This is a genomic window from Blastococcus sp. TF02A-26 (genome assembly GCF_003319125.1).
Classification (GTDB): Bacteria; Actinomycetota; Actinomycetes; order Mycobacteriales; family Geodermatophilaceae; genus Trujillonella.
Genome location: NZ_QOHG01000003.1, coordinates 1 through 114,857, shown reverse-complemented (window position 1 = coordinate 114,857; position 114,857 = coordinate 1). Strand labels below are relative to the sequence as shown.

The following is a 114,857-nucleotide window of genomic DNA, read 5'->3' as shown; positions in this document are numbered from 1 at the left end:
TCGACATGTCCACCGCGCCGACGCGCCGACCCAGCGGGCGGGTCACGATCGTCGGCCGCACGGCCCGGCCTGCGCCGCGGGATCGGGTCGGAGGCGGCATCCTCCCCGGGCGCCGGCACCACCGGCGTCCGGTCCCTCACCCGCGGAGCCCGTCATGCTGCACGTCCTCCTGCGCCCGTCCCGGTCGGCGATGAGCCGCCTGACCTACCCCTGGAAGATCACCGCGCTGGTCCTCGCCATGGGCATGCCTCTGGCCTGGGCGATGACGTTGTACGTGCGGGGGCAGGAGACCCAGATCGCCTTCAGCGAGCTCGAGCGTCGCGGCGTCGCGGTGGTGGAGCCGATGGCGGTCCTGCTCCAGGACGTCGTCGCCGCCCGCATCTCCGCCGGGACCGGGCAGCCGGTCAGCGGGGACCTCCGGGCAGCGCTGGCGGCCGTCGGCGCGGTGCAGGACCGCTTCGGCGCGGAGCTGGGCACGGACGAGGCGTGGCAGGCCGCGCAGCGCGACGTCGCCGCGGCCCGTGCGGCCACCGGTGCGGCCGCGGACGTCGAGGCGGCCTGGGCCGTTGCCCTGTCCTCCGTGCAGGCGCTGGTCAGCGCCGCTGCCGACGGGTCGAACCTGACCCTGGACCCCGACCTGGACTCCTACTACGTCATGGACTCGGTCACCGTCCGCCTGCCGCAGCTCATGGCCGATGTGTCCTCCGCCCTCGACGGGCTCGCGCTCGGTGGCGACGACCCGGCACGGATCGAGGCCGTGCGGCTCCAGGCGGCCCGGGACCTCGGCTCGGCGGCCACCGGTCTCACCGCCGTCCGCGACGGTCTGGCGAAGTCCTTCGGTGCGACGGCGGACGAGGAGCTCCTGGGCCGACAGGCCGACGTCGAGCGGACGCTGGACCAGGTGGCGACCGCCGTCCAGCTGCTGACGACCGCCCTCTCCAGCGGTACGACGATCAGCCTCGACGGGGGCGCCATCGACGCCGCCGTCGCCGCGACCGCCTCCGTCGGCGCGCTGTGGAGCGAGCTGATCCCGGACCTGGACGCGCTGCTGGAGACCCGCATCGACGGCTTCCGGGCCGACGAGGTGCGCGCGCTCCTGGTCGCCGGTGCCGGCCTCCTGATCGCCGCGTACCTCGTCGCCGGCTTCCTCGCCGCCACCGTGTCGCCGATCCGGCGGATGCGGGACACGCTCGGTGCGCTCACCGCCGGGGACCTCACGGCGCGGACCGGCATCTCCCAGCGGGACGAGATCGGGCAGGCCGCAGAATCCCTCGACGAGGCGCTCGCCGGACTGCAGAGCGTCATCGGCTCGGTGGTGGCTTCCGCGGACGCGGTGGCGGCGTCGTCGGAGGAGCTGTCGGCGTCGTCGGCGCAGATCTCGGCCTCGGCGAACGAGACCTCGGCCCAGTCCGGTGTCGTGGCCGGCGCCGCGGAGGAGGTCAGCCGCAACGTGCAGACGGTGGCTGCGGGTGCCGAGCAGATGGGTGCCTCGATCCGGGAGATCGCCACGAACGCCGCCGAGGCCTCGGAGGTCGCCGCCCGTGCGGTGACCGCCGCCGAGACCACCACCGCCACCGTCGCCAAGCTGGGCGAGTCCTCGGCCGAGATCGGCAACGTGGTGAAGGTGATCACGAGCATCGCCGAGCAGACCAACCTGCTGGCCCTCAACGCCACGATCGAGGCCGCCCGCGCCGGCGAGGCCGGCAAGGGCTTCGCCGTCGTCGCCAACGAGGTGAAGGAGCTGGCCCAGGAGACGGCGAAGGCGACCGAGGACATCGCCCGCCGGGTCCAGGCCATCCAGGGCGACACGACCGCGGCCGTGGCCGCGATCGGTGAGATCAGCCAGATCGTCGCGCAGATCTCCGACCGGCAGACCACCATCGCCTCGGCGGTGGAGGAGCAGACCGCGACCACGAACGAGATGTCGCGCTCGGTCCAGGAGGCCGCGCAGGGCTCCGGTCAGATCGCCGACAACATCACCGGTGTCTCCACGGCCGCCGACTCCACCACCCAGGCGCTGGCCCAGACCCGCACCGCGGTCGACGAGCTGTCGCAGATGGCCAGCGACCTGCGGACGACGGTGGGCCGCTTCAGCTGGTGACGCCTCGCCGGAGCGACGTTCCACGTGGAGCATCGAACGCCGGTGGCCCGGAACGCGAGGCGTTCCGGGCCACCGGGGTACAGCGGGGGGTGCCGGTCAGGCGGCGGCCATCTCGGCCTTGAGCAGCCGACGGCGCGTGGCCTTCGAGCCGGTCGACATCTTCCACAGCTTCACCAGCTGCGACGGCAGGTTCTTCGGCGTCGTGTTGTCCAGCCAGCCATTGGGCAGCGAGAGCCGGAAGATCTTGTGCCAGGCCGAGTAGACCTGCTTGTGCAGCGGCGCCGAGTGGTAGTTCAGCCCGTACTCGTCGAACAGGGCCTTCACCTGCGGCGCGATCTCGGCGTACCGGTTGCTCGGCAGGTCGGGGAACAGGTGGTGCTCGATCTGGTGCGACAGGTTCCCGGTCATGATGTGCATGGCCTTGGAGCCGGAGATGTTGGCCGAGCCGAGCATCTGGCGGACGTACCACTCGCCCTTGGTCTCGCCGTCGATCGACTTCTTCTCGAACGTCTCGACGCCCTCGGGGAAGTGCCCGCAGAGGATCACCGAGTTCGACCACAGGTTTCGCACCACGTTGGCCACGAAGTTCGCCGCCAGGGTCGGCACGAAGTTCGGCCCGGACAGCAGCGGGTGGATCACGTAGTCCTTGCGCACCTGGCGCCCGATCTTGCCGAGCACCTCCTTGGCGCGACGGCGGAACTCCGGGTCCTTGGTCTGCCCGGTCGCGACGACCTTGCCCAGCTCGAGGTCGTAGGCCGCGATGCCGTACTCGAAGAAGCAGGCGTTGACGAAACTCCACAGCGGCTGCAGCAGGTAGGCCGGCACCCACTTCTGGTCCTCGTCGACGCGCATGATGCCGTAACCGAGGTCGTTGTCCTTGCCGAGCACGTTCGTGTACGTGTGGTGCAGCTGGTTGTGCGAGTGCTTCCACTGCTCGGCGGGGCTGGCCATGTCCCACTCCCACGTCGTGGAGTGGATCTTCGGGTCACGCATCCAGTCCCACTGGCCGTGCAGGATGTTGTGCCCGATCTCCATGTTCTCGAGGATCTTGGCGACCGAGAGGCCGATCGTCCCGAGGACCCAGGCGGGCGGGAAACCCGAGGCGAGCAGGACGGCGCGGCTGCCCAGCTCCAGCTTGCGGTGCACGTCGATGACGGTGCGGATGTAGCGGGCGTCGTCCTCGCCGCGGGTGTCGATCACGCTCTGCCGGATGGCGTCGAGCTGCTTGCCCAGCAGCTCGATGTCCTCGGCGGTGAGGTGGGCGATCGGGTTGTCCGGCTTCTTCTGGATGACGGTCATGAGTCGCTCCTCAGCTCAGTGGTCGATGGCGCAGGCGCCGGCGGCGGCGCTGACGCAGGTCTGGACGAGGACGCCGTCGCCGGGGGCGGCGGTGGTGACCTCGCCGGTGCGCAGGTCGCGGACGGCGCCCTCGCGCAGGGGCAGGACGCAGCCGAAGCAGATGCCCATCCGGCACCCGCTCGGCATCAGGACGCCGGCGTCCTCGGCGGCGTCGAGGATCGGGGTCGAGCCGTCGGCCTCGAGCGTCGTCCCGTTGGCGGTGAAGGTGACGGTGCCGCCCTCGCCGTCGCCGGCGACGATGGCCGGCCGGAAGCGCTCGGTGTACAGCCGGTCGGCCACGCCGGCGTCGTCCCAGTACTGCTCCAGCGCCTCGAGCATCGGCAGCGGCCCGCAGGCCCAGGTGGAGCGCTCGGCCAGGTCGGGCACGAGGGCAGCGATGCTGGCGGCGTCGAGCATCCCGTCGGTGTCGGTGTGCTGCTCGACCAGCCGGATCCGGCCGGCGGCGGCCAGCTCGCGCAGCTCGGCGCCGAAGATGACGTCGTCGGCGGTGGGCGCGGAGTGGATCAGGACGACGTCGGTGAGGTCGTCGTCGGCCAGGTTGCGCAGGATCCCCATCACCGGGGTGATGCCGGAGCCCGCGGTGACGAACAGCGCCTTGTCGGGCGTCTGCTGCGGCAGGACGAACTCGCCGGTGGCCTGGTCGAGCTGCACGATCGTGCCCGGCTCGGTGCGGTGCACCAGGTGGTTGCTGACCTTCCCGTCCGGGATGGCCTTGACGGTGATCGTGAAGCAGCCGTCGGCGCGGCCGAGCACCGAGGTGATCGAGTAGGCGCGCCACTGGCGGACCCCGTCGACGTCGATGCCGATGCGGACGTACTGGCCGGGGACGTGCGGCTGCCAGTCGCGGCCGGGGCGGATCACGATGGTGGCCGCGTCCCGGGTCTCGTGCTCGACCGCCTCGATGCGGCCGCGCAGCGCCGCGCCGGAGCGCAGCGGGTCGACCAGGTCGAGGTAGTCCGACGGCAGGAGCGGCGTGGTGGCCAGCTCGGCGAGCTTGAAGACGCGGTCCCGCAGCGCGCTCAGCCGGGGCCGGGTCGAGGAAGGACTCGGCTGCGTAACGGTCATGTCTCGAGGTTTCCCCGTCAGGGCGCCAACTACCTGTGCTCTCGACGTGAATCCCCGGCAGTAATTTGTTCACCACGCACAACACGTTCCCGGTGCTCGATCGTTGGAGGTCCCGTGACCGAGGTGGAGTCCCCCCTCCCGCCGCACGTCGCCGCCGCGCTCGTCGACGAGCTCGCCGCGGTCGCCGAGTCCACGATCGCGGCCATCGTGGTCGAGGTCCCCAGCTACGCCGCTGCCTTCACCGGGCCGATGGGCAAGACCATCGACCGCGCCGTGCAGCTGGCGCTGGGCGGGTTCCTCACCCTCGCCACCGGGGGCGCGGACCCCAGCCGGCCGGTCGGGCCCGCTCTCGAGGGCGCCTACGCGCTGGGCCGCGGCGAGGCCCGGAGCGGCCGCTCGATGGACGCGCTGCTGGCCGCCTACCGGGTCGGGGCCCGCGTCTCCTGGCGGCACATGAGCGGCGCCGCGGTGTCCGCCGGCATGTCGCCGGAGGGGCTCGCCCGCTTCGCCGAGCTGGTCTTCGCCTACATCGACCAGCTCTCGGCCTCCAGCGTCGCCGGGCACTCCGACGAGCTCGCCTCCAGCGGCCGGGCCCGCCGCCGCCACCTGGAGCGGCTGGCGGCCGTGCTGCTGGCCGGGCGGCCGCTGCACGACCTCACCGCGGCGGCGGAGCGGGCGGAGTGGGTGCCGCCGCGGACCCTGACCGCCGTCCTGCTGCCCGAGGCCCACGCCCGCGCGGCGCTGTCGGCCGTCGACGTCCGGACGCTCGCCAGCACCGAGGAGCTGCCCGACGCCGCCCCCGGCCCCGAGCGCGTCGTCCTGCTGGTCCCCGACGCCGAGGGACGCGCGCGGGCCGCGCTGCTGGCCGCGCTGGAGGGCAAGGAGGCCGTCGTCGGCCCGCCGCGGCCCTGGACCCAGGCGCAGGCGTCCTACGCGCGCGCCGAACGCGCGCTGCAGCTCGGGCTCCGGGCGGCGGGGACGGCGCCGCTGGACACCGAGGAGCGGCTGGCCGAGCTGGTGCTGCGCGCCGACGCCACGGCGCTGGCCGACCTGCGCCGCCGGGTGCTGGCGCCACTGGACGGGGTGAGCGCCGTCGCGCGGGAGAAGCTCACCGAGACGCTGCGCTCGTGGCTGCTGCACCAGGGGCGCCGGGACCAGGTGGCCGCCGAGCTCTTCGTGCACCCGCAGACGGTGCGCTACCGGATGGGGCAGCTGCGCGACCTGTTCGGCGACCGGCTCGAGGACCCGCGCACCGTGCTGGAGCTGACCGTCGCCCTCGGCGTCCCCACCCCCTGATCGGCCCTCGTGCAGGGGCCCGCCGCGAGCGTGCGAGCGGTGGGGGGCACGGGGGTCCTTCTTCAGGCCGCGGTGAGGACGGCGACCAGGAAGTCCGACCCCGGCGTGAACGGGTGCAGGTGCCAGGTCGACAGCAGCACCGAGGGCACCAGCCCCGCGGTGGCCGCGTCGGCCAGGAACGCGTCGAAGGGGTAGTCGCGGCCGGCGCCGAAGCCGACCACCGCCCGCCCGGCCGGCGCCAGGTGGGCGCGGAACCGGCGGAGCACCTCGACCCGGGTGCTCGGGGCGAGGAACGTGACGACGTTGCCGGCGCAGACGATCACGTCGAACCGCTCGGGCAGCTCGAGCTCGGCCAGGTCGCCGACCAGCCAGCGCGGGCCGGGGTGGTCCTCCTCGGCGGCGGCGATCAGCACCGGGTCGACGTCCACCCCGACGACGTCGTGACCGGCGCGGGCCAGGTGCCCGCCGACCCGGCCCGGGCCGCAGCCGGCGTCGAGGACCCGGGAGCCGCGGGGCAGCATCGCGTCGACGAGCCGTGCCTCGCCGACGATGTCGGTGCCCTGCTCGGCCAGCGTGCGGAAGCGCTGCACGTAGCGGGCCGAGTGGCCGGGGTCCTCCTGCGTGATGCGCGCCCACGCACTCGGTTCCGTCATGCCGACATCGTCTCCGGACGCCAGTCCGGTGGATCGGCCGGGTGCAGCGCCGGGTCGTCGGCGAGGAAGGTGCGCACCGGCCCCGGCGCGGTCAGGGGCCCCTCGAAGCGCACCGTCACCCGGCCGATCCCGCGGCCCCAGACCCAGCCGGCGCCGAGCTCGTCGTGCCTGACGTCCTGCCCGGGCCACCAGCGGCGCTCGGCGGGCAGCTCCGGCTCGGGGGCGACGACGACGGGAGCGGCCTCCTCGGGGGTGGCCCCGGCGGGATCGGTGCCCAGCGCGAACAGGTCGCCCTGCGCGTACAGCGAGAGCCCGGAGACGCCGACCCCGAGCAGCCGCAGTCCGCCGGCCGTCCCGGCTTCGTCGAGCAGCCGCTGCGCGATGCCGGCGATCAGCCGCGGGTCGTCGGTGGGCTGGGGCAGCGTCTGCGAGCGGGTCAGCGTGGTGAAGTCGTAGCGACGCAGCTTGAGCGTCACGGTCCGGCCGGAGTACGCCGCCTTGCGCAGCCGGTCACCGACCCGGCCGGCCATCGCGTCGATCTCCCGGCCCAGCACCGCCCGGTCGGTCAGGTCGCGCTCGAAGGTCTCCTCCGCCGAGACCGACTTGGTCTCCCGGTCGGCCACGACGGCGCGGTCGTCCTCGGCGCGGGCCAGCTGGTACAACCCCGCGCCGTGGGCCCGGCCGGCCAGGGCGACCAGGTCCGACAGCGAGCGGGCGGCGAGGTCGCCGACGGTCCGGACCCCGACCGCGTGCAGCCGTTCGGCGGTGGCCGGCCCGACCCCGCCGAGGGTGGTCACCGGCAGGGGGTGCAGCAGCTCCAGCTCGGTGCCCGGGGGGACGACCACCAGGCCGTCGGGCTTGTCCAGCTCCGACCCGAGCTTCGCCATCAGCTTGGAGCTGCCGATGCCCACCGAGCCGGTCACCCCGCCCGTCGCGGCCGCGATCCGCTCCTTGAGCCCCCGGGCCAGTTCCGTCACACCGTCCACCGACAGGTCGAGCCCGGGCGCGGCGGCCAGGTCGACGTAGGCCTCGTCGATCGAGAACTGTCGGGTGTTTAAGGCGTGTCGTTGTACTGACCTGTCGAACCCCCCTGCCAGGGCGCCGATCATGGTCTGCGGACACCGCTGAGCGCGTTGGCGCCGGTGATGCGGCAGTCCTCAGTGACCTGCCGATGCACCTCTACGACACTGCTCGGCGAGGGCGACCGGCCTTCTCCGGTCACGAGGCGGTGCATGTCAGAGAGCATCCCGCTTCGGGCAGGGTGGATGAAGCAACAGGGTGGGAGGCAGGATGCGCGACACCGCCAGCATCCTCCATCTCGATCTTGATGCCATGTTCTCTGCCGTCGAGATGCGCGACAAGCCGTCTCTCGTCGGGAAGCCTGTTGTGGTCGGCGGAGTCAGAGGACGGGGTGTGGTGGCGACCGCCTCGTACGAGGCGCGGGCCTACGGCGTTCACTCCGCCATGCCCACCGCTGAAGCCCGTCGGCGGCTGCCCTCGGGTGCCGCCTTCCTCGGCGGCCGGTTCTCGGCTTACCGGATGACGTCCGAGGTCGTGATGGCGGTCCTGTCCGAGTTGTCGCCGATCGTCGAGCAGGTCTCGATCGACGAGGCGGTCGTTGACCTTGCTGCCAGGGAGAATGCCGACCTGAGCGTGGCGGGGGTGACCGCGCTGGGTGAAGCCTTGAAGGCGCGGGTGGCGGAAGCGACCGGAGGCGTGACGGCGTCGATCGGAATCGCGTCGTCGAGAATGCTGGCCAAGATCGGCTCGGACTTGAACAAGCCCAACGGGTTGACTGTGGTTGCTCCTGGTCAGGAGTTGGCCGTGCTACATCCACTGCCGGTGACCCGGATCGCCGGTGTCGGCCCGGCCACTGCGGAACGGCTTCGTCAGGTCGGCGTCCGCACCGTCGCCGAACTTGCGAGCAAGTCGCTTCATGACCTGGTGACGCTGTTCGGCAAGGCGCACGGGAACGGGCTCTACCACCTGGCGCGGGCCGAGGACGACCGTCCTGTGGTGCCTTACCGGGAAGCCAAGTCGATCTCGGCGGAGGAGACGTTCGAGCGAGACCTGACCGACATGCCAGCCCTGACTCGCGAGATCGAGTTGCTGGCACAACGGGTAGTTCGTCGGCTCCGCGCCGCGAACTCTTCCGGTCGGACGGTGACCCTCAAGGTCCGGCGCTACGACTTCACGACGTTGACTCGGTCCCTTACGCTGCCGCACCCGACGGATGATCCGACGGAGGTCACCCAGATCGCTCGGCGCCTCCTTGTGCAGGCGGGAGCGACCGGCGGCATCCGCTTGCTCGGCGTCGGTGTTTCTGGGCTGTCCGACTTCGTGCAACAGGACCTCTTCACGGACTCGGTCCCTGAGGATGACGAAGCGGAGGCCCTTGACGAGGACGCCGCTCCCTCACCTGGCGAGGTGGCGCGACCTGTTCAACCTCGCATCTGGCACCCAGGGCAGGACGTCCGCCACGACGAGCACGGGCCGGGATGGGTGTGGGGCAGTGGGCTCAACCGGGTGACCGTTCGATTCGAGGGTCCCGGTACGCCACCCGGCCCAGTGCGCACCTTCTTCGCCGACGACGAGGCGCTCCATCCCTCCGAGCCCCCGGATTGGCGGCGCTCGCCGGAGTGAGGACGGCCCTGGGGTGCTCGTAGTCGCTGACCGACGTCTCAGTTCCGCTGAGAGGTGACGCGACGCCCTAGTCCGGGAGAAGGTCCTGCAAACGGAGGCCGAGCGCATCAGCCAAGGCATAGCCGGTGGCGAGCGTGGGGTTCGAGTCGCCGCGCTCGATGCGCTGGATGTGCTTGAAGTAGACGCCCGAGGCGTGGGCCAGTGACTCATGTGTCAGGCCCGCGTTCTCGCGAGCCGTCTTCACCTTGCCCCCGAGGGCCTTGCGGCGCTCTTCAGAGAGCGCGAGGTGTTGAGCAGTTTTCCCTCCCGGCACGACTGCCAACCGTTCGTGGCTGGAACCGAAGCCACCACCTCATATATGGTCCATCGCTGCGGCAGGCGCCACGTCCGGCGCGAGCCCCAGGGCTCCGCAGAGCCGCTGCTTAGGAGGCGTAATGCGTCCGGCTTACGACGAGTGCACCTGCTGGCGTGCCAGGACGCCTGAGGGGAAGAGCCACCCCGCCGCCTGGCTCAACGCTCATGACCGCATCGCAGTGACCGCAGTCGATGGCTATCGCGTCGAGGGGCGCCCGGCAGGAATGCTCTGGTACACGTCCGAGGACGGCCACGCCCCAGCGCCGGGTCTGTGCATCGATCTGGACGACGGGTCAGAGATGGACGTACCGGTTGCCGAAATCGAGACGGTCGCGCCCCTGGAGACCACGCATCGTGGCGCAGCGACGTGGATGGTTGCGGAAGCACTGGTCCAGCCCTCCCAGATCCCCGAAGGCGGCTTGGACGTCGAGGTGATCGTTGGAGAGCACGAAGTCGTGGAGGTAAGCGTTAAGAGACGTCGCGTGCCATGCGACTCCATGACTCCTCCGGAGCCACGAATCGTCTTCACCCTGGTCGACACCGGAGAACTACCTCGCGCCTAGTGACCGGCTGGCCGGGTGTGGTCCATCGCCATCGCGGATCAGCAGTGCCGCAGAAACCCTCTGCCACACGGATGCGGGCCGCCGAATCGAGCAGCACGGCCTCGACTTCTGGACCGGATGGCCGACGGCCCAGGTTGTACCGGCACTTCCCTGACGTGGAGGCCATCCTGGGTGCCTGGCACGAACGGCAGATCGCCACTCATCTGGAGCACCTGCCGGAGGTAGGGAAGCAGCCGGGCAGCGTCGGACAGCGCCTCGCGGCAGTGCTGGAGACGTACGCGCACCTGTCCGCGCAGTCGCACGGCTCCGACCTCGGAGCGGTCCTGCATCACGGCGAGCACGTCACCCAGGCCCGCCACCGGCTGCGCGACTTCCTGCGCGACCTGATCGCCGAAGGCGTGGCCACCGGAGAACTGCGCGACGACATTCCGGCCGAGGAACTGGCCACCTTCTGCCTGCACGCACTCGGCGGAGCCCGCGACATGCCCTCATCCCAGGGCGTCCGGAGGCTGGTTGCCGTCACCGTGAACGGACTCCGCCCACCGCGCGACTGAGCCGTTTGGCGCGGACCGCCACGACGAGAGGGCCTGGTCCTACTCGCTCAGATTCGAGTCGTGGCCGTCGCCGTCGCCGGTGGCTCGGGACATGGTGACCAGGCGGCGCAGGCAGTGGTCGCGGAGCGGCTCGGGGAAGTCTGCGGCGAGGCGGTAGTAGACGACGCGGCCTTGCTTGCGGGTGGTGACCAGCCCGGCCGTGCGGAGCAGGCGCAGCCCGTAGCCGACTGAGTCCACCGTCGCGTCCAGGGCCAGGGCGATGTCGCCGACGCAGAGTTCCTCGACGAGGTCGAGGGCGTAGAGGATGCGTGCTCGCACGGGGTCGGCGAGCAGGCTCAGCGTGCCCGCCAGCCAGCCAGCATCCTCGGCGCTCAGGCCCCGACTACGGGCGTGGGCGACCCGCGTCGGGTCGACCGGGTGGTCATGCCCGGCGGCGCTGTGCCCGCCGTCGGTCGGCTCGTCCATGGCCACCTCCTACCGCTGACGAAAATACCCGTGCAACCGCACGGGTATCGCCGTGAGTCATCGGGTAGGCGAGCCTTGCTGGGCATTGAGCCGACGGCATCTGGGCCGACGGCCACCAGCCGAAGGAAGGGGCAAGCCGATGACTGTCGCCGCGCAGATGCTGGACACCTACCCGAAGGACCTCGGCGGAGTGGACAAGGACAAGTTGCGGGCCTGCATCGAGGCGTGCTTCGAGTGCGCCCAGGCGTGTACTGCTTGCGCCGACGCCTGTCTGAGCGAGGACATGGTCGCCGAACTGACCAAGTGCATCCGCACCAACCTCGACTGCGCCGACGTCTGCGACAGCACGGGGCGAGTGCTGTCCCGGCACACCGGCTACGACGCCAACCTGACCCGCGCGGTCCTGGAAGCCTGCGCTGCGGCCTGCAAGGCGTGCGGTGACGAGTGCGAGCAGCATGCGTCGATGCACGAGCACTGCCGGGTCTGCGCCGAGGCGTGCCGCCGGTGCGAGCAGGCGTGCCGCGACCTCATCACCTCGCTCGGCTGACAAGCGCCCCCATCAGCAGACCTCCGGGCGCCCGGAACACCAGTCCGGGCGCCCGGACGCCGTCACGGAAATCGCGGCCAGTCAGCAGTGGCAGCAGTCGCGAGGAACGCCCCACACACCGACGAAAGAACGGGGTTCTTTATCATGGCGACGAAGCGCAGCGACGAGACAAACCAGCACGCTCACGGCGACGACCAGCACGACGGCGCCAAGATGGAAAAGAAGATGTACCTGCGCTTCGGCGCGATGATCCTCACGGCCATGGTCGTCATGTACTGGACCATGTTCGCGGGCACGTGGCAGTGGAGCCACGTCCGCTTCAGCGAGAGCCGGGTCTTCATGGCGCTCACCATGGGCGGAACCATGGGGCTGGTCATGCTCGGCTGGATGCTGAACATGTACAAGAACACCAAGGCGAACATCGCCATCGTCGCGGCCAGCCTCGTCCTGCTCGGCACAGGCGTGTTCCTCGACCGCAGCCAGATCCTCGTGAACGACGAGAACTGGATGAGTTCGATGATCCCCCACCACTCGCTGGCCATCACCCGGTCCGAGCGCGCCCAGATTTCCGACGTCCGCGTGTGCGAGTTGGCCCGTTCGATCAGCGAGGCGCAGCGACGGGAGATCCTGGAGATGGAGTGGCTCATTGACGACATCAACCGCAACGGCGATGCCTCGACGCCGGAGGAGGCAGAGGCGCGGGCGGTCCCCGAGTTTCAGGTGTCGCCCGAACGGGACTGCCCGACCGGCTGACCGCCATCGGCGGCGGAGAACACAGTCCGCCGCCGATGGCTGTGGCTCAGCCGCCCAGTTCGGTCAGCAACTGCCGCATCTCGGCGATCTCGCCGTTCTGCGTATCGCGGATGTCGTTCGCCATCTCCAGCGCTTCGGTGTTCTGCCCCTCTCCGGCCTCGGTGGTGGCCATCTCGACGGCGCCGGTGTGGTGCTCGATCATCTGCTCCAGGAAGAGCCGGTCGAACTCCGCGCCTGAGGCGGCCATCAGGGCGTTCATGTCCTCCTCGGACATCATTCCGCCGCCGTGGTCCATGCCGCCGTGGTCCATGCCGCCCATGCCGTCGTCTTCGGCGCCCCACTCCTTCAGCCAGCCGGTGAGGGTGTCGATCTCGGGCTGCTGGGCGGCCTCGATGCGGCTGGCCAGGTCGAGCACGCGCGGGTCCTGCGCCCGCTCGGACGCCATCTGCGCCATCTCGATGGCCTGCTGGTGGTGCGGGATCATGCCCTGGGCGAAGGTGACGTCGGCGTCGTTGAACGCAGCGTCCTCGCTGGCGGACGTGCTGGTCGATTCGGCGCTGCCGCTGTCCATCGAGTCCATGTGCGAGGCGACGGAGTCATCGGAGCAGGCGGTGAGCGCGAGCGCGCCCGCGAGGAGGGCACCGGCGAGCAGAGTGGTCTTGCGGGTCATGTCTATCTCCTGAGGACGGGTCTGAGGGAACGTGCGAAGGCGTCGCCGCAGCCGCGAGGGCTGGGGGCGAGGAGACGCGACGTTCGGCCTAGATCCGCATCAGGCAGAGGGAGTACAGGTCCGGCGGCCGGGGTGGGTGCAGCCCGGCCCAAGAGCCGCCGGTGGTGCGGCGGGTGACTAGCAGTCGGAACTCGGCGAGGCGCCCGGTGAGGACCAGGAGCATCGCGGCGAGCCCGGCGGCAAGGACTGCCAGGCACACCGCCCACAGGTGCCCGGCCGCGTGCGGCGTGCTGTCGTGGCCTGCCGCGAGGGACATGCCGATGGCCGACCCGGCGACGACGGCGGCAGGGGCTGCGGCGGTCATGGCGGCGGTCGACTCCAGAACCGGGCCGAGCCCGGCCCCGTGCAGCACGGGGTCGGGCTTGGCCGGGGTGGTGTGGACGGTGCCATGCGCAGCGGTGGTGGTCCCGGAGTCGGCAGCGGCGCACTGGAGACCGTGCATGGCGAAGACGGCGGCCAGGAGCAGCAGGACCCACCCGCGTCGTCCGCGCATGCTGCTCACCTCCCGTCCTCGCGTCGTTGATCTCAGGTTAGGTCGGGTCAGCGCGACACCGGCTGCGGGGCTCGGGGTGCCGCCGGTTCGGGAGCGGGTGCCTCCGGGGCCTCGGGCAGCCGCAGCCGCTTGAGCAGCAGCGCGTTGACCGCGACCAGGAACGACGAGCCGGACATCGACAGCGCAGCAATCTCGGGCCGCAGGATTAGCCCGAACGCGGGCTCGAAGACCCCGGCGGCGATGGGTAGCGCGATCGCGTTGTAGCCGATCGCCCACCCGAGGTTCTGCCGCATCTTCCGCAGGGTGCCGCGCCCGATCTGCAAGGCGATCGGCACGTCGAGCGGGTCGGACCGCATGAGCACGACGTCGGCGGTCTCGATCGCGACGTCGGTTCCCGCGCCGATGGCGATGCCGAGGTCGGCCTGTGCCAGCGCCGGGGCGTCGTTGACGCCGTCGCCGACCATGGCCACCCGCTTGCCGGACTGCTGCAACTCGGTGATCTTGGCGGCCTTGTCGCCGGGCAGGACCTCGGCGATGACGGTGTCGATGCCCAACTGGTCGGCGATTCGCCGGGCGGTGGCGGTGTTGTCGCCGCTGAGCATGACGACCTCCACCCCGGCCTCGTGCAGCGCGGCCACGGCCGCGACCGAGGTCTCCCGTGCAGCGTCGGCCAGCGCAATCACCCCGACGGCGCGGCCATCCACCGCGACCAGCACCGCCGTCCGGCCGCTACCCGCCAACTCGTCCCGCCGGGCGCCCAGGGACCCGAGGTCGACGCCCTCATCGGCCATCAACTTCGCGTTGCCGACCAGCACCCGACGACCGTTCACTTCAGCGCTCGCTCCGTGGCCGGGCACGTTGCGGAACCGCTCGGCGGCCAGGACAGGGACGCCACGCGCCTGCGCCTCGCGGACGACGGCCTGGGCAAGCGGGTGCTCGGACTCCCGCTCGACGGCGGCGGCGAGGACGAGGAACTCGTCCTCGTTCATGCCCTCGACGACCACGTCGGTGACCTCCGGCTCGCCCTTGGTCAGGGTGCCGGTCTTGTCCATCACCACGGTGTCGATCCGGGCGGCGGCCTCCAGCGCGGTGGCGTTCTTGAATAGCACGCCTCGCTGGGCGCCGAGGCCGGTGCCGACCATGATCGCCGTCGGGGTGGCCAGGCCGAGCGCGTCGGGGCAGGTGATAACCACGACGGTGATCGCGAACAGCATGGCCATGGCGAACGAGGCCCCGGCCAGCAGCCACACCGCCAGGGTCAGGCCGCCGCCGATCAGCGCTACCAGCACCAGCCAGAAGGCGGCGCGGTCTGCCAGCCGCTGGCCAGGCGCCTTGGAGTTCTGCGCCTGCTGGACCAGGGCGACGATCTGTGCGAGTGCGGTGTCCGCGCCCACCTTCGTGGCGCGCACCCGCAGGGTGCCGGTGGTGTTGACCGAGGCGCCGATGACTTCCGAGCCGGTGGCCTTGTGTACCGGCAGGCTCTCGCCGGTGACCATGGACTCGTCGACCTCGGACCCGCCGTCCTCCACGACGCCGTCCACCGGAATCTTCGAGCCGGGCCGGATGAGCAGCAGGTCGCCGGTGACGACGTCGGCGGTGGGCACCTCGACCGGCTGGCCGTCGCGGATAACGACCGCCCGAGGTGGCGCCAACTCCAGCAGCGCCCGGATGGCGTCGTTCGCGCCGCCACGGGCGCGCATCTCGAACCAGTGGCCGAGCAGCACGAAGGCGGTCAGCACGGTGGCGGCCTCGTAGAAGACCTCACCGCCCCCGGTGAGCGTGATGATCAGGCTGTACAGCCAGCCCGCGCCGACCGCGACCGCGACCAGCACCATCATGTCCAGGGTGCGGGCGCGCAACGCGCGGTAGGCGCCGTCGAAGAAGATCCAGGCCGAGTAGAAGATCACCGGCAGCGACAGGATCAGCGAGAAGACGTCGTCGCGCAGCCCAAATGGGGCCGCCGCCTCGAAGCCGAGGACCTCTCGGCCGATCGGTGACCACAGCAGGATCGGGATCGACAGCAGCGCCGCGACCAGGAAGCGGTTGCGCATGTCGCGGGCCATGTCGTCCATCGACATCCCGGCGTGGTGACCGCCATGCCCCATCGCGTCCTGCGGCGTCATCCCCGCGTGCTCGCCATGCCCGGCGTGCTCGCCCTTGGGCTCTGCGGAGGCCGCCGTCATGGCCGCGTGGTCGTGCGGTGCCACCGCGCTCACGGCGGGACGGTGACTGTCGTGTGCCATCGCCTGGTCACGCGGCTCAGCGGCCGGGTCGCACACGTGCTGCGGAACCGACTGTCCGGCGCAGTGGTAACCGCAGTCGCGCACCCAGCCCGCCAACTCCGCCACCGATGTGCGCGACGGGTCGTAAGTGACCGTCGCCGTCTGGGACACCGGATTCGCCTCGACGCTCAGCACGCCGGGGCGCCTGCCCAGCACGCTCTCCGCCACGGCCTTCTCCGAGGCCCAGTGCACGCCGGAGACCTCCAGCACGGTGGTCTGATGCTGCGTTGGCATGACCCGCTCCCTCTCGTCGGTGGGCTGTGCCGCCTCCAAGGCTAGTACCCCCAGGGGGTATTCCACCAGGCCGAAAGTTCTTCGGTCGAGGTCATCATCGGACCGGCACGCCAGCGGCAGGCGCTCTCTCAGCACGGCAGCGGGACGCGGTCCCGCAGAGCCCAAAGCGAGGAGCGAAGAGATCAAGCCGTGCTGCCCCGGCAGCCGACGGGCCAGAGATGCGCCAGCGCGGGGGTCAGCCCGCGTAGCGGGTGTTGAACGAGGTGCCGCCGTCGGTGCTCACGAGGATGGTCGCCGGAGACACCGCGACGTAGATGCTCTCGACACCGTCTCGGTTGTCGACGAGCAGTGCTTCGGGCTCCGCCTGGACCGACCCCTGCTCGGCCCAGGTCGTTCCGCCGTCGGTCGACTCGTGAACGGCGCCGTCCGGCGTGACTCCGTAGAGCGACGAGGTGGCGGGCCAGGCCAGCACGGTGACGCCGGGAGCAGCCGGGACGGCCGTCCAGGTCCGACCGCCGTCGCCGCTGCGCAGCAGGCCCTGCTCGGTGGTCGCCAGAAGCACCTCGGGGTCCTCGGGGTGTACGGCCAGGTCGCGCAGGTTCAGGGTGCTGCGGGTGTCCCAGGTCCGCCCCTCATCGGCGGAGACGAGCAGGCGGCCGGTCGTGGCGTCCCAGCCGTAGATGCGCCCGTGTGCCACGCGGAGGGCGTGGAAGTCGACCTCACCGCCGAGGGAGACGATGTCCCACGTCTCTCCGGCGTCACTGCTGCGGATCAGGCCCAGGTGTGTCGGCAGGTCCTGCTCCTGGAGGTCCGGATGACCCGAGCCGACGAAGGTGTTCGGCCCGGCCACGGTGAACCCCATGGTGTCCTGGTAGCGGTCCGCGACCCGTTCCGCGTCGCCGTCTTCGGGCACTCGGAAGAGGCCGAAGTGGGTGGCCGCATAGAGCAAGCCGTCAGCGGGATCTACGCCGAGCCCGTGCACATGCTCCATCCCGACGTCCACTGCGGACCGAGGCGCGGGGGTGTCCGAACGTTCGGTCGTACAGGCGGTCAGCGACAGCGTCAGTCCGCCTGCAAGGGCGAGAGCGGCGCACCGGCGGAGCAAAGAGGTCTCCCGTCAAGTCAGGGGGTGCGTCGGGCGTGACGCCGCCCGAGCCTACGAGGCTGCCCTGAGGTCAATCCGTGGCGTCGCAGGGGGCATCCGATCAGACGATGCGGGCCTGGGCCGAGTTCGAGGAGTCGCGGCCGACGCCGGGCACGAACCGGCCGGTCCGCGCGGCATACGCGACATACGCGCCACCGTGCACCCGGTGCAGATAGGGCTCCTCGACGGCGCGGACCTGCAACTCCACAGCGGCGATCAGCGCGGCGAGCGCGGCAGCGCTGACCCAGGTCGGCACCAGCAGCAGCATGCCGAACTGGGCGAGCGCCATCGCGGTGAAGATTGGGTTGCGGACGTAGCCGAAGACCCCGGTAGTGACCAGGTCGGTCCGCTCGGCCTCATCGACGCCGATCCGCCAGGACGCACCCATCCCGGTCTGTCCGGCCAGCGTGGCGGCGAACCCGGCTAGCGCCAGGACTAGCCCGACGGCGGCGACGACGGGGTGCGGGTCGGCGGGCACGGTGCCGGTCACGGCCAGCAGCGGACCGGCCAAGCCGAGCACGATCGCGGCGATGAACAGCACGCCGCCCCACCAGCCCGCCTCGGCCGGGGTGCCGGAGATGCCCCGGAAGCCAGTGCTGCCGGTGCGGCGGTGCTGGACCCACGACCGGACACCGAACAGCACCACGAGCGCGACGACGTACAGGACGAGTGCGACGGTGCTCATCGGGTCCGCTCTCTTGTGGTGATCTGGAGGAGGTTCTGCGGATCGGCGACGGCGGCGGGTGTGCAACAGCCGTCGGTGCAGCCGTCCGCGCAAGCGCAGCCGCCGGTGGAGCCCTCGCTGCTGGAGTCCGCGCCGGGGCGGCCGGGGGCGCAGCAGCCCTCGCCCTGCCATGCCTCGATGCCCTCGCGCACGGCGACGGCGGCGATGATCAGCCCGGCGATCGGGTCGGCCCAGCCCCAGCCCAGCGTCGCGTTGAGCACCAGCCCGACGAGCAGTACGGCCGACAGGTACGTGCACAGCAGCGTCTGGGCGGAGTCGGCGACGACCGCGTGCGAGCCGAGCGCGCGGCCGGTGCGGCGCTGCGCCCAGGACAGGAACGGCATGATGATCAGCGAGGCGATTGCGAGGCCGATGCCGACCGGCGACGCTTCGGGCTCGCCGCCGAAGAACAGCGCACGAACCGACTCGAAGGTCACGTACGCGGCCAGCGCGAAGAACGAGAACGCCATCAGCCGCAGCGCCTGCCGCTCGCGGGACTCGGGCAGCCGGTGACGGAACTGCCACAGGATGATCAGCCCGCTGGAGACCTCGACGACCGAGTCCAGGCCGAAGCCGATGAGCGCGACCGATCCGGCGGCGATGCCCGCCGCGACCGCGATGATCGCCTCGAAGACGTTGTAGGTGACCGATGCCCCGGCCAGCAGTTGCGCACGGCGCCCGAGCCGGGTGCGCTCGGCGGCGGTCAGCGTCGGGTGCTCGTGGGTGACGGTCACCGGGCCGCTTCCTCTCCGTAGGTCGGGCACAACGCGACGGCATCGCCGGTCGCGGCCAGCAGGCGTTCGGCCGCAGACAGCACGTCAAGCAGGGTCGCGGTGTGGTTCAGCGACCACATCGACGCACGGCCCTGCGGGCGGGAGGTCACCAGGCCGCAGTCCCGCAGGCACGCGAGGTGCGCCGAGACGGTGGACTGGGCCAGCCCTAGGTGGGTGGTCAGGTCGACGACCTTGTGCTCGCCCAGGGTGAGGTGACGCAGGATCGCGAGCCGCGCCGTGTCGCCGAGGCTGCGGAACATGCATGCCGCAGCGGATAGGGCTGTGGTCTCGTTGACCGCAGTCTCAGTGCTAGCGCTTAGATCCGCTTTCATCGACACGCGGCGATGATAGCGACCGTGCTGGATGGAGATGCAAGATGTCAGTCTGAACAGGTAGGCATCGGTGACCCGATCGGGTGGCCCTACGCCTGTAGATGTGGACGCCTAGTGCCGACGTCCATGATGTGACTTCGCAGGTCAAGCGGACGGGAGGGAGGGTCTCGATGGTCGACCGCAAGCGCGAGGCGGAGATGACCCGCTTCGACTCCTTGCTCTGGCAGTTCGCTGACCTGGGGCAAGACCTCGGCTCCCTCACCGACTCGGTCAGCCGCGCGTCCGGTTCACCGACCGAGGCGATCGCCGTCGAGACGGTGATCGCTGGCGAGGAGAACCCAATCGCAGTGATCTCGGAGGTTGTCGAGGGCGACCTGCTGACGGTCGGATTGGTGTCGCTGCTTCGGGTCGTCGATGAGCGCGGTCCGTTCGTGCTCGGCGCGTGGCCGACCGCGCACGAAGGCGTGTTCCACCTCGTGGGTAGCGTCCCAACGACCGATCCTCGCTGGCAGAGGGTCGAGCGGTGGGTCGCCAACGTCGCTCCCGAGGTCGTCCCGGTCTTCCTCGACCACGATGACTTCACCGACATCGGCACAGCCCTCTCGGAGTTCGGTGAGGTAGAGGTCAGCCGACTGACCGCCCGCAAGCGCTCCGACCAGTCCTCGCTGAACCGTGGCTGGGCTGCCCGCTCGGGCTCCCTGCGCCCGTCGCACCATGAGGCCATCGGCAACGCCGAGGCCGAGGGTGCATCGGTGCGCACCCTGACGCTGCACATCGCCGACCGGATCAGCCTGCACCTGCGTCGGCGCGCTGGTGCCACCTTCTATACCGGCGACTTCGTCCTGTTCGACCGCATCGTCCTCGGCCGTCTGGCCACTGCGGCGAACCGGCGTCGCGCCCTCATGGCCGGACGCCAGCGCCAGATCGACGCCCCACCTCCGGAGCCGATCACCATCCGACTGCCAGGACCAATCCTGGTCGACGCGGAGGCCACGGGAGAGGTCCTCGCTGAACTTGAGCGGCAGCGCGGCATCGCGATCGCGGTCCTGCACCGCAACCCTTACCTGCACGTCGTAGTTACCGACTACTCGGACGGCTCCAACTTCGACGTCTTCGTGACCACCCCGGACGCCATCGAGGTACACCCCGGCTTCCGATCCAGTCTCGGCGCGCTCACCCGCCTCGCGCAGAGCCTCGGCGACCGCTTCGAAGCCCTAGAGATCACCGAAGCGGCACCGCCGGAGCCCGTGTCGCTCGACGACCTGGTCGCGCCGTTCTGACGTGACTACGTCCTCACCGCCCGGTGCCGCCGAACAGGCGCTGCTGACCGAGTACGAGACGTACGACCAGCACGTCGACGTGGTCTCAGCGTTGGAGTGGCTGTTCACCGACCCCGCCGTGAAGGGCATGCCCGCCACGGTCAGCCACTTCGAGCGGTTCCCCCGCATTCCGGTCGCAGGCAAGCGAGACCCCCTGACGCCGGACTTCACGGTGCTCTTCAGCGACGGCAGTGCCGTCATCGGCGAGATTGCCAAGTTGGCGCTGCACGAGAACAGCCTGGACAAGGTCTGCGCCCAGATCGGCGGCTACGCCGTCCTCGACCGCGTTCCAGATGGACGTGGTGGGCTGGCTGCGGTGTCCCACCTCGACGTGATGCTGCTCGTGGAGGCCCAGGTCGGTCTCCCCGCGATCCGCCGCGTGATCAAGGAGCGCTACCTCGACCCCGAGCATCCCTACAAGCCGCCCCGGCCTCCCTGTATCGGCCAGTTCTTCCGCACCGAGTCGGTGTACACGCTCCAGCGACTGCCCGACCCGGACAACGGCGTCCTCTACAGCGGCCAGCGAGAGCCGCACATCGGTGCCCGCCTCGACGAGGGGCTCAACATCAAGGCCAGCCACTTCGTCGCCACCAAGGCGCACCGTGCCTTCATCAACGATCCGATCAAGCCGCTCTACCTGGCCACCCACCTGTGGACTCGCACCTGGCCCACCCAGTTCGGCGGCGGGCGGGAGGACATCACCGTCGAAGAGAAGGCCACCACCACACTCCTTCAGAAGCAGTACGGCGTCGGCGGGATCACCGTGGTCCGCCGAGCCCTCGAACTACTGGAACGAGCCGGACTTGCCGCCAACCAGGGGGACGGCACGTGGATCGTCTCCCGCAAACTGCTCGGCCGATCTGGCGAACGAGACGTGCACAAGATCATCGCGCGACGGGCGACGACCAAGCCGACTCGCCTAGTCCCACGCCGACCGGCGCCCAAGTCGGCCGCCTCGCAGGACACGCTGTTCTGACGAACGCGGCCCCGCACACGCTCTGGCCATGGGCCTCGCGGATGCGGCGCGCGGGCTAGTCAGTCCACGATCACCGGACGCCCCGCTACACGAAGCGGAGCGCTGACTCCGGCCAGACGTCGCGGCCCGGACTCCAACTCATCGATCCGGTCCTGCGCGGCAGCCAGCCGTTCCTCCAGCACCTCGGCCCGCTGCGCCGCCGTAGCCCAGTTCCGTTCTGCCTTGTCGAATGCGGCCACCGCTACGGCGAGGTTCTCCACGTACTGGTCGTTCAACGCCTCCAGGCGGGCGACGTCCTCGGTTCGTTGGCGCAGCCGCTGCTCCAGGGCGCCGATCCGTTCACGCAGCCGGAGGACGTAGGCGGGCTCCTCCTGCTCCCCGGATTCTGCGACGCGCCGGTAGAACAAGTCCTTGAGGTCGGTGTGCTTCTGCGTGAGGCAGTGCCGCTTGACACCCGCCTCCTCGGCGAGGTCCTTGACCGTCAGTTTCCGAGTGGTCTGCCCGTTGAGCAGTCGGTCCATGGCTAACAAGATGGCTTGCCGCTCCTGCTCGTCGGACGTCCTCGCCGAACCAGAGGTGGTCATCCGGAGGTCCCACTCCCTCGCTCACTCGGGGCGGCGCCCGCGACAACCCGATCAGATCGTGACGGCGTGAGGTCACGCTTTTCGGCCGCCGTGGCGAATCGGGCACTCACCCGGAACCGTGCGAGCAGCCGCTCCACCTGCACTACCGACAGGCCCACCTCCCGCATCAGGTCACGGCGCAGCCGGACCTGACGGTTGAACGCCTGGCGGCAGGCGTCGCCGCAGAACCGGCGTGCGCGACCCGGACGACGCTCAGCGTGCAGCAACTCGGCGCCACAGTGTTCACACCAGCCGGGCAGGTCCGCCGCCATCAGGCCACCTCGTGGTCAGCGATCGTGCGGTCGATGTCGGCCATCCGGTCAGTCAGGCGGATCGCGATCGGCTGAGCGGCATGCTCGACCTCCGCCGCCAACCCGGCGCGTTCAGCCTTCAGCCCCTGGATGTGCCGATCCGTACGGGCGTGGTTCGCGCAGTTGGAGCGGCAGTCGTCGAGGCTTGGGGTTGCTCGCTCCGCAGACGACGCGGCAGGCGCGACATGGCATGCGGCGGTGCGCCGCTGGAACACGCACAGGGACAGGGCGCGGGGGTTGTCGTAGACCTGCATGCCGGGCGTCTTGGCGAGGCGGCGCAGTTCCTTGTCGGTCATCTTGCTGCCCGCGTACTGGCTGTCGTATCGGCTGATCGCCGCCTCCAGGCGTTCGCGGGCCGGTCCGCTGATCCGACCGCCGTTGCGCCGCTCGTCGGCCACTTCTTCGAGGCGTTCGACGACGGCTTGCATCTCCTCCACGTCGATCAGCCCCTGGAGGCCCGCCTCCGCGCGGCCTGCATAGCCCTGCCCGGTCACGACCCGGACGTGCCCGTACTGAACTCCGAGTGCCACCTCGCCTAGCGGCTGACGGGCGATGTGCCACGCCAGAGTGCGCCGGAAGCGAGGCAGGGTGACGGCCCCCTGCGGGTCGGCGGGAATGGGCGCCCAGCCCCTCGCGGCGGCGAGGCCGTCGTTGACGTGGGTGATGAAAGCGGCGATCCGCCGGTGGGCCTGTTTGGCGATCATCCCCGCGCCGGGGCGACCATCGCGCCTACGGCGCCCCCGAGGGAACAGCAGGTTGCTGTCGGCGTCTCGCGTGACGTGCCCATGCTCGTCGGTAGCGAGTGCGAGCACGTGTGCCGCTCGGATGGCGTCGGCGCCCGCCTTGATGGTCAGCCACGGCTGCTCGCGCAGTTGACCGGCGCTGATGTGGCGACCGTCCGCATCGCGAACTCCCTTGAAGTGCTTGCCGCGAACCTCGTAGCGCAGGGCGCCGTTGGGCCTCGTGAGGACCGTCAGGCAGTCGCGGTCTAGGGAGAGAACTTCCTGGGGGCGCATGCCGGTCAGATAGGCGACCACGATCAGGCAGGCGCCCTGGAGCCGGTAGATCACGCCCTCCGGCAGGACCAGGTCATCTGTGTCGCCGTACTCGTCCAGGAAGTCGCTGATGCAGGCGATGGCAGCGGTCAGCAACGGGCTGATGGTCTCAGGGGCGATGGGGGGTGTCTTGTTCTCTCCACCCTGCGGGGTGCCGATGAACGGGATCAGGCCCTCGGTCAGCCACGGGGGTGGGGGCAGACGATCGGCTGGCGGCAGCGTCCACAGGCAGCCGTACAGGCGGGCGACAGCGAGCAGCGGAGCCGCCCGCGCCTGGTAGGTGTTGCGGGTCTGCCTGATGTGGGTCGCGTAGTCGCGCAGGTCTTCGGTGGTGACGTCCCCGAGGCGCCGAACGAGGGGCCGCTCGGTGTTCAGCCAGCGGGCGAAGACACGCCACGAGTGCACGGCGTTGAAGGCGGTGGCGGCCGACGGCCACTGGGCCAACGCGATCGTCCGCTGGCCCACCATCTCCTCAGCCAAGCCCTGGTTGAGCATGGTCCAGGCGGCGGCACGCAGGACCTCGCGGAACCGCTCGGGCCACTCAGCCCAGGTGATGTTCCGCCGATCCATGGTGTCGCCGTGGTTGAGCATCGCCAGATCCCAGACGCCGTCCCCGTAGCGCGGGGCGGCGGAGGCGGCGTCGGCACGCACCTGATCGATTGGGAACGCGCTCATGGCCGGGTCCCAGGTCCACGCCTCCGTGTCGCCGACGACTGAGTGGCCCCGACCATCAGCGGGGTGGCCGGTTCGGTCGGGAGCGGTCACGTGTCATACCTCCGAGCCAGGGTGTTGTCGATCAACGCGCGGTCCTCGTCGGTGATGCGGCGGGCCGCGTCCTCGCGCTCGGCGGCGGTGAAGTGCCGGTTCAGCAGGTCGGTGAGCCGCAGCCAGTGCGGTGCCCAACGCGCCCAGGCGGGACTGTCCGCGAGGTGTTCGCGAAGCCCCTCCAGGCGCTGGTGCAGGTAGACCAAGCGCGGCAGGTGCCGGGGCACGACGACCGCGTTAGTGCAGATCAAGCAGAGCAGGAACGAGACCCGGCACGTCTGGTGGTTGCTCAGCGGGCTGTGATCGACGTCTTTGCACGCCCCGACTGGCGTGTCTAGGACGCCGCTGTCGATGGCATGCGCAGTACGGGGGTCGAGGTCAGCGTCCTGCTGGCTTGCCTCCGCCGTGGCCCGCAGCACCGTGACCGTCAGGGTGGCGTGGTCCAGGGCACCGTTGAGCCCGTCCTCGGTGACGTCCTTGCTCTCTTCTCGCACCGTGGCGTCGTGGAGTTGGTAGACGTTGAGGTTGGTCGCCTCGCTGTGACCTTGCGGCCGAACCTGGCCGGTGTTCGTCCGTCGCAGCATCCGACGGTGGAACCGGACGGGTTGGCCCGCCTCGTCACGCAGGTTGACGTGGTCGGAGAACAGGCCCACCGCTCTCCAGAGGTTCGTCTTGCCCGACGTTGCTGCTGAGGTCACCCGGTCTAGCGCGCCCCGGCTTCCGTTTGTGCTGGTACGGGCGTAGATGAGGACGGCATTCAGTGGGGTGCCACGTCGGTCCATCGCTCGGCGCCCTGGGGCGGTGATCTCCAAGACTTGGCGCAGGACGCTGGCGCCCGTGCGCAACCCGGTTTCGACCAGCGTGTTCGCGATGTGTCGCCAAGCGCCGAGCCGGGGCTTGTCCAAGCCGATGTTGTAGACGAGTCGGGCCTCATCGCCGCTGTCGGCGCGACGGACGTCGTCGATGGTGAACGTCTTCCACATGTCCGGGTTCCAGCCCTCGTGCAGGCCGATGAGCGACATGATTGCCCCGGCTTCGACGGGGGTGAGGAACAGCCGTTCGACGGCCGTGACCCCTCGGCGACCGACGAGGCGTGCCGCCTCCGGGGCGATGTCCCTCGTGCCGTTGGCCAGGGTGATGCGGGGGACGTCGAGGTGCTCCTCCACGTGGGCGAGGAGAGCGCCCCAACGGCCCCTGTCCGTGTCGGGCTCAAGGCGCCCCGCCCGGTACTCCTCAAGGAGCGCCCACGAGCCCAGGATGCGTTCGTGTGCCGCGTCGAGGACCTCGTGGCCAACCCGCAGCACCCGCCGGGCCTGATCGGTCGTGAGGCTTGGTTGCACTTGTGGTGTGCGTGTCTTCTGTCGCGCGTTGACGGCGAGCGCGGTTCGGGGCTGCAACTGGCCGGTGGCGACCAGCATGCGTCTCAGCGTGCTGAGAGAGGCCGCCCAGCCGGGAGGGCGCCCGATGACGTATTCGTCCCACGTGGCGCGGGTCAACTCGCTCAGGGAGGACAGGTGGTGGCCTTCACTCTCCAGCCAGCGGAGGAAGTTGCCCACCGCATCCCACGAGAACTGGACCGTGGCAGGCCGTCGCCACGGCCCTCCTACGTCCACCTGGGTGGCGAACACCTCCGCCAGAGCCTCGCGGATCGGTGGTGCGCAGGGCAGACGGTTGAAGTCCCAGGACCCCAGCGGCTCGCCGTCCTCTCCCACAGGGGTGAGCACCAGGTCCGGAGAGAGCACCGGCGGCCGGGTGTACCCCATGGGCGCCCGGTCGGTGCGCGTGTCCCGAGGCATCAGGCTTCATCCCCGGCCACGTCTAGGACCCGGTGGGACCGCTGGCTGACCAGAGTTTCGAAGGCATCGATGTCGTCGGCGGGAGACGCATCCGCGTCCGGCTTGGCTGTCTCGCGGACGAGCGTTTCGAGGGCCTTGACGTCACGAACCGGGCTGTTCTCTCCGTCGGGCTGATGGATCATGTCCATCAGCCACTCCATCTGGAGACCCCGTACTGGCTCCAGGTACCAGTTCCTGGTCGTTGTGACGTCGGCGTGGCCCAGCAGGTCGCGGACCAACTCCCACACGTTGCCGAACAGTCGCTGATACCGACGGCGCTCCTCGGCGTCGAGGCCGCTGTCGATCAGGTACGCGCGCTGAGCGGCGATGAGCATGTGTAGGGCGTAGGAGTGGCGCAGCATGTGCGGCATCGCGAAGAGGGCAACGCCTTCCCGCTTCAATCGCTCGTTCGCGGCCCGGAAGATGCCGTCCCACTCGCGGTAGGGGAGCGGTGTGCCGTCGTCCTTCAGCCACAGCCACAGGGGCTCCAGCACCGCGCCGCGCTCCGTGGATACTTCTCGGTAGAGGCGCATGCGATCGGCGGCTGAGAGGTCGTCCAGCCGCTGCCGTACCGGCTCTGCCGTTGGCTCCCGAGGGTCGAGCGTGGTGACCTCGGTCCCCTTCCCGGAGCCATGCACCGCCACCAGCAGCAGGCGGTCCTCAACGCGCTCATAGCGACCCTGCGCCTGGGCTCGCTGTACGGCCTGCTGCCGCTGGAAGCGAATGTAGGCGTGCAGTCCCCGTACGTAGCGCCGTTCGAGGTAGAACCAGCGCCCCTTGCCGCCCTTCCCTAGGGCCTCGGGCACCCATCCGGTGACCATGCTGCGGGTGCCCTCGTCGGCCGGAATCTCCAGGGTCAACAGCGCGCCGCCCTCCTTGCGGCGCATCCCAGTGCCGTACAGCAGGTTGACGAAGGCGACGTTGCGAGCCTGCGTGCGTACACGCTCGACGCCACGAGGCAGTCCGTTCGCCCCGTAGTCCTCGAAGCCGATCTGGCGCCACCGCTCGACCGCGCGGCGGGTTAACCACCGGACGTTCGACTTCCTCGCGTTCGACGGTGCTTGCTCCGCCCGAGGTGTTGACGGCCTGTCGTGGCGCGAGCCTCGACGCGGTCCCCCGCTGCTCATCACTACAGGGCTCGCGGTGATCAACTTGTCGCTGACTGCCCACCGGTACAGCGATGACACCGCTGCCAGCACCTTGACCCACGACGACCCGGTGATGAGTGTCTTCTTGCGGCCGCGACTGTCCTCGGTCTCCAACCGACGGCGGTCACGCCGCCGGAAGAACTCGAAGTTGCGCACGTCGTCGCTCGTCGCCCTGCACCAGTCGGTCTCCCCTCGGGTGTCGACGAGAAAGTTCAGCCACACCCTGATCTCAGTCGCGTAGGTCCGCTGAGTGTCGACCGCGTAGTTGGCCAAGTGGTCCGTCGTGTAGCGCAGCAGGCGCTGGTCAGGGACACCGCTGGGCGGAACGAACACGGCGTAGGGCTCACGGTCGAGTTGGGCCAGGGCGCGGGCGCGCTCGAACTGCCCCTCGTCCCACAGCGCCTCAACAGGCGCAGGGGTCCGTTGGGGCGACACCCACACCAGCCGCCACTCGACCATGATCGACACCCTGGCAGGGGGGTGCGACAGGTCGGTACAACGACACGCCTAGTTCAGACAGAAATGCTCACCGGCTCCACCAGCGGCGACAGCTCCCGCAGCAGCCCCATCACGACGTCGGAGGTGGCCCGGTAGGCGGCGAACCGGCCACCGAGGAAGGCCGTGCCGGACGGGCAGCGCCGCCGGGCCTCCGCGGTCGACATCGCCGACCGGGCCCCGTAGGCGCGGGCCTCGTAGGAGGCGGTGGCGACGACGCCGCGGCCGCCCACCCCGCCGACGACGACCGGCCGGCCGCGCAGCGAGGGCTTGTCACGCTGCTCGACCGCGGCGAAGAAGGCGTCGAGGTCCAGGTGCAGGACACTGGCCTCGCGACGCACGCTCGCCATTCTCCCCGCCGTCGCCGACACGCCTGGGTGAACCGGGACGGAACCGTCCCAGAACCGGTTGATCACCTTCCCCCCACCTGCGAGTCTGCGTCCGCCGACGATCAGCAGCGAGGGGGACCGTGGACGCCGCAGCGACCGTGTTCCTCGTCGTGGGCGGCATCGGCGTCCTGCTGCTCGTCGTCTCCCTCGTCGCCGGCGAGATCGGTGTGTTCGGCCTCGACGCCGACGGCGGTGCCTTCTCCCTCGAGGCGGTCGCCGCGGTGCTCGGCGGGATCGGCTTCGGCGGCGCGGCGGCCACCGCCCTGCTCCCGGACTTCCTCGGCGGGACGGCGACCGCGCTCGTCGCCCTCCTCGTCGGCCTCGTGCTCGCCGTACCCCTCGCATGGGGCGCGGTCCGGCTGGCGCGTGCGGTCCGGGACATGCCGACCACCGAGACGATCACCCGCCACCACCTCGCCGGCACCCAGGGCGTCGTCGTCTCCGCGGTGCCGGCGACCGGTTACGGCGAGGTCCGGCTGACGCTGGCCGGCCAGAACCTCAAGTACGCGGCCCGCAGCGACGTCCCGCTGCCGGCCGGCACGCCCGTCTACGTCGTCGAGGCGCTCAGCGAGACCGCCGTCCACGTCGTCTCGACCGCACCGGACCCCCTCCCAGAAGTCGGAGATCCCTCGTGACCCTGCTGATCGCCGTCGGCGGCCTCGTCGTCCTCGTCATCGCCCTGGTGCTGTTCGTGCTCAGCCGGATCAAGGTGGCCGGGCCCAACCAGGCGTTCATCGTCACCGGCCGGCAGGGCCGCCAGGTGACCGACCAGTCCGGTGTGGTGTCGCGGGACAGCTCCGGGCAGAAGGTCGTCATGGGCGCCAGCGTCTTCGTGCTGCCCGTCGTGCAGAAGCTGCACACGATGGACCTGTCCAGCCGGCGGATCCCGGTGGGCATCCGCGGCGCGGTCTCCAAGCAGGGCGTCAAGTGCGACCTCGAGGGCGTGGCGATCGTCAAGGTCGGCGGCAGCGAGGGTGCCATCCGGGCCGCCGCACAGCGCTTCCTCAACCAGCAGCAGGGCATCGACACCTTCACCTCGGAGGTGCTGGCCGGTGCGCTGCGCTCCATCGTGGGCCGGCTGACGATCGAGGAGATCATCCGCGACCGTGCCGCGTTCGCCTCCGCGGTCGCCGAGGAGGCCGAGTCCTCGCTGACCGGCCAGGGCCTGGTGCTGGACACCTTCCAGCTGCAGGACATCCAGGCCGAGGGCAGCTACCTCGCCGACCTGGGCCGGCCCGAGGCGGCGCGGGTGCTCAAGGAGGCCAGCATCGCCGAGGCGCGGGCCCGGCAGGCCGCGCAGCAGGAGCAGCTGCTCGCCGACGAGGCGATCGCCGTCGCCCAGCGGCAGCTGGCGCTGCGCCAGGCGGAGATCAGCGCCGAGACCGACGCCGCGAAGGCCAAGGCCGCCGCCGCCGGACCGCTGGCCCAGGCCGCGCAGGACCAGGCGATCCTCAGCGAGCAGGAGAAGGTCGCCGTCCGCACCGCGGCGCTGACCGAGCGGCAGCTGGACACCCAGGTCCGCCGTCCCGCCGATGCCCAGCGGTACAAGGTCGAGCAGGAGGCCGAGGCGCGCAAGAACGCCGCGATCCTCACCGCCGAGGCCGACCGGCAGGCGACGATCGCCGCGGCCCAGGCGGCTGCCGAGCAGGCGAAGCTCTCCGGTGAGGGCGAGCGGGCCCGCCGGTCGGCGCTGGCCGAGGCCGAGGCGATCGAGGGCGCCAAGCGCGGTGAGGCCGAGAAGCTGCGCCGGCAGGCGGTCGCCGATGCGGTCGAGCGCGAGGGTGCGGCCGAGGCGGCGGCGATCCTGGCCCGCGGCCAGGCCGAGGCCGAGGCGCTGGACGCCCGCTCGGACGCCTTCGCCAAGTACGGCGAGGCCGCGATCCTGGAGATGCTCGTCAAGGTGCTGCCCGAGGTCGTCTCCGCCGCGGCCGCGCCGCTGTCCAGCGTGGACAAGATGACCGTCATCTCCGCCGACGGGGCCAACTCCCTCGGCCGGTCGGTGGCCTCGAACGTGGCGCAGGGGCTGCAACTGTCCGGCGATCTCACCGGCCTCGACGTCGCAGGGCTGCTGCGTCGCCTCGCCGGCGCCGGCGCCACCGAGGGCACCGGCGGCGTCACCCGCATCCCGGTCGACGGTGCCTCGCCGGACGGCGCCGCCCCGCGCTGAGCTCCTCCGCCGGGGGTGGGTCGCTCAAGGAACCCGCGCACGGCGCCGATGGGCCGGGTGTGACCGACCGGGTCACACCGACGTCCGGAGGAACCGATGCGCAGCCACCCGGGGCGGCCCGCCCGCCGGCCGGGCCGCCGCGCCCGCCGCGGGTGGCTCACCGCCTCGGCGCTCGCCGCGCTGGTGCTGGCCGCGAGCGTGGTCTGGCAGGCGGGCTCGGCCGCCTTCACGTGGACCAGCGCGCCGACCACCACGACCGTGGGGTCCGGGACCGTCGCGATCTCCGACGACGACGCCGGCACGGCGGCCTTCACCGCCGGTGGCCTGCGCCCCGGCGCCTCGGCCACCCGCTGCTTCGCGGTCACCTCCACCGGCAGCGCGCCGGCGGCGGTCCGCCTCTACGCCACCAGCCGCACCACCAACGCCCTCTCCGGTGCGCTGCGCTTCAGCGTCCTCGTCGGCACCGGGGGCGGCGCGGCCGGCTGCGGCGGGTTCCGCGCCACGGCCACCGTCTACACCGGCACCCTGGCCGCCTTCCCGACCGCGTTCGGGGCCGGCGTGGGCGAGTGGACGACGCCCGGCGGCCTGCAGACCCGCACCTACCAGGTGACCTACAGCCTGCCCGTGGACGCCTCGACCGCCGCGCAGAACCAGACGGCCACGGTCGGTCTCACCTGGGAGGCCCGGAACACGTGACCACCTCTCCCTGGCGGTCCTCCTGGGCCGCGCTCGCCGTCACCTCCGCCGCGCGCCTCGCGCTCGGTGTCCTGCTGCTGCTGCTCGCCGTCTCGGTGGTGCCGCGGGTCGCGGGATGGGAGACCACCGTCGTCGTGTCCGGGTCGATGGCGCCGGCGTTCGAGCCCGGGGACCTGGCCGTCGTCCGCCCGGCCACCCCCGAGGTGGGCGACGTCGCCCTGGTCGACGACCCCGACGTGCCCGGAACGCTGCGCCTGCACCGCGTCGTCGCCGTGGAGGACGCCGGCCTGCTCCTGCGCGGGGACGCCAACGCGACCGCGGACGGCGGCCTCGTCGCCCCCGCGGCCGTGCACGGCGTCGGGGTCCTGCGGCTGCCGGCGCTGGGCCTGCCCTGGCTGTGGGCCGAGCAGGGCCGCACCGGGATGCTCGTGCTCGCCGGCGTGGGACTGGCCGCGCTGCTCGCGCTCGCCGGCCTGCACCGGCCCCCGGCCGAGGCCGTCGACCCGCCGCCGCCCGGTCGGGAGCGCCGTCGGAACCGCCGGCGTGCGGTGCCCGCTGCCCTGGCGGTCACCGGCGCCGTCCTCCTCGGCTCCGCCGGCGTCGGCGACGCCGGCGCCCTCTTCACCGCCACCACGACCAACCCGACCAGCACGCTGACCTCCGGCGGCGGCTGGACCTGCTCGGCCACCGTCTCCGGCGCGAGCCAGTACTACCGGCTGCAGGAGACCGGCGGCCCGACCGCGGCCAACAGCGGCTCCCTGGGCGGCGCGGCCACCGGCACGTTCACCGGCACCGGGGTCACCTACGGGGTCGACGGGCCGCGCTGCGGCTCGGGCCAGTCCTCCGCCGTCCGCTTCGACGGCACCTCCGGCGCGCTGTGGACGTCGAACACGGTGAACAACCCGCAGACGTTCTCCGTGCAGGCCTGGTTCTCCACCACGACCACCCGCGGCGGCAAGCTCATCGGCTTCGGCACCGGGACCGACGGCGCGTCCTCCGGCCAGTACGACCGGCACGTGTACATGGGCGACGACGGCCGGCTCACCTTCGGCGTCTACAGCGGCAGCCGCTACGTCGTCACCAGCCCGGCCGCCTACAACGACGGCCGCTGGCACCAGATGACCGCCACCTTCTCCGCAGCCACCGGCATGCGGCTCTACGTCGACGGCGCGCTGGTCGGGCAGCTCGCCGCTCCGGCCGCGGAGAACTACGTCGGCTCCTGGCGGGTCGGCTACGACAACCTCAACACCTGGGAGAACGCCCCCTCCAGCTACTGGTTCGCCGGGTCGATGGCGCACGTCGCGGTCCACGGGTCGGTGCTGTCCGCGGGCACGATCGGCGGGCAGTACGACGTCGGGCCGTGGAGCTGCGCGACCGCCGCGAGCGCGTCGGGCGCCGGGGCCACCCAGTACTGGGCGCTGCAGGAGGGTGCCGGACCGACCGCGGTCAGCGCCGGGACCGCGGGCACGGCCGGCAACGGCACCTACTCCAGCGGTGGCGTCACCTACGGCGTCCCGGGCCCCACCTGCGGATCGGGTGCCTCCTCGGCGGTGCGCCTGGACGGGACCGGCGGCCAGATCTGGACGAGCCGCGCGATGGTGAACCCGCAGTGGTTCACCGTGCAGATCTGGTTCTCCACCACGACCACCCGCGGCGGGAAGCTGATCGGTTTCGGCGCCTCGACCAACGGCGCCCAGTCGAGCCAGTTCGACCGGCACATCTACATGACGAACGGGGGCAGGCTGCGGTTCGGCGTCTACAACGGCGCCCACCACACCGTCGTCAGCCCCACGGCCTACAACGACGGCCGCTGGCACCTGGCGACGGCGACGTTCTCGCCGGGCACCGGGATGGCGCTCTACGTCGACGGCGTCCTGGCCGCGACCAGCACCGTCACGAACGCCGCGGAGGTCACCACCGGCTACTGGCGGATCGGCTACGACAACCTGGGCAGCTGGCCCGAGGCGCCGGCCAGCGCGTTCTTCGCCGGCTCGCTGGCGCACGCGAGCGTCTACGAGCGGGTGCTGACCGCCGACGAGGTGGCCGGCCAGTACGCCGCGGGCGGCTGATCCTCAGGCGTCGGTGAGCGCCGCGTTCGGCAGCCAGTCGGCGTCGAGCAGCTCCGCGATCTCCTGGAGGGACGCGGTGTCGGCGCCGGCGGTGGTGCCGCTGACCGCCAGCCGCTCCACCATCACGCGGGCCACCTGCTCCTCCACCGTGTCCGCGGCGAAGGCGACCCGCCACGGCGAGGTCCTCCCGTCGCGGTGGGTGCGACCGGTGACCTGACGGGCCTGGATGCCGGAGAAGCGCGGCTGGTGGAACAACCCGACCCTCGGCAGGTCGCTCGCCGTCGTCCCGCCGGGCAGCAGCTCACCGGCGTGCAGGCTGATCGAGGCGGTGACGGTGAAGACGCAGACCGGCGCCTCGCCCCGCTGGAACCGCAGCCGCTCGGCCTCGGCGTCGAACCGGTCGCGTCCGTAGATCCCGGCGACGGCGACCCCGGCGTCGAGCAGCGCCTCGCGGATCGGATCGGCCGCGGTCTCGACGAACTCGACCGACACCGCCACCTGACGCTCGGCCTCCACCTGCGCCCTGACCCAGTCGACGGTCGCCGGGACGCGGATCAGCCCGGCCTTCTGCCGGAACCGCAGCAGGGCGGCGCGGCCGCGGGCGGTCTGCCGCCCCTTGCGCGCCAGCTGCATCTCGGCGCGGAACTCCCCCCACTCCGCCTCGTAGCTGGCCCGCTCGGCCGGGGTGAGGGCGACGGGCGCGCCGCCGACGGGCACCGCGCCCCAGGGCGCCGAGCGGTGCAGCGCGGCCGGGGGCTCCCCGCCGGTCAGCCACTCCTGCAGCCGGGCGAGATCGGCGCGGCGCTCGTCGGCGTCCTCGGTCCAGGTCCAGCCGTAGCGGCCGCGTTCCACGTGGAACCCGTGCTCGGTCAGCTTCGCCGGGAGGTCGGCCCAGGCGCGCAGCGGCTCCGCGGCCCGCGCGGCGAACTGCGGCGCGAGGTAGGGCAGCTCCAGCGGGGTGTGCGCCGGGGTGGCGGTCGCGGCGATGACGAACGGCGCGTCCTTCACCCGGGCGGCGCCGGAGACCGTCTTCCAGTGCTTCCAGCGCTGCGTGGTGGTGTGCCGCACCATGTGCGCCTCGTCGCCGATGACGACGTCGAACTGCGGCGCCGTCTTCAGCAGCGCCGCCACCTTGGCCAGCCGGTCCCAGGTGGTGACGCACCAGCGGAGGCCGCCGTCCCCGAAGCCGGCGATCGAGCGGGTCCAGTGCGGGATGGTGATCGCCGCGGGCCGGTCGGCGACGACGAGCACCCGGTCGCCGCCGCGCCTCTCGCACACCTCGCGGGCGGCCATGATCGCCGTCCCGGTCTTGCCGACGCCCGGGTCGTCGCCGAGCAGGAACACCCGGTGACCGGCCTCCGCCGACGCGATGACGGCGTCGGCGCCGGTGCACTGCTCCTCGCGCGGCTCCAGGGACCGGGCAGGTGGCAGCGGCCGGGGCTCGTCGTTGAGCTCGTCCTCGAGGAAGCGCTCCAGCGTGTACGGCGGCGGGTCGTAGGGGGCCAGCTCGGGCGGGAGCGTCGCGCCGACGTGCACGTGCGCCTGCAGGCCCGGGTGCCAGCTCGCGCCGGGAGCGGGGGCACGGAAGGGGACGGCGAGGACCCAGATCCGCTCGCCGGGACCCGCCGTGGGCAGGTCCGGCGCGGGCTTGGTGGTCCGGCGGGCCGGCGCACGCCGCTTCGTCGCGGTGCGGGTCGTCGTCCCGCTCGCGCGGGTCGTGCTGGTGCGGCGGCGCCGTCCGGGCATGGTGCTGCTCCCCCTGTGGTCCGGCCGACGACGGTAGGCGGCGACACCGACGGGATCCGGCGGAACCGCCGGGGATCGGCGAACTCCGACGCGGTCCGAGGGGGTGGAGCCGCCCGGACGCCCCCGGAGCCGGGGCAGGACGCGGCCGGAGGGTCGGTGGTGCGGCTCCACCCGGTGGCCGCGGCGGCCTCTCTGGTGGAATCGCCGGGTGACCACCACGGACCCCGACGACCGGCTGCACGCCCGCACGGTGGGTGACTCCGGGCCGCGGGTGGTGTTCGTGCACGGGCTGTTCGGCCAGGGCAAGAACTGGACGACGATCGCCAAGGGCCTCGCCGACCGGCACCGGGTCACGCTGCTGGACCTGCCCAACCACGGGCACTCGCCCTGGACCGAGCGGGTCGACTACCTCGACATGGCCGGCCTCGTGGCGGCGGAGCTCGAGTCGTTCGGCGAGCCGGCCACGCTGGTCGGGCACTCGATGGGCGGCAAGGTGGCGATGCAGCTGGCGCTGCGCCGGCCGGAGCTGCTGCGGGCTCTCGTCGTCGTCGACATGGCCCCCGTCGAGTACCCGGTGTCCGGAGGGCGGACCGACGACCCCGACGAGGAGGCCTCCCCCTTCGCCGCGTTCATCGCGGCCATGCAGGCGGTCGACCTCGACCAGCTGAAGACGCGCGACGAGGCCGACGCCGCCCTGCGCGAGGCGGTGCCCAGCCGGATGGTGCGCTCCTTCCTGCTGCAGTCGCTCGTCCGTGACGGGGTCGGCGCCGACGGCGGCTGGCGCTGGCGGCTGAACCTGGAGCTGCTCGGCCGTGACCTGGAGGAGCTGCGCGGCTGGCCCGACCCGCCGCCGGGTGCGACCTTCGACGGGCCGGTGCTCTGGGTGGCCGGCGCGAACAGCCACTACGTGCTGCCGCAGGACCGTGCCCGGATGGACGAGCTCTTCCCGCACACCCGGCTGGTGAAGATCAAGGGTGCCGGGCACTGGGTGCACTCCGAGCAGCCCGAGGTCTTCCTGGAGACCCTCCGCCGGTTCCTCGACGTAGTCGAGCAACGGGATGGCCTCGACGTAGTCGAGCAACGGGATGGCCTCGACGTAGTCGAGCAACGGGATGGCCTCGACGTAGTCGAGCAACGGGATGGCCTCGACGTAGTCGAGCAACGGGATGGCCTCGACTCCGTCGAGGACTGACGGGGGACGACGGCGGCGCCGATCGCTGCCATCCTGGGCCGGTGATCAGCGAGTTCGTCGAGCACCGGCCGTCGGGGCCGCTGCACGGGCTCGTGTCCGGAGCCGTGGGGTACCGGCAGGAGGGGATCGAGCCGGCGGTCCACCGCGGGCTCCCCTCCCCCACGCTGACGTTGATCGTCACCCTCGACGACCCGGTCGAGATCGCCGCGCACGCCGACCCCGCCCAGGCCCCCGGCCGCTACGACGCGATGGTCGGCGGCCTGCACACCGCACCGGCGCTGATCACCCACCCGGGCCGGCAGGCGGGGGTGCAGCTGGACCTGACGCCGCTGGGCGCCCGCCGGCTGCTGGGGGTGCCCGCCGCGGAGCTGGCGGCGCTGGACTGCCCGCTGGTCGACGTCCTCGGGCCGGTCGGCCACGAGCTGGTGGACCGCGTGCGCGCCGCCGACTGCTGGCCGGCCCGGTTCGCCGCCGTCGAGGAGGTCCTGGGCCGGGCGGTCCGGCCGCGACCGGACCCCCCTGCCGAGGTCGCCGAGGCCTGGCGGCTCACGCTGGTGTCCGGTGGACGCGTCCGGGTGGCCGAGCTGGCCCGGCGGATCGGCTGGTCCGAGCGGCACCTCACCAACCGCTTCCGCGCCGAGACCGGCCTCGGCCCGAAGGAGGCCGCGCGCGTCGTCCGCTTCGACCGGGCCCGGCGGGCGCTCTCGCAGCGGGTCGCGGCCGGAGGCGCCCCCGACCTCGCCCGCCTGGCCGCGGCCACCGGCTTCGCCGACCAGTCGCACCTGACCCGCGACTGGCGGGCCTTCGCCGGGCTCCCGCCGCTGCGCTGGCTGGAGGCGGAGTTCGGAATCGTCCAAGACCGGTGGCGCACCGATCGGCCAGGGTCGGCGGCATGACCACACCTGCCCCCACCGTCTGGCCCGCCTTCCGCGCCACCGACGCCCCCGCCCTCATCCGCTGGCTGGTCGACGTCCTCGGCTTCGAGGAGACCCTCGTCGTCCCCGACGGCGACCTGGTCGTCCACGCCGAGCTCGCCTGGCCGCCGGGCGGCGGCGTGATGCTCGGCTCGGCCCGGGACGACGGGGGCTGGGACGTGGAGCCCGGCGTCAGCGGCGCCTACCTGGTGACCGACGACGTCGAGGCGGTCTGGGCGCGCGTGCAGGCCGCCGGCGCCGCCGTCCTCCGCCCGCTGCAGTCCCCCGAGCACGGCGGGCAGGAGTTCTCCGTCCGCGACCCGGAGGGCAACAGCTGGAGCGTCGGCAGCTACCGGGGCGCGCCGCGCCGGTGACGCCCGACGACGTCCGCACGATCGCCCTCGGCCTCCCGGAGGTGACCGAGGGCGACCACCACGGCCGCACCGCCTACCGGCTGGGCACCAGGGTCCTGGCCACCCAGTGGACCGGCACCCAGCTCAACGTGCTGGTCGACGAGTCCACCGCCCGGGCGGCCGAGGGCGGACCGTGCACCCTGCTCTTCTGGGGCGCGAAGCTCTCCGGCGTCCGGGTGGACCTGGCGACGGCGAGCCCCGATCTGGTCGCGGAGCTGCTCGAGGAGGCCTGGGCGCGCCGCGCCCCGGCCCGGCTGCTCCGCGAGCGCCGGACGGACTAGGAGCCGGCCAGGACGGGCCGGCCACGGCCCTGCTGCTTCGAGCGGTACATGGCCTGGTCGGCCCTGCGGATCAGGTCGATCGGGTCGCAACCGGCGCGCCCGCAGGAGACGCCGATGCTGGCCCGGACGGTGACCGGGCCCTGCCGCACGACCGCCGGCCCGCCGAGCGCCTCGTGCACCCGCTGGCCGAGGGCCATGGCCGACTCCGGGTCCTGGTGGCCGCGGCTGACCAGGAGGAACTCGTCGCCACCCAGCCGCCCCACGACGTCGTCCGGTCGCACGACCCCGGCCAGCCGGGTCGCGGTCAGCCGCAGCAGCTCGTCGCCGGCGTCGTGCCCGTGGGTGTCGTTGAGCTGCTTGAAGCCGTCGAGGTCGACGAACAGCACGGCGGTGATCGTGTCCACCGGCTCGGCCAGGGCCCGTTCGAGCGCGGCCATGGTCGCCGAGCGGTTGGCCGCGCCGGTGAGCGGATCGGTGGTCGCGCGCACGGTGAGCTCCTCGCGGAGCCGCACCGCGGCGGTGACGTCGGTCAGCGAGATGAGCGCGCCCGGCGTCCCCTCGCGGTCGCCCAGGGCGACGACGCCGACCGAGCAGATCCGCCGCCCCCGCTGCGGCTGCTCGACGACGACCTCGAGCTCGGTGTCGACGCCCTCGTCCAGCGCCGCCGCGAGCGCTGCCTCCAGCGCGGCGGCGTCGGCACCGGCCAGGACGGCCAGCAGCGTGGGCAGCGGGTCGCCCGCACCCACGAGCTCCCCGAACCGGGAGTTGGCGAACACCACGGAACGGTCCGCGGTCAGCTGCAGCACCGCCAGGGGCAGGGACTCGGCCACGCGGCGCAGCAGGCGCTCCTGCTGGCGCAGCGCCTCGTGGGCCGCCATCTCGTCGGAGATGTCGTTCATGGTCGAGACCACGACCGCGTCGGCCGGGTCGTCGGCCGGCAGGTACTGGTTCTCCAGCTCCAGCCAGGCCCAGCTGCCGTCGGCCCGCCGGTGCCGCAGCCGCACGCGCTGCGAGTCCTGGGTGGAGAGGAGCTCGAGCCAGTTCGAGACGGCGCGCTCCTGGTCGTCGGGGTGCACGAACTCCGACGAGCGCCGGCCGACCATCTGCTCGGCGCCCCACCCGAGCATCCGGGTGGTCCGCTCGTCGATCTCGGTGACGACGGCGAAGGCGTTCTTGCGCACGACCGCGGTGCGCGGCGTCCGGGAGACCGCCACCCACTCGCCCTGCGCAGCGGCGACAGCGGCGTCGTCGGGATCGACGCCGACCACCTCGAATGCCGCCAGCAGCACGCCGTGCTCGGCACGGACGTCGAGGAACGTCAGCATCACCGGCTGCTCGGGGTCCCGGCGGGTGTGCACGGTGGTGAAGGACAGCCCGTTGCCCAGCACCCGTTCCCAGGCGTCGACCACCGCCATCGTGTCGGCCGGGACGACGACGTCGACCGCCGTGGACCGGTCCTCGGGAACGGGCAGGACGCGGTCGGCGGGGATCCCGACGGAGTCCGGCATGGCCACCATCACGCCGTCGGAGGCGAGTGCGGCGAAGACGGCGTGCGGCAGTTGCATCAACGTCACGAGGACGTCGTCGTTCCCGCCGTCGGGAGCCCCGTTGGTCATCACACCCGTCCAACGACCGGTGGAGTCGCTCCACTGAACCGGAAAGGCTCGGATGTCCCCCCGTGGGGTGAGCCCGGTCGGGCGGGCCGGCTCGCCGCCGCACCGGCCGGGGCGCGAGGATCGGGGCATGAGCGACGTCCGTGCCGGTCAGCCCGCCCAGCCCAGCGACCTGGTCGACGTCGCCGCGCTGGTCACCGCCTACTACACGTTGCAGCCCGACCCGGGGGAGCCGGCGCAGCAGGTGGCGTTCGGGACGTCGGGCCACCGCGGCTCGGCGCTCGACGCCGCCTTCAACGAGGCGCACATCCTGGCGACCACCCAGGCGATCGTCGAGTACCGCGCCGGCCAGGGCATCGACGGTCCGCTGTTCCTCGGCCGCGACACCCACGCGCTCAGCGAGCCCGCATGGTCCAGCGCGCTGGAGGTGCTCGCCGCCAACGACGTGACGGTGCTCGTCGACGCCGCCGACCGCTACACGCCGACGCCGGCCGTCAGCCATGCGATCCTCCGGGCGAACGCGGGCCGCACGCGCGGTCTCGCCGACGGCATCGTCGTCACCCCGTCGCACAACCCGCCGCGCGACGGCGGCTTCAAGTACAACCCCCCGCACGGCGGCCCCGCCGACACCGATGCCACGAAGGCGATCGCCGACCGCGCCAACGCGCTGCTGCGGGCCGGCCTGGACGGCGTCCGGCGCCTCCCGTTCGCGCGGGCGCGGGCCGCGGCCGGCGCGCACGACTTCCTCGGCGACTACGTGGCCGACCTCCCGTCGGTGCTCGACCTCGACGCCGTCCGGGAGGCCGGGGTGCGGATCGGCGCCGACCCGCTGGGTGGCGCGAGCGTGGACTACTGGGGTGCCATCGCCGAGCGCCACCGGTTGGACCTGACCGTGGTCAACCCGCTGGTCGACCCCACCTGGCGGTTCATGACGCTGGACTGGGACGGGAAGATCCGGATGGACTGCTCGTCGCCGTCGGCCATGGCCTCGCTCATCGACAAGCGCGGCGACTACGCGATCGCCACCGGCAACGACGCGGACGCCGACCGGCACGGCATCGTGACCCCCGACGGGGGGCTGATGAACCCCAACCACTTCCTGGCCGTGGCGATCTCCTACCTCTTCGCCCACCGCCCCGAGTGGGCCGCGGACGTCGCCGTCGGCAAGACGCTGGTGTCGTCGTCGCTCATCGACCGGGTCGTCGCGGGGTCGGGCCGGCGGCTGGTGGAGGTCCCGGTCGGCTTCAAGTGGTTCGTGCCCGGCCTGCTCGACGGGTCGGTCGGGTTCGGCGGCGAGGAGTCGGCGGGCGCCTCGTTCCTGCGCCGGGACGGTGGGGTGTGGACGACGGACAAGGACGGCATCCTCCTCGCGCTGCTGGCGTCGGAGATCCAGGCGGTGACCGGCCGCTCCCCCTCGCAGCTGCACGGCGAGCTCACCGCGCGGTACGGGGAGTCGGCGTACGCGCGGGTGGACGCCCCGGCGACCCGGGAGCAGAAGGCGGCGCTGGGGAAGCTCTCGCCCGAGGCGGTCGCGGCCACCGAGCTGGCCGGGGAGCCGATCGTGGCCAAGCTGACCCGGGCGCCGGGCAACGACGCCCCGATCGGCGGGCTCAAGGTGGTCACCGAGAACGCCTGGTTCGCCGCCCGCCCCTCCGGGACCGAGGACGTCTACAAGGTCTACGCGGAGTCCTTCGCCGGCCCCGAGCACCTCGCGCGCGTGCAGCTGGAGGCCCAGGAGGTCGTCACCGCCGCCCTCCGCGGCTGACCCGCTGTCCGCCTCGGAGGGGACGGGGGGTGACGGGTCCTCCGTCGTGGTGAGACGGCGAGCCGGAACCGGCACAGCGCGGTCCGGCACCGCAGACTCTGGGCTCATGAGCGAGCACGGTTCCCCGCCGGAGCCCGGCTACGGCCAGCAGCCGGGCTACACCGACCCCTACGCCGGGCACTCCGGCCACGGCCAGTTCCCGACGTACGGGCAGCCCGGCTACGGCCAGTCCCCGACGTACGGTCAGCCCGGGTACGGGCAGGTGCCGGCGTACGGGCAGCCCGGCTACGGCCAGTTCCCCACGTACGGTCAGCCCGGGTACGGGCAGGTGCCGGTGTACGGCGCCCACCCCTGGGCGGCGACCGCCCCTTGGCCGCACGGACCGGGCCGCCCCGGGGTCGCCACCGCCGCGGGGGTACTCGGCTACGTGACCGGTGGGCTCACGCTCGCCGGATCGCTGCTGTTCCTCATCGCGTCGATCGGCGACGGCGACGCCTCGACGTGGCTGCTCGCCCTCGGCCTGCCCTGCGCCGGCGTGATGATCTACGGCTCGGCGCAGGTGCTGGCCCGCCGGCCGGCGACGCCGCTGTTCGCCTCGGCCCTGGCCGCGGTCGGCGTGCTGCTGCTCGCCGCCCTCGTGGGGGCGGCCACCTTCGACGACGACGACGAGGTCGTCGGCATCGTCGCGTTCTCGCTCTTCGCCGGCGTGCTCCCGGTGATCACGGCCGTCTACGCCCGGTTGCCCGCCACCCTGGGCTGGATCCGGAGCGGTCCCCCGGCCTGAGTCGCGCCGCTCAGCGGGCGCGCTTCTTGTCCGCGTACATCGCGTCGTCGGCGGCGCGGACGACCGCCTCGCACGCCTCGTCGGGATCGGCACCGGGTTCGGCGGTGCCGATCCCGACGCTCATGCCCAGCGCGATCCGGGTGCCGTCGATCTCCAGGGGCTCGAGGACGGCGGTGCGCAGCCGGCCGGCGAGCACCTCGGCGTCGGCCCGGTCGGTGTTCTCGCAGACGATGCTGAACTCGTCGCCGCCGAGCCGGGCCGCGGTGTCACTGGCGCGCAGGACCGAGGTGAGCCGCTCGGCGAAGGCCGTGAGCACCGCGTCGCCCATGGGGTGGCCGAACCGGTCGTTGATGTCCTTGAAGCCGTCGAGGTCGACGACGAGCACGCAGGTGGGCGTGCCCTCGCGGTGGCCGCGCTCCAGGGCGTGGCGCAGCCGGTCGCCGAACAGGATCCGGTTCGGCAGGCCGGTGAGCGCGTCGTGCAGCGACCGGTGCACCAACTGCGCCTCGAGGGCCTTGCGGTCGGTGATGTCCTCGATCACGAGCACCAGGTGGGAGGGCCGGTCGGGCTCCTCCGCCACCCGGGTGACCGTGACCTGCACCGGCACCCGCGTGCCGTCGCCGTGCAGCAGACCGCCCTCGACGCGGGACACCCGCCCGGGGACGGCGTGGACCGCGGTGCACGCGTCCCGGATGCCGGGCAGCTCGTCGGGGTCGGTCAGCTCGTAGAGCGAGGCCCCCGAGAGCTCCTGCGCCGACCGGCCCAGCAGCCGCTCCAGGGCCGGGTTGACCTCGATCAGCACGCTGTCGACCCGGCTGATCGCCATGCCCAGCGGTGCATGGCGGAACGCGTCCCAGCCGGCCGCAGACCGTTCCTCGGTCACGGCCGCGCTGCTGCTCCGCTCGCCCACGTCCCACCTCCCGCGGTCATCCAAGACGCCCCCCGTGACAGTCCTGGCCGCACTACACCCGGGTAGTGCCCGGACCCGTTCCACGTGGAACGTGATCTCGCAGTTCCCTGCGGGAGGATGGGACGGCGGACGACGGCGGTCGTCGGCGACGGCGAGCAGAGGAGCGCGACGTGCACCCCGACCGGGACCCCTTCGACCTGGTGCTCCCCCCGGCGGTCGACATCCGCGAGGTGGGCATGCGGGACGGGCTGCAGCTCGAGCCCGTCCTCCCCCTGACCGACAAGCTGGCCATGCTCGAGGCGCTGGTCGCCACGGGGGTGCGGCGGATCGAGGCCACCTCCTTCGTCTCGCCGCGGGCGGTCCCGGCCCTCGCCGACGCCGACCAGGTCGCCGCCGAGCTGGGCCGGTGGAGCGGTGTGGCGTTCTCCGCGCTGGTGGCGAACCCGCGTGGCGCGGTGCGCGCCGTCGACGCCGGCGTGCCCGACCTCGAGTACGTCGTCTCGGCCTCCGACGGGCACAGCCGGGCCAACGCCGGGCGCAGCACCGCCGAGGCGGTGGCCGCCGTCGGCGAGATCGCCGGCCTGGCGCACGGCGCCGGGGGCACGCTCGAGGTCGTCGTCGCCACCGCCTGGGACTGCCCGTTCGACGGGCGCACCCCGATCGCCCGCACCGTCGACGTCGCCCGCGCCGCGGTGACCGCCGGCGCGGACCGGATCTGCCTCGGCGACACGATCGGCACCACCACCCCGATGCGGGTCGTCCGGGTGCTCGACGCCGTCCGCCGGGTCTGCCCCGGTGTGCCGGTCGGCGTGCACTTCCACGACACCCGGGGGACCGGCCAGGCCAACGCGCTGGCCGCCGTCCAGGCGGGGGTCACGCAGCTGGACTCGTCGGTCGGCGGGCTGGGCGGGTGCCCCTTCGCGCCGGGGGCGAGCGGCAACATCGCCACCGAGGAGCTCGTGTACATGCTCGAGGAGTCCGGCGTGCACACCGGCATCGACCTGGACGCCGTCCTCGCCGCCGCACGGGTGACCGAGCGCGCGGTCGGCCACGAGCTGCCGAGTTCGCTGTACCGGGCCGGCGGGCGGTCCGTGCCCACGCGTGAGGTGCCCAGCGTCACGGAGCAGACCCCCGCCGCGTCGTGATGGACTCGGAGGCGTGAGCGCCGCCCTCCCCTCCCCCGACGGCCCCGTCGAGGTGGTCGACCCCCGGGTCATGCGCGAGGTGATGGGCTCCTTCGCCTCGGGGGTGACCGTGGTGACCGCGGCGACCGCCGACGGGCCGATCGGGTTCACCTGCCAGTCGTTCAGCTCGCTGTCGCTCGACCCGCCACTGGTGGTCCTGGCCCCGGCCCGGAGCTCCACCACCTGGCCCCGGCTGCGCGAGCTGGGCCGGTTCTGCATCAACGTGCTCGCCGAGGACCAGGACGGCATCTCCGCCACCTTCGCCGGCCGGTCCGAGGACCGGTTCGCCGGCGTGGGGTGGCACCTCAGCCGGCAGGGGCAGCCGGTGCTCGACGGCGTCGTCGCCTGGATCGACTGCGCGCTGTGGGCCGAGTACGACGGCGGGGACCACACGCTGGTCGCCGGGCGGGTCCTCGACCTGGGCGCCGACCCCGGGCGTCGTCCGCTGCTGTACCACCGCGGCGGCTACGGGCTGCTCGACGGCGGCCCGCGCCCCGCGGACTGAGCGGCCGGCGTCAGCCCAGCCGGACGGCGATCAGCGCGACGTCGTCGCGGCCGTCGAGCGTGCCGGCGACCGCGGCGTCGCACAGCGCGCGCGGCGAGGCCCCGGCCGGGGTCGCGGCGATCCGCTCGACCAGCTCGGCGATGCCCAGGTCGAGGTCGAGGCCGGGGCGCTCGATCAGGCCGTCGGTGTAGGCCAGCAGGGTGGACCCCGCGGGGACCTCGAGCACCTCCGTGGGCCGGTGGGCGCCGTCGTCGACCCCGACGAGCAGCCCGTTGACCTGGTCCAGCACCCGCACGGCGCCGCCGGGCTCGCGGAGGAGCAGCGGCGGGTGCCCGGCGTCGGCGACGTGCACGCGCCACGGCTCGCCCGCCGTGGCCGGGGGGACAGCCCGGGCGTAGGCCATGGTCGCCATCGAGGCCACCTGCAGGCCCTGCACCAGCCGGTCGACCCGGCCGAGGACGACGCCCGGGTCGGGGTCGGGGGCGTCCCAGAGGCAGGCGCGGATGAGCCCGCGCAGGTGGCCCATCGCGGCCGCGGCGGCGATGTCGTGACCGACGACGTCGCCGATCACGAGCCCGACCGAGCCGTCGGGGAGGTGCAGCAGGTCGTAGAAGTCGCCGCCGACGTCGGCCGCGGTCGAGGCGCTGACGTAGTGGGCGGCGGCGGTGATCCCGGGGACGGCGGGGAGCTCGGGCAGCAGCGACCGCTGCAGGGTGTCGGCCACGGCGTGCTCCTGCTGGTAGAGGCGCACGTTGTCCATGGCGAGGGCGGCCCGGCGCGAGAGGTCCTCGGCGAGGTCGACGTCCTTCTGGGTGAAGGTGCGGTCCTCGGCGGACAGGACCAGCGCCATCGCGCCGCGGGTGCGGCGGCGGGCCACCATCGGCACCGTCAGGACCGAGTGCCCCCCGAGCGCGTCGAAGGCGTCGCGCGCGGCGTCGGTGGCGAAGGCGGCCTCGATCCGGTCCCGGTCGCGGTCGATGAGCACCGGCCGGCTGCGCTGCATGCTCTGCCGGCTCGGCGACCCGGACGGCAGGTGGAGGGCGTGGACCGTGCTGAAGGTCCGCAGCTGCTCCTCGCGGCCGTCCCGGTGCCGGTAGGCGGTCTCGACGACGTCACCGTGCTCGTCGACCAGGGTGAGGAACACCCAGTCGGCGAGCAGCGGGACGCAGAGGCCGGCCAGCCGGTCGAGCAGGTCGGACATGTCCAGCGTGGCGATCAGCGTGCTGGTCGCCTCCGCCATGAGCGCCAGCCGGTTGGTCGCCTGCTCGACCTGGAGCCGGGCGCCCTCCGCGTCGGCCCGCGCCTGCTCCGCCGTGGCGCGGGCCAGCTCGGCCTCCTGCCGGGCGGTCTGCTCGGCGGCGAAGGCGGTCTCGCGCTCGTGCTCGACGCGGACCCGCTCGGTGACATCGGTCTGCACGCCGACGAAGCTCACCAGCTCGCCGTCGCCGTCGAAGACGGGACTGATCGACAGCTGGTTCCAGAAGGCCGTGCCGTCCTTGCGGTAGTTCAGCAGCGTGGTCGTGATGGCGCGCTGCTCGCCCAGCGCCGTGCGGATCTCCTCGACGGCGGCGGGGTCGGTGGCCGGCCCCTGCAGGAAACGGCAGTTGCGCCCGACGGCCTCGTCGTACTCGTAGCCGGTGATCCGGCTGAACGACGGGTTGACCCAGATCAGCGGGTCGTCGGGCTGCCGGGGGTCGGTGATCGTGAAGGTGATGTCGGTGGCGATGACCGCGCGGTCGCGCAGCGCCTGGAGCGCCGCCTCCGGGTCGTCGTCCTCCGTGGGGGCGTCGACCTCGAGGAAGACGACCAGCGACAGCGGCGGGTCGTCGGTGCCGGACTGGGAGAGGGGGAACCCGGTGACCCACAGCAGCCGGTCCCGCGAGCCGTCGTCGGCCCGCGCCCGCGCCGTCTCGGTGCTGCGGCCGGGGGCGAGCCGGACCGCCTCCCCGGTCACCGGCTGGCCCTGGGCGACCACGGACAGCGGCCCGGTGCTGGCGGCCAGCGGCTCGCCGGTCAGGTCGGTCAGCCCCGCGGCCGCGCCCCAGGCGTCCACCGGGACCGGCAGGTGCACGTTGCCGGCCAGCTCGACGGCGGCGGTGTTCGCGAAGGTGACCGTGCCCTCGTGGCGGTCGATGAGGAGCACGGCGACCGGGGCGTCGGCGAGGACGCCCGGCAGGGCGGCGGCGGACCCGCGGGCGGACATCACCGCGCTCGCGCTCGCCACCACACCGGCCTGCGATCCGGCGCCCGCCCGGGCCACGACCTCGGACATCGCGAGGTCGTCGTCGGCGCGCGTCACGGGCCGAGTTTAGGCGGCGTGCCGCGGGCGACACCACGACGCCCGTGCTGACCTGCGCGTTCGCCGTGGCACGTGTGGGCGGCCCGGGAGCGGGCACGAACCAGGCCATGGGACTGCTGGACAGACTCCTCGGACGGCGTCGGCACCACGACGAGCCCTCCTCGTACGGCTACGACCAGCGCTACGACCAGCGCCACGACGACCGCTACGAGCGCTACGGCGCGCCCGGGAGCGGTCAGCAGCTGACCGACCAGCAGGCGCTGGAGCGCTACCGCTACCTGCTGCGCACCGCGCCGCCGGACCAGATCGAGGAGGCGCACGCCGAGGCCTTCGCGCAGCTCACGCCCGAGCAGCGGAAGCAGGTCCTCGTCCAGCTCGCCGCGGCGGCACCGTCGTCCGAGCGCCCGCGCTCCGACGATCCGCGCACCCTGGCGCGCGCCGCCACCCGGGCCGAGATCCGGCAACCCGGCTTCATGGAGCGCACCTTCGGCGGGGGTGGCGGCTACGGCGGTGCGCCGGGCTACGGCGGCGGGTACGGACCCGGATACGGCGGCGGGGGGTACGGCCGCGGTTTCGGCGGCGGCGGCTTCGGGATGGGTGGGTTCGGCGCGAGCATGCTCGGCACCATCGGCGGGCTCGTCGTCGGCACGGCGGTCGCCGACGCGCTCTTCGACACCGGGCTCGGCGACGGTGGCCTGTTCGGCGGGGGTGACGAGGAGGCCTACGCCGAGGGCTACCAGGACGGTGCGGGAGCCGACGGCGGCGACTACGGCGACGGCGGTGGCGGCGACTACGCCGGCGGTGACTACGGCGGCGGCGACTTCGGCGGCGGCTACGACGGGGGCGGTGACTTCGGCGGTGGTGACTTCGGCGGGGACTTCGGGGGCGGGGACTTCTAGCCGGGGACTCCTAGGCGGTGGCCCGCGGCGGTCTGCCCTGGGCACGCAGGTAGAGCAACCCCAGCACCGGCAGGACCAGCGGCACGTACCCGTAGCCCTGGCCGAACCCCGACCACACGGTCTCGTCGGGGAAGGCCGCACGGTCGGCCAGGGACAGCACCCCGACGACGAGCACGCCGGTCAGCTCGACCGCGCAGGCGACCAGCGCCGTGCGCCGGCCGGCCCGGCCGCCGCGCGCCAGCCCGACCGTGGCGACGACGTAGACGACCGCCGCGAGAGCCGAGAGCAGGTAGGCGACCGGCGCCTCGGAGAAGCGGGTGCTCAGCTGGACCGCGGCCCGCGCCCCCGCGGCCAGGGCGAACACCGCGTACACCGCGACGAGGACCCGGCCCAGGCCCTCCGCCGGGCGGGGGCCGCCCCCGGCCGGCTCAGCCACGGCCGGCCTCCCACAGCTGGAGCAGCCGCCACACCATCACCGAGACGGCGGCGGCCGGGACGGCGAGCACCGTGCCCGCCCACCGGGTCGTCTCGCCTCGGGCGAAGAGCACGCCGGCCACCGGCAGCAGCAGCGCACCGGCCAGGTAGCCGAGGAAGGTCGCCGTCTCCGGCAGCTCCCGGTCGCCCGCCAGCCGCACGAGGGCGAGCACTGCCTGCGCGACGAGCAGCGCCTCCAGGACGCCGGCCAGCGCCAGGTGCACGAGGCCGATCCGGCGCCGCGCCGCGGTCGACGCGAGGCCGGCCAGGGTCAGCAGCGCGGCGACGACGGTGACGGCGGCGACCAGCGCCGTCGTCACCGTCCCGCTCCGTCGTGCACGGAGCCATCTTCCTCAGCGGTGCACGCTGGACATGTCCGGGTAGCGGTCGCCTGCGGTGGCCCCGCGCGGAGCGGCCTCGTCGAGCCGGCGCAGGTCGTCCTCACTGAGCGCGACGTCCGCCGCGGCGGCGTTCTCCTCCAGGTAGCGCACCCGCTTCGTCCCGGGGATCGGCACGACCTGCGGGTTGCCGTCGCGGCCGCCCTGCGCCATGACCCACGCCAGGGCCAGCTGGGACGCGGTCACGCCCTTCTCGCCGGCGATCTCCCGCACCCGGTCGACCAGCTCCAGGTTGCGGGCGAAGTTCTCGCCCTGGAAGCGGGGGTTGTGCCGGCGGAAGTCGTCGGGCGCCAGGTCGTCGAGGCTGCGGATCTGCCCGGAGAGGAAGCCGCGGCCGATCGGCGAGTAGGCGACGAACCCGATGCCCAGCTCGGCGCAGGTCGCCAGGACGCCGTCCTCCTCCGGGTCGCGCGTCCACAGCGAGTACTCGGTCTGCACCGCCGTCACCGGTTGGACGGCGTGCGCCCGCCGGATCGTCTCCGGTGCGGCCTCGGAGATCCCGGTGGTGCGCACCTTGCCGGCCTCGACCAGCTCCCGCAGGGCCCCCCACGTCTCCTCCACGGGGACCGTGGTGTCGACGCGGTGCTGGTAGTAGAGGTCGATGACGTCGACGCCGAGGCGCTGCAGCGAGGCGTCGCAGGCCCGGCGCACGTACTCCGGCCGGCCGTTGATGCCGAGGCGGGAGCCGTCCTCGCCGCGCTCGTTGCCGAACTTGGTCGCCAGCACCACCTCGTCCCGGCGACCGGCGATCGCCCGACCGACCAGCCGCTCGTTGGTGAAGGGTCCGTACATGTCGGCGGTGTCGAGGAACGTCACGCCGAGGTCCAGGGCGCGGTGGATGGTCCGCTCGGCCTCCGCCTCGTCCGCCGTCCCGTAGAACTCGCTCATCCCCATGCAGCCCAGGCCCATGGCCGGCACACGGAGGGATCCCAGCTCGCGCATCTGCATGCCCCGGCTCCTGCCCGGGGAGCGCGGACCGCAATCGGGGGCGTGACGTCCGGGATCAGGTGACCTGGTCGTGGCGCGTCCTCCCTCGCGGTGTGCGGTGAGGGAGGACGCCGCGCCATGAGGGAGGACGACGGCGTGACCCTGCGCACGCTCGCTCGTTCGGTAGGGGGACGTGTCCGCTCGCCCCACCGTCGAGGAGAGCCCATGACCCGATCCGCCCGCCGTCTCGGAGCAGCAGGGAGCCTCGCGGCACTGCTCGCCGGGGCCCTGCTCGCCTCACCGGCCCAGGCAGCCCCCTCCCCCGCGGTGCTGGCCCCGGTCCAGGATTTCCTGGCCGACCAGCTCGCCGGCCTGGCCGACGCCGCCCCCACCACCGTGCTGGTGCACGGCACCGACGCCGAGGCGGCCCGGGCAGCGGTGGCGGCCACGGGCATGCGGACGGTGACCGAGTTCGAGCGGATCGGCGTCGTCGTCGCCCGCGGCACCGCCGCCCAGGCCGAGGCGGTCCGCGCCGAGCCGGGCGTCACCTACCTCGAGGGCAACGCGCCCATCGAGTTCGCGCAGGAGACGTCCAACACCGCGACCCGCGGCGCGGAGGCGGTCGCCACGCTCGCCGGCGCCGACGGGCAGCCGCTGGACGGGCGCGGCGTCTCGGTCGCGGTCATCGACTCCGGCGTCGACCCGACGCACCCCTATCTGCGCGACGCCGACGGCGGCAGCGCGGTCGTGGCGAACCTGAAGAGCCTCTGCCTGCTGGAGACCACGACGACCCCCGACTGCGTCGTCCCGGTGCCCTCGGTGGTCGACACCGACACCCTCGCCGTCGGCGGGCACGGCACCCACGTGAGCGGGATCGTCGCCGGCCGGCCCACCACGCTGTCCGACGGCGGCCGGCTGCAGGGCGCGGCGCCCGGCGCCAGCATCGTCTCGATCTCCACCGGCGCCGTGCTGCTCATCGTGGGCGCGGACTCGGCGCTGAACTGGGTGCTGGAGAACCACGAGCAGCCGTGCGGCGCGGGCGTGCCCGCCGACGTCTGCCCGCCGATCCGCGTCACCAACAACTCCTACGGCCCCAGCGGCGGCGGCGAGTTCGACCCGAACTCCGCCACCGTCAAGCTGCAGCGGGCGCTGGCCGCCGAGGGCGTGGTCACCGTGTGGGCGGCCGGCAACGACGGCGGCGACGGCTCCGCCTCGCTGACCAACCCGCCCGGCCAGGACCCGACCGGCGGCATCATCTCGGTCGCGTCGTACTCCGACCAGGAGACCGGCACCCGGGACGGCGTCGTCAGCGACTTCTCCTCCCGCGGCGCGGCGGCCGACCCCTCGACGTGGCCCGACGTCTCGGCCCCGGGCGACACGATCACGTCGTCCTGCCGGCTCTACCTGCCGATCTGCGCGACCGGGCTCGACCCCCGCAACGGCCCCGGCCTGCTCGACGTGGGCACGTTCAACACGATCAGCGGGACGTCGATGGCGGCGCCGCACGTGGCCGGCATCGTCGCCCAGCTGTTCCAGGCCGACCCGACCGCGACCCCGGCCGAGATCGAGGCCGCCCTCACCTCCACGGCGCACCGGTTCGCCGACGGGGCGGCGTACGCGACCGTCGGTGGACGGACGACCTCGTTCGACAAGGGCGCCGGCCTGGTCGACGTGGTCGCGGCGGTGGCGGCGCTGCGCTGAGCTCCCGGGTCACCGACCGTTCCACGTGGAACGGTCGGTGACCCCGATCACGACCCGCCGGGCCCGGTCGCGGGAGGTCCGGCACGCAGGTTAGATCAACTCGCATGTGCGGCCTCTCGGGCGAGATCAGGTTCGACGGCACCCTCGCCGACACCACCGCGGTCGGGCGGATGGTGGACCAGCTGGTCCCCCGCGGCCCCGACGGCCAGGGCATGTGGAGCGCCGGCCGGGTGGCCTTCGGGCACCGCCGGCTCTCGGTCATCGACCTGTCCGCCGCCGGGGGCCAGCCGATGGTCGACAACGAGCTAGGCCTGACCGCGGTCTTCAACGGCTGCATCTACGACTACCAGGAGCTGCGCGCCGAGCTGGAGGGCCACGGCTACCGGTTCTTCTCGCACAGCGACACCGAGGTGATCCTCAAGGGCTACCACCACTGGGGCACCGACGTCGTCGACCACCTGCACGGCATGTTCGTGTTCGCCATCCACGAGCGCGACACCGGCCGGGTGGTCCTGGCCCGCGACCGGCTGGGCATCAAGCCGCTCTACCTGTCGGAGACGCCCGGCCGCCTCCGCTTCGCCTCCACGCTCCCCGCGCTGCTGCGGGCCGGCGACGTCGACACGTCCATCGACCCGGTGGCGCTGCACCACTACCTGACCTGGCACGCCGTCGTCCCGGCGCCGCGGACGCTGCTCAACGGCGTCCGCAAGCTGCCCCCGGCCACGGTGCGGGTCATCGAGGCCGACGGCACCAGCCGCGAGCACCGCTACTGGGCACCGGTCTACGAGCGCCGCGCCGAGCACGCGACCTGGTCGGCCCGGGACTGGGAGGACGCGATCGAGGAGGCGCTGCGGGTCGCCGTGCGCCGCCGGCTCGTCGCCGACATCCCGGTCGGCGTGCTGCTCTCCGGTGGCCTGGACTCCAGCCTCATCGTGGGTCTGCTCGCCCAGGAGGGCCAGCAGGGCCTGGCCACCTACAGCATCGGCTTCGAGTCCGTCGGCGGCCGGGAGGGCGACGAGTTCGCCTACTCCGACGTCATCGCCGAGCGCTTCTCCACGAACCACCACCGGATCCGGGTGGGCTCCGACGAGCTGGCCGGCGCGCTGGGCCACGCCATCGGCGCCATGGCCGAGCCGATGGTCAGCCACGACGTCGTGGCCTTCGACCTGCTGTCGGAGCGGGTGAGCGAGTCGATCCGCGTGGTGCAGTCCGGCCAGGGCGCCGACGAGGTGTTCGCCGGCTACCACTGGTACCCGCCGCTGGCCGGGGTCCCGCGCGCCGAGGCCGTGGACCGGTACGCCGCGGCGTTCTTCGACCGCACCCACGCCGGCCTGCTCCGGGTGGTCTCCGACCGCTACGGGCTCGACGAGGACGTCAGCCGGGCGTTCGTCGCCGCGCACATGGAGGCGCCCGGCGCCGAGACCGCCGTGGACGCCGCGCTGCGGCTGGACAGCGAGGTCATGCTCGTCGACGACCCGGTCAAGCGGGTGGACAACATGAGCATGGCCTGGGGCCTGGAGGCCCGCGTGCCCTTCCTCGACCACGACCTGGTCGAGCTGGCCGCCGCCTGCCCGCCCGAGCTCAAGCTGGCCGACGGCGGCAAGGGCGTCCTCAAGGCCATCGGCCGGCGGATCATCCCGCCGGAGGTCATCGACCGGCCCAAGGGCTACTTCCCGGTGCCGGCGATCACCCACCTCGAGGGCAAGGTGCTGGACCTCGTCCGCGACGCCCTGAGCAGCGACGCCGCCCGCGAGCGCGCGCTGTTCCGGCCGGAGTACGTGCAGTCGCTGCTCGCCGACCCCAACGGCGACCTCACGCCGTTGCGCGGCAACAAGCTGTGGCAGCTCGGGCTGCTGGAGCTGTGGCTGCAGAACCACGGGGTCTGAGGAGGGACGACGTGTCTGCCCGGGTCGCCGGTCACAAGCGCCGCACCACCACCGTCGCGTCCACACCGGCGCTCACCAGCCGGTCCTGGCACGAGCCGTCGGCGCACGAGCTCGAGGGCATGGCCGACGACGTCGTGCTCGACCTCGGCTGGGGGCGGCTGGTGTTCGGCCAGACGTTCCGCGAGTTCGACGGGATCGTCGCCGCCCTGCGCGACGAGGCGACCGGACGGCGCGACATCTGCGTCTACCCGCGCGATCCCCAGGTCCTCGTGGGCATGGCGCCCGACGAGCTGTTCATCGACCCGTCGCTGACCTACCGCCTGGACCTGCACCGCTACCGGTCCAGGCCCGACGTGATCCGGGGCGTCTTCGTCCGCACGGTGACCTCCGAGGCCGAGATGGCGGTCATCAACGACCTGTACGCGCGCAACGGCATGGTGGCCGCCGACCCCGCGGTCATGTGGGCCAACCACCGCACCCGGACCTTCAGCTACCTGGTCGCCGAGGACACCCGGACGCGCAAGATCGTCGGCACCGTGACCGGCGTCGACCACGCCCTGGCGTTCGGGGACCCGGAGGGCGGCACCAGTCTCTGGTGCCTGGTCGCCGACAAGCAGGACGCGCCGCCGGGGACCGGGGAGGCGCTGGTGCGCGTGCTGGCCGAGCGCTACGTGGGCCGCGGCCGGGCGTACCTCGACCTGTCGGTCATGCACGACAACACCCCGGCCATCACGCTCTACCGCAAGCTCGGCTTCACCCGGGTCCCGGCGGTGTGCGTGAAGCGGAAGAACCCGATCAACACGCCGCTGTTCGCCTCCCGGCCGCCGGGCCTGGAGCACCTCAACCCCTACGCGGCGATCATCGCCGAGGAGGCCCTGCGGCGCGGCATCCGCGTCGAGGTCACCGACGCGGAGTGGGGCGAGATGCGGCTGACCCTCGGTGGCCGATCGGTGCTCACCCGCGAGTCGCTGTCGGAGTTCACCAGCGCCGTGGCCATGAGCCGCTGCGACGACAAGCGGGTCACCCGGCGGATCATGCGGCGGGCCGGCGTCCGGGTGGCGCGTGGCGCGCTGGCCCGCGAGGACGACCTCGACGACGCCCGGGCGCTCATGGCCGACGCCGGCTCCGTCGTCGTGAAGCCGGCGCGGGGTGAGCAGGGCCGGGGCATCACGGTGGGCGTCAGGGACGAGGACCAGCTGGTGCGGGCGGTGCGGCTGGCGCTGCAGTTCTGCCCCGACGTGCTCGTCGAGGAGCTCGTGGACGGCGAGGACCTGCGCGTCGTCGTGATCGACGGGAAGGTCGTCGCCGCAGCGGTCCGGCGGCCGGCGGAGGTCATCGGCGACGGGCGGCACCCCGTGGTCGACCTCGTGCGGAGCACCAGCCGGCGCCGGGAGCGGGCCACCGGTGGCGAGTCGAGCATCCCGCTCGACGACACGACCGCCGAGGTGGTCGCGGAGGCCGGCTACGCCATGGACGACGTCCCGCCCCATGGGGAGCGCGTGCAGGTCCGGCGCACGGCCAACCTGCACACCGGCGGGACGATCGAGGACGTCACCGAGCGGCTGCACCCGGAGATCGGGGAGGCGGCCGTGCGCGCGGCGGACGCCCTCGGCATCCCCGTCACCGGTATCGACTTCCTCGTACCGGCCGTCGACGGCCCCGAGTACGTCTTCATCGAGGCCAACGAGCGGCCGGGGCTGGCCAACCACGAGCCGCAGCCGACCGCCGAGCGGTTCGTCGACCTGCTGTTCCCGGAGACCCGCCGCCGCTGAGCCACCGGCTCAGGCGGGCGTGGCCTCCCGCGCCGGGACGTCGAGCAGCAGGGCGTCGACGGACCGCGGGGCGCCGTAGCGGTGGCCCTGGGCGAGCGGGGCGCCGAGCCGCTCGAGGAGCGCCTCCTGCTCAGCGGTCTCCACGCCCTCGGCGATGACGCTCAGCCCCAGCGTCGCGCTGAGCGTCAGCAGTCCGTGCAGCATGGCGGCCCGCCGCGGCGAGGTCGTGGTGGTCGCCATGAACGACGGATCCAGCTTCAGGTAGTCGGCCGGCAGCGTGTCCAGCCGGCTGAACGAGGAGAACCCGGTGCCGAAGTCGTCGATCGCCACGGCGACGCCGCCGGCCCGCAGCTCGGCGAGGGTCTCCAGCGACGCGTTCGGTGAGGCGATCAGCGTCTCGGTGACCTCGACGACCAGGTCCTCGGGCGACCAGCCCGTCCGGTGCAGGACCTCGAAAAGGTGCCGGGCGTAGCCGGGGGCGGCGAGTTCCTGCCCGGACACGTTGACCGTCAGCATCAGCCGGCGTCCCCAGTGCGCGGCCAGGACCCGGGCGTCCCGGCAGGCGGTGGTCAGCACGGCCCGCCCCAGGTCGGCGACCAGGCCGGCGTCCTCGGCGGCCGGCACGAACTCGTCCGGCGGGACGGAGCCACGGACCGAATCGTGCCAGCGGGCCAGTGCCTCGACGCCGATGACCGAGCCGTCGGTCAGCGCGACGATCGGCTGCAGCGCGACACCGATCCTCCCGGCGGTCAGCGCCGCCGCGAGCTCCACGGCGAGGACGCTGGTGTCCCCGCCGCTGAACACGGCACGACCCCGGCCGCCGTCCTTGGCGGCGTAGAGGGCCGTGTCGGCCCGCCGCAGGAGCTCCGCGGCGCTCTCCTGCCCGGCGCGCACCGCGACGCCGCAGGAGATCCCGCAGTCGGTGACGGCGACCCGCACCGCCTCCACGCGCGCCAGCGCCGCCGAGGCGCTGCAGTGCGGCATGAGCAGCGCGAACTCGTCGCCGCCGAGCCGCGCCACGGTCGTGCCCGCGGGGACCGTGGCCAGGCACGCCGCGGCGAGGGCGCGGAGGAGTTCGTCGCCGGCGGCGTGCCCGCGGGTGTCGTTGACGGTCTTGAACCGGTCGACGTCGAGCAGGGCCAGCGCCAGCGGCTGGCCGGTGCGGTCGCCGGCGGCCAGGGCGGTCTCGAGGGCGTCGTCGAAGCCACGACGGTTGAGCAGGCCGGTGAGCGGGTCCCGGCTGGCGTTCGAGGCCTGGCGCACCAGGCCCCCCACGACCAGGGAGACGACGATGCAGACCGTCCCGATGGCGATCGGGATACCGGGGTGGACGTCGGGCTGGGAGAGCAGCGCTGCACCCGGGCCGAGCAGCAGGCCCACGAGGTGCGCCAGCGCCGGGCGCCAGGCGAAGAAGAAGAAGCAGTCGACCGCGATGAAGGAGGTGAAGTAGGCGACCGTCACCGCGGTGGGCGCGTCCGGGCTGACGGCGATGGCCACGGTGAGCAGCGCGGTGCCGGCGAGGACGACGCCGTGGAACGCGCCCCGGGGCAGCCGGTCCCCGCGCCACAGCAGCACCGCGCCGGTCGCGACGGCGAGCAGCGCCAGGCCCGCGAGCGTGCGCCCCGGGCCGCCGCCGGGCGCACCGGCACCCGCCACGACCGTGAACGCGGCGCACCCGGCGGCCGCGTAGAAGGCGCCGGCGGTCCGCGCCATCACGCGGGGCGTGGCGATCTCCGGCGCGTCCGAGGACAGCTGCATGGTCCCAGGATCGGCAGAGCGCGGCATCCGGTTGAGCACAACCGGACTCGCCCGTCTGGAACTCACCCCGGTGGGGGACGCCCGCGCGGACGGCGGGCAGCATGCCTCACGTGGCGTACCTGCTGGCGGCGGTGGGCGGCGCGCTCGGCGCCCTCGCGCGCTGGGGCGTGGCGACCGCGCTCCCGTCGTCCTCCGCGGACTGGCCGGTCGCCACGCTGCTGGTGAACCTGTCCGGCTGTCTGCTGCTCGGCGTGCTCCTCGGGACGCTGGAGGCGCGCTCCCCCGCGGCCCGCTGGCCGCGACTGCTGCTCGGCACGGGGGTGCTGGGCGGCTTCACGACGTACTCCACGTTCGCCGTGGACGTCGTCCGGCTGAGCGACGCCGGCTCCGCCGGGACGGCCGCGGCCTACGTCGTCGCCTCGGTGGTGGGCGGCGTCCTCGCCGCGGGGACCGGGCTGTGGCTGGGCCGGCGCACCGGGAGGCCGCTGCGGCCCGCGCGCGGACCGGTGGCGTCGTGACCGTCCTGCTGGTCGTGCTCGGGGCGGCCGTCGGTGCGCCGCTGCGGTTGCTGGCCGGTCGGGTCGCCGAGTCCCGACGCGGCGCCGGCAGCGTTGCCGGGACGCTGACCGTCAACGTCGCGGGGTCCCTCGTGCTGGGGCTGCTGCTGGGTGCGGGGTCCGCGCCGGCGTGGCTGGTGGCACTGCTCGGCACCGGCTTCTGCGGCACCCTCACGACGTTCTCGACGTTCGGTGCCGACGTCGTCCGGCTGGGAGAGGAGCGTGCCATCGGCCGCGCTGCCGCCTACCTCGGCGCGACGCTCGTCCTGGGGCTCGGTGCTGCCTGGGCCGGGTGGGCGGTGGCCGCCGCCCGCTGAGCGGGACGGGCTCGGCTAGGGTGCGGAACGGTATGTCGGACACCCCGGAGCACCAGACGCGGGCGGAGAGCCCGGTGGTCGTCGTCGCCAACCGCCTGCCGGTCGACCAGGTCACCGATCCCGACGGCAGCACCCGCTGGCAGCGCAGCCCCGGCGGGCTGGTGACCGCGCTCGAGCCGTTCGTGGCCGGTCGTGGCGGTGCCTGGGTCGGCTGGTCCGGCTCCGCCGGCCCGGCGCCGGAGCCGTTCGAGTCCGGTGGCATGTCGCTGATCCCGGTGGAGCTCAGCGAGGAGGAGGTCGACCGCTACTACGAGGGCATGTCGAACGCCTCGCTGTGGCCGCTGTACCACGACGTGGTCGAGAAGCCCGAGTACCACCGCACCTGGTGGGACACGTACGTGCAGGTCAACAAGCGCTTCGCCGACCGCGCCGCCGAGGTCGCCGGTGAGAACGCGATCGTGTGGGTGCACGACTACCAGCTGCAGCTGGTCCCGGCGATGCTGCGCCAGCGCCGTCCCGACCTCACGATCGGGTTCTTCCTGCACATCCCGTTCCCGCCCTACGAGCTGTTCACCCAGCTCCCGTGGCGCTCCGCGGTCGTCGAGGGCCTGCTCGGCGCCGACCTGGTCGGCTTCCAGCTGCCCAGCGCGGCCAGCAACTTCATCCAGCTGGCCCGGCGGCTGCACGACCTGCCGACCCGCAAGCAGGCGATCGAGTACGACGGCCGCACGGTGACGGCGAGGGCGTTCCCCATCTCGATCGACGTCGAGTCCTTCCACGCGCTGGCGAGCTCGCCCGAGGTGGTCGCGCGGGCTGCCGAGATCCGCAAGGAGCTCGGCGACCCCGACAAGATCATCCTCGGGGTCGACCGGCTGGACTACACCAAGGGCATCGCCGTCCGGCTGAACGCGTTCCAGGAGCTGCTGGAGGACGGCGTCGTCGAGGCGCCCAGCACGGTCTTCGTGCAGGTGGCCACGCCGAGCCGCGAGCGCGTGGAGCACTACGTGCACATGCGCGAGACCATCGAGCAGCAGGTCGGCCACATCAACGGGATCTTCGGCACGCTCGGCGGTCCGGCCGTGCACTACATCAACCAGTCCGTGCCGCGCGAGGAACTGGTTGCGCTCTACCGCGCGGCCGACGTCATGCTGGTCACCCCCTACCGCGACGGCATGAACCTGGTCGCGAAGGAGTACGTCGCGGCCCGTGGTGACCTGGGTGGTGCGCTCGTGCTCTCGGAGTTCGCCGGCGCCGCCGCCGAGCTCAAGCAGGCGTTCCTGGTGAACCCGCACGACATCGCCGGGGTGAAGAACCAGCTGGTCCGGGCGCTCCGGGTGGAGCCGGAGGAGTCCGCCAAGCGGATGCGTGCCATGCGCCGGTACCTGTTCAAGAACGACCTCGAGCACTGGGCGGGTTCGTTCTTCGAGGCCCTGAAGGCCCAGGTCTGACCGTGCTCCCGGCCGACCTCAGCGCCGCCCTCCCTCGGCTGGCCGCCGGCCGTCCGCTGCTGATCGCCAGCGACTACGACGGCGTGCTCGCCCGCCTCCGCGACGACCCCTCGGCCGCCGTCCCCGAGCCCGGCGTGGCCGAGGTCCTGGCCCGGCTGGCCTCGAGGGACGGCGTCACGGTCGCGCTGGTCAGCGGTCGTGGCGTGGCCGACCTCCAGGAGACCAGCGGGTTGAGCGGCAGCTACCGGTTCGTCGGCAGCCACGGCGCGGAGTTCGACGGGCCGCTGCGCGGAGAGCTGGCGGTCCGGCGCGACGCCCTGGCGCAGCGGCTGGCTCCCGAGGTGGAGGGGACGCCCGGAGCCCGGCTGGAGGTCAAGCCGGCGAGCGTGGCGGTGCACGTGCGCCAGGTGACCGATCGGGCGGCGGCCGCCGGGCTGCTGGAGCGCGCCCGGGAGCTCGCGGACCCGGAGCTCACCCTCAAGCCGGGCAAGGACGTCCTCGAGCTCGCCGTCACCGACGCCGACAAGGGCAGCGCCGTCCGCAGGCTGCGCGAGGAGCTGGGGGCGGCCACGGTGGTCTACCTGGGTGACGACCTCACCGACGAGGACGCGTTCGACGTCCTGGGTCCGGACGACCTCGGGGTGAAGGTCGGACCGGGCGAGACGCGCGCGACGGCACGGGTGACCGACCCGGAAGCGGCGGTCGCGCTGCTGGTCGCGCTGGACGCCGCACTCGCCTGATCCGGCGCTGACCTGCGGGGACGGGTCTCGGGGCCCGAGGAGCGCCGGCACGGTTCGTCGCACCGCGCGTCGACTGGTCGACACGCCTGCGGGGGTTCACCCGGGGTAAACACCACGATTTCGTCACTGACGGGCGCGGGAGCGTCGCGGCCATTCAATTGCGCACCACTCTGACGCCGCACGCCTCGCCGTCCCCACGCCCCTCAGGAGCGCTCCCGTGTCCACCTCGTCCCTCCCCCCGCCCGCCGCGCGCCGCGCCGGCTGGTTCGCCGACCGTCCCCTGGCCCAGAAGTTCGGCGCCCTGGTCGCCGTGGTCGTCCTGGCGTTCGCCGGGGTCATCGCCGTCGTGCTCGCCGGCAACAGCACCGTCCGGGACGCCACCTCGGAGCTGCAGGACCTCGCCGACGCCGAGACCCTCGTCCTCCAGCTCGACACCCGGGCCAGCGAGCTCAAGGTCGACGGCTTCAAGGCCCTGGTCCGGGACGTCCCGGCCGACCAGCTGCCCGAGCTGGCCGACGACATCGCCACCCCCGAGGGCATCCTCGACGAGCTCTCCGCCATCGAGCTCGAGGGCGCGGCGGCCGACGCCGTGGCCGCGCTCGCCTCCAGCTTCGGCGACTACACCACCGCCATCGAGGCCTTCGTGAACGGCGCCATCGCCGACCAGGTCGGCAGCCGGGTCCGGTGGGAGGAGATCCAGGCCGCCAACGACCTGACCGACGGCGCCGTGGGCACCGCCAAGGACGAGCTCGCCGCCGCGCGCAGCGCCGCCGAGGAGACCCTGAACGACGCCGTCGCGCAGGCGGAGACCCTCAGCCTGACCGTCGCCCTCGGCGCGGTCGCCGTCATCCTCGCGATCAGCTGGCTCATCATGCGGTCCATCACCCGCCCGGTGCAGCGGGTCAAGGCCGCTCTCGAGGCGCTGGCCACCGGCGACCTGACGGCCTCGGCCGGCGTCACCTCGCACGACGAGATCGGCCAGATGGCCGACGCGCTGGAGGCCGCTCAGGCCAGCCTCCGCGAGGTCATGGCCGGTGTCGCTGCCTCGGCGTCGGCGGTCGCGGCGTCCTCGGAGGAGCTGTCGGCCTCGTCGGCGCAGATCTCCGCCTCGGCGGAGGAGACCTCGGTGCAGTCGGGCGTGGTCTCGTCGGCGGCCGACGAGGTCAGCCGGAGTGTCGCGACCGTGGCCGCGGGCGCGGAGCAGATGGGCGCCTCGATCCGGGAGATCTCGCAGAACGCCGCGGAGGCGTCCGAGGTCGCGATGCGCGCCGTGAACGCCGCGGAGGCCACGACCGCGACCGTCGCGAAGCTCGGCGAGTCGTCGATGGAGATCGGCAACGTCGTCAAGGTCATCACCTCGATCGCCGAGCAGACGAACCTGCTGGCGCTGAACGCGACCATCGAGGCCGCCCGTGCCGGTGAGGCGGGCAAGGGCTTCGCCGTCGTGGCGAACGAGGTCAAGGAGCTGGCGCAGGAGACGGCGAAGGCGACCGAGGACATCGCCCGCCGGGTGCAGTCGATCCAGGGCGACACCGACGCCGCGGTGGCCGCGATCGCGGAGATCAGCCAGATCGTCGCGCAGATCTCCGACCGGCAGACCACCATCGCCAGCGCGGTGGAGGAGCAGACCGCGACGACCAGCGAGATGTCGCGTTCGGTGCAGGAGGCCGCCGGCGGGTCCGGGCAGATCGCCGAGAACATCGGCAGCGTCTCCACGGCCGCCGAGACCACCACGCAGGCGCTCAGCCAGACCCGGGTGGCCGTCGACGAGCTGTCGCGCATGGCCGTGGACCTGCGGGGGGCGGTGGGTCGCTTCACCTACTGAGGCAGGCGCACAGCCTGACGGCGAGGACCGCGGAGCGCGGGACCGGGAGATCCCCGGTCCCGCGCTCTCGTCGTTCCCGGACCATTCCCGGCGTGGACCGCCCGCGCGGCGAGTGCCATTCCCGGGTCGACATGGTGACCGCGGGGAGGAGGTCGTCGCACGATTTCCGGAACACGGTCGGACACGCTACGGAAAGGCGATCCCCGACCATTCCGATGTAGCACTCTCCGGGCACGTCGCCGATCCATGGCGCCGTGGTCGCGGCCGCCCCGCCGCCTGACTCCCGAGGAGCCGTCCATGACCCCGTCCACCGGGGCGCCCGCCCGCCACTGGTACCGGGACCGCGGCATCGGCACGCGCATCGCCGCGATCTGTGCCGCCCTCGTCGCCGGCCTCGTCGCGGCCACCGTCACCGGCGTGGCCGGCGCCCAGCGCATCGGCGACCTCAACGACCAGGCCACCGCCGCCGTGGGGGTCCAGCGGTCCGTCGAGACCGCGCGCTACGACCTGCTGTGGGCCGCCAACTGGCAGAACATCACCGCCTGGCGGTCCCGGGTGGACGGCGGTGCGGTCGCCGCCGCCCCGACGGGGGACAACGTGACGAACTACCGCGACGGCGCCGAGGGCTTCGAGCGGCTGTTCGACCTCGACCGGAGCCTGCTCGACGAGCAGGGCCGTGCCAGCCTCGACGCGATCCAGGAGAACTGGACGGCGATGAGCGCCTACAACGAGCAGATCTTCCAGCTGTGGGCCGCCGGCCGGCTCGACGAGGGCGACGCCGTCTCCAACGGCGACAAGTGGGACACCTTCTACGTCCTGGACCAGGCCATGACCGACCTCGTGGCATCGGTCGACGGACGCGTGGCCTCGACGCGTGCCGCCGCCGACGACGCGGAGTCCCAGACCGTCCTCCTCTCCCTGCTGGTCTCCGCGCTCGCCGCCCTGGTCGGCGGTGCGTTCGCGTGGTTCGTCGCCCGCGGTGTCGTCGGCGGCGTCCGGGAGGTCCAGTCCGGGCTCGGCCGTCTGGCCGACCGCGATCTCACCGTGCGCCTCGAGGTCCGCGGCCACGACGAGGTGGGGCAGATGGCCCGGGCGTTGAACACCGCGGCCGACACGATGGCCACCACGGTCGGCGAGATCAAGCAGTCGGCGGCGGCCGTGGCCGCGTCGTCGGAGGAGCTGTCGGCGTCGTCGGCGCAGATCTCTGCGTCGGCGGAGGAGACCTCGGCCCAGTCGGGCGTGGTGAGCTCCGCGGCCGGCGAGGTCAGCCGGAGCGTGCAGACCGTGGCCGCGGGTGCCGAGCAGATGGGCGCGTCGATCCGGGAGATCGCGCAGAACGCCAACGAGGCCGCACGGGTGGCAGCCTCCGCGGTGACCGAGGCGGAGGCGACGACGGCGCAGATCACCCGCCTCGGCGAGTCCTCGCTCGAGATCGGGAACGTCGTCAAGGTCATCACCTCGATCGCGGAGCAGACGAACCTCCTGGCGCTCAACGCCACGATCGAGGCGGCCCGTGCCGGTGAGGCAGGCAAGGGGTTCGCGGTGGTGGCGAACGAGGTCAAGGAGCTGGCGCAGGAGACGGCGAAGGCGACCGAGGACATCGCCCGGCGGGTGGAGGCGATCCAGGGCGACACCACCGGAGCGGTGGCAGCCATCGGGCGGATAAGCCAGGTCATCGGCCGGATCAACGACTACCAGTTGACGATCGCCAGCGCGGTGGAGGAGCAGACGGCCACCACCAGCGAGATGGCCCGCTCCGTCAGCGAGGCGGCGCAGGGCTCCGGGCAGATCGCCGAGAACATCACCGGGGTCTCCACCGCGGCCGAGTCCACGACACACGCGCTCGGTCAGACGCGCACCGCAGTCGACGAGCTGTCCCGGATGGCCGCCGACCTCCGTGGGGCGGTGGGCCGCTTCACCTGCTGAGAGGCGTGAGGGCGGCCGGCGTGCCGGCCGCCCTCACGGTCACCGCGTCCCACCGGGCGGTATGTCGACAGCACAGGGAATGGTCGTCGAAAACGGTCGGAGAGAATTGTCGACACCGTTGTAGAACCGTTGTCATACGCATCCACGACACGCGAGGAAAAGCATTCCTGCATTCTGTGTCCAGCCCTACGTTCTGCTCCGTCGCCGGGTCCTCCGGCACCTCTCGACCCGGGCTGGAAGCGGGTCGTCCCCTTTCCCCAGTGCGATCGGAAGTGTTGTCGTGGCAGAGAACGGTGGTGTCGGACGAGTCCTCAGGGACATGTCCGTCTCGCGCAAGATCCTCGCGTCGGTCTCGGTGGCCGTCCTCACCGGCGTCGCCGTCGGGGCGGTCGGTGTCGTCTCGCTGGACGACGCCGCGGACAGCGCGGCGAAGAGCTACGAGCAGAGCACCCTGGGCCTCCTCGAGGTCGAGGAGATGCGGGCGCAGTTCCTCGAGCTGCAGCTGAACCAGGCGATGTCCTACATCCAGCAGATGAGCCGCTCCGCCGACGCCGCGGAGTACGCGGAGGCCTCCGCTGCCGCGGGCGCGGCCGTCGCCGAGGCGGCCGACCGGTACGCCGGCACCTCCCCGAACGCCGAGCAGCGCGCCATCGCCGCGTCCCTCGAGGAGACCTACACGTCCTGGGCCGACCTCAACGCGCAGGTGACCGCCGCGAGCGCGGCCGGCGACATGGCCACGGCCGGTGCGCTGTACCCCCAGTCGCAGGAACTGCTCCCCGAGATCGGTGAGGGCATCGACGCCCTCCTGGTGTCGGAGACCGCCGAGGCCTCCACGCTGGCCGACTCCGTCTCCGACACGGCGACCTCCGCCCGCACCGCCCTCATCGCCGTGGTGGCTGTCGGCGCCCTGCTGGCGCTGGGTCTGGGCTGGACCGTGGCCCGCAGCATCCGCCGCACCCTCCAGTCGGTGCAGCACGTCGCCGAGGGCATCGCCGCCGGCGATCTGACCCGCAGCACCGGGATCGACCAGCAGGACGAGCTCGGCCTTACCGCGGCCGCGCTGGACGCCGCACAGGCGGAGCTCCGCACCGTCATGGCCTCCGTGATCGCCTCGGCCGACGCCGTCGCCGCCTCCTCCGAGGAGCTGTCGGCGTCGTCGGCGCAGATCTCGGCGTCGGCGGAGGAGACCTCGGCGCAGTCCGGCGTGGTCAGCTCGGCCGCCGAGGAGGTCTCCCGGAGCGTGCAGACCGTGGCCGCGGGTGCCGAGCAGATGGGTGCCTCGATCCGGGAGATCGCCACGAACGCCGCCGAGGCCTCCGAGGTCGCGTCGCGTGCGGTGGTCGCTGCGGAGACCACGACGGCCACCGTCGCCAAGCTGGGCGAGTCGTCGGCGGAGATCGGCAACGTGGTGAAGGTGATCACGAGCATCGCCGAGCAGACGAACCTGCTGGCGCTGAACGCCACGATCGAGGCCGCCCGGGCCGGCGAGGCCGGCAAGGGCTTCGCCGTCGTCGCCAACGAGGTCAAGGAGCTGGCGCAGGAGACGGCGAAGGCGACCGAGGACATCGCCCGCCGCGTCCAGGCCATCCAGGGCGACACGACCGCGGCCGTGGCCGCGATCGGTGAGATCTCCTCGATCGTCGCGCAGATCTCCGACCGGCAGACCACCATCGCCTCCGCGGTGGAGGAGCAGACCGCGACCACGAACGAGATGGCCCGGTCGGTGCAGGAGGCCGCCGGCGGTACCGGGGAGATCGCGCAGAACATCACCGGTGTCTCCTCGGCCGCGGACTCCACCACGCAGGCGCTGACCCAGACCCGCACCGCGGTCGACGAGCTGTCGCGGATGGCCGCCGACCTGCGCAGCACGGTGGGGCGCTTCAGCTACTGATCCGGAGCGCGCAGGGGCGCGGAGGGAAGAGAGCGCGGGACCGGGTCGACCGGTCCCGCGCTCTCGCCTTTCCGGGACCCGGGAATGGCGTCTTGTCGACTCGGCAGAAACGGTCACCGACCTTTCTCGACGGTCCTCTGCGACACGCCATGAATTGGCCGTCGGCGCCGTCCGAAATGGCTCACTCTTCCCACGCACGACCTCACGCAAACCTCGCGCCGGCGATACCGGTTGGCGAATCGAACGCAGGAGAACCGATGTCCGTTGTCACCACCCCTTCCAGCCGCGGGCGGCGCGGCGGCTGGTTCGCCGGTCGTCCGATCGGGGTGAAGATCGGCGCGGTCGTCGGCCTGCTCGCCGTCGTCGTCATCGTCACGAACCTGCTGGCGGTCACGCGCATCGGCGAGATGCGGGACGGCCAGGAGCGGATCTACAGCGAGAACCTGCAGCCGCTGAACGCCCTGTCCGCGGTGCAGCGCGCCACCGCGGCCCACCGCGCCCGGGTGCTCGAGTACGCCGTCTCGGACCCCGCTCGTCGCGTCGAGCTGCTCGGCGAGATGGAGGAGAAGCAGGCCGACGTGGACGCCGCGCTCGCCGAGTACGAGCCGTTCGTCATCGACCAGGCCGCCATGGACAAGTACCAGGGCGCCCGGGAGCAGTTCCTCGCCTCCAACGCCGCGCAGCTGTTCCCGGCCGCCGACGCCGGCGACCTGGCGACGTACGCGCAGGTCTACCGCGAGGTGTCGAGCCCGCTGCTGACCGACATCGCCGACGGGCTGGAGGAGGAGGGTCTGGCGCAGTCCGCCGAGGCTGCCGCGCGGAACGCCGCCAGCGAGGACGAGGCGAGCAACGCCATCACCCTGCTGCTGGTCACCTCGCTGAGCGCCGTGGTCGTCGCCGTCGCACTGACCGTCTTCGTCGTCCGCCGCATGGTCCGCAACCTGCGGGTCGTGCAGCGCTCGGCCGAGGCCCTCGCGGCCGGTGACCTCACGGTCTCGGCGCGCGTCGACGAGGACGACGAGGTGGGCCGCATGGCAGCGGCGCTGGAGTCGGCGCAGGAGAGCCTGCGCGGGGTCATGGCGACGGTCGTGGGTGCCGCGGACGCGGTGGCGGCGTCGTCGGAGGAGCTGTCGGCGTCGTCGGCGCAGATCTCGGCCTCGGCGAACGAGACCTCGGCCCAGTCGGGTGTCGTGGCCGGCGCCGCGGAGGAGGTCAGCCGCAACGTGCAGACGGTGGCTGCGGGTGCCGAGCAGATGGGTGCCTCGATCCGGGAGATCGCGTCGAACGCCGCGGAGGCGTCCGAGGTCGCGATGCGCGCGGTGAACGCCGCGGAGGCGACGACGGCGACGGTGAACAAGCTGGGCGAGTCGTCGGCGGAGATCGGCAACGTGGTGAAGGTGATCACGAGCATCGCCGAGCAGACGAACCTGCTGGCGCTCAACGCCACGATCGAGGCCGCCCGCGCCGGCGAGGCCGGCAAGGGCTTCGCCGTCGTCGCCAACGAGGTCAAGGAGCTGGCCCAGGAGACGGCGAAGGCGACCGAGGACATCGCCCGCCGCGTCCAGGCCATCCAGGGCGACACGACCGCGGCCGTGGCCGCGATCGGTGAGATCAGCCAGATCGTCGCGCAGATCTCCGACCGGCAGACCACCATCGCCAGCGCCGTGGAGGAGCAGACCGCGACGACGAACGAGATGTCGCGCTCGGTCCAGGAGGCCGCCCAGGGCTCCGGTCAGATCGCCGACAACATCACCGGGGTCTCCACGGCCGCGGACTCCACCACCCAGGCGCTGGCCCAGACCCGCACCGCCGTCGACGAGCTGTCCCGGATGGCCAGCGACCTGCGCAGCACGGTGGGCCGCTTCACCTACTGACGGACGTCGCGACCCCGGGGCCGGCCACGGTCAGCCCCGGGGCCGCGACTGCCGATACCGAGCACGACGGGCGCCCGCGGAGTTCACCTCAACTCCGGCCGAGTGGCGCCGACAACAGCAGCGGGGCGAGCGCGCCCCGCGACAGCGAGAGAGAAGGCACCGGTGGACGGTCTGGACGACATCGTCGAGGAGTTCCTCGTCGAGAGCCACGAGAACCTCGACCAGCTGGACACCGACCTGGTCGCCCTCGAGCAGGAACCGAACTCGCGGGAACGCCTCTCGAGCATCTTCCGCACGATCCACACGATCAAGGGCACCAGCGGCTTCCTGGCGTTCAACCGCCTGGAGGAGGTCACGCACATCGGGGAGAACATGCTCTCCCGGCTGCGGGACGGCGCCCTGGAGCTGACCCCCGCGCGGACCAGCGTCCTGCTGCGCATGGTCGACACCGTCCGCTCCCTCCTGACCTCGATCGAGGCCACGGGTGGCGAGGGCTCGGTGGACGTCTCGGCCGTCGTCGCCGACATCAGCGCCGCCATGGAGGACGGCCCGGCCGCGGCTCCCGCTGCCGAGGCGCCCGTCGCCGAGGTGCCGGTCGCGGAGGTACCGGTCGTCGAGGCCGCCGTCGTCGAGGCGCCCGCCGCTCCCGCCCCCAAGCGGACCCGCAAGGCCCCGGCCGCGGAGCCCGCCGAGCCCACCGTCGAGCCCGTCGCCGCGGCTCCCGTCCTGGAGGTCCCTGCCGTGGAGGTCCCTGCCGTCGAGGCCCCCGTCCCCGTGGCGGCTGCGGCCGCCGAGGCCGCCGAGCCCGAGCACGCGCCCGCCGCCGACGGCGGGCAGGCGCGCCGCGCCGTCGCCGACAGCACCATCCGCGTGGACGTCGACCTGCTCGACGAGCTCATGCTGCTCGTCGGCGAGCTGGTGCTGACCCGCAACCAGATCGTCCAGTACGTCGGCCGGTCCAACGACACGGACCTGGTCCGCGCCTCGCAGCGGCTCAACCTCATCGCCAGCGAGCTGCAGGAGGGCGTCATGAAGACGCGCATGCAGCCGATCGACCACATCTGGTCGAAGCTTCCGCGCGTCGTCCGCGACCTCGGCATCCAGTGCGGCAAGAGCGTCCGCCTGGAGATGGAGGGCAAGGACACCGAGCTCGACAAGACGCTGCTCGAGGCCGTCAAGGACCCGCTGACCCACCTGGTCCGCAACTCCGTCGACCACGGCATCGAGGCGCCGGACAAGCGCCGTGCCGCCGGCAAGCCGGCCGAGGGCGTCCTGACCCTGCGCGCGAAGCACGAGAGCGGCCAGGTCGTCGTCGAGGTCGCCGACGACGGCGCCGGCATCGACCCGGCCAAGATCGGCGCCAAGGCCATCGAGCGCGGCCTCGTCACCGAGGCGCAGCTGGCCCGGATGAGCCCCGCCGACGTCCTGCAGATGATCTTCCTGCCGGGCTTCTCGACGGCCGCCGCCGTCACCAACGTCTCCGGCCGCGGCGTCGGCATGGACGTCGTCAAGACCAACATCGAGGCCATCGGCGGCACCATCGAGGTCGAGTCGGTCGCCGGCACCGGCACCGTCTGCCGGCTGCGGATCCCGCTGACCCTGGCGATCGTCCCGGCGCTGACCGTGGAGTGCGCCTCCGACCGCTACGCCATCCCGCAGATCAGCCTCCAGGAGCTCGTCTCGCTCGACGCCGAGAAGGCGGTCAACGCCGTCGAGGAGGTCGGCGGGGCGCAGGTCTACCGGCTGCGCGGGGAGCTCCTCCCCCTGGTCCGGCTCACCGACGTCCTCGGCATCACCTCCGAGCGGCACGACGGCCACGTCGTCATCGCGGTGCTGCGTTCCGAGGGACGGCGCTTCGGCCTGGTCGTCGACCGGGTGATCAACACCGAGGAGATCGTGGTCAAGGCCGTCGGCGGCCAGCTCAAGGCGATCGGCCTCTACTCCGGCGCCACGGTCCTCGGTGACGGCACGGTCGCGCTGATCCTCGACGTCCAGGCGCTGGCCCGCCGGGCCCTGCGCACGGAGAGCGCCGAGCGGCAGGAGGCCCGCGTGGCCGCCGCCGTCGCCGCGGCCGACACCGAGTCGCAGCGCGAGCGGATGCTGCTCGCCTCCATCGGCGGTGGCCGCCGGGTCGCGATCCCGCTCGACACGGTCACCCGCCTCGAGCAGGTCCGCACCGAGAACGTGGAGCGGGTCGGCAACCGGGAGGTCGTGCAGTACCGCGGCGCGATCCTGCCGATCGTCCGCCTCGACCGGCACCTGGGCGCCTACGGCGAGGCGGACCAGGAGGTCCTCGAGGTCATCGTCTACAGCGACCACGGCCGCAGCGTGGCGATCGTGGTCGAGGAGATCCTCGACATCGTCGACGGCGAGGCCGCCATCCGCAGCGACATCGAGGACATGGGCCTGCTCGGCTCCGCCGTCCTCGGCGACAAGGTGACCGAGCTGCTCGACGTCCGGGCGGCCATCCTCGCCGCCGACCCGGCGTTCTACAGCGCCGGTTCCGACTTCTCGACGCCCCAGGGCGTCTCCTCGTCCCTGATGGAGGTCTGACGTGAGCACCGCGACCGACACCCGCACCTCCGACGCCGCCCCGGTGATCGGCGGCCAGCTGGCCACCTTCTGGCTGGACGGCGACCTCTACGGCGTCGAGGTGGCGCACGTGCAGGAGGTCCTGCGCAGCCAGAGCCTGACCCGGGTGCCGCTGGCCCCGACCGCCGTCGCCGGCCTGATCAACCTGCGTGGCCAGGTCGTGACGGCGATCGAGCTGCGCGAGCGGCTGGGCCGTCCGCCGCGGCCCGAGGACACCGACGCGGTCGTCATCGTCGTGCGCCTGCACGGCGAGGCCGTCAGCCTCCTGGTGGACGCCATCGCCGACGTCGTCGACGTGGACCCGGCCGACTTCGAGGCGCCGCCGGACACGCTCGACGGCACCGCGCGCGACCTCATCCGCGGCGCGTTCAAGCTCGACGGTCAGCTGCTCCTCGCCCTGGACGTGCACAAGGCCGTCAGCGCCTGACGAAGGACCCCGTACCGGCCCCCTCTCCGACCACCTGGTCGGAAGGGGGCCGGTCCCGTTCGGTGACTCTGTGCGATCGCTCTATGACAGAAGCGCCGGGGACACGCGAGAGGATCGGGCGTGGTCTCCGCCGGACGGGTGAGGGTCACATGGCGCCACGGGACGATCGCGGTCAGCATGGTCTCCGCCCTTGTCCCGGCTCACGGAGGCGCTGTCGTGCCGTACTCACTGGTCAGTGCCGCCACCCTCGGCTTCGACCTGGTCCGCCTCCCGCTCGGGCGGCAGGTGGCCGACGTCCTCCTGACGGGACTCACCGCGGACGCCGCCACGCTCGAGGGCCTCGCCGCCGTCCACCCCTCCGCGGGGCGTGACCGCGAGGAGCGGGCCGTCCTGGCGGTCCGCGCCCGCCGGGCCCGCGAGCTGGCCGCCGCGGTGCCGAACCTGCGCAGCGCCGGCACCACCGACCGCGCCGCCGTCCTGGTCGAGCAGCTCGAGCGCGGGCTGATCGGGGACGCCGCCGCCGTGGAGCGGGTCCTGCGCGACGACGTCCTCGGCCTGGAGCACCCGGCCGCCGCCGACGTCGACGAGGACGTGCTCGCCGCGGCCGCCGACGTGCTCGGCGACGCGGTGATCGGCTCCTTCGCCTCCGACGTCCTGCCCCCGCTGGTCCGCCGGCAGCTCACCGGCCCGCTGGCCCTGGCGACGGCGACCGGCCTCGTCCCGACCGTGCAGCCGGACCTGGGCCCCGCCGCGGTCGAGGTCCACGCGTTCCTGAGCGCGATCGGTGACCAGGACGACGCCACCCGCGCCCGCTGGCGCCGCGCCGTCGACGAGGGCCGCCTCGAGCGCCGCCCGTGGGCGACGGCGATGCACGAGGCCTCCTGGGCCGCGCACGTCTCCGGCCGCCTCCGCGTGCTGGCCGCCGCCCAGCTGCTGGCCGTGCAGGCCTTCGCCGACGGCGGCTTCGACGGCCGTGACGGCGCCCAGGGCGTCTGGAACGCCGTCGCCGGCGTGGTCCAGGGCATCACCATGGGCGACATGCTCGACACCACCGCGCTGACGGTCCTGCTCGCCCCCTGGGAGCGGGTCACCACCGCCTGACCCTGCGCCGCTCCGGCGGTGACAGTGTGGGCGTCGGTGCACCCGACCGCCCATCTGCTGGACCACTGCGCACTCCGTCGACCGTTACGGTCGCGACCGTGGAGCGGACCGAGCCCGGCGACGTGCGGTTCGTGGGCGTGTCCCTCGACTGCGCCTACCCCGACGAGCTGGCCGACTTCTACGTGCGGCTGCTCGGTGGCCGGGTGCTGTGGCGGCGCGAGACGAGCGTCGGGGTGCGGGTGCCCGGCGTCCTGCTGGTCCCGCAACGGGTCGAGGGGTACCGCCCGCCGGTCTGGCCGGGGGCGTCCGTCGTCCACCTCGACCTGACGGCCGGCGAGGCGCTGGACGAGCCGGTCGCCCGCGCGCTGGCCCTCGGCGCGCGCCTGGCCGACCCGCAGCCCGATCCCCGCTGGCGGGTGCTGCTCGACCCGGCCGGCCACCCGTTCTGCATCACGCCCTTCGCGCCCCCGCCGGACCTCCTGGCCGACTGAGGTCCGGGGGCTCGGGCACGAGCAGTGTGCGCTGAGTACCCGTTCCGGTGACCGAATGGGCTCCTGGCGCACAGCGCTCGTGCCGGAGCCGAAATCCGCTGGTCAACGCCATTCCCGGATCCGCCGGTCACCGTTCCCCGCTGTCGACAAATGGGCGAGGAGCCATTCCCCGCGCCGGTCACCGCGATTTGCGTAACGAGTCCGCGGCAGCACTTCAGGTGGCGTTTGTGGCAGCCGACAACTCCTGTGACGCCTGGTGCACCCGGGACGTCCGTACCGACCGGAACCGGTTGTGCGCGGCCGAACTCAATCGGTCGGAACCGGTGCCGATACACGACTAACAGCCCCTGTCGGCTGTCCGACAGGAGCAGGAGGACGGATGAACCCGATCCGGGTGCTGGTGGTCGACGACTCCATCGTGGTGCGCAAGATCGTGACCGACGTGCTGTCCCAGGACCCTGGGATCGAGGTCGTCGGCACCGCCGTCAACGGCAAGCTCGCCGTCGGCAAGGTCGAGCAGCTCAAGCCCGACCTGGTCACCATGGACATCGAGATGCCGGAGATGAACGGCATCCAGGCGGTGGCGGCGATCCGCGCCACGCGCAGCCGTGTCCCGATCATCATGTTCAGCACGCTCACCGAGCGCGGCGCGTCGGCGACCCTCGACGCCCTCTCGGCCGGTGCCAACGACTACGTCACCAAGCCGGCCAACGTCGGCAGCGTCGCGCAGTCGATGGAGAGCGTCCGCGAGCAGCTGATCCCCAAGATCAAGGCCCTCACCGGCCGCCCGGTCACCACCGGCCCGGCCCGCGCCGCCGCTCCCCTCGTCCCGGTGCGCCCGGCCGCGCCGCGCTCGGCCCCGGTCGAGAAGCCGGCCATCCTGGTCATCGGCTCCTCGACCGGCGGTCCCGAGGCGCTGGCCAAGGTGCTGCCCGCGCTGCCGGCCTCCCTGCCGGTGCCGGTCCTCCTGGTCCAGCACATGCCCCCGGTGTTCACCAAGCAGTTCGCCCAACGGCTGGACCGGCTCAGTGCCCTGCGCGTCGTCGAGGCCGTCGACGGCACCCCGCTGGCGCCCGGCACCGTCCACCTCGCCCCCGGCGACCACCACCTGACCCTCCGGACCAGCCCGCGCGGCAACGCCACGATGCTGACCCAGGGTCCGCCGGAGAACTTCTGCCGTCCGGCCGTCGACCCGCTGTTCCGCTCGGCGGTCGACGCCCACCGGGGCGCGGTCCTCGCCGTCGTCCTGACCGGCATGGGCTCCGACGGCAAGCTCGGCGCGGCGCGCATCCGCGAGGCCGGCGGCTCCGTCGTCGTCCAGGACCAGGCCACCTCGGTGGTCTGGGGCATGCCCGGCGCCGTCGCCTCGGCCGGCCTGGCCGACGAGATCCTGCCGCTGGACCGCATCGCCGAGACGATCGTCCGCCGGCTGACCGGCCCCACGCTCAGCACCGCCCCCAGCCGGACGTCCGTGCTGGCCACTGGAGGAGTCCGATGACCCTGACCGCCACCAGCTTCGACTGGGTCCGCCAGGTGGTGCACCGGGAGAGCGCGATCGTGCTCGCGCCCGGGAAGGAGTACCTGGTCGAGGCCCGGCTGCTGCCCATCGCCCGGCAGATGGGGCTCGCCGACGTCGGCCAGCTGGTCGACACCGTCCGCACCCGGCCGAACCCGGAGAACACCCGGCGCATCGTCGAGGCCCTCACCACCAACGAGACCTCGTGGTTCCGCGACGGCGACCCGTTCACCACGCTGACCACGACCGTGCTGCCCGCGCTGACGGCGGCCCGCGGCCCGAACGAGCGGCTCCAGATCTGGTCGGCCGCCTGCTCCAGCGGGCAGGAGCCGTACACGATCGCGATGCTGCTCGAGGACGCGATGCCCAACGCGGCGAGCCGGGTGTCCATCACGGCCACCGATCTCTCCCGCGAGATGGTGGAGCGCACCCGCGCCGGCCGGTTCAGCCAGCTCGAGGTCAACCGCGGCCTGCCGGCGCCCATGCTCGTCCGCCACTTCACCCGTGCCGGCAGCGAGTGGGAGGTCAACGCCAACCTCCGCCGGATGGTGACGGCCAGCGAGTGCAACCTCGCCGCGGCGCTGCCCCGGATGGGCCCGTTCGACGTGGTCTACCTGCGCAACGTCCTCATCTACTTCGACCTGCCCACCAAGCAGGCGATCCTCCGCCGTGTCCGCGCCCTCATGAAGCCGGACGGGTGGCTGTTCCTCGGTGCCGCCGAGACCACCCTCGGCGTCGACGACTCCTGGGAGCGGGTCGTGCTCGGCCGCAGCTCTGCCTACCGCCCGCTGAAGGGGGCCTGATCCACATGCGTGCTCTGGTGATCGACGACTCGCGCGCCATGCGCCGGATCGTCAGCAGCATCCTCACCGGCTTCGGATACGAGGTCCGGGACGCCGGCCACGGCGGGGAGGCCCTCGACGTGCTCAACGAGGGCTGGGTCCCCGACCTGGCCACCATCGACTGGAACATGCCGGTGATGGACGGACTGCAGTTCGTCTCGGCCGTGCGCGCCAACCCGGCGTGGCGCTCCATGACCATGATGATGGTCACCTCGGAGAGCGAGCACACCCAGATCGTGCGGGCGCTGGCCGCCGGCGCGCACGAGTACGTGATCAAGCCGTTCACGGCCGACGCCATCCGCGACAAGCTGGCGCTGCTCGGCCTGCTCCCCCAGGAGGTCGTCCTGTGACCACTCTCGACACCGACCGCCGGCTCGCCGACGCCCGCCCGGTCATCACCGAGCTGATCGACGAGGCCACCGTCGAGTCGATCGCCGGCGAGGCCTGGATCTCCCTGGTCGGCGAGGACGAGGTGCTCGTCCCGCTCCCCGGGGAGCTGCCCGCCGACGTCGTGTCCAGCTGGGTCGACATGGTCGGTCCGTGGACCGGCAGCGTCGTGCTCACCACCGGCCGGCAGACCGCGGAGGACCTCTCGCGGGCCCTGCTGCGGGAGAGCGCCCCCGAGGTGCTCGAGGAGGAGGACGTCGTCGACGCCTTCGGCGAGATCGCCAACGTCGTCGGCGGCAGCGTCAAGGCCGTGCTGCCCGGCCACTCGGCCCTCAGCCTGCCGTCGGTCGGGACGCCTCCCGAGGTCCGCAACCCGGTCGACGTCTGCCGGATCGACGTCCTCTGGCGCGGCGCGCCGATCGCCATCTCCGTCCAGGGAGCCCTGCCCGCCCTGGGCACGCCCGGCACCACCGTCTGACCAACCCACGCACGAGAACGGAGTGACCCCGTGAAGATCCTGATCGCCGACGACAGCCGTGTCATGCGGCAGATCGTCATCCGCACCCTGCGTCAGGCCGGTTTCGACGGCCACGACATCGTCGAGGCCGAGGACGGCCGCGACGCCTACGACAAGGTCAAGTCGGAGTCCCCCGACCTGGTCCTGTCCGACTGGAACATGCCGAACATGACGGGCATCGAGTGCCTGGAGGCGCTGCGCAACTCCGGCAGCACCGTCCCCTTCGGCTTCGTGACCTCCGAGGGCTCGGCGGAGATGCGGGACAAGGCGGCCAGCGCCGGCGCCCTGTTCCTCATCGCGAAGCCGTTCAACGAGGAGACCTTCGCCGACCAGCTGAGCGGAGTGATCGCGTGACCGCCCCCCTGACCGTCGTCCTGCCCGAGATCAAGGACGTCAAGGACATGCTCTCGGGCCTGGTCGGGAAGCCGGTGGCCGTCGCCCCCGGCGCCCCGGTCACCCCGACCGAGCGCTCACCGGTGTCGGTCGCCGTCTACGTCGACCCGCAGATGAACGTCAACGCCCTGTGCGTGATGGACCTCGCGCTGTCGGCCTACACCGGCGGTGCCCTGGCCCTGCTGCCCCCCGGCGGCTGCCAGGACGCCGTGGAGGAGGACGGCGAGCTGACGTCGATGCTGACCGAGGCGCTCTACGAGGTCACCAACGTGCTCTCGGCCCTGTTCAACGTGCCGGGTGCGCCGCACTCGAAGCTGCACAAGCTCATCGCCCCCGGTGACGACATCGACGGCGACATCGCCGGCATGCTCGCCGCCTTCAACCGGCTCGACCTGCAGGTCGAGGTCCCCGGCTACGGCAAGGGCAACCTCTCGCTGGTCGTCCCCTCCGGGGCGGCCTGAGCAGTCCGCACCACCCATCGCGCACGCGGGTGACCCCCGCCGTGCCGACGAGCTGCCCCGGGGCGGCGCCGGGCCACCCGTGCCCCGCCGCCCCGGGCGCAATCGCTTCGTCGTCCTCCGGACGTCACCGCGGCCAGGTGCCGTCCCCAGGGGGCGCTGAGCCCCACCTGCCGTCCCTGCGCGGAGCCCTCCGGGCCCCACTCGGCCCGGCAACCGGCCTCAGCTGTAGACGGGCTCGCGGTCCTCGACCGTGGTCGGCAGGCAGGCCCACACGTGCTTGCAGACGTCGTCGACGTACCAGCCGTGGGCGACGGCCAGCCGCGCGACCAGGTACAGCCCCATCCCACCCTGGCTCGGGTCGCGGCCCACCGCCGGCGCCGGCATGGAATCGCGCGCCCGGTCGCTGATGTCGAGGATCCAGCCGCCGCTGCCCGCGACCACCGTGGCGACCACGGGCCGGTCGCCGTGGCGCAGCGCGTTGGACGCCAGCTCGTCGAAGGCCAGGATCATCTGGTCGGCCACCGGGTCGTCGGGGTCCCGGGGGAAGCCGACCTCGTCCAGGCGGGCGCGCAGGGCGGCTCGGACCGCCGGCAGCTCGGCGAGGGACCCCAGGTCCCAGCGCCACATCTCGCCCCGGCCGTCCGGCAGCGGCCGCAGGGGCCATGCCAGTCGACTCATGTCTCTCCCCCGTCGGTGTCCGTTTCTCGGATGCATCCGGGGTTCCCAGGGGCACGCGCGCTCAACCGTGTGATGCCCGTCGGGGTGGTCCCGACCGCGGACCAGGACGTCCCGCGGGCCTCATGAGGCAGAGTGAGCTCATGATCACCGATCGGGCGGACCCGCCCCCGGGCGACCTGCTGGCGCAGGCCGTCGAGGGCATGGACCGGCCGATGTTCGTCCTCGACGGGGACTGGCGCTTCAGCTACGTCAACCCGGCCGGCGCCGCGGTCCTCGGCCGCACGGTCGGTGACCTCGTGGGCAGGGGGATCTGGGACGAGTTCCCCGAGGCCGTGGGCGGCCCCTTCCAGCAGCTCTACACCTCGGTCCGCCTCACCGGCCGGTCCGGCCGCACCGAGGCCTGGTTCGGGCCCCTGGAGAAGTGGTTCCAGGCCGACGCGTTCCTCACCGACGCCGGCCTCGTCGTCACCTACGACGACGTCACCGCCCGCCGGCGCGCGGAGGAGGAGCGGACCGCCGCCGTCGCCGCCCGCGAGGAGGCCGCGCTGCGCGCCGCCGACGCGGCCGCCGCCGCCGAGCTGGCCGGCCGGCACCTCATGCTGCTCGGCGACATCAGCCAGGCGATGACCTCGACCCTCGACACCGACGAGGCCGTCAGCCGGTTCGCCCGCCTCGTCGTCCCGCTGCTGGCCGACTGGTGCCTGGTCAGCGTGGTCGACCCCGACGGCACCCGCCGCGACGTCGGCCGCGCGCACAGCGATCCGGCGATGGTCGAGGCGATGAACCGGTACGCCGACGCGCGGGTCGGCACCAACCTGCCCTCGGCCCCCGTGCCGACGGCGTTGCGCAGCGGCCGGCCCGTCGTCATCCCGCAGCTCACCAGCGCGCACGTCGAGCAGATGGTGTCCAACGACGCCGCCCGCGAGGCCCTCGCGCCGCTCCGGCCGTCGGCCGTGGCCACCTTCCCGCTGCTGGCCCGGGGCGAGCAGTTCGGGGCCATCACCCTCGTCAACGGTGCCGACCGGGGCCCGCACACCGACGTCGAACTGCGCACCGCCGAGGTGGCCTCCCGACGGGCGGCGCTGGCGCTGGACAACGCCCGGCTCGCCGCGGCCAACCAGCAGGTCGCCGAGCGGCTGCAGCGCTCCCTGCTCTCCCCGCCCGTGCAGCTGCCGCACCTGGAGACCGCCGTCCGCTACCGGGCGGCCACGCGCGGGGTCTCGATCGGCGGCGACTGGTACGACAGCATCCTCCAGCCCGACGGCGACATGGTCCTGGTCATCGGCGACGTGATGGGCCACGACATCGAGGCCGCCGCGGCCATGGGACAGGTCAAGACCCTGGTCCGCGGCATCGCCTTCGACCGGCTCGAGGAACCGGCCGGGGTGCTCCGCCGGGTCGACCACGCCCTGGTCGGGCTGGCCGTGCCCACCATGGCCACCGCGCTGGTGTGCCGGGTGGAACACGACGGCGCCGGTGGCCGGACGCTGCGCTGGTCCTCGGCCGGCCACCCCGAGCCGCTGATGCTCACCGCCGACGGCGCGGTCGTCGACCTGACCGCCCCGATCGGTCCGCCCCTGGGCATCGGCTGGCGGGGTCCCCGGGCCGACGGCGCCACCGATCTCCCCGACGACGCGACCGTGCTGCTGTTCACCGACGGGCTGTTCGAGCGGCGCGGGATCCCCCTCGACGACGGCCGGGAGCAGGTGCGCGAGCTGCTCGCCCGGTTCGGCGACCGGCCCCTGGAGGAGCTCTGCGACCGGCTCCTGGGCGTCATGCTCGCCGACGGCGCGGAGGACGACGTCGCCGTCCTCGGCCTGCGGACCCGGGCCGCTGCGCGCTGACGACGCCGGTCAGGCCCGCTCGATCGCGAAGGCGACCAGGAAGCCCACGGTCGTGATCAGCCCGGTCCAGGTCCGGGTCTCCTCGAAGGCCTCGGGGATCATCGTGTCCGCGACCATGGTGAGGATCGCGCCCGCGGCGACGGCGGTGATGACGGCGACGAGCTCCGGTGCGGCGTTCCCCAGCGCGAGGTAGCCGACGAGCGCGGCCAGGGCGCTGACCAGTGCGATCCCGCCCCAGATCCCGAAGACGTACCGGGCCGAGCGGCCGCTGCGCTTCATCCCGGCAGCGCTGGACAGGCCCTCGGGCACGTTGGAGATGAAGACCGCCGCGAGCACCGAGACGCTCACTCCCCCACCGCTGAGCAGCCCCAGGCCCAGCACGACGCTCTCCGGGACGCCGTCCAGCAGGGCGCCGACCGCGATCGCGGCGCCGCTGCCCGACTGCTCCTCCTCCGACGGCTGCTGGTCGCCGGAGCGCTTGCGGTGCCGGGCGCCCCGGCGTGCCAGGACGGCGTTGGCGGCGAGGTAGGCCACCGCCCCGCCGAGGAAGCCGATCGCCGTCGGCCCGAGCCCGCCGGTGTCGGCCGCCTCGGCCACGAGGTCGAACGCGACCGCCGAGATGAGGACGCCGGACCCGAACGCCATCACCGAGGCGATCACCGCCCGGGGCACGCGCACGAACCAGGCGACCGCGGCGCCCAGTACCAGGGCCGCCCCACCCAGCAGGCCCCACAGCCCCGCGTCGATCCACTCCGGCACGGGGCGCACCCTGCCCCGGCGCGGGTCGCGCCAACCCCGCTAGTCGGGCTGCCGGAGCAGGTACCGCCCGAAGTGCGGCACCGTGAAGGCGATCTGGCCCCGCTCGGCGGAGTAGACCAGCCCCTTCTTGATGAGCGAGTCGCGCGCCGGGGAGAGCGAGGCGGGCTTGCGGCCGAGGGAGACGGCGACCTCGGAGGTGGCCACCGCGGCGCCCTGCGGCCCGCCCAGCTCGGCCATCGCGTGCATGTACTCGCGCTCGGCGGGGGTCGCCCGGTCGTAGCGGGAGCCGAAGAAGCCGACGGCGAGCTCGGCCTCGGCGACCGGTCCGGCCATGGCGACGTCGGCGGCGGTGATGGGCGAGCCGGCCGCGACGTCCCAGGTGACCTTGCCGTAGGCCTGCACGAAGTAGGGGTACCCGTCGGCGGCGGCGTAGAGGGCGTCGAGCGCGTCGGTCTCGAACGTGACCTCCTCGCGCTCGGCCGGGGCGAGCAGCGCCCGGTCGGCGGCCGCCCGGTCCAGCCGGTCGATGCGCAGGTACCGGAACAGCCGCTCGGAGTAGCTCTTCGAGGCGCTGAGGACGGCCGGCAGGTGGGGCAGCCCGGCACCGACGACGATCAGCGGCGCACCCTGCTGGCTGAGCTCGTGGCAGGCGGCGCAGATCGCCGAGACGTCGGGCGCCTGCACGTCCTGCATCTCGTCGATGAACAGGGCGATGCCCTTGCCCACGTCCGCGGCCAGGCCCGCGGCGTCGCTGAGCAGCTCCACCAGGTCGATCTCGATGTCCCCGGAGTCGGCCCGCCCGCTCGCCGCCGGGACGTCGATCCCCGGCTGCCAGCGGTCGCGCACCTTGGCGTCGGCGCCGACCGCCCGCTGGGCGAAGGCCTTCACCGTCCCGAGGACGGCGTCCATGGACTCCTGGTCGGGGTGGCGGAGCTCGCGCAGCGCCATGTGCAGCGCCGAGGAGACCGGCCGGCGCAGCGACTGGTCCGGCCGCGCCTCGATCTTGCCGGTCCCCCACCCTCGGCCGATCGCCGCCGAGCGCAGCTGGTTGAGCAGCACGGTCTTGCCGACTCCGCGCAGGCCGGTGAGCACCAGCGACCGCTCCGGACGTCCCCGGGCGATCCGCTCGAGGACGACGTCGAACGCCGACAGCTCGTCGTCGCGACCGGCCAGCTCGGGCGGGCGCTGCCCGGCGCCGGGGGCGTAGGGGTTCCGCACGGGGTCCACGTCGACCACCGTATGGCTCTCTCTAGCGGCGGCCGTAGACATCCGTAGAACGACCTGGCGCGTGTCGCACGGGGCGGGCGGGTCTCGAGGGGCGTCTACGCCCGTCTGGTGGAAACGGTAGAGAGTCGTAGAGGCCCCTACGGGCCGTGCGGCGTCGCGGACCCCGCTAGCGTGCGCGCCGTGATCAAGTTCGCGCTCAAGGTCGTGCTCATGGCCGGCGTCTTCTACGGCGTCGCCTACCTGCTCGACGGCGTCGACGTCGTCGCCAACCCCGACGGTCCCCTGGGCGAGTTCGGCACCTGGCTCTGGATCGCGCTGATCTTCGCGGTGGTGAACGCGATCGTCGGGCCGATCCTGCGGTTGTTCTCGCTGCCGTTCGTGATCCTGACCCTGGGGCTGTTCCTGCTGGTCATCAACGCGGCGCTGCTCGGGATCACCGCCGCGCTCACCGACCGGCTGACGGTGGACGGCTTCGGCAGCGCGGTGCTCGGCGGCCTCCTGCTCGCCGTCGGCGGTTGGCTGGCCGACCAGCTCCTCGACCGCGACTGAAGAAGGACCCCGCCGCCCCCCCACCGCTCGCACGCTCGCAGCGGGCCCCTGCGGCGGGGCCGTTCCAGTCCCTCACGTGTCGCCGGGCCGGCGGCTCGGGACAGGGCTAGCGTCGCTCCATGGCCCGCACCACCGGCAGCGTCGCCGAGGCCGACCACCAGCCCGACTCCCCCGCCCCCACCGAGCTGGCCGCCCTCGAGGCCGCCCGGGACGAGAAGCGCCGTCTCCTCGAGGCGGCCGCCCGGCAGACCCCGACCGCGGAACCGGAGCTGCCGGCCGGCTGCACCGCCGCGGACCTGCCGGGGCTCTTCCGGCGCTACTACTGGAGCGAGCCGGCGGCCGAGGTCGTCCGGCAGCACCCGGCCGAGCTCGCCGCGCTGGCCCTGGAGCACCTGCGGGTCGCCGCCGTGCGGCCGCCGGGCTCGGCGACCGTCGAGGTCACCCGGCGGGAGCGGGGCGGCCCTGGCAGCTCGAGGGTCGGCCGCTCCATCGTCCTCGTGGTCACCGACGACATGCCCTACCTCGTCGACTCGGTCACCGCGGAGGTCGTCCGACAGGGCTTCCGGCTCGAGCACGTCGTCCACCCCGTGCTCGTCGTGCGCCGCGACCTCACCGGGCGGATCGGGGCCTTCTGCGACAGCGCCGACCCCGCCGAGTGCGGCCCGGACGCCCTGGCCGAGTCGTGGATGGCCGTCGTCCTCGACGGTCCGCTGGACGACGAGGCGCGCGAGGACCTCGTCGACGGGCTGCGGACCGTCCTGGCCGACGTCCGCGCCGTCGACGAGGACGCCGACCGGATGCGGCAGCGCGCACTGACGCTGGCCGACCGGCTCGAGCAGCTCCCGCCGGTCGAGCAGGGCCGTCCCGAGGACGACGCGGACGCCGACCCCGCGCAGGACCCGGCCGAGGCCGCCGCCCTGCTGCGGTGGCTGGCCGACGGCCACTTCGTCTTCCTCGGTGCCCGCGACGTGGAGCCGCCCACCGGCCGGGCCCGCACCGCCCACGCCGTCGCCGGCACGGGCCTGGGCATGCTGCGCAGCGACCCGCCCGCCGGCTCCGCGCCGCCGGAGGCCCGCGGCTCCGACGACGCGCTGCTGACCGTGAGCAAGGCCGACGTGCGGGCCACCGTGCACCGCCGCGCCTGGCTCGACCTGGTGACCGTCACGCTCCCCGGCGACGACGGCACCGTCCGCCAGCACCGCCTCGCCGGGCTGTGGTCGACCGCCGCCTCCGCCAGCAGCGTCCGCGACGTGCCGGTGGTGCGCCGCCGGGTCGCCCAGGTGGTCGCCCGGACCGGGGTGACGGAGGACAGCCACACCGGCAAGGAGCTGGTGGACCTGCTGGAGGCCCACCCCCGCGACGAGCTGCTCCAGGTGGACGCCGACGAGCTGCTGCCGGTCGCGCTCGGGGTGCTGCAGCTGCAGGAGCGCAGGCAGACCCGGCTGTTCCTGCGCCGCGACCCGCAGAGCCGCTTCTGGTCGGCGCTGGTGTACCTCCCGCGGGACCGGTACACGACCGAGGTCCGCACCCGCATGCAGCAGCTGCTGCTGGAGCGGCTGGGCGGCAGCAGCATCGAGTACACCGCCCGGGTCACCGAGTCGGTGCTGGCGCGGCTGCACTTCGTCGTCCGTCCACCGGTGGCCCGCGGCCGGCGGCCGGTGCTGCCCGACGTCGACGTCGCGGCGCTGCAGGACGAGCTCGCCGCCGCCGCCCGCAGCTGGACCGACGACCTCACCGACGCCCTGCACGCCCGGCACGGGGCCGAGGCCGAGCGGCTGCTGGCCCGCGTGGCCGACGCCTTCCCCGCCGGCTACCAGGAGGACTTCTCCGCGGCCACCGCCGTCGACGACCTGGCCCGGCTCGACGCGCTGGGCCCGGGCGAGCTGGGCCTGCGGCTGCGCCGTCCCCGGGAGGGCGGGGAGGCGCGGCTGTCGGTCTACCGGGTGGGCGAGCGGCTGCTGCTCTCCGACGTCCTGCCGGTGCTGCAGCACATGGGCGTGGACGTCGTCGACGAGCGGCCCTACGAGATCGACCGGATCGGCGCTCCCCCGGCGTGGATCTACGACTTCGGCCTCAGCGCGCCCGGCGGCGAGCTGCCGTTCGCCGGCAGCCTCCCCGAGCGCTTCACCGACGCGGTGCTCGCCGTGTGGCGCGGCGAGGCCGAGGACGACGGGCTGGGCGCGCTCGTCCTGCTCGCCGGGCTCAACTGGCGCCAGGTCACGGTGGTGCGGGCCTACGTGCAGTGGCTGCGGCAGGCCGGCCTGCCGTTCGGACAGGCCTACGTCGAGTCCACGCTGGCCGCCCACCCCGACGTCGTCGCCCGGCTGGTCGCACTGTTCGAGGCGCGCTTCTCCCCCGGCCGCGGCGCCGGCCGGGCCGAGCGGCAGGAGGCCCTGGCGGACTCGCTGCGGACGTCGATCGGCGCCGTCGAGTCGCTGGACGCCGACCGGGTGCTCACCGCGCTGCTGGCCGCCGTCCTCGCCACACAGCGCACCACCTACTACGCGGTCTCCTCCCCCGGGACACCCCTGGCCCTGAAGCTGCACCCGGCCCAGGTGCCCGACGTCCCGCAGCCGCGCCCGGAGCGGGAGGTCTGGGTGAGCTCGCCCCGGGTCATGGGCGTGCACCTGCGCTTCGGGGCGGTCGCCCGCGGCGGGCTGCGCTGGTCCGACCGGCACGAGGACCTGCGCACCGAGATCCTCGGCCTGGTCAAGGCGCAGATGGTGAAGAACACCGTCATCGTGCCGACCGGGGCCAAGGGCGGGTTCGTCGTCCGGCAGCCGCCGGCCGACCCCTCCCGCGACGCGCAGCTGGCCGAGGGCCAGGCCTGCTACCGGCTGTTCATCGGCGCGCTGCTGTCGATCACCGACAACCGAGCAACTGAGGACGGGGTGGCCCCCGGCGCTCTCGTCCCCCCGGAGCGCGTGGTGCGGCACGACGGCGACGACAGCTACCTCGTCGTCGCCGCCGACAAGGGGACGGCGACCTTCTCGGACCTGGCCAACTCCGTGGCGCTCGAGCGCGGCTTCTGGCTGGGCGACGCGTTCGCCTCCGGCGGCTCGGTCGGCTACGACCACAAGGCCATGGGCATCACCGCCCGCGGCGCGTGGGAGTCGGTCACCCGGCACTTCCGCGAGCTCGGCGTCGACGTCCAGAGCCAGGAGTTCACCGTCGTCGGCGTCGGCGACATGTCCGGCGACGTCTTCGGCAACGGCATGCTGCTGTCCGAGCACATCCGGCTGGTCGCCGCGTTCGACCACCGGCACGTGTTCGTCGACCCCACCCCGGACGCCGCCACGTCGTTCGCCGAGCGCCGCCGGCTGTTCGAGCTGCCCCGGTCGTCGTGGGCCGACTACGACCCGTCGCTGATCAGCGCCGGCGGCGGGGTGTGGCCGCGGACGGCGAAGGCGATCCCGGTCAGCGAGCCGATGCGGGCCGCGCTCGGTCTGCCGGAGGAGGTCGACTCCCTCTCCCCCGTCGAGCTGATCCGCGCCGTCCTGCTCGCGCCGGTGGACCTGCTGTTCAACGGGGGCATCGGCACCTACGTGAAGGCCTCGACCGAGAGCGACCTCGACGTCGGCGACAAGGCCAACGACGCCGTCCGGGTCGACGGCCGCGAGCTGCGGGTCCGGGTGGTGGGGGAGGGCGGGAACCTCGGCCTCACCCAGCGCGGCCGGGTCGAGTACGCCCTCACCGGCGGCCGGGTGAACACCGACGCGATCGACAACTCCGCGGGGGTGGACACCTCCGACCACGAGGTCAACATCAAGATCGCGCTGAACGGGGTGCCGGGGCTCGGTGCCGCGGACCGGGCCGCGCTGCTGCAGGAGATGACCGACGAGGTCGCCGTCGCCGTCCTCACCGACAACCACGCGCAGAACGCGACGCTGGCCGGGGACGCCGCGGCCGCCCGCAGCCTCCTCGACGCCGGGCAGCGGTTCATCCGGGCCCTGGAGCGCTCCGGCCGGCTGGTCCGCGAGGTCGAGGCGCTGCCGGACGACCGGGCGCTGGCCGAGCGGCGCCGCGACGGGCAGGCGCTCACCGGGCCGGAGCTCTCGGTGCTGCTCGCCTACGCCAAGCTGGAGGCCGGGGACGCCGTCCTGGCGTCGGACCTGCCGGACGACCCGGCGCTGGCCACGCTGCTGACCGGCTACTTCCCCACCGCCCTGCGCGACCGGTACCCGGACGCGGTGGCCGGTCACCCGCTGCGCCGCGAGATCGTCGCCACCGCCCTGACCAACCGCGCGGTGAACGTCGCCGGCGTCACCGGGCTGTTCCGGCTGGCCGAGGAGACCGGGGTCGGGCTGGCCGGCGTGGTCCGGGCGCACGCGGTGGCCCGCGCCGTCTTCGAGATCGACCGGCAGTGGGACGCCACCCGCCCGCTCGACAACCGGGTGCCGGCGGCCACGCAGATCGAGCTGCGCACCGAGGCGACCCGGCTGGCGGAGCGCGCCACCCGCTGGCTGCTGCGGCTGCCCGAGCTGGCCGGTGACCGGCCGGTGCCGATCGACGAGGTGGTGGCCCGTTTCGCGGCCCCGGTCGCCGCGGTGCGCGCCGGGCTGCCCGGCTGGCTGCTCGGCGCCGAGGCCGCCGCCTACGCCGAGCGCACCGAGCGGCTGCGGGCCGACGGCGTCCCCGCGGAGCCCGCGGCGGAGGCGGCGGCCGCATCGCTGCTGGACGCCGCGCTGGACCTCGCGGTCGTCGCCGAACGCACCGGCGCCTCCGTCGAGCTGGCCGGGCGGGTGCAGCAGTGCCTCGCCGAGCGGCTGGGCCTGGTGGCGCTGCGCGACCTGGTGATCGCGCTGCCCCGCGACCGGCGCTGGCCCTCGCTGGCCCGCGCCACCCTCCGCGACGACCTCGCCGCCGAGCAGGCCGCACTCACCGCGCAGGTGGTCGAGGGCGCCCCGGCCGGCGCCGACGCCGACCGGCTGGTGGCCGGGTGGATCGGCTCCTGGGACGCCAGCCAGCGCCGGGCCGCCGCGCAGCTCGCCGACCTCTCCGCGGGGGACCGGCAGGAGCTGGCCGAGCTGCTGGTCGCCGTCCGCACCCTCCGCGGCCTGCGCCGGCGATAGCGGCGCGGGTGGGGATCCCTCCATGCCCTCGTCTGCGCCTCTCTGACGCAGAGACTAGAGAGGGCCAGACGACGTCAGAGATCCCTCCCCGGGGCGCATGGTGCTGTCTGTGGGTGTCTAGCGGTGGAGCTAGAGAAGCGAAGACGACGTCAGAGGGCAGGGGAGGGGAGTGGTCCCCGGGCCTGCTCGAAGACGTGCCCGATCTCCAGCACCCGCCGGTCGGCGCGGGGCGGGCCGATGATCTGCAGCCCCACCGGCAGGCCGTCGGGGGTCAGCGCGGCCGGCACCGACAGTGCCGGGCAGCCGGTCGGGGTGATCAGCGTGCAGGAGCGCATCCACTCCAGGTAGTTGGTCAGCTCGACGCCGTCGATCTCGGTCGGGTACTCCTGCTCGACCGGGAACGGCAGCACCTGCGTGGTCGGCGCGAGGAGGACGTCGAAGCGGTCGAAGAACTCCACGACCCGCTCGAACAGCCGGGTGTGCTGCTGCTCGGCGCGGGCGAGGTCGGCCCCGGTGAGGCGGGCGCCCTGCTCGGCGTTCCACCGGATGGCCTCCTTGACCAGCTCCGGGGAGCGGCGGACCAGCTCGCCGAACGAGGCGTCGAACAGCCACGCGCGCAGCGTCCCGAAGACGTCGTCGGCACCGGAGAGGTCGGGGCAGGCTTCCTCGACGGTGGCGCCCAGCTGCTCGAACACCCCGACCGCGGGGGCGAGGGCGTCCCGCACGGCGGCGTCGACGGCGATCCGGCCGCCGAGCTCCGGCGCCCACGCCACCCGCAGCCCGGGCAGCTCGTCGGGGAGGGCGGCGGCGAACCCGGCGCCGTCCTCGGCCAGCGCGATCGGGACCCGCGGGTCCGGGCCGGCGATCGCCGACAGGGTGAGCGCGACGTCGGCGACGGTCCGGCCCATCGGACCCTGTACCGACAGCTGCGACCAGGCCATGGGCGAGGGCCAGGTGGGCACCCGCCCGGGGGTCGGGCGCAGGCCGGCGACGCCGCAGAAGGCCGCGGGGTTGCGCAGCGAGCCGCCCATGTCGCTGCCCTCGGCCAGGGGCACCAGGCCGGCGGCGAGGGCGGCGGCGGCCCCGCCGCTGGACCCACCCGCCGACAGCCCGTGCCGGTACGGGTTGTGCGTCGCGCCGAAGAGGGTGTTGAAGGTGTGCGAGCCCGCGGCGAACTCGGGGGTGTTGGTCTTGCCGACCCGGATCGCGCCGGCCCGCCGCAGCCGGTCGACCACCAGCTCGTCGCGCGCGGGCACGTGGTCGCGGTACACCGGCGACCCCCACGTGGTGCGCATCCCCCCGGTCACGTGGGTGTCCTTGTGCGCCACCGGCAGGCCGTGCAGGGGGCCGACCGGGTCACCGGCAGCCAGCGTGGCGTCGGCGACGTCCGCGGCGGCCCGCGCCCCCTCGGGATCGACGGTCACGAGGGCGGTGAGCCCGGGGTTCAGCCGGTCGATCCGCGCCAGGTGCGCCTCGAGCAGCTCGCGCGCCGACACCTGGCGGGTGCGGACGAGTGCGGCCAGCTCGGTGGCCGGGCGCAGGCAGAGGTCGTCGGTCACCGGAGGAGGTTGCCACACGGCCGGGGGCCGGTCAGCGGCACTCGGCGGCGGGGTCCTGCTCGGCGCAGCGCTGCACGGGCAGGTTCTCCCGGGCCCACGCGGTCAGCTGGTCGAGGACCGGCAGGAGGGCGGCGCCGGCCTCGGTGAGGGCGTAGGTGACCGCGACCGGAGGCCCGGGGTCGACGTCCCTGCGCACGAGCCCGGCCGCGGCCAGCTCGGTCAGCCGGTCGGAGAGCACGGAGTCGCTGATCCCCCCGACAGCCCGGCGCAGCCCGCTGAAGCCGGCCGGTCCCCGCGTGAGGACGCCGATGATCAGGCCGTTCCAGCGCTTGCCGAGGAAGCCGAACGCCCGGCTCAAGGCGTCGTCGCACGCCTGCGGGGTGTGCAGGAGCTCCTCGGACACCGGCTCATCGTAGGTCCGCAGTCCTGACCCGTGCACTTCTCTTTCCGTAGTGCTAGCTTTCTCGAAGCACTAGCTATCCACTAGTAACTCCCAGAGAGCGAGCACCGTCATGTCCCTGTTCCGACTGGACGCCAGCATCCGCGTCGAGGGCTCCGCCAGCCGCGAGATCGCCGACATCGTCGAGGCCGGCTGGCGCGCCGAGGACCCGTCCGCACCGGTGGTCCGCCGCCACGTGGGCACCGAGCCGGTGCCGGCCACCGCCTGGGCCGCCGCCGTCGCCGGGAGCGCCGTGCCCGCCGAGCAGCGCACCGCCGAGCAGGGCGAGGCGGTGGCGCTCGCCGCCACGCTGACCGACGAGTTGCTCGACGCCGACGCCCTGCTCTTCGCCGTCCCGCTGTACAACTTCGGCGTCTCCCAGCACTTCAAGACCTGGGCGGACCTGGTGATCACCGACCCGCGGATGGGGCCGGGCGCCGAGCCGCCGCTGGCCGGCCGCCCCGCGGTGCTGGTCACCGTCCGCGGTGGGAACTACTCCGCGGGCACCCCGCGCGAGGGCTGGGACCACGCCACGTCCTGGATGCGCCGCATCCTCGCCGACGTCTGGCAGCTGGACCTGCGGGTCGTGGAGCGCGAGTTCACCCTCGTCGGCGTCAACCCGGCGCTGGACTCCTTCGCCGACGTCGCCGCCGACCTCAAGGCCGCCGCGGAGCGCGACGCCGCCGCGCACGCGTCGCACCTGCGGTCCCGCCGGCCGGCCGCCGCCTGACCTGCCCCGGGGGCCGGCTCAGGGGGTGGCCGGGTCGTCCGGGACGACCTCGGGCACCCGGTTGGGGCCGGCCTCCGCCGGGCGGGGCCGGTCCTGCCGGTGCAGGCGGACGGCGACCAGGGCGACGTCGTCCTCCGGGCGGCCGTCGACCAGCCGCTCCAGCACCTCGTCCAGCAGCTGCTCCAGCGGCAGTCCGGCCAGCTCGGTGAGCGTCTCGCGCAGCCGGCGGACCCCGGCGTCGAGGTCGGAGTCGCGCCGCTCCACCAGGCCGTCGGTGTAGAGCAGCACGGTGGCGCCGCGGTCGAGGGTGACCACCGACTCCTGGCGGACGGCGGTGGCGTCGACGCCCAGCATCAGGTCGCCCTGCCACGACGCCAGGTCGGCCACGCTGCCGTCGGGCTGGACCACCATCGGCGGCAGGTGCCCGGCGTTGGCCCAGCGCAGCCGGGTGATGCCGCGCTCGCGCTCGTCGTCGGTCTGCTCCAGCCGGGCGACGGCGGCGGTCGCCAGGACCTCGGTGCCGAGCACAGCCATCGAGGAGTCCAGCCCGCGCAGCACCTCGACCGGCGGGGCGTCGCTGTAGGTGGCGATGCCCCGCAGCAGGCCGCGCAGGTGCCCCATCGCGGCGGCGGCGGCGGTGTCGTGCCCGACGACGTCGCCGATCACCAGCATCGTGGCGCCGCCGGGCTGGAGGAACGCGTCGTACCAGTCGCCGCCGACGCGGGCGGCCTCGGCGGCCGGCAGGTAGCGGACGGCGATCTCGCAGTGGTCGGGCTCGGGTGGCTGGGTCAGCAGGCTGCGCTGCAGGCCCTCGGCCAGCTGCTGCTGCTGGCGGTAGAGGCGGGCGTTGTCCAGTGCGAGGCCGGCGCGGTCGGCGACGTCCTGGGCGGTCACCAGGTCCTCCTGCCGGGGCGTCCACCCGCGCCGGAAGAACAGCGTGAGCACGCCGAGCGTCCGGCCGCGGGCCCGCAGCGGCAGCGCGACCCCGCCCTCGGGGTCGAGCAGGGCCAGGGTGTCGCGGGCCTCGCCGGGCGGGAGCAGCGCCAGCACGTCGGAGCTGGGGGAGTGCACGGGCTCGCCGGTGAGCAGCGCCCGCCCGACCGGTCCCGTCGTCGGCATGGCGTCCAGCCGCGCGGCGGCGTAGCGGCCGACCAGGGCGCGCCGGGTCGGGTCCGCGTGCCAGTGGCCGACGTCGCGCGGCCGCCCGTCGTCGTCGACCAGCGTGACGATGCACCAGTCGGCCAGCGCCGGGACCACGAGCCGCGGCAGGTGGCCGGTGGCGGCCTGGACGTCGAGCGTGCCGGACAGCTCGGAGCTGACCTGGGCCAGGAGGGCGAGCCGTTGCGCGGCCCGCTCGGCGCGGTCCTGGATCTCCCGCCGCTCGGTGACCTCGACGAAGTAGACCGACAGCCCCTCCGGGCTCGGCCAGACGCGGATCTCGTACCAGCCGTCCAGCGGCGCCGGGTAGTAGGCGTCGAACGTCGCCGGTCGCCCGGTGCGGACGGCGGTGCGGTACTGCTCCTCGAACGCGCTGTTCACCGCGGCCGGGAACGCGTCCCACAGCAGCTCGCCGAGCAGCTCGTCCCGGGAGTGCCACAGCAGCCGCTCGGCCGCGGCGTTCACGTAGGTGAACCGCCAGTCCCGGTCCAGCGAGTAGAAGCCGGCCGGCATGGCCTCCAGGACCCGGGTGACCCGGACGTCCTCGGTCCGCAGGTCGGTCGTGTCGTAGGCCGCGCCGAGCACCCGGCTCGCGCTGCCGTCGGGATCGGTGAGCGTGCGGCCGCGGGCCCGTACCCAGCGGGTGTCCCCGGTCGGCAGGACCACCCGGTACTCGGCCTCGTACTCCCCGCGGGTGGCGATCGAGGTCTGCAGCGCCTCGGTCACCCGGGGCAGGTCGTCGGGGTGCAGCCGGGCGTTGAAGGCCTCGATGGTGTGGTCGAACTCGTCGGGGGAGTACCCGAACATCGCGATGAGGCGGTCGTCCCAGGTGAGCTCGCCGGTGCGCAGGTCCCAGTCGAAGGCACCGACCCCGCCGGCGTCGATCGCCAGCCGCCAGCTCAGCCGCACCCGCTCGTACTCGCTCACCAGGGCCGCGAGTTCGAGCTCGGTGGCGGCAGAGGCGGCCAGCTGGGCGAGCAGCCCCACGTCGGCGTCGGACCAGTCGCGGGGCTGCGGGTCGAAGACGCACAGCGTCCCCACCGTGTGTCCGTCCGGACCGGCCAGCGGCGCCCCGAGGTAGGCGCCGATCTGACCGCCGGTCACCCAGTGCAGGTCACGGACCCGCTCGTCGGCGGCGGCGTCGCGGATCACCAGCGGCGCCCCCTCGGCGGCGGCCAGGCCGCAGAACGAGTCCTCGACGGGGATCTCGGTGCCCACCGTCGGGGCGGCGTCCCCGGCGGCACCGGCGACGAGCAGCACGTCGTCGATCAGGGAGACCTGGGCCGACCGGGCGCCCAGCAGGCGGGCCGCCAGCTCCGTGATCCGGTCCAGGGCGGGGATGCCGGCCTCGGCCGGGCGCAGGCGCAGCGCCGCCCGTACCCGGTCGGGATCGGACCGGAGGGCGGAGGCGGCGCGGGCGGTCGCCCGCTCGTCGGCGGCAGGCGCGGGCCGCGCGGCGTCGTGCACAGCTCTCCTCTGCCCCACGGGCACGGCGCGGAAGAGCCGGTCGTCTACGGCTCGTTTGCGCGTCAGTTATGACACGCCATGTCCGTTGCGGGCAACAGGCCTTTCAGAAAATGTTCGTCACAACACGGAGCGTGATCGGCTGGTCGGGGCGGTGTCGCGCCGCGTCACCTCGTCCGCCGGGACGACGAGGGTGAGCGCCGTCCTCCCGTCGTGCTCCACGGCGAGCCCGGCCCGCCGCAGGAGGGCGCGCAGCCGGACCACGTCGGCCGGCTCGGCCGTGGTGGTGACCAGCAGCCGTGCGACCCGGCCCTTGTGCGCCTTGTTGAAGTGGCTCACCACCGACCGGGAGCCGTCGGGGCGCTCGCTCAGGACGTCGACCGTGACGGCGCCCGGGACCGGCGCCAGCGCCTGGTAGGAGCCGCTGCGCAGGTCCACGACCAGCTCGCCGGCGTCGGCGAGGACGGGGGAGAGGACCGGCTTCCACAGCGCGCGCAGCGTGGGCAGCCCCGGCAGGACGGTGCCCGCCGAGAGCCGGTACGCCGGGATGGCGTCGGTGCCGCGGACCAGGCCGAACAGGGCCGAGCCCACGGCCAGCCGCCGGTCCGCGCGGGCGCGCTGGGCGCGGGTCAGCGACCGGACGTCGAGGGCGTCGTAGAGGACGCCGGTGTAGCGCTCCAGCGCGGGCATCGTCGGCGCGGTCCGCAGGGCGGCGTTGCGCTCGACCTCCGCGGCGGCCTGCTTCTGGGACAGCCCGAGCGCCTCCGCCGTGCGGGCGGGGTCCGCGGCCAGCTCGACCAGCGCGTCGACCAGCCGCTCGCGCACCGGGGTCAGCTCGGGGGTGGCCAGCGCGGTGAGGTCGAGCGGGACGCCGTCCCCACCGGGGTGCTTGGTCTCGGACGGGGGGAGCAGGACGAGCACGGGGAGCCAGCGTAGGGAGCGCTCACGTCCAGTAGAGGAGGCGGGCGTCCGGCAGACGGGCGTCGATCTCGCGCTGGAACCAGCCGCGCAGCTCGGCCATCGTCTGCTTCGGGTAGACGTGCTTGACCGAGCCGAACCTGCCCCGCTTGGTGGTGCGCTGCTCCTCGTCCATCTCCAGCCTCGTCCGCGGGTACCAGTCGAGGAGCGTCTCCTTCGAGCCCGGCGTGAAGCGGTGGGTGATGCACTCGACGGTCAGGTCGTGCCCGGCCGGGACGGCGGCGGCGATGCCGTCGAGCAGCTCGCCGTACTGCTCCTGCCACCCCTCGACCGGCATGATCGGCGCGATGGTGACGCCGACCGGGTAGCCGGCCGCGGCCACCGCCGAGAGCGCGCGCAGCCGGGCGGGGACCGTGGCCGTGGCGCCCTCGAAGCGGCGGTCGACCGACGCGGCGTTCACCGAGAAGCGCAGCCGGGTGCGGCCGCCGTGCGGGAGGTCCAGCAGGCCGGCGACGTCGTCGAACTTGGTGGTGGCGCGCAGCTGCACGGGACCGGGCCACTCGTGGGTGCCGACGTGCTCGACCGTCCGCGCCAGGCCGCCGGTCAGGTGCTCGAGGGCCAGCGGGTCGGTGTAGCAGGAGGCCTCGAACGTCGTCCCCTCGTGGCCGCGCCCGGCCGTGCCGGAGGTGACCGCGCCGTGCCCGACGTAGCCGTCCAGGTCGGCCAGCACCTCGTCGAGATCGGCCCACACGCGGGTGATCGGCGGGCCGGACAGCGAGCCGGCGAGGTAGCAGTACTGGCAGTGCGCCGGGCAGCCCTCGGCCAGGTCCAGCCGGAAGTCCGCCGACGGCGGGATGGGCTGCAGCTTCCGCTTCGACGGCGGGGGGACGACGAGGGCCATCGTGGCCTTGGCCGCCATGAACGCGGCGCGGTCGTCGTCGCCCCGTCCGCGCAGCGAGGGCAGCCGGTCGCCGGCGAGCAGCTCGATCGCGTCGACGCCGGCGGCCTCGAGGCGGGCGAGCACGCGCTGCCCGTGCGGGCGTTCGGCGGCGGAGCGGGTGACGAGGACCCGCTGGGGGGTCCACAGGCGGGAGGGGGCGGGCGGGGTGAGCACCGGCGTGGTCATCACCGGGTAGAACACCGGGGAGAGCCCCCGGCGGCCCGCGGCTCAGGTGAGGTCGACCACCACGGGCGCGTGGTCGCTGGCGCCCTTGCCCTTGCGCTCCTCGCGGTCGATCCGCGCGCCCGACACCCGTCGCTGCAGGGCGGGGGAGCCGAGCACGAAGTCGATCCGCATGCCCTCGCGGCGCGGGAAGCGCAGCTGCGTGTAGTCCCAGTACGTATTTGCTCTGCTTACTGACCTGCGCATAAGACTTGATCTCCCCGGTGACCTGCGACAACACCCATTGGTCAATCAGAGCCGCTTGGTGCCAACTGCAAGATCATATGCCCCCGATGTGCCCCGAGGCACCTTAGGTGGCGCCCGAAGGCGCATCGGCAGGCGACCACACCGGCCCGTACACGTTCGGCCTCCGCGGTCGCAGCCGTTGTCGTGCGAAACCCCCGACTCATCCCCGAGTTCGGGGACGCCTGCTCGCGTTCTGCTCGTCCAGCCACGCCAGACGGGCAGCCTCGGCCGTCAACTCGAGGGTCGGGGTGGTCCCGACCTCCCGTGACAGGGCCTTGAGGAAGTGCCTGTCGGGACTCTTGTCGGTGATCCAGTCCAGCGCTGCCCAGGCCCACAACATGGAGAGCACGACCGTCCAACTCCACGTCGCCTCGGCTCCTTGGACGTCCGCGCGGCTGCGGAGACTGATGGCCCCACTCGCCTCGTCCTCGTGGACGTAGGCGTCAACGATCGCGATGCTCGCGTGGGACATCCCGGAGAAGAGCCGGTAGATCGTGTACAGGACCTTGCCGGCCACGAAGTCGTCGAGCATGCGCTCGAAGCTCTTGGCCTGCGCCGCCAAGTCGCCCGCGCTCGGGGTCTGCTCCTGCAGCCGCTCGAGGATCTCGGGTGTCATGCCCACCCAACCTGCCTGCAGCATGGAGTTGCCGAGGTTGTATCGCTGCCGGGCGCCCGCCTGCAGGAAGCCCGGCAGAGCCTTCGGACCGCGGCTGACGAGCCACTGCGCGCGCAGTGCGCACTCGAACATGGAACGCGCCACGGGCGCGAGTTCGATGCCCTCGCCCTGGTTGAGAAGGGGACGTATACGGGCAGCCTGGGCGTAGACGTGACTGACCAGGCCCCAGACGGTCCAGCCGAACCGCGCGTCCTTGCCGGGGCGAAGCCGCAGGGCCACGTCTCCTGGTGCTCGATTCTCCCATCGGACGAAGAGCCGATCGATGCGGTCGAGGGACGCGGCGAGGTTGAGATCGAGCTCGTCGGACACAGGATCATCGTGCCGCCGCGTCGTGGGGGTCAGCGAAACGTGACCGACGCGAGGAGGCTAAGGAGCGGATTCACGCCGGCAGGTCTGTGAAGCCGCCCAGTCGTGCCCAGAGTCGTCGGGCTGCGACGACCCGCCCACCCCGTCGGAGTCACGTGACGGTCACGTGACGAGCCCGGCAGTGCAGATAGTCAGTGAAGGCTGTCATGCTGCCGTCTAGTGGTAGACGGTGGCAGCCGTACACCCTGGTCAGCGCGGGGACGGGAGGGAGACGGGGCATGGTCGACGCCAGCGTCTTCATGGCCACCCGCGAGAAGGCTGCAGCCCTCGCCGGCGTCGCTCCCAGCCGACTGGACTACTGGGCGAACACTGGCCTGCTTGAGCCCTCGGTGAACGATCGCCTGACCCCGGGGCGCGTCATTCGCCTCTACAGCTTCACCGAGCTGCTCGCCGTCCTGATCGTTGCCGAGATGCGTGGCCGCGGCGTCTCGCTGCAACACATCCGCACTGTGGTTGACCGCGTCCGAGCCCGCGGCGTCGAGAACCCACTGACCGAAGTCCGCTACGCCATCGTCGGCCGGAGCCTCTACCTGCAGGACGAGCAAGGCGAGTGGGAAGACGGCCACCATCCCGGCCAGGGGGTCATTCCCGAAGTGCTGGACCTGCGACCGCTGCAGGCGAAGATCAGCGACGCTTCTCGGCGACCGAAGTCCGCCTTCGGCCAGATCGAACGGCGCCGCGGCGCTCTCGGCTCACAGCCGGTGCTGTCCGGGACTCGGATCCCCGTCACCACGGTTCGCCGCTACCTCGACGCCGGCTACTCAGCGGCTGAGGTCATCGAAGAGTTCCCCCTCCTTGAGCTTGCGGACGTGGAGGCCGCGCGCGCCTTCGCGGTCTGATTTACACAGGTGCGCTTCTTCTGCGATCACAACGTCGCCAACTCCACGGTGAAGGCACTCCGCCGCATGGGACACGACGTCTGGACCGCCGCAGAGGCCCGCTTGGACGACGTGGTCGACGACGCGCTGACCGCGTACGCGCAAGATCGCGACGCCGTGGTCGTCACGCATGACCGCGAGTTCAGTCAACGCCGCCGCAGGAACGTAATCGGCCGACACCTCTGGGTCGAGTGCCGAGAGATGGACGCCGCCGACCTGCTGAAGAGGAGCCTTCACCACTTTATCGCTCTGCTCGAGCGTGAACAGGATCTTTGGGTCCGGCTGCACCACGACGGTGTTGAGTTCGGCCGTACATGGGATTGAGGACCCGCGCGGCGCCTCCCGGTCCGCCTTGCAAGATCGACCGAGGGGCGGTTTGGCGCGGTGGGCTGTGACTGAAATTGGCGGTAGAGCAGTACCTTCGTCGTTGGTCGCTGTCGGGCGACGCTGGCCGCTCTCGCCATTCTGCGGATCGTGTGCGGACTGGGGCGGACTCGGGCGGACTCGGGGACGCGGTCGCTGCTGAGCCGAACGCGCTCCGAGACGCGGCACCTGCCCCATCCCCGCGGCAGTCTCTCCGACCGCGCCAGCCGCCGGAAGGGCGCTGGCGCGTCCCCCGGGATGGGCCTTCGGCCCACCCTTCCCCCGGCACGGCGCGGTCGGAGGAGGGCGGGTTATGGGAAGCGGGGGGACCTTCGGTGGCCCACCCCTCCGACTTGGCCAGACCCCTCCTCGGGCGGCGCATCCGCGCGGACGTCGAGGTCACGTCAAGGGCCCCCTGCCTCCGGCCGCGAGACGCGGTCGTACCAGCTCCTCGAAGCTGCCGAGCTTCCCCCGTCGCAGACGACGCTCTCCCAGATGAGTCAGTCGGAAGAAGATCAGTCGTCGTAGACGGGTCAAGGATCTTGTGCCCGGTTGGCCGGTGGCGCGCTTGTAGAGTCCAGATCCGTGCACGCCAGTGGAACGTCCAAGTGATCGCGGGAGCCTACGAAGGGAACTTGGTGCGGCGGCGCGTTGCTGCGTCAGGCGCGAGCATCTACGACGACCCCGAGCTCGTCGGGTCACCGCTCTACTACACCGCGGAGGACCTCGAGGCTGTACTGCGGGAACATCTGGTTGGCGTTTCCGATCTCGGCGGACTGCCGGTGCGCACCCGAAGCAAGGTGGCCAAGACTCTGGTTTGCTACGCGCTCGGCTATGCGCCGCCAGCGTCCTTCACCAAGACCCAACCTCGCCTTCGGCATCCCAACCTTGACGTGTACGTCCAGGAGTCCAGCAACCTGCAGGTATGGAACCAAGAGGTGGACGCTGCTCGCCGATATGTCATCATCATTCTCAGGCGCGGCCTCGTCGCCGACGTCCGCGTAATCGCTGGTGCAGACCTTGCCCAGTACGACACGACCGGCACGCTCACCCGGAAGTATCAGGCGTCGCGAATCGTGGACTCGGACGGCGCGGTGCTGGTCTCCGAGCGAGATACTGACGGTCTGATCGCCGCGTACGACCCAGGCCCCTGGGTGCCGCTCGCCACGTCGCCTGTCGAGCTTCCGGACCGTGGCCGTGTACTTGAGATCGCCGGCGTCTTCGCGTTCCTTGCGCCGATGGTGGGGCAGATCTACGACGATCCCGGTGTCACACAGGAGCGGAACCGAGGAAGCGTGGTCCACCGCGAAGCATGCGAGCGGCTTGGGCTCTCCCACTTCGCTGATCACGGCCAGTTTCCCGATGTGCTGTCCCAGCTCGTGGAGGTGAAGCTTCAACTGGCTCGCACAATCGACCTCGGACTGGAACTCCCGAACTCAGACGCCCCATTGGCCTCGGTGAACGGGACCGTCGCGGTAAGCGACTGTCGCTACGCCATTTTTTACGGCGACCGAGAAGGATCAACCTTCACCATCACGGCGCTGGTGGTCGTTACCGGCGAGGACTTCTTTACGGAGTTTCGGCAGTTCGGCGGCCGGGTTTCCAACTCAAAACTCCAGCTTCGCCTACCGTCCGCCTGGTTCTCTTAGCTTAGAAGAGCGTGCCTTCGCTGGGCGGCGGAGCAGACCCTTCACCCGCAGCAAACGCCGCCTCGACGAGTGTGTCGACTGTCCTGAGAAGCCCCGGCTCCGGATCTGCGCAGCGCACGAGTTCCCGAGCCGCCGCCACAAGATCCCGGGTGGCATCTGAATCAGGGAATGGCAAAGGAAGTCGAGCGACGTACTGAGTCATCCAACGGCGGCGACCAGCGTAAAGTTTGTTGCCACACACTTCGTCGTAGTACCGCTGACCTAACGACGAGTTGGCGACGGCGAGCATAAGCAAGGCCAACTCTTGAGAACCGATGTCCGTAACCGAGATCCAATAACAGTCGCCGTTGACAATCGCCCCTGACTCGTCCAGTGCGAACTGCGCTGCGACGCTAATATCAGGAAAGACAATCTTGGGCGCGGCCCAGTCGGCCGGACGCTGCGGAACCCAAATCTCGTACCACTGGCGACCGCCCTCGATGACGTACTTCCGACCCTTCAGTCGCTCAGCGTGGGACTCGAGATAGCTCATAGCCCCGGGGTACTCGCGCATGTCAACGAGAGTGCGCTTCGGCTTGCGCAGGTCGTACGGGTAAAGAACTTTCATTGACTTCATCTCGCCGACCCGCCATGCCGCGACATCGTCGTGTGTGATCAGTGGCAGCAAAAGTTCGGCCTCAGGCTGAGGACTGCGACTCTCCCAGTTCTTGCCGATAAACACGGCGTCCGCGGTCGTCTTGATTCCTACCCGGATCTTGGCGATGTCACCGAACGTCTTCCAAGTCGCCGACTCAATGGAGCTGAGCCAGGTGTCGCCGGACGCGTGAGCCAGTCGCCATGGATCAGTCGGCGTGGACGAGTGTGCAAGGCGCCCGACCTTGACCGCGATTGCCCGCCCATCGTGGGATACCGTGGAGTCCGTCTCTGCGACCAGTGCGCTGAACAATGATAGCCCTGCGTGAGGGACAGCTTCTGACTTTTCATAAGCCGACGAAAATGGGCAATCAAGCCCGCCTGTGTCCCGCTCGTTGGCCGCTATTACGATGGCGGGCAGTACGGCAGCGTCGAAAAGACGAGTATCCCCGAGATCGAAGACCTCGACGGGAGTTAAGTCGGTCTGCAGAATCCGTCGGACGTTCACGCCTGCTTTAGTCGTCATGAAGCGGTTGGAACAGAGCAGACCGAGAATCCCACCCGGACGCAGAATCTTCGGCATGATTGCCACGAAGGGGTGGGTCAAATCAACGCGGCCTTGCAGCCCAAACTCCGAAGCAAGTTTCTGGGCGAACTCCTGCCCTAACTGTTGGGTGCGAACGTAGGGAGGATTCGTGATTACGGCGTCGACGGCGTGGGCGCCCAGGTTGCGCGACGCGGTGAGGAAGTCGGCCTGCTCAATCTGTACCGGCACGCCCGCTGCAGCAGCACGCTCACGCGCTATCGTCACCGCGATTGGATCTAGGTCGTATCCGACAAGCTCCAGTTCCGCGTCAAGTTCTAGTGCGACGGCAGCGCGATGTGCCGCTAGAAGGAGCTCGCCATCGCCGCACGCCGGATCCAAAATGGTAAGCCGATCGGACGCTCCGAGCCGCGAAAGGGTGCGAGTCGCGAGGAAGTCTGCGAGGTCCAGAGGTGTGTAGTGCTTACCGTGACGCTTACGGTCCGCAGCCGGCTCCATCAGCGTCATGGGTGCCTCCTGGACTCGAATGTCGGTCGTTGCCCGACTCTAGTCGTTCACTCCGACAGTCGAGACGGGCCGCGCCGACGATCGCGGTGTCCGGAAGTAGCTCCGGCGAGAGCCCCTCGCCGCAACGAGTGGGCCGGGCCTTGATGATTGTGATCATGTCGATGGTTATAGGGCTTTTTAGTCCCGTGTGGCCGTGGGAATCGCATCTGGGTGTGACGGGTCGGCCGACTCTCACGGGTCAGCGCCAGTGTCACGATCTGGGGCGTCGCTGCGGTCGTAGGGACGGGGACTCGGACGTCAGCCCGACGCCGGAGCCGCGGCCGGGAGCACTCACGCCCGTGCGCACGGACGTGCGCGCCAGCCAGTCACCATGCGGGCGGCGGGGCTGGCGGCCCCTGCCGAAGCGCGATTGCGGCCAACGCCGCCAAGGCGTCGCGGGCGGGGGTGGCGATCAGCCGGGAAACCGTGGGATCGGAGGCGATCCGGGACATACCTACTTCGGCGCGGCGTGCAGCTGTGCCACATCGGCCCGGTAGCCCTCGGCGACCCCCGGTGGGACGGCCAGGTCAAGCAGGATCACCCTCGGTCGTAGTGGGCCAACGGCCGCCGCCAGGGTTCAATCGCCTGGCAGGAGCAGGCGTCGAGACCCACGGTCTCCGCAGCTCCCAGCAGAGGTACCGCCCTGGCCGTCGGCGCAGGCTGGACCCGCGGGGCGACCGGCACCCCCTGCGGTAGGAGTGCCGGTGTCCGGCCGCCCGGCGGCCGTGCCACCGGGTCGCAGGAATCTGCTGTCTGACGAGAACCGGGGCATCACAAGCTGGTCCTCAGCGGCATAAGCACCGAACAGAACCAGCCTGCAGTGCACTTAGCAATTGCCATTAACAATCAACTGAATGACGACTGCAACGACTCCCTGACCGCGAAGTGCACCTCCTCCGTGCCGTCCCATCCTTCACCAAAGGGCGGCACGCATGCTACCAATGGAGGTAGCTCGGGCCCCGCTTTGCGGGGCCCTTCGGCATTCCTAGGGGTGACACGTTGACGATTGTTGAGCGGCGTTGACAAATGCGCGGCGGAACGAAGGTTTACACCGGGGCGCCGGCCGCTGCCCGCCACTACGTGGAGGCCGGCCGCGGCCGGGCCGATGACTACTACCTGGCCGAGGGGACCGGGATCGCCCGCCGACACGCCGCTGGTGCCGGTCGGGTCCATGAGCTGGCTCCGCTGTCCGGTGATGGATACGAGGCATGGGTGGCCGGGGTCGACCCGGACACCGGTGACCCGCGGGGGCGGCTGCGCACCGACGACCGGGCGGTGCGGTTCGTCGAGGTGGTCGTGAACGGCCCGAAATCCTGGTCGCTGGCGGCCGCGCTGCACCCGGACATCGCCGCCGCCTACGACGCGGCGCAGGACCGCGCGGCGGAGCAGATCATCGCCTGGCTGTCGGAACACGCGACGACCCGCGTGGGCCCGCGCGGCGCTCAGGAGCAGGTGCCGGTGGAGGTGCTGGAGGCGGTGACGGTGCGGCATCACACCTCCCGGGCCGGGGATCCGCACCGGCATCTGCACCTGCAGATCTTGTCTCGGGTGTTCGCGGCCGGGAAATGGCGCGGTCTGCACACCGTCGGCATTCGCGACTTCTTGGGCGCTATCAACGGGCTCGGGCACGCGGCGATCGCCTGCGATCCGGAATTGAACGCCGCGTTCGCTGCCAACGGCTACACCCGCGGCGCTACTGGAGAACTACTGGAGCTCGCTGCTTTTGTCGGTCCGATGAGTGCGCGGGCGGGACAGATTGCGGCGAACATCGCCATCTACGAACGGGAATGGGCCCTGGCGCATCCCGGCGAATCTGCCGGGCCGGTGCTGCGGCGGGCGTGGGAGGCGCGGGCCTGGGCCGACGGCCGCCCGGACAAGGTGCGTCCTCGTCCAGGCGAGGTACTGGAGGAGCGTTGGCGGGCGGAGCTGGCGGAGATGGGCTTCCGCGCCCCCGCCGGGCCCGTCGCCCTGACGCCAACCCCGGCGGGGGCGCTGGATCGTGACGGTGCCGTCGGGCGCGTGCTGAGCCGGCTCGCGTCGGCGCGGTCGGCGTGGAACGCCGCCGACGTCCGGGGTGAGGTGGAGCAGCTGCTCGCCACCGACGGGATCGTGGCCGAGGCGGCGGTGCGGCTGGAGTTGGCCGAGGACCTCACCGCTCGCGCCGTCGGCCGGTGCGTGCCGCTGCTCGAGCGCGAGGGCGTCCCGGAGCACATTCGGGCCTGGACCTCCCCAGCTGTGCTCGAGGTCGAGGCCGACCTGAACGCCCGGTTCACCGCGCGCGCCTGCCCCCCGTCGAGCGAGGCACCAGCGCCGGAACTGACGAAGGTCCAGGCCGAGCTGCGGCTGGATGACGGCCAGGCCGCCGCCGTCGCGCTGCTGACCGGCGGCCGGCAGCTGATCGTGCTGGAGGGCGCGGCCGGAGCCGGAAAGACCACCACCCTGGCCGCCACCAGATACCTGCTGGAGCGGCAAGACCGGCGGGTCGCGGTGGTGACCCCGACGCTGAAGGCGGCGAAGATCGCCGGCGTCCAGCTGGGCGCGTCCAGTGGGTCGGCCGCGGCGCTGGCCCACCTCCACGGGTGGCGCTGGAGCGCGTCCGGCGGCTGGACCCGGCTGGCCGAGGGGCAGGTCGACCCGACCACCGGCTGGGCGTACACGGCGCCGACGGTCGCCCTGCTGCGGCCGGGAGATCTGCTGGTCATCGACGAGGCCGGGATGCTCGACCAGGACACCGCCCGCGCCCTGCTGGTGATCGCCGATGAGTGCCAGGTCCGCGTGGCGCTGCTCGGGGACCGGCATCAGCTGTCGGCGGTCGGCCGGGGCGGCGTCCTGGAGCTCGCCGCCGCCGCGGCCGCACAGCTCGACCCCGGGTCCTGTGTGCAACTGGAGTCGGTGCACCGGTTCAGCCGCACGGACGCCGCCGGTGTGACGGTCCGGGACGACGAGTACGCCGCGCTGACCCTGGCGATGCGGCGCGGCGACGACCCGGGCGCGGTGTTCGACGCCCTCCTGGCCCGGGGCCGCATCCAGCTACACCCCGACTCCGAGGCCCTGCAGACCGCGCTCGCCGAGGTCGCCGCCGATCAGCGGACTGCTGACGTCGCGCTGGTGGCCGACACCCGCGACCAGGTTGCTGAGCTCAACGCAGCGGTCCGGGCGCGGCTGGTCGCCGCCGGCCGGGTCGACGACACCGAGGTGGTGACCACCCGGGCCGGGCAGCGGATTGGCGTCGGCGACCGGATCGCCACCCGCCTCAACGACCGCGACCTCGGCGTCGCTAACCGTGACACCTGGACCGTGACCGCGACCGAGGGGCGCGGCGGACTGCTCGTCACCCCGAGCGCCACCAGGGGTGACAGCTCCGGCGGGGACGTCACCCCGGCCGGCGACCCGGTCCGGGAGCTGTCCGCTGAGTACGTCACCGACCACGTCGAGCTGGCCTACGCCAGCACTGTGTACGGGGTCCAGGGCGAGACCGTCGCCGCGGCGCACCTGGTCGTTGGCCAGCACACCGGCGCCGCCGCGGCCTACGTCGGCATGACCCGCGGCCGCACCGCCAACACCGCCCACCTCATCGCCGCCGACGTCGACGACGCGCGGGAGCAATGGATTGCCGCCCTCAGTCGCAGCCGCGCCGACCTCGGCCCCGCCCACGCCGCTGGCCTCGCCGCCCGGGAAGTCGACCGCTACGGACGGACCCAGCCGCTCGACCGGCCCACCCGGAGACCTGCCCCGGCAGCCAGCGTTCGTCGCCCCGACGTCGAGCGCCGCGGGTGGTCGATGACCCCGCGGCGTCCTTCCCCGGGCATCGGGCGATGACGGCGAGTCCGGCCCGCGGTCCGACCCGAGGGCCGCGACTGGAGGATTTCTGCACGATCTGGCTGTCGGCTGTCACCAACAGCTTCGATTCGGCGCCTCTTAACGGTGACGGAGCACCATCCGACCAGACCGGAGACAGTCATGACCGACCACCCCGCCAGCCGCGAGCCCGAACTGTTGACCATCACCGAGGCCGCCGACCTCCTCCGCGCCCCGGTCGCCACCCTCCGATACTGGCGTCACCTGGGCACCGGCCCACGCAGCTTCCGCCTCGGCCGCCGCGTCCTGTACCGCTATGACGACGTGCAGGCATGGGTCGAGGAACAGTCGGGCCGCGGCGCCACCGGATAGCCCTTCGCTGCCCCTCCACCTCGTAGCGCCGCTTCGGCATGCTCCGTGAGGAGCCGTTCCGTCTCAGTACCAGCCCGGACGCGAGTTGCGAGGCGGCTCGCGCCGACGACGCCGAGGAGAAGCTCATGGCCAGCGTTGAGAAGTGTGGCCGCGACGGCCGGACGACCTACCAGGCGCGCTGGCGGGACGAGCAGGGCAAGCAACGCAAGAAATCGTTCACGAAGAAGGCAGACGCCGACCGGCATGCCGCGACCGTCGAGGCGGACAAGGCCCGAGGTACGTACATCGAGCCCTCGAAGGTCACCGTCGCCGAGTACGCCCGGACGTGGGCCGAGGCCCGCCCGCATAGGCCGACCACGGCGCGGCGGACCGAGATGATGATCCGGCTGCACATCGAGGAGACGCGGCTCGGCCCTCGCAAGCTGGCGGACGTGCGCCCGTCCGAGGTCCAGGCGTGGGCGACCGATCGATCGCGCGTGCTGGCTCCGACCACTCTGCGGCAGGCAGTCGGCCTGCTCCGCAGCGTGTACGGGGCTGCCGTGCTCGACAGACTCGTAGCCTCCTCGCCCGTCGTCCGCATCCGCCTCCCCCGGCACGAGCGGGAGCGGATCGTGCCTCTGTCGGTCGACCAGGTCGCGGCGCTCGCCGAGGCCATGCCGGAGCGCTACCGGGCCATGGTGCTCACCCAAGCGGGCCTCGGCCTCCGGATCGGCGAGCTGCTGGCGCTCCGAGTCCAGGACGTCGACTTCCTTCGCCGCACCGTGCGGATCGAGTGGCAATTCACCCAGGGATCGAAGGGCCGGCGGAGCGAACCGAAGACCCCCCGGTCGAGGCGGACCATCCCGCTCCCTCGGGTGGTCGCCGACGCGCTGGCTGCTCACCTGGCGGCACATCCGGCCGCGGAGGACGGGACGATCTTCACCACGCAGCAGCGAGCGCCGCTCGGGCACGTCTACTACGGCCACAACCTGATGAGCCGGGCGGTGACCGGAGTGGGGCTGCCGCCGGGAACGCGAAGCCATGACCTACGGCACCACTACGCGAGCGTCCTGCTGGCGGCCGGCGAGTCGGTGGTAGCTATCGCGGAGCGACTGGGGCACGAGGACGCCTCGTTGGTGCTGAGCACCTACGGCCACCTCATGCCGGATTCGGACGACCGCACACGGACGGCGATCGACGCGGCTTGGGCCACAGTCGGCGAATCCTGTGCCCCAGATGTGCCCCGAGCCGACGACCGCTCCGTCAGTCGGCAAGCTCCACGATGACAGGGGCGTGGTCGCTGGCGCCCTTGCCCTTGCGTTCCTGCCGATCTATCAGCGCGTTTGTCGCCCGCCGGGCGAGCGCGGGGGAGGCGAGCACGAAGTCGATCCGCATGCCCTCGCGGCGCGGGAAGCGCAGCTGCGTGTAGTCCCAGTACGTGTAGACGCCCGGACCCGGCGTGTACGGGCGGACGACGTCGGCGTACCCGGCCTCGACGACGCCGCGGAACGCCTCGCGCTCGGGCGGGGAGACGTGGGTGGAGTGCGAGAAGACCGACATGTCCCACACGTCGTCGTCCTGCGGCGCGATGTTCCAGTCGCCGACGAGTGCGATCTGCGCCTCGGCGTCCTCGGTCAGCCAGCCGCCGGCCGCCACCCGCAGCGCCTCGAGCCAGGCGAGCTTGTAGTCCAGGTGCGGATCGCCGAGCTGGCGGCCGTTGGGCACGTACAGGCTCCACACCCGCACCCCGCCGCAGGTCGCGCCCAGGGCGCGCGCCTCCGGCGCCGGGTCCACGCCCTCCTTGGCCGACCACGACGGCATGCCGGGGAAGCCCACCTGTACGTCGGTGAGGCCGACGCGGGACAGCAGCGCGACGCCGTTCCACTGCGAGTGGCCCACGTGCGCGGTCTCGTAGCCGAGCTCGCGGAAGCGCTCCTCGGGGAACTGGTCGTCGCGGCACTTGGTCTCCTGCAGGGCCAGGACGTCGACGTCCGAGCGCTGCAGGAAGGCCACCACCCGGTCGACTCGGGAGCGGATCGAGTTCACGTTCCAGGTGACCAGGCGCACGCCTGCCGAGCTTACGGATGCACCCGATGGGGGTAACCGGCCCTCGTCGTCCGCCGACCGGCGCCCGGCGACCGGCACAGATGGGACCATGGCGGGATGGACAGCTGGCGCGTGGGAGTGCGTGCGTGACCGACGCCGACGACGCGACCCGGCGGATCAGCCCCGTGCGGGACGGCCTGCCCCCCGTCCCCGGGGCTCCGGCGCGGCGTCCGCGCGGGTTCGGGGTGACCCTCGCCTGGACCGTGGCGAACACCGTCGTCCCCGGGACCGGCTTCCTCGCGGCCGGCCGGCGGCGCACCGGACTGGCCGTCCTGGCCGTCTTCCTGCTCGTGGTCGGCGGGGCGATCTGGCTCGTCACCGCCGGCCGGGACACCGCGATCGACATCGCGCTGGACCCCGTCCAGCTGCGCTGGCTGCTGGCCGCCGTCATCGCCGTCGCACTGCTCTGGGCCGCGGCCGTGGTCCTCGGCTACCGGGCGCTGCTGCCGCGGCCGGCCTCCGGGCGGCGGCACGCCATCGGCGCGGTCCTCGTGGCCGCGCTCGTGGCCGGGATCGGCTACCCCGCCTACCTCGTGGGGCAGGTCGCCGTCGCCCAGTCCGAGCTCATCGACGACGTCTTCGCCGAGGACCGGGAGTCCGCCACCGTCGTCGACGTGCCCGACCCGTTCGGCGACAAGGAGCGGGTCAACGTCCTGCTGCTGGGCGGGGACGGCGGAGAGGGCCGGGACGGCGTCCGCACCGACACCGTCATCGTCGCCAGCATCGACACCGACACCGGTGACACGACGCTGCTCAGCCTGCCGCGCAACCTGGAGAACCTGCCCTTCCCCGAGGACAGCCCGCTGGCGGAGGTGTACCCCAACGGCTTCGTCGGCGAGACCGAGAGCGAGGGACTGCTCAACGCGGTCTACCGCAACGGCCCGGCGGCCCATCCCGACATCCTCGGGCCCACCGACGACCCCGGCGCGGACTTCCTCAAACTCGGTGTCGGCGAGGCGCTCGGCCTCACCATCGACTACTACGTGCTGGTCAACCTGGACGGCTTCGCGCGGCTGGTCGACGCGCTCGGCGGCGTCACGCTGAACGTCAACTACTACGTGCCGATCAACGGCGACCCGGGCACCGGCGAGCTCCCCGACGACTACATCGAGCCCGGTCCCGACCAGCGCATGGACGGCTACCGGGCGCTGGCCTACGCCCGCGGCCGCTTCAACCTCACCGACTACGACCGGATGGCGCGCCAGCGCTGCACGATCAACGCGATCATCGACGCCGCCGACCCGTTGACCCTCCTGCAGAGCTACCAGGAGCTGGCGTCGGCCACCCGCGACATCGTCAGCACCGACATCCCGCGCTCGGCCCTCGACGACTTCGTCGAGCTCGGCGACCTGGTCAAGTCGGCCCAGGTGACCAGCGTCGTGTTCGACGACTCGGTGATCACCCCGGCCTATCCCGACTACGACGCGATGCGGCTGATCGTCTACAGCGCCCTGATGGGGCCGCCTGCGCCGTCCGACCCGTCGACGCCGTCGGCGCCGGAGAGCACCGAGCCGCCGCCGGCCGCCGGGGAGGCGCCGTCGCCGACGCCGGTGAACGACATCGCCGATGCCTGCGACTACGACCCGGAGCAGGCCGCGGCCGCCCGCGCGGCGGGCGAGCCGCCGAGCAAGGCGAGCTAGCCGGCGGGCAGCTCGTCGCCGTGGTGCTGGGCGAGCTGGATCAGGTTGCCGCAGGTGTCGTCGAGGACGGCGGTGGTGACCGGGCCCATCCGCAGCGGCTCCTGGGTGAAGACGACGCCCAGCCCCTTCAGTCGCTCCACCTCGGCCTGCACGTCGGCCACGGCGAAGGCGGTGAACGGGATGCCGTCGGCGACCAGCGCCTCCTTGAAGGGCCGCACCGCCGGATGGGCGTCGGGCTCGAGGACGAGCTCCACGCCGTCGGGCTGCTCCGGCGACACCACGGTGAGCCAGCGGTGCTCGCCCAGCGGCACCTCGGTCTTCTTCCGGAAGCCGAGCACGTCGGTGTAGAAGCGCAGGGCCTTCTCCTGGTCGTCGACCAGGACGCTGGTCAGGGTGATCCGCACGGGGGAGCCTCCTCGGGACGGGCCGGTGGCGGGGGCCACCGTTCGGTGATGGTGCGCAGCGGCGTGGTGTCCAGGTCGTGGAACTTGTAGCGGCCCTCGCGCCGGCTGTGGACCAGGCCCGCGGCCTCCAGGACCTCCAGGTGCTGGGAGACGGCCTGCCGCGACGAGCCCACCCCGTGCCGGGTCACCAACCGGGTGCACAGCTCGAACAGCGTCTGGCCGCTCCGCTCCTGCAGCTCGTCGAGGATCGCGCGCCGGGTCGGGTCGGCGAGGGCCTTGAACACGTCGCCCACGCCGGAACGATACGCAAGCAACGACTTGCCTGACAAGGGTGGCACGCTCTCGACGCAGGTCCGTCCCACGGGCCGCGGGAGGAGGAGACGTGGCGCTCGCCGCAGACCCGCGCCGGCAGCGGCTGGTCGCCCTGCTGGTCCTGGGGATCGCCGTGGTGCTGCTGGCCTCCTCCCCCACCTGGTTCGCCAGTGACCGGGGCGTCATCGGCGTCGCCCAGCTCGCCGTCGGCGTCCTGCTCGCCGGGGTCGGCGCCCTCCTGCTGCGGCGGTCCTCGGCCCGCTGAGGCGGACTGGCGACGGGGCGTGACCGGGACCACACTCCAGCCAGAGAGTGCCGGTCGAGGACGGAGGGGCCCGTGAAGCTGGACAAGCAGAAGCTCGTCGAGACGTTGCGCACCGAGGGTGACAACGACACCGCCGACAAGGTGGCGGCGCAGCTGCCGGACGAGATCGACACCGACGCCGACGCCGGTGCCCTGGAGGCGGCCGGGCTGGACCGCACCCAGCTGATGGCCAAGCTCGCCGGCGGGGCGTTCGGGACGACGCTCACGCCCTGAGCCGCAGCCGCCACGACGCCGAGAGGCCCAGGACCGAAGGGTCCTGGGCCTCTCGTGCTGCTGCGGTCGGCGGGGCTCAGCCGGCGTAGGGGCGCTCGCGGGCGAGCTCCTCCTTGGCGACGCCACGGATGTGCACGGCGTCGGGCCCGTCGACGATCCGCAGCGTGCGGGCGCTGGCGTAGAAGCGGGCGAGGACGGTGTCGTTGCTGACGCCGGCGCCGCCGTGCACCTGGATGGCCCGGTCGATCACGTCGAGGGCGACCTTGGGGGCGGCGACCTTGATCGCGGAGATCTCGGTCTTGGCGCCCTTGGCCCCGTACTTGTCGATCAGGTCGGCGGTCTTCAGCACGTAGAGCCGGGCCTGGTCGATCTCGATCCGGGACAGTGCGATCGCCTCGCGGACGGTGCCCTGGTCGGCCAGCGGCCGGCCGAAGGCGACGCGGTTCTTCGTCCGCTCGACCATGAGCGCCAGCGCGCGCTCGGCCATGCCGATGGCCCGCATGCAGTGGTGGATGCGCCCCGGGCCGAGCCGCGCCTGGGCGATCATGAAGCCGTCACCCTCGCCGGCCAGGATGTTGGTGACCGGCACGCGGACGTCGGTGAACCGCAGCTCGGAGTGGCCGTGCTGGTCCTGGTACCCGAAGACCGGGAGGTGCCGGATGATCTCCAGGCCCGGGGTGTCGCGGGGGACCAGGACCATCGACTGCTGCCGGTGCGGCGCGCCCTCGGGGTCGGTCTTGCCCATGACGATGAAGATCTGGCAGCGCTCGTCGGCGGCACCGCTGGTCCACCACTTGCGGCCGTTGATCACGTACTCGTCGCCGTCGCGGACGATCGACGTCTGGATGTTGCGGGCGTCGGAGGAGGCGACGTCGGGCTCGGTCATGGCGAAGCCGGACCGGATCTCGCCCTCCAGCAGCGGCTCCAGCCACCGGGACTTCTGCTCGGGCGTGCCGAACAGCATCAGCGTCTCCATGTTGCCCGTGTCGGGCGCGCCCACGTTCATCGCCTCGGGGGCGATGACCGGCGACCAGCCGGTGATCTCGGCGACGGAGGCGTACTCGAGGTTGCTCAGGCCACCGAGCTCGTGGTGGAACAGGTTCCACAGCCCGCGCCTGCGGGCCTCGGCCTTGAGCTCCTCGAGGACGGGCGGGTGCTCGTGGTTGTCGTACCCGCGCTCGGCGCGCCAGGCGTCGTACACGGGCTCGGCGGGGAACACGTGCTCGCGCATGAAGTCCCAGGCGCGGGCACAGACGTCCTCGGCCTTGGCGGAGAGGGCGAAGTCCATGAGCGGACGGTAGAGGGACCGGTGACGACCGGCACACCGGGGGTGGCACCGGACCGGATGCGCCCCGGACGCGACGGAGCCGGGTCCCTCCGTGGAGGGACCCGGCTCCGTCTCGGCCCCCGTGCAGGGGCCACCGCGAGCTAGCGAGCGGTGGGGGGCACGGGGGTCCTTTCAGACGCGGGTGCCGCGGTGGTCGACCGCGTTCCGCACCGGGCCGAGCGCGATGACCAGGCCGACGATGGCGGTGGCGATGTGCAGCACGTTGTCGGCGGCGTTCAGGTTCAGGAAGTCCCAGTCCTCGCCGACGGCGATGAGGCCGTAGACGAAGGCGGCGCCGTAGCCGACCGCGAGCAGCCAGCCGTAGGTGCGGGCACCGGCCAGCGTGCGGGACAGGGCGATGCCGACCGCGCCGATCAGGATGTGCACGACGTTGTGCATCGGGTTGATCATGAAGAACAGCAGCATGTCGTCTTCGTGCGCCGGCGGCGTGGCGTTCTCGTTGCCGAAGAAGTCGCCGAAGCCGGTGATGAAGAAGCCGACGATGCCGACCAGCAGGTAGATCACGCCGAAGGCGAGCGCGAGCATCTGCGGCCAGGTCATGCCGGGGCGCGCGGCCCCGGTGTCACGCGAGGAAGCCATGGATCCTCCAGGGAGAAGTGACTCGCCGGGTCTTGACGAGTGCTCGGTGGTTGCGGTACCCGCCGCCGACCTCCCGTAACTGCCGTCACCCTCTCGGGGGACGACCGTTACCGAGACGTCACCGGCGCGGACCGCGCCTCTCCCGTCGTTCGCAGTGCAGGCTCCGAGCGGTTCAGCCGGCCAGCGTGGAGCGCCGGCGGCGGACGACGAAGGGGCCGATGGCCAGCAGGTCGACCGGTGCCGAACCGAAGCACTCCAGCGCGTCGCGGGGGTCGTCCACCATCGGGCGCCCGGCGGTGTTGAGGCTGGTGTTCACCACGACCGGCAGGCCGGTGCGCCGCTCGAAGCACTCGAGCATGCGGGCCACCAGCGGCTCCTCGGCGCGGTCGACGGTCTGGATCCGTGCGGTGCCGTCGACGTGCGTGACGGTCGGGATGCGGTCCTTCCAGTCCTGCGCCACGTCGTGCACGAAGAGCATGTAGCGGGACGGGATCGGTCCGCGGCTGAAGATCTCGGCCGCCCGCTCGGCGAGCACCATCGGCGCCACGGGACGGAACTGCTCGCGGCCCTTGACGTCGTTCATCCGCTCGAGGTTGGCCTCGTAGCCCGGGTGGGCCAGCAGCGAGCGGTGGCCCAGGGCCCGGGGGCCGAACTCGCTGCGCCCCTGGAACCAGGCCACGATGCCGTTGTTCGCCAGCACCTCGGCGACGGCGTCGGCGACGTCGCGGGGCCGCTCGTACTCGATGGCCGCGGTGTCGAGCCACTTCTGGATCTCGTCGTCGGACCAGCCGCGGCCGAGGTCGGCGCCGGGCATCGGCTCGGTCGTCTCGCCCAGGCCGCGGGCGACGTGCAGCGCGCTGCCCAGCGCGGTGCCGGAGTCGCCGGCGGCCGGCTGGACCCACACCTGCTCGAACGGGGTCTCGGCGAAGATCCGGGTGTTGGCCACGCAGTTGAGCGCGACGCCTCCGGCGAGGGTGAGCGTGCGGTCGCCGGTGCGCTCGTGCAGCCAGCGGGCCAGGTCGAGCAGGACCTCCTCCACGCGCTGCTGCACGCTCGCGGCGAGGTCGGCGTGGTCGGGCGTCCAGTCGTCGCCCTTGCCGAGCCGGGGGGCGTACTCGGAGAAGTCGATCTTCGGCGTGCGGAAGCCGCCGTCGTCGGTGGCGACGATCAGCTCCGACAGCTCGCCGAGGAAGCGCGGCTTGCCGTAGGAGGCCATCGCCATGACCTTGAACTCGTCGCTGCTGCGCAGGAAGCCGAGGTGGTCGGTGAGGTCCTCGTAGAGCAGGCCGATGGAGTGGGGGAGGGCCTGCCCGGCCAGGATCTCGAGCTGCCCGTCGGTGTAGCGGCCGGCCAGGTGGCTGTGCGCCTCGCCGCGGCCGTCCAGCACGAGCACGGAGTTGTCCGCGGTGGGCGCGCCCAGTCCGGCCGAGGCGGCGTGCGCCACGTGGTGCTTGACGAAGCGGACCTTCGCCGGGTCCAGGCCGGGTAGCGCGTGGGCGAGGAACTCCGGCGCCATCTCGGCGTACATCTTCCGCATGGTGTCGCCCGGGTCGTTCAGTCCCGACTCCTCCGGCGTCCCCATGAGGGCGGGGTCGAAGGAGTAGGCGACGGCGTCCAGGTCCTCGGGCCGCAGACCGGCCTCGGCCAGGCACCAGGCCGCCGACAGCTCGGGCAGCTCCCACGCGCTCCACGGCAGCGGCCGCTTGCCGTGCTTGCGCCGGCTGAACCGCTCCTCCTCCGCGGCGGCCACGATCCGGCCGTCGACGACGAGGGCCGCCGCCGGGTCGTGGTAGATCGCGTTGATGCCGAGGACCTTCACGCATGCACTCCTTGAGATGGGGCTCTGCCCGTTGCTGAGGCACTCCGCCGTGCCGTGATCATGCGGTGGACGACCGGTTTCCGCAGGTCGAGCGACCGCGGCGCCGCCGGTGGGGTCAGGCGGGGCTGCGCGGACGGAGCAGGTCGTGCTCGACGACGGCGGCGAGGCCCAGCGTCTTGTAGCCGACCTCCTCGAAGAGGACGACGACCCGGTCGTCCTCCACCCGCATGACGATCCCCGGTCCCCACTCGCTGTGCTCCACCGGCGACTGCGGCGGGAACGGGTCGTCGCCCGTCGCGACGGCGGTGCGCTCGGAGGCGAGCCCGGCCGAGCAGTTGTCGCAGTTGCCGCACGGCTCCTCCAGCTGCTCGCCGAAGTAGCCGAGGAGGAACTGCCGCCGGCAGTCGGTGGTCTCGGCGTAGCCGCGCATCATCTCCACCCGGCTTTGGTCGACCTTCTCGTAGTGCTCGGCCAGCTCCCGGGCGGCGGCCGCGGCGTCGGCGGGGGAGGGGGCGCCGTCGGCGGGGTGCGCCGCGCCCTCCTCGTCGAGCACCACCGCGGACACCTGCTCCAGCAGGTTCAGGTCCCGGGCGAGCGGGGTCGCGCCGCGGCCGGTCTCCTCGCGCAGCTGCTTGATCTCCACGCCGTCCTCCACCCCGGCCGCCGGGGCGGCCGCGACCAGGCCGGCCACCTGCTGCAGCTCCTCCTCCGCCGGCGCGCCGGCGGCGAAGAAGCGGCGCAGGCCCAGGTCCTCCTGGCGGTAGACGAGGACGGCGAGGGCGGGCTCCCCGTCGCGGCCGGCGCGGCCGATCTCCTGGTAGTAGCTGTCGATCGAGTCCGCGGGCTCGGCGTGCACGACGAAGCGGGTGTCGGGCTTGTCGATCCCCATGCCGAAGGCGGTCGTGGCGACGACGACGTCGAGTTCGTCGTCCATGAACGCCCGCTGGGTGTCCTCCCGTTCGCTCTTCTTCAGCCCCGCGTGGTACGCCCGGGCCCGCAGGCCCCGCTCGACGAGGTCGGCGGCGACCTCCTCGGTGCCCTTGCGGGTGGCGCTGTAGACGATGCCCGGCACGTGTCCCTCGCCCACCTCGGCGAGCACCCGGTCCAGCACCGCCTGCTGCTTGCCGTGCGCGTCGGCGTGCTGCTCCACCTCGAGCCGGATCTCCGGGCGGTCGAAACCGGCGACGACGACGGCGGGGTCGCGCATGCCCAACTGCTCGACGATCTCCGCTCGGACCGGGGGAGCCGCGGTGGCGGTCAGGGCCAGCACGGTCGGGTGGCCGAGCTGCTCGACCACCGTGCCCAGTCGCAGGTAGTCGGGGCGGAAGTCGTGGCCCCAGGCGGAGACGCAGTGCGCCTCGTCGACGACGAAGAGCGCCGGGCGCGCCGCGGCGACGGCCTCGACGACCTCTGGCTTGGCGAGCTGCTCGGGAGCGAGGAAGAGGTAGCGGACCGTTCCGTCCGCCAGGCCGTCGAGCGCCGCGCGCTGGTCGGCGGCCGAGAGGGTGGAGTTCAGCTGCGCCGGTCGGCCGGTCAGGCCCTCGAGCTCGACCAGCCGCTCCACCTGGTCGCGCTGCAGCGCGATGAGCGGCGAGACGACGATCACCGGACCGTCGAGCAGCTGGCCGGCGACCTGGTAGACCGCCGTCTTCCCGGCGCCGGAGGGCAGCACGCCGAGGGTGTCCCGGCCGGCGAGGACGGTCTGCATCGCCTCCTCCTGGCCCGGCCGGAAGTCCTCGAAGCCGAGGACGTCGCGGGCGACCTCGCGGAGCCGGCGGGTGCGGACGGAGGCCGAGGCCCCCGCGGGGTTCTTCTCGGTGGAGCGTGGAGGCACCGACGGCCTCTCCCCGGAGGATCTCCCCGGCAAACCGGAGAGCGGGCCGACCGGTGGTGATCACGGGTGACGGCGGTGTGCGCATGGGCTCACGATCGCCCTGAGGGCCGACTCCACCCGATCGCCCATCCACAGCGGCCGACCTCGTCCACAGGCTCATTCTTGCTGGTCAGGCGACGGCGAGGGGTCTATCATCGAACACGTGTACGAGAGGCTGGGCGCCGAGGACCCGAGCGTGGCGACGGCCGTCGAGACCGCCCTGTGCGACCGCCTGGGGTCCCCGGACGGCCGCATCGAGGTGCGCCGTCCCCGTGGTCTGTGGATCGTCGAGGCGATCCACGGGCAGGGCGGGAGCGGACTCCTCGTCGATGCCAGGACCGTGCACGCGGGAGCCTCCGACGACGGGGCTCCCGGGGGGTCGATCGAGGCGCCGGTGGAGGCGCGAGCCCAGTTGCTGGACGAGGGTGCCCGGCTGCTGGACGCGGTGGCGGAGTTCGAGCGGGGGCTGGCGCAGTTGGCCGGGGCGCGGGCACGGGCGCTGGCCGGATTCGCGCGGTGCCGGCCGGCGTCGTGGGACCGGCAGCCGGGGGAGCAGGGGGCGGCCTCGGCCGCCTCGCGGGCGGCGCGGGCGGCGGCGCTCACCGCGGTGAGCGAGTGGGCTGCCGACGAGGTCGCCGCGCGGCTGCGGCTGTCGGGGTCTTCCGCGTCTGGGTTGCTGGCGGAGTCGGTGGAGCTGGTCGAGCAGCTGCCGGGAACGCTGGCCGCGCTCGAGGCCGGGGACATCTCCTGGGCGCAGGCGCGGGCACTGACCGAACTGCTGCGGCCGGTCGCCGCCGACAAGAAGGCGGCGGTGGAGGCGCGGGTGCTGCCGCGGGCGGGCCGGCAGACGGTGGCGCAGCTGAGGGAGTGCACACGACGGGCGATCGCCCGGATCGACGCCGACGCCGCGCTGCGCCGGCTGGAGACGGCCATCCGTGGGCGGAAGGTGACCCGCCAGGCCGGTGAGGACGGCATGGCGGTGCTCACCGC

The 114,857-nt window shown here is 72.7% G+C and carries 102 protein-coding genes and 1 pseudogene; 57 read left to right on the top strand and 46 right to left on the bottom strand.

Going from position 1 to position 114,857, the window contains the following annotated elements:
• The first annotated feature begins 154 nt into the window (after positions 1 to 154).
• Positions 155 to 2,101 (top strand): methyl-accepting chemotaxis protein, encoded by a 1,947-nt coding sequence (locus DQ240_RS23895; protein WP_233498485.1) that lies wholly within the window; start codon positions 155 to 157, stop codon positions 2,099 to 2,101.
• Positions 2,102 to 2,197: 96 nt separating this feature from the next.
• Here the strand turns inward: DQ240_RS23895 and DQ240_RS04265 are convergent, their stop codons facing one another.
• Together DQ240_RS04265 and DQ240_RS24370 are read right to left on the bottom strand one after the other, a co-directional pair.
• Positions 2,198 to 3,400 (bottom strand): acyl-CoA desaturase, encoded by a 1,203-nt coding sequence (locus DQ240_RS04265; RefSeq protein WP_113838384.1) that lies wholly within the window; start codon positions 3,398 to 3,400, stop codon positions 2,198 to 2,200.
• Positions 3,401 to 3,415: 15 nt separating this feature from the next.
• Positions 3,416 to 4,525 carry a ferredoxin reductase gene (locus tag DQ240_RS24370; protein ID WP_113838383.1) on the bottom strand — a complete coding sequence of 370 codons (1,110 nt, stop codon included), beginning with the start codon at positions 4,523 to 4,525 and terminating at the stop codon, positions 3,416 to 3,418.
• A 114-nt stretch (positions 4,526 to 4,639) separates the two neighbouring features.
• Here DQ240_RS24370 and DQ240_RS04255 point away from each other — a divergent pair, with 114 nt between their 5' ends.
• Entirely contained in the window at positions 4,640 to 5,821 is a 1,182-nt protein-coding gene (locus DQ240_RS04255) for a CdaR family transcriptional regulator (protein ID WP_199589056.1), read from the top strand.
• Positions 5,822 to 5,883: 62 nt separating this feature from the next.
• Here DQ240_RS04255 and DQ240_RS04250 read toward each other — a convergent pair whose 3' ends face one another.
• Both DQ240_RS04250 and DQ240_RS04245 read right to left on the bottom strand, forming a co-directional pair.
• Entirely contained in the window at positions 5,884 to 6,474 is a 591-nt protein-coding gene (locus DQ240_RS04250; protein ID WP_113838382.1) for a bifunctional 2-polyprenyl-6-hydroxyphenol methylase/3-demethylubiquinol 3-O-methyltransferase UbiG, read from the bottom strand.
• The gene (locus DQ240_RS04245) at positions 6,471 to 7,583 is read right to left on the bottom strand and encodes a DNA polymerase IV (RefSeq protein WP_233498484.1); all 1,113 of its coding nucleotides are present in this window, start codon (positions 7,581 to 7,583) and stop codon (positions 6,471 to 6,473) included. The genes DQ240_RS04250 and DQ240_RS04245 overlap by 4 nt, the downstream gene beginning before the upstream one ends.
• 181 nt (positions 7,584 to 7,764) lie before the next feature.
• On the opposite strand from DQ240_RS04245, the gene DQ240_RS04240 reads away from it, so the two are divergent.
• Entirely contained in the window at positions 7,765 to 9,117 is a 1,353-nt protein-coding gene (locus DQ240_RS04240) for a DNA polymerase IV (RefSeq protein ID WP_113835338.1), read from the top strand.
• 67 nt (positions 9,118 to 9,184) lie between these two features.
• Here DQ240_RS04240 and DQ240_RS04235 read toward each other — a convergent pair whose 3' ends face one another.
• A complete protein-coding gene (locus tag DQ240_RS04235; RefSeq protein ID WP_233489344.1) occupies positions 9,185 to 9,430 on the bottom strand; it encodes a helix-turn-helix transcriptional regulator in 246 nt (81 codons plus the stop codon).
• Between the two features lie 121 nt (positions 9,431 to 9,551).
• Here DQ240_RS04235 and DQ240_RS04230 point away from each other — a divergent pair, with 121 nt between their 5' ends.
• Both DQ240_RS04230 and DQ240_RS04225 read left to right on the top strand, forming a co-directional pair.
• The gene (locus DQ240_RS04230) at positions 9,552 to 10,034 is read left to right on the top strand and encodes a hypothetical protein (protein ID WP_147252138.1); all 483 of its coding nucleotides are present in this window, start codon (positions 9,552 to 9,554) and stop codon (positions 10,032 to 10,034) included.
• A gap of 155 nt (positions 10,035 to 10,189) precedes the next feature.
• Positions 10,190 to 10,588: a hypothetical protein gene (locus tag DQ240_RS04225; RefSeq protein WP_113835341.1), complete on the top strand. Its 399-nt coding sequence runs from the start codon at positions 10,190 to 10,192 to the stop codon at positions 10,586 to 10,588.
• A 39-nt stretch (positions 10,589 to 10,627) separates the two neighbouring features.
• Here DQ240_RS04225 and DQ240_RS04220 read toward each other — a convergent pair whose 3' ends face one another.
• Positions 10,628 to 11,053 carry a helix-turn-helix transcriptional regulator gene (locus DQ240_RS04220; protein ID WP_113835342.1) on the bottom strand — a complete coding sequence of 142 codons (426 nt, stop codon included), beginning with the start codon at positions 11,051 to 11,053 and terminating at the stop codon, positions 10,628 to 10,630.
• A gap of 139 nt (positions 11,054 to 11,192) precedes the next feature.
• Here DQ240_RS04220 and DQ240_RS04215 point away from each other — a divergent pair, with 139 nt between their 5' ends.
• Both DQ240_RS04215 and DQ240_RS04210 read left to right on the top strand, forming a co-directional pair.
• A complete protein-coding gene (locus DQ240_RS04215; protein WP_113835343.1) occupies positions 11,193 to 11,600 on the top strand; it encodes a four-helix bundle copper-binding protein in 408 nt (135 codons plus the stop codon).
• A gap of 144 nt (positions 11,601 to 11,744) precedes the next feature.
• Positions 11,745 to 12,353, top strand: a complete 609-nt coding sequence (locus tag DQ240_RS04210) for a DUF305 domain-containing protein (protein WP_199583056.1) — start codon at positions 11,745 to 11,747, stop codon at positions 12,351 to 12,353.
• Between the two features lie 46 nt (positions 12,354 to 12,399).
• On the opposite strand, the gene DQ240_RS04205 is transcribed toward DQ240_RS04210, so the two are convergent.
• From DQ240_RS04205 to DQ240_RS04175, 8 genes and pseudogenes are all read right to left on the bottom strand, one after another.
• A complete protein-coding gene (locus DQ240_RS04205; RefSeq protein ID WP_113835344.1) occupies positions 12,400 to 13,023 on the bottom strand; it encodes a DUF305 domain-containing protein in 624 nt (207 codons plus the stop codon).
• Between the two features lie 88 nt (positions 13,024 to 13,111).
• Positions 13,112 to 13,576 carry a DUF6153 family protein gene (locus DQ240_RS04200; RefSeq protein WP_135145106.1) on the bottom strand — a complete coding sequence of 155 codons (465 nt, stop codon included), beginning with the start codon at positions 13,574 to 13,576 and terminating at the stop codon, positions 13,112 to 13,114.
• A 47-nt stretch (positions 13,577 to 13,623) separates the two neighbouring features.
• Positions 13,624 to 15,792 carry a cation-translocating P-type ATPase gene (locus DQ240_RS04195; protein ID WP_233489335.1) on the bottom strand — a complete coding sequence of 723 codons (2,169 nt, stop codon included), beginning with the start codon at positions 15,790 to 15,792 and terminating at the stop codon, positions 13,624 to 13,626.
• Between the two features lie 150 nt (positions 15,793 to 15,942).
• Positions 15,943 to 16,092: pseudogene (locus tag DQ240_RS24485) on the bottom strand (heavy-metal-associated domain-containing protein); the annotation flags it as partial.
• Positions 16,093 to 16,327: 235 nt separating this feature from the next.
• A complete protein-coding gene (locus tag DQ240_RS04190; RefSeq protein ID WP_113835347.1) occupies positions 16,328 to 17,083 on the bottom strand; it encodes a F510_1955 family glycosylhydrolase in 756 nt (251 codons plus the stop codon).
• 214 nt (positions 17,084 to 17,297) lie between these two features.
• Entirely contained in the window at positions 17,298 to 17,921 is a 624-nt protein-coding gene (locus DQ240_RS04185) for an isoprenylcysteine carboxylmethyltransferase family protein (RefSeq protein WP_113835348.1), read from the bottom strand.
• Entirely contained in the window at positions 17,918 to 18,694 is a 777-nt protein-coding gene (locus tag DQ240_RS04180; RefSeq protein ID WP_113835349.1) for a cation diffusion facilitator family transporter, read from the bottom strand. The genes DQ240_RS04185 and DQ240_RS04180 overlap by 4 nt, the downstream gene beginning before the upstream one ends.
• Complete coding sequence (locus DQ240_RS04175; protein WP_113835385.1) at positions 18,691 to 19,065, bottom strand: metalloregulator ArsR/SmtB family transcription factor; 375 nt, start codon at positions 19,063 to 19,065, stop codon at positions 18,691 to 18,693. Before DQ240_RS04175 ends, DQ240_RS04180 begins: the two co-directional genes overlap by 4 nt.
• Positions 19,066 to 19,235: 170 nt before the next feature.
• Between DQ240_RS04175 and DQ240_RS04170 the strand changes: the two genes are divergently transcribed.
• Complete coding sequence (locus DQ240_RS04170; RefSeq protein ID WP_135145108.1) at positions 19,236 to 20,345, top strand: hypothetical protein; 1,110 nt, start codon at positions 19,236 to 19,238, stop codon at positions 20,343 to 20,345.
• 1 nt (position 20,346) lies between these two features.
• Positions 20,347 to 21,360, top strand: coding sequence for a hypothetical protein (locus DQ240_RS04165; RefSeq protein WP_113835351.1), 1,014 nt, complete (start codon positions 20,347 to 20,349; stop codon positions 21,358 to 21,360).
• A gap of 59 nt (positions 21,361 to 21,419) precedes the next feature.
• Here the strand turns inward: DQ240_RS04165 and DQ240_RS04160 are convergent, their stop codons facing one another.
• The 6 genes from DQ240_RS04160 to DQ240_RS04140 are packed head-to-tail and all read right to left on the bottom strand — an operon-like array spanning position 21,420 to position 27,933.
• Positions 21,420 to 21,881, bottom strand: coding sequence for a hypothetical protein (locus DQ240_RS04160; protein WP_135145110.1), 462 nt, complete (start codon positions 21,879 to 21,881; stop codon positions 21,420 to 21,422).
• 59 nt (positions 21,882 to 21,940) lie between these two features.
• Complete coding sequence (locus tag DQ240_RS23095; RefSeq protein WP_147252140.1) at positions 21,941 to 22,255, bottom strand: hypothetical protein; 315 nt, start codon at positions 22,253 to 22,255, stop codon at positions 21,941 to 21,943.
• Complete coding sequence (locus DQ240_RS04155) at positions 22,255 to 24,114, bottom strand: hypothetical protein (protein WP_113835353.1); 1,860 nt, start codon at positions 24,112 to 24,114, stop codon at positions 22,255 to 22,257. Before DQ240_RS04155 ends, DQ240_RS23095 begins: the two co-directional genes overlap by 1 nt.
• Positions 24,111 to 25,877, bottom strand: a complete 1,767-nt coding sequence (locus tag DQ240_RS04150; protein ID WP_147252141.1) for a hypothetical protein — start codon at positions 25,875 to 25,877, stop codon at positions 24,111 to 24,113. The genes DQ240_RS04155 and DQ240_RS04150 overlap by 4 nt, the downstream gene beginning before the upstream one ends.
• 32 nt (positions 25,878 to 25,909) lie before the next feature.
• Positions 25,910 to 27,556, bottom strand: coding sequence for a tyrosine-type recombinase/integrase (locus tag DQ240_RS04145; RefSeq protein WP_233489346.1), 1,647 nt, complete (start codon positions 27,554 to 27,556; stop codon positions 25,910 to 25,912).
• Positions 27,557 to 27,609: 53 nt separating this feature from the next.
• Complete coding sequence (locus DQ240_RS04140) at positions 27,610 to 27,933, bottom strand: hypothetical protein (RefSeq protein ID WP_233498483.1); 324 nt, start codon at positions 27,931 to 27,933, stop codon at positions 27,610 to 27,612.
• A gap of 128 nt (positions 27,934 to 28,061) precedes the next feature.
• On the opposite strand from DQ240_RS04140, the gene DQ240_RS04135 reads away from it, so the two are divergent.
• The 4 genes from DQ240_RS04135 to DQ240_RS04120 all read left to right on the top strand — a co-directional run bounded on the left by DQ240_RS04135 (position 28,062) and on the right by DQ240_RS04120 (position 32,913).
• Positions 28,062 to 28,616 carry a hypothetical protein gene (locus DQ240_RS04135; RefSeq protein WP_113838379.1) on the top strand — a complete coding sequence of 185 codons (555 nt, stop codon included), beginning with the start codon at positions 28,062 to 28,064 and terminating at the stop codon, positions 28,614 to 28,616.
• Complete coding sequence (locus DQ240_RS04130) at positions 28,613 to 30,148, top strand: flotillin family protein (RefSeq protein WP_113838378.1); 1,536 nt, start codon at positions 28,613 to 28,615, stop codon at positions 30,146 to 30,148. Before DQ240_RS04135 ends, DQ240_RS04130 begins: the two co-directional genes overlap by 4 nt.
• A 96-nt stretch (positions 30,149 to 30,244) precedes the next feature.
• Positions 30,245 to 30,844 carry a hypothetical protein gene (locus DQ240_RS04125; RefSeq protein ID WP_113838377.1) on the top strand — a complete coding sequence of 200 codons (600 nt, stop codon included), beginning with the start codon at positions 30,245 to 30,247 and terminating at the stop codon, positions 30,842 to 30,844.
• Positions 30,841 to 32,913, top strand: a complete 2,073-nt coding sequence (locus DQ240_RS04120; protein ID WP_113838376.1) for a LamG-like jellyroll fold domain-containing protein — start codon at positions 30,841 to 30,843, stop codon at positions 32,911 to 32,913. Before DQ240_RS04125 ends, DQ240_RS04120 begins: the two co-directional genes overlap by 4 nt.
• A gap of 3 nt (positions 32,914 to 32,916) precedes the next feature.
• Here DQ240_RS04120 and DQ240_RS04115 read toward each other — a convergent pair whose 3' ends face one another.
• Entirely contained in the window at positions 32,917 to 34,659 is a 1,743-nt protein-coding gene (locus tag DQ240_RS04115) for a helicase (RefSeq protein WP_113838375.1), read from the bottom strand.
• A 208-nt stretch (positions 34,660 to 34,867) separates the two neighbouring features.
• On the opposite strand from DQ240_RS04115, the gene DQ240_RS04110 reads away from it, so the two are divergent.
• The 4 genes from DQ240_RS04110 to DQ240_RS04095 are packed head-to-tail and all read left to right on the top strand — an operon-like array spanning position 34,868 to position 37,459.
• Positions 34,868 to 35,851, top strand: coding sequence for an alpha/beta fold hydrolase (locus DQ240_RS04110; RefSeq protein WP_113838374.1), 984 nt, complete (start codon positions 34,868 to 34,870; stop codon positions 35,849 to 35,851).
• 41 nt (positions 35,852 to 35,892) lie between these two features.
• The gene (locus tag DQ240_RS04105; RefSeq protein ID WP_113838373.1) at positions 35,893 to 36,747 is read left to right on the top strand and encodes a helix-turn-helix domain-containing protein; all 855 of its coding nucleotides are present in this window, start codon (positions 35,893 to 35,895) and stop codon (positions 36,745 to 36,747) included.
• Positions 36,744 to 37,139, top strand: coding sequence for a VOC family protein (locus DQ240_RS04100; protein WP_113838564.1), 396 nt, complete (start codon positions 36,744 to 36,746; stop codon positions 37,137 to 37,139). Before DQ240_RS04105 ends, DQ240_RS04100 begins: the two co-directional genes overlap by 4 nt.
• Complete coding sequence (locus tag DQ240_RS04095) at positions 37,136 to 37,459, top strand: MmcQ/YjbR family DNA-binding protein (protein ID WP_113838372.1); 324 nt, start codon at positions 37,136 to 37,138, stop codon at positions 37,457 to 37,459. Before DQ240_RS04100 ends, DQ240_RS04095 begins: the two co-directional genes overlap by 4 nt.
• On the opposite strand, the gene DQ240_RS04090 is transcribed toward DQ240_RS04095, so the two are convergent.
• Positions 37,456 to 39,075 carry a GGDEF domain-containing protein gene (locus tag DQ240_RS04090; RefSeq protein ID WP_158548523.1) on the bottom strand — a complete coding sequence of 540 codons (1,620 nt, stop codon included), beginning with the start codon at positions 39,073 to 39,075 and terminating at the stop codon, positions 37,456 to 37,458. The genes DQ240_RS04095 and DQ240_RS04090 overlap by 4 nt on opposite strands.
• A 127-nt stretch (positions 39,076 to 39,202) precedes the next feature.
• Between DQ240_RS04090 and pgm the strand changes: the two genes are divergently transcribed.
• Both pgm and DQ240_RS04080 read left to right on the top strand, forming a co-directional pair.
• Positions 39,203 to 40,837 (top strand): phosphoglucomutase (alpha-D-glucose-1,6-bisphosphate-dependent), encoded by a 1,635-nt coding sequence (gene pgm / locus DQ240_RS04085; RefSeq protein ID WP_113838563.1) that lies wholly within the window; start codon positions 39,203 to 39,205, stop codon positions 40,835 to 40,837.
• Positions 40,838 to 40,943: 106 nt separating this feature from the next.
• On the top strand, positions 40,944 to 41,621 hold the full coding sequence (locus DQ240_RS04080) for a hypothetical protein (RefSeq protein WP_113838370.1): 678 nt from the start codon (positions 40,944 to 40,946) through the stop codon (positions 41,619 to 41,621).
• Between the two features lie 10 nt (positions 41,622 to 41,631).
• Here the strand turns inward: DQ240_RS04080 and DQ240_RS04075 are convergent, their stop codons facing one another.
• Complete coding sequence (locus tag DQ240_RS04075) at positions 41,632 to 42,504, bottom strand: GGDEF domain-containing protein (protein ID WP_233498482.1); 873 nt, start codon at positions 42,502 to 42,504, stop codon at positions 41,632 to 41,634.
• 197 nt (positions 42,505 to 42,701) lie between these two features.
• On the opposite strand from DQ240_RS04075, the gene DQ240_RS04070 reads away from it, so the two are divergent.
• Positions 42,702 to 43,676: a hydroxymethylglutaryl-CoA lyase gene (locus DQ240_RS04070; RefSeq protein WP_233498481.1), complete on the top strand. Its 975-nt coding sequence runs from the start codon at positions 42,702 to 42,704 to the stop codon at positions 43,674 to 43,676.
• A 13-nt stretch (positions 43,677 to 43,689) separates the two neighbouring features.
• Positions 43,690 to 44,220: a flavin reductase family protein gene (locus DQ240_RS04065; protein WP_233498480.1), complete on the top strand. Its 531-nt coding sequence runs from the start codon at positions 43,690 to 43,692 to the stop codon at positions 44,218 to 44,220.
• A gap of 10 nt (positions 44,221 to 44,230) precedes the next feature.
• Here the strand turns inward: DQ240_RS04065 and DQ240_RS04060 are convergent, their stop codons facing one another.
• On the bottom strand, positions 44,231 to 46,519 hold the full coding sequence (locus DQ240_RS04060) for a SpoIIE family protein phosphatase (protein WP_233498479.1): 2,289 nt from the start codon (positions 46,517 to 46,519) through the stop codon (positions 44,231 to 44,233).
• 107 nt (positions 46,520 to 46,626) lie between these two features.
• Here DQ240_RS04060 and DQ240_RS24205 point away from each other — a divergent pair, with 107 nt between their 5' ends.
• A complete protein-coding gene (locus DQ240_RS24205) occupies positions 46,627 to 47,418 on the top strand; it encodes a hypothetical protein (protein ID WP_199589054.1) in 792 nt (263 codons plus the stop codon).
• Positions 47,419 to 47,428: 10 nt separating this feature from the next.
• Here DQ240_RS24205 and DQ240_RS04050 read toward each other — a convergent pair whose 3' ends face one another.
• Genes DQ240_RS04050 through DQ240_RS04040 form a run of 3 tightly spaced genes read right to left on the bottom strand, consistent with a single transcriptional unit; the run spans position 47,429 to position 49,238 of the window.
• Positions 47,429 to 47,854, bottom strand: coding sequence for a hypothetical protein (locus tag DQ240_RS04050; RefSeq protein ID WP_113838369.1), 426 nt, complete (start codon positions 47,852 to 47,854; stop codon positions 47,429 to 47,431).
• Positions 47,847 to 48,212, bottom strand: coding sequence for a hypothetical protein (locus tag DQ240_RS04045; RefSeq protein WP_113838368.1), 366 nt, complete (start codon positions 48,210 to 48,212; stop codon positions 47,847 to 47,849). The genes DQ240_RS04050 and DQ240_RS04045 overlap by 8 nt, the downstream gene beginning before the upstream one ends.
• A 33-nt stretch (positions 48,213 to 48,245) precedes the next feature.
• Positions 48,246 to 49,238 (bottom strand): aldo/keto reductase, encoded by a 993-nt coding sequence (locus DQ240_RS04040; RefSeq protein WP_113838367.1) that lies wholly within the window; start codon positions 49,236 to 49,238, stop codon positions 48,246 to 48,248.
• Between the two features lie 204 nt (positions 49,239 to 49,442).
• Between DQ240_RS04040 and DQ240_RS04035 the strand changes: the two genes are divergently transcribed.
• The 3 genes from DQ240_RS04035 (at position 49,443) to ngg (ending at position 54,576) form a co-directional block, all read left to right on the top strand.
• The gene (locus DQ240_RS04035; protein WP_113838366.1) at positions 49,443 to 50,918 is read left to right on the top strand and encodes a S8 family serine peptidase; all 1,476 of its coding nucleotides are present in this window, start codon (positions 49,443 to 49,445) and stop codon (positions 50,916 to 50,918) included.
• Between the two features lie 104 nt (positions 50,919 to 51,022).
• Positions 51,023 to 52,804: an N-acetylglutaminylglutamine amidotransferase gene (locus DQ240_RS04030; protein WP_113838365.1), complete on the top strand. Its 1,782-nt coding sequence runs from the start codon at positions 51,023 to 51,025 to the stop codon at positions 52,802 to 52,804.
• A gap of 11 nt (positions 52,805 to 52,815) precedes the next feature.
• Positions 52,816 to 54,576 (top strand): N-acetylglutaminylglutamine synthetase, encoded by a 1,761-nt coding sequence (gene ngg / locus DQ240_RS04025; RefSeq protein WP_233498476.1) that lies wholly within the window; start codon positions 52,816 to 52,818, stop codon positions 54,574 to 54,576.
• Positions 54,577 to 54,585: 9 nt separating this feature from the next.
• Here the strand turns inward: ngg and DQ240_RS04020 are convergent, their stop codons facing one another.
• The gene (locus tag DQ240_RS04020) at positions 54,586 to 56,334 is read right to left on the bottom strand and encodes a bifunctional diguanylate cyclase/phosphodiesterase (protein ID WP_158548514.1); all 1,749 of its coding nucleotides are present in this window, start codon (positions 56,332 to 56,334) and stop codon (positions 54,586 to 54,588) included.
• Between the two features lie 110 nt (positions 56,335 to 56,444).
• On the opposite strand from DQ240_RS04020, the gene crcB reads away from it, so the two are divergent.
• The 18 genes from crcB (at position 56,445) to DQ240_RS03930 (ending at position 75,639) form a co-directional block, all read left to right on the top strand.
• Entirely contained in the window at positions 56,445 to 56,852 is a 408-nt protein-coding gene (gene crcB / locus DQ240_RS04015) for a fluoride efflux transporter CrcB (RefSeq protein ID WP_113838363.1), read from the top strand.
• A complete protein-coding gene (locus DQ240_RS04010) occupies positions 56,849 to 57,208 on the top strand; it encodes a CrcB family protein (protein WP_113838557.1) in 360 nt (119 codons plus the stop codon). Before crcB ends, DQ240_RS04010 begins: the two co-directional genes overlap by 4 nt.
• Positions 57,209 to 57,240: 32 nt before the next feature.
• On the top strand, positions 57,241 to 58,656 hold the full coding sequence (locus tag DQ240_RS04005) for a trehalose-6-phosphate synthase (RefSeq protein ID WP_113838362.1): 1,416 nt from the start codon (positions 57,241 to 57,243) through the stop codon (positions 58,654 to 58,656).
• Positions 58,657 to 58,658: 2 nt separating this feature from the next.
• Positions 58,659 to 59,396 carry a trehalose-phosphatase gene (gene otsB, locus DQ240_RS04000; RefSeq protein ID WP_113838361.1) on the top strand — a complete coding sequence of 246 codons (738 nt, stop codon included), beginning with the start codon at positions 58,659 to 58,661 and terminating at the stop codon, positions 59,394 to 59,396.
• A 217-nt stretch (positions 59,397 to 59,613) separates the two neighbouring features.
• A complete protein-coding gene (locus tag DQ240_RS03995) occupies positions 59,614 to 61,221 on the top strand; it encodes a methyl-accepting chemotaxis protein (protein ID WP_113838360.1) in 1,608 nt (535 codons plus the stop codon).
• Positions 61,222 to 61,518: 297 nt separating this feature from the next.
• Positions 61,519 to 63,147 (top strand): methyl-accepting chemotaxis protein, encoded by a 1,629-nt coding sequence (locus tag DQ240_RS03990; protein ID WP_113838359.1) that lies wholly within the window; start codon positions 61,519 to 61,521, stop codon positions 63,145 to 63,147.
• 319 nt (positions 63,148 to 63,466) lie between these two features.
• Entirely contained in the window at positions 63,467 to 65,038 is a 1,572-nt protein-coding gene (locus DQ240_RS03985) for a methyl-accepting chemotaxis protein (RefSeq protein ID WP_113838358.1), read from the top strand.
• 257 nt (positions 65,039 to 65,295) lie between these two features.
• Positions 65,296 to 66,912 carry a methyl-accepting chemotaxis protein gene (locus tag DQ240_RS03980; RefSeq protein WP_113838357.1) on the top strand — a complete coding sequence of 539 codons (1,617 nt, stop codon included), beginning with the start codon at positions 65,296 to 65,298 and terminating at the stop codon, positions 66,910 to 66,912.
• A 162-nt stretch (positions 66,913 to 67,074) separates the two neighbouring features.
• Complete coding sequence (locus DQ240_RS03975) at positions 67,075 to 69,465, top strand: chemotaxis protein CheA (protein WP_113838356.1); 2,391 nt, start codon at positions 67,075 to 67,077, stop codon at positions 69,463 to 69,465.
• 1 nt (position 69,466) lies between these two features.
• The gene (locus DQ240_RS03970) at positions 69,467 to 69,931 is read left to right on the top strand and encodes a chemotaxis protein CheW (RefSeq protein ID WP_199589052.1); all 465 of its coding nucleotides are present in this window, start codon (positions 69,467 to 69,469) and stop codon (positions 69,929 to 69,931) included.
• A gap of 216 nt (positions 69,932 to 70,147) precedes the next feature.
• Positions 70,148 to 71,032 (top strand): hypothetical protein, encoded by an 885-nt coding sequence (locus DQ240_RS03965; protein WP_113838355.1) that lies wholly within the window; start codon positions 70,148 to 70,150, stop codon positions 71,030 to 71,032.
• Between the two features lie 98 nt (positions 71,033 to 71,130).
• Positions 71,131 to 71,523, top strand: coding sequence for a VOC family protein (locus DQ240_RS03960; RefSeq protein WP_199589051.1), 393 nt, complete (start codon positions 71,131 to 71,133; stop codon positions 71,521 to 71,523).
• Between the two features lie 379 nt (positions 71,524 to 71,902).
• The gene (locus tag DQ240_RS03955) at positions 71,903 to 73,021 is read left to right on the top strand and encodes a chemotaxis response regulator protein-glutamate methylesterase (RefSeq protein WP_113838354.1); all 1,119 of its coding nucleotides are present in this window, start codon (positions 71,903 to 71,905) and stop codon (positions 73,019 to 73,021) included.
• On the top strand, positions 73,018 to 73,842 hold the full coding sequence (locus DQ240_RS03950) for a protein-glutamate O-methyltransferase CheR (protein ID WP_113838353.1): 825 nt from the start codon (positions 73,018 to 73,020) through the stop codon (positions 73,840 to 73,842). The genes DQ240_RS03955 and DQ240_RS03950 overlap by 4 nt, the downstream gene beginning before the upstream one ends.
• A 5-nt stretch (positions 73,843 to 73,847) precedes the next feature.
• Complete coding sequence (locus DQ240_RS03945) at positions 73,848 to 74,231, top strand: response regulator (RefSeq protein ID WP_113838352.1); 384 nt, start codon at positions 73,848 to 73,850, stop codon at positions 74,229 to 74,231.
• Positions 74,228 to 74,746 carry a chemotaxis protein CheX gene (locus tag DQ240_RS03940; RefSeq protein WP_113838351.1) on the top strand — a complete coding sequence of 173 codons (519 nt, stop codon included), beginning with the start codon at positions 74,228 to 74,230 and terminating at the stop codon, positions 74,744 to 74,746. The genes DQ240_RS03945 and DQ240_RS03940 overlap by 4 nt, the downstream gene beginning before the upstream one ends.
• A 30-nt stretch (positions 74,747 to 74,776) precedes the next feature.
• Positions 74,777 to 75,139 carry a response regulator gene (locus tag DQ240_RS03935; RefSeq protein WP_113838350.1) on the top strand — a complete coding sequence of 121 codons (363 nt, stop codon included), beginning with the start codon at positions 74,777 to 74,779 and terminating at the stop codon, positions 75,137 to 75,139.
• Positions 75,136 to 75,639, top strand: coding sequence for a hypothetical protein (locus tag DQ240_RS03930; protein WP_113838349.1), 504 nt, complete (start codon positions 75,136 to 75,138; stop codon positions 75,637 to 75,639). Before DQ240_RS03935 ends, DQ240_RS03930 begins: the two co-directional genes overlap by 4 nt.
• Positions 75,640 to 75,858: 219 nt before the next feature.
• Here the strand turns inward: DQ240_RS03930 and DQ240_RS03925 are convergent, their stop codons facing one another.
• Positions 75,859 to 76,317 (bottom strand): ATP-binding protein, encoded by a 459-nt coding sequence (locus DQ240_RS03925; protein WP_113838348.1) that lies wholly within the window; start codon positions 76,315 to 76,317, stop codon positions 75,859 to 75,861.
• 140 nt (positions 76,318 to 76,457) lie between these two features.
• Here DQ240_RS03925 and DQ240_RS03920 point away from each other — a divergent pair, with 140 nt between their 5' ends.
• Positions 76,458 to 78,161, top strand: a complete 1,704-nt coding sequence (locus DQ240_RS03920; RefSeq protein WP_158548512.1) for a SpoIIE family protein phosphatase — start codon at positions 76,458 to 76,460, stop codon at positions 78,159 to 78,161.
• A gap of 9 nt (positions 78,162 to 78,170) precedes the next feature.
• Here DQ240_RS03920 and DQ240_RS03915 read toward each other — a convergent pair whose 3' ends face one another.
• Together DQ240_RS03915 and DQ240_RS03910 are read right to left on the bottom strand one after the other, a co-directional pair.
• Entirely contained in the window at positions 78,171 to 78,920 is a 750-nt protein-coding gene (locus DQ240_RS03915) for a ZIP family metal transporter (protein ID WP_113838346.1), read from the bottom strand.
• A gap of 39 nt (positions 78,921 to 78,959) precedes the next feature.
• Entirely contained in the window at positions 78,960 to 80,147 is a 1,188-nt protein-coding gene (locus tag DQ240_RS03910; protein WP_113838554.1) for an ATP-binding protein, read from the bottom strand.
• A gap of 180 nt (positions 80,148 to 80,327) precedes the next feature.
• Here DQ240_RS03910 and DQ240_RS03905 point away from each other — a divergent pair, with 180 nt between their 5' ends.
• Together DQ240_RS03905 and DQ240_RS03900 are read left to right on the top strand one after the other, a co-directional pair.
• Entirely contained in the window at positions 80,328 to 80,696 is a 369-nt protein-coding gene (locus DQ240_RS03905; protein ID WP_233498475.1) for a phage holin family protein, read from the top strand.
• Positions 80,697 to 80,815: 119 nt separating this feature from the next.
• Positions 80,816 to 85,768 carry an NAD-glutamate dehydrogenase gene (locus DQ240_RS03900; RefSeq protein WP_113838345.1) on the top strand — a complete coding sequence of 1,651 codons (4,953 nt, stop codon included), beginning with the start codon at positions 80,816 to 80,818 and terminating at the stop codon, positions 85,766 to 85,768.
• 149 nt (positions 85,769 to 85,917) lie between these two features.
• Here the strand turns inward: DQ240_RS03900 and DQ240_RS03895 are convergent, their stop codons facing one another.
• Positions 85,918 to 87,327, bottom strand: a complete 1,410-nt coding sequence (locus DQ240_RS03895) for an amidase (RefSeq protein ID WP_113838344.1) — start codon at positions 87,325 to 87,327, stop codon at positions 85,918 to 85,920.
• A 31-nt stretch (positions 87,328 to 87,358) separates the two neighbouring features.
• The gene (locus tag DQ240_RS03890; protein ID WP_113838343.1) at positions 87,359 to 87,730 is read right to left on the bottom strand and encodes a helix-turn-helix domain-containing protein; all 372 of its coding nucleotides are present in this window, start codon (positions 87,728 to 87,730) and stop codon (positions 87,359 to 87,361) included.
• Positions 87,731 to 87,839: 109 nt separating this feature from the next.
• Between DQ240_RS03890 and DQ240_RS03885 the strand changes: the two genes are divergently transcribed.
• Positions 87,840 to 88,496 carry an FMN-dependent NADH-azoreductase gene (locus DQ240_RS03885; protein ID WP_113838342.1) on the top strand — a complete coding sequence of 219 codons (657 nt, stop codon included), beginning with the start codon at positions 87,840 to 87,842 and terminating at the stop codon, positions 88,494 to 88,496.
• Positions 88,497 to 88,514: 18 nt separating this feature from the next.
• On the opposite strand, the gene DQ240_RS03880 is transcribed toward DQ240_RS03885, so the two are convergent.
• The 5 genes from DQ240_RS03880 to DQ240_RS03860 form a co-directional block, all read right to left on the bottom strand.
• Positions 88,515 to 91,121, bottom strand: a complete 2,607-nt coding sequence (locus DQ240_RS03880; protein WP_113838341.1) for a SpoIIE family protein phosphatase — start codon at positions 91,119 to 91,121, stop codon at positions 88,515 to 88,517.
• A gap of 117 nt (positions 91,122 to 91,238) precedes the next feature.
• Entirely contained in the window at positions 91,239 to 92,039 is an 801-nt protein-coding gene (gene yaaA / locus DQ240_RS03875; RefSeq protein ID WP_113838340.1) for a peroxide stress protein YaaA, read from the bottom strand.
• A 22-nt stretch (positions 92,040 to 92,061) separates the two neighbouring features.
• Complete coding sequence (locus tag DQ240_RS03870; RefSeq protein ID WP_233498474.1) at positions 92,062 to 93,177, bottom strand: radical SAM protein; 1,116 nt, start codon at positions 93,175 to 93,177, stop codon at positions 92,062 to 92,064.
• Positions 93,178 to 93,204: 27 nt separating this feature from the next.
• On the bottom strand, positions 93,205 to 93,450 hold the full coding sequence (locus DQ240_RS03865) for an endonuclease/exonuclease/phosphatase family protein (protein WP_369831995.1): 246 nt from the start codon (positions 93,448 to 93,450) through the stop codon (positions 93,205 to 93,207).
• A 154-nt stretch (positions 93,451 to 93,604) separates the two neighbouring features.
• Positions 93,605 to 94,429 (bottom strand): DUF5677 domain-containing protein, encoded by an 825-nt coding sequence (locus DQ240_RS03860; RefSeq protein WP_113838339.1) that lies wholly within the window; start codon positions 94,427 to 94,429, stop codon positions 93,605 to 93,607.
• A 275-nt stretch (positions 94,430 to 94,704) separates the two neighbouring features.
• Here DQ240_RS03860 and DQ240_RS03855 point away from each other — a divergent pair, with 275 nt between their 5' ends.
• The 3 genes from DQ240_RS03855 to DQ240_RS03845 all read left to right on the top strand — a co-directional run bounded on the left by DQ240_RS03855 (position 94,705) and on the right by DQ240_RS03845 (position 97,376).
• Entirely contained in the window at positions 94,705 to 95,325 is a 621-nt protein-coding gene (locus DQ240_RS03855) for a DUF433 domain-containing protein (RefSeq protein WP_158548510.1), read from the top strand.
• A gap of 9 nt (positions 95,326 to 95,334) precedes the next feature.
• Complete coding sequence (locus tag DQ240_RS03850) at positions 95,335 to 95,688, top strand: DUF5615 family PIN-like protein (protein WP_113838337.1); 354 nt, start codon at positions 95,335 to 95,337, stop codon at positions 95,686 to 95,688.
• A gap of 647 nt (positions 95,689 to 96,335) precedes the next feature.
• Positions 96,336 to 97,376, top strand: coding sequence for a hypothetical protein (locus DQ240_RS03845; RefSeq protein ID WP_113838336.1), 1,041 nt, complete (start codon positions 96,336 to 96,338; stop codon positions 97,374 to 97,376).
• Position 97,377: 1 nt separating this feature from the next.
• Here DQ240_RS03845 and DQ240_RS03840 read toward each other — a convergent pair whose 3' ends face one another.
• Positions 97,378 to 99,060, bottom strand: a complete 1,683-nt coding sequence (locus DQ240_RS03840; RefSeq protein ID WP_113838335.1) for an N-6 DNA methylase — start codon at positions 99,058 to 99,060, stop codon at positions 97,378 to 97,380.
• A gap of 1,065 nt (positions 99,061 to 100,125) precedes the next feature.
• Between DQ240_RS03840 and mobF the strand changes: the two genes are divergently transcribed.
• The 3 genes from mobF (at position 100,126) to DQ240_RS03825 (ending at position 104,534) form a co-directional block, all read left to right on the top strand.
• Positions 100,126 to 102,918, top strand: a complete 2,793-nt coding sequence (gene mobF / locus DQ240_RS03835; RefSeq protein WP_113838334.1) for a MobF family relaxase — start codon at positions 100,126 to 100,128, stop codon at positions 102,916 to 102,918.
• 141 nt (positions 102,919 to 103,059) lie between these two features.
• Complete coding sequence (locus DQ240_RS03830; RefSeq protein ID WP_113838333.1) at positions 103,060 to 103,269, top strand: AlpA family transcriptional regulator; 210 nt, start codon at positions 103,060 to 103,062, stop codon at positions 103,267 to 103,269.
• Between the two features lie 125 nt (positions 103,270 to 103,394).
• Positions 103,395 to 104,534, top strand: coding sequence for a site-specific integrase (locus tag DQ240_RS03825; protein ID WP_113838551.1), 1,140 nt, complete (start codon positions 103,395 to 103,397; stop codon positions 104,532 to 104,534).
• On the opposite strand, the gene DQ240_RS03820 is transcribed toward DQ240_RS03825, so the two are convergent.
• Positions 104,512 to 105,315: an exodeoxyribonuclease III gene (locus DQ240_RS03820; protein WP_113838332.1), complete on the bottom strand. Its 804-nt coding sequence runs from the start codon at positions 105,313 to 105,315 to the stop codon at positions 104,512 to 104,514. The genes DQ240_RS03825 and DQ240_RS03820 overlap by 23 nt on opposite strands.
• Before the next feature lie 125 nt (positions 105,316 to 105,440).
• Here DQ240_RS03820 and DQ240_RS03815 point away from each other — a divergent pair, with 125 nt between their 5' ends.
• Entirely contained in the window at positions 105,441 to 106,994 is a 1,554-nt protein-coding gene (locus DQ240_RS03815; RefSeq protein WP_233498472.1) for an LCP family protein, read from the top strand.
• Here the strand turns inward: DQ240_RS03815 and DQ240_RS03810 are convergent.
• The gene (locus DQ240_RS03810; protein ID WP_113838330.1) at positions 106,991 to 107,398 is read right to left on the bottom strand and encodes a VOC family protein; all 408 of its coding nucleotides are present in this window, start codon (positions 107,396 to 107,398) and stop codon (positions 106,991 to 106,993) included. The two genes, DQ240_RS03815 and DQ240_RS03810, sit on opposite strands and share 4 nt — an antisense overlap.
• Positions 107,383 to 107,691, bottom strand: a complete 309-nt coding sequence (locus DQ240_RS03805) for a helix-turn-helix transcriptional regulator (protein WP_113838329.1) — start codon at positions 107,689 to 107,691, stop codon at positions 107,383 to 107,385. The genes DQ240_RS03810 and DQ240_RS03805 overlap by 16 nt, the downstream gene beginning before the upstream one ends.
• Positions 107,692 to 107,780: 89 nt before the next feature.
• Here DQ240_RS03805 and DQ240_RS03800 point away from each other — a divergent pair, with 89 nt between their 5' ends.
• Positions 107,781 to 107,975, top strand: coding sequence for a hypothetical protein (locus DQ240_RS03800; protein ID WP_113838328.1), 195 nt, complete (start codon positions 107,781 to 107,783; stop codon positions 107,973 to 107,975).
• A gap of 72 nt (positions 107,976 to 108,047) precedes the next feature.
• Positions 108,048 to 108,248, top strand: coding sequence for a hypothetical protein (locus DQ240_RS03795; RefSeq protein ID WP_113838327.1), 201 nt, complete (start codon positions 108,048 to 108,050; stop codon positions 108,246 to 108,248).
• 76 nt (positions 108,249 to 108,324) lie between these two features.
• Here DQ240_RS03795 and DQ240_RS03790 read toward each other — a convergent pair whose 3' ends face one another.
• The 4 genes from DQ240_RS03790 to DQ240_RS03775 all read right to left on the bottom strand — a co-directional run bounded on the left by DQ240_RS03790 (position 108,325) and on the right by DQ240_RS03775 (position 113,828).
• The gene (locus DQ240_RS03790) at positions 108,325 to 109,536 is read right to left on the bottom strand and encodes an acyl-CoA dehydrogenase family protein (RefSeq protein ID WP_113838326.1); all 1,212 of its coding nucleotides are present in this window, start codon (positions 109,534 to 109,536) and stop codon (positions 108,325 to 108,327) included.
• A 171-nt stretch (positions 109,537 to 109,707) separates the two neighbouring features.
• The gene (locus tag DQ240_RS03785; protein ID WP_113838325.1) at positions 109,708 to 110,175 is read right to left on the bottom strand and encodes a DUF4383 domain-containing protein; all 468 of its coding nucleotides are present in this window, start codon (positions 110,173 to 110,175) and stop codon (positions 109,708 to 109,710) included.
• Between the two features lie 172 nt (positions 110,176 to 110,347).
• On the bottom strand, positions 110,348 to 111,994 hold the full coding sequence (locus DQ240_RS03780; RefSeq protein ID WP_113838324.1) for a carbamoyltransferase C-terminal domain-containing protein: 1,647 nt from the start codon (positions 111,992 to 111,994) through the stop codon (positions 110,348 to 110,350).
• Between the two features lie 115 nt (positions 111,995 to 112,109).
• Positions 112,110 to 113,828: an ATP-dependent DNA helicase RecQ gene (locus DQ240_RS03775; protein ID WP_113838323.1), complete on the bottom strand. Its 1,719-nt coding sequence runs from the start codon at positions 113,826 to 113,828 to the stop codon at positions 112,110 to 112,112.
• A 202-nt stretch (positions 113,829 to 114,030) separates the two neighbouring features.
• Here DQ240_RS03775 and DQ240_RS03770 point away from each other — a divergent pair.
• Positions 114,031 to 114,857 (top strand): DUF222 domain-containing protein (locus DQ240_RS03770; protein ID WP_113838322.1); only part of this gene is annotated, 827 nt, incomplete at its 3' end.

Excerpts from the sequence above, each read along its gene's own strand:
- DQ240_RS23895 (WP_233498485.1), top strand. The coding sequence starts at position 155 with ATGCTGCACGTCCTCCTGCGCCCGTCCCGGTCGGCGATGAGCCGCCTG.
- DQ240_RS04265 (WP_113838384.1), bottom strand. The coding sequence starts at position 3,400 with ATGACCGTCATCCAGAAGAAGCCGGACAACCCGATCGCCCACCTCACC.
- DQ240_RS24370 (WP_113838383.1), bottom strand. The coding sequence starts at position 4,525 with ATGACCGTTACGCAGCCGAGTCCTTCCTCGACCCGGCCCCGGCTGAGC.
- DQ240_RS04250 (WP_113838382.1), bottom strand. The coding sequence starts at position 6,474 with ATGACGGAACCGAGTGCGTGGGCGCGCATCACGCAGGAGGACCCCGGC.
- DQ240_RS04245 (WP_233498484.1), bottom strand. The coding sequence starts at position 7,583 with ATGATCGGCGCCCTGGCAGGGGGGTTCGACAGGTCAGTACAACGACAC.
- DQ240_RS04240 (WP_113835338.1), top strand. The coding sequence starts at position 7,765 with ATGCGCGACACCGCCAGCATCCTCCATCTCGATCTTGATGCCATGTTC.
- DQ240_RS04230 (WP_147252138.1), top strand. The coding sequence starts at position 9,552 with ATGCGTCCGGCTTACGACGAGTGCACCTGCTGGCGTGCCAGGACGCCT.
- DQ240_RS04220 (WP_113835342.1), bottom strand. The coding sequence starts at position 11,053 with ATGGACGAGCCGACCGACGGCGGGCACAGCGCCGCCGGGCATGACCAC.
- DQ240_RS04215 (WP_113835343.1), top strand. The coding sequence starts at position 11,193 with ATGACTGTCGCCGCGCAGATGCTGGACACCTACCCGAAGGACCTCGGC.
- DQ240_RS04210 (WP_199583056.1), top strand. The coding sequence starts at position 11,745 with ATGGCGACGAAGCGCAGCGACGAGACAAACCAGCACGCTCACGGCGAC.
- DQ240_RS04205 (WP_113835344.1), bottom strand. The coding sequence starts at position 13,023 with ATGACCCGCAAGACCACTCTGCTCGCCGGTGCCCTCCTCGCGGGCGCG.
- DQ240_RS04200 (WP_135145106.1), bottom strand. The coding sequence starts at position 13,576 with ATGCGCGGACGACGCGGGTGGGTCCTGCTGCTCCTGGCCGCCGTCTTC.
- DQ240_RS04190 (WP_113835347.1), bottom strand. The coding sequence starts at position 17,083 with ATGGAGCATGTGCACGGGCTCGGCGTAGATCCCGCTGACGGCTTGCTC.
- DQ240_RS04185 (WP_113835348.1), bottom strand. The coding sequence starts at position 17,921 with ATGAGCACCGTCGCACTCGTCCTGTACGTCGTCGCGCTCGTGGTGCTG.
- DQ240_RS04175 (WP_113835385.1), bottom strand. The coding sequence starts at position 19,065 with ATGAAAGCGGATCTAAGCGCTAGCACTGAGACTGCGGTCAACGAGACC.
- DQ240_RS04170 (WP_135145108.1), top strand. The coding sequence starts at position 19,236 with ATGGTCGACCGCAAGCGCGAGGCGGAGATGACCCGCTTCGACTCCTTG.
- DQ240_RS04160 (WP_135145110.1), bottom strand. The coding sequence starts at position 21,881 with ATGGACCGACTGCTCAACGGGCAGACCACTCGGAAACTGACGGTCAAG.
- DQ240_RS23095 (WP_147252140.1), bottom strand. The coding sequence starts at position 22,255 with ATGGCGGCGGACCTGCCCGGCTGGTGTGAACACTGTGGCGCCGAGTTG.
- DQ240_RS04150 (WP_147252141.1), bottom strand. The coding sequence starts at position 25,877 with ATGGGGTACACCCGGCCGCCGGTGCTCTCTCCGGACCTGGTGCTCACC.
- DQ240_RS04145 (WP_233489346.1), bottom strand. The coding sequence starts at position 27,556 with ATGGTCGAGTGGCGGCTGGTGTGGGTGTCGCCCCAACGGACCCCTGCG.
- DQ240_RS04125 (WP_113838377.1), top strand. The coding sequence starts at position 30,245 with ATGCGCAGCCACCCGGGGCGGCCCGCCCGCCGGCCGGGCCGCCGCGCC.
- DQ240_RS04115 (WP_113838375.1), bottom strand. The coding sequence starts at position 34,659 with ATGCCCGGACGGCGCCGCCGCACCAGCACGACCCGCGCGAGCGGGACG.
- DQ240_RS04100 (WP_113838564.1), top strand. The coding sequence starts at position 36,744 with ATGACCACACCTGCCCCCACCGTCTGGCCCGCCTTCCGCGCCACCGAC.
- DQ240_RS04090 (WP_158548523.1), bottom strand. The coding sequence starts at position 39,075 with ATGACCAACGGGGCTCCCGACGGCGGGAACGACGACGTCCTCGTGACG.
- pgm (WP_113838563.1), top strand. The coding sequence starts at position 39,203 with ATGAGCGACGTCCGTGCCGGTCAGCCCGCCCAGCCCAGCGACCTGGTC.
- DQ240_RS04080 (WP_113838370.1), top strand. The coding sequence starts at position 40,944 with ATGAGCGAGCACGGTTCCCCGCCGGAGCCCGGCTACGGCCAGCAGCCG.
- DQ240_RS24205 (WP_199589054.1), top strand. The coding sequence starts at position 46,627 with ATGGGACTGCTGGACAGACTCCTCGGACGGCGTCGGCACCACGACGAG.
- DQ240_RS04040 (WP_113838367.1), bottom strand. The coding sequence starts at position 49,238 with ATGCAGATGCGCGAGCTGGGATCCCTCCGTGTGCCGGCCATGGGCCTG.
- DQ240_RS04035 (WP_113838366.1), top strand. The coding sequence starts at position 49,443 with ATGACCCGATCCGCCCGCCGTCTCGGAGCAGCAGGGAGCCTCGCGGCA.
- DQ240_RS04030 (WP_113838365.1), top strand. The coding sequence starts at position 51,023 with ATGTGCGGCCTCTCGGGCGAGATCAGGTTCGACGGCACCCTCGCCGAC.
- DQ240_RS04020 (WP_158548514.1), bottom strand. The coding sequence starts at position 56,334 with ATGCAGCTGTCCTCGGACGCGCCGGAGATCGCCACGCCCCGCGTGATG.
- DQ240_RS04005 (WP_113838362.1), top strand. The coding sequence starts at position 57,241 with ATGTCGGACACCCCGGAGCACCAGACGCGGGCGGAGAGCCCGGTGGTC.
- DQ240_RS03990 (WP_113838359.1), top strand. The coding sequence starts at position 61,519 with ATGACCCCGTCCACCGGGGCGCCCGCCCGCCACTGGTACCGGGACCGC.
- DQ240_RS03985 (WP_113838358.1), top strand. The coding sequence starts at position 63,467 with ATGTCCGTCTCGCGCAAGATCCTCGCGTCGGTCTCGGTGGCCGTCCTC.
- DQ240_RS03980 (WP_113838357.1), top strand. The coding sequence starts at position 65,296 with ATGTCCGTTGTCACCACCCCTTCCAGCCGCGGGCGGCGCGGCGGCTGG.
- DQ240_RS03955 (WP_113838354.1), top strand. The coding sequence starts at position 71,903 with ATGAACCCGATCCGGGTGCTGGTGGTCGACGACTCCATCGTGGTGCGC.
- DQ240_RS03950 (WP_113838353.1), top strand. The coding sequence starts at position 73,018 with ATGACCCTGACCGCCACCAGCTTCGACTGGGTCCGCCAGGTGGTGCAC.
- DQ240_RS03945 (WP_113838352.1), top strand. The coding sequence starts at position 73,848 with ATGCGTGCTCTGGTGATCGACGACTCGCGCGCCATGCGCCGGATCGTC.
- DQ240_RS03925 (WP_113838348.1), bottom strand. The coding sequence starts at position 76,317 with ATGAGTCGACTGGCATGGCCCCTGCGGCCGCTGCCGGACGGCCGGGGC.
- DQ240_RS03920 (WP_158548512.1), top strand. The coding sequence starts at position 76,458 with ATGATCACCGATCGGGCGGACCCGCCCCCGGGCGACCTGCTGGCGCAG.
- DQ240_RS03900 (WP_113838345.1), top strand. The coding sequence starts at position 80,816 with ATGGCCCGCACCACCGGCAGCGTCGCCGAGGCCGACCACCAGCCCGAC.
- DQ240_RS03885 (WP_113838342.1), top strand. The coding sequence starts at position 87,840 with ATGTCCCTGTTCCGACTGGACGCCAGCATCCGCGTCGAGGGCTCCGCC.
- DQ240_RS03855 (WP_158548510.1), top strand. The coding sequence starts at position 94,705 with ATGGTCGACGCCAGCGTCTTCATGGCCACCCGCGAGAAGGCTGCAGCC.
- DQ240_RS03840 (WP_113838335.1), bottom strand. The coding sequence starts at position 99,060 with ATGACGCTGATGGAGCCGGCTGCGGACCGTAAGCGTCACGGTAAGCAC.
- mobF (WP_113838334.1), top strand. The coding sequence starts at position 100,126 with ATGCGCGGCGGAACGAAGGTTTACACCGGGGCGCCGGCCGCTGCCCGC.
- DQ240_RS03830 (WP_113838333.1), top strand. The coding sequence starts at position 103,060 with ATGACCGACCACCCCGCCAGCCGCGAGCCCGAACTGTTGACCATCACC.
- DQ240_RS03825 (WP_113838551.1), top strand. The coding sequence starts at position 103,395 with ATGGCCAGCGTTGAGAAGTGTGGCCGCGACGGCCGGACGACCTACCAG.
- DQ240_RS03790 (WP_113838326.1), bottom strand. The coding sequence starts at position 109,536 with ATGGACTTCGCCCTCTCCGCCAAGGCCGAGGACGTCTGTGCCCGCGCC.
- DQ240_RS03785 (WP_113838325.1), bottom strand. The coding sequence starts at position 110,175 with ATGGCTTCCTCGCGTGACACCGGGGCCGCGCGCCCCGGCATGACCTGG.